Raw genomic sequence first — 115,343 nt, forward strand, 5'->3', positions numbered from 1 at the left:
CCTTGCAAGAGCGCGAGAGCGGTTTTTTCACCAACCCCCGGCACGCCTGGAATGTTATCGACCTTGTCACCCATAAGGGCAAGGTAATCGATGATGAGTTCTGGTGGAATGCCGAACTTGTCTTTTACGCCCTGAATGTCCATCACGGTATCATTCATGGTGTTGACCAAGGTGACCTTGTCTGTCACCAGCTGCGCCATGTCTTTGTCGCCTGTCGATACGATGACTTCGCGACCAGTTTCGCCCACTTGTTTGGCGATGGTGCCGATGACGTCGTCAGCTTCTACGCCATCGATGATGACCAGCGGCAAGCCCATGGCTTCTACCATGCGGTGAATCGGCTCGATTTGTGGACGTAAATCGTCCGGCATAGGTGGACGTTGTGCTTTGTATTCGCTGTAAATCTCATCGCGGAAGGTTTTACCCTTGGCGTCAAAGATGATGACCATAGGTGAATCTGGGTAACTCTTGATGAGGCTACGTATCATGCTGATCACACCACGAGTCGCGTTGGTCGGTTGGCCGTCGCTGGTGCTCATCGGTGGAATGGCATGGAATGCTCGGTAAAGGTAAGACGAGCCGTCTACCAAAATCATCGGTGAAGTGTGTGTCTTAGAATCGGTAGCCAAAATGAAACCTCTGTATTAATCGGCGATTATTGGCGCCTATTCTAAGCACTTACGAGGATTTTTTCAGTCTAAATCGCGTTTTAACTGTTAAAAGGTCTGTTGGGCGTGGTATCGCGTTTAATAGAAAATCGCGGCAGAAAGCGACGATTTCCGTGACTTCGAATTGACCTTTCGTCGCTTATTGTGGAGCATAGGCGTTTTCTTAATCGCTCTATCCCCTTGACGATCAATAGGTAGCAAACTTGGCTGTTTACACTTCCCTCTCAGACTCTGACATGAAAGCCCTAGTGGCTGATTATTATTTAGGTGAATTGGTTTCGTACCAAGGTATTTCTGGCGGTGTTGAAAACACCAATTATTTCCTCAATACCACCACTGGTAAATACGTCCTCACCTTATTTGAAGAGTTTGAGTTTGACGAAGTGCCTTACTTTTTAGATGTGGTTGCGCACCTTAAACACAAAGGCTTTAACGTACCTGCGGCGCTGATCGACATTCATGGCGAGCGTTTGCGCATCGTGAAAGATCGCCCAGCGATCATTGTGGATTGCTTTCCTGGCGAGGGCTTAGAAAGCACCAGCGTAGAAAGTTGTCGTCTGATGGGGTCTGCCTTAGCGCAGCTACATATCGCGGGAGAAGATTTTCCTGAGCATCGTGAAAGTCATCGCGGAGAGACATGGTGGAAAACCACCAGTCAGGCGCTTGCCCCTGAATTAGAGCCAGAACAAGCGCATCTTTTGTTGTCACAAATTGAAGCCTTTGATGACTTTGTAAAGCAGCATCCTGATTTGCCTAAAGCGACCATTCACGGGGATTTGTTTTTTAACAATACTCTGTTTGAAGGAAGCCAACTGTCGGCGATTATCGACTTTTACAACGCCTGCCATTCTTGGGTAATGTACGATCTGGCCATTGTGGTGAACGACTGGTGTTCTGACATCGACACCGGTGAGCTGGATATGGAGAAATATCGCGCCTTGTTGCATTCTTATATTCACGAGCGCCGTCCTAATGCAGAAGAGATTCTTGCCTGGCCACACATGTTACGCATTGCCGCAGTGCGCTTTTGGCTGTCTCGTCTTGAAGCGTGGCATGGTGCAAAAGGGGACCCTGAGCGTTTGGCGCAACAGCATGATCCAAAAGAGTTTCAGCGTATTTTAGAAGCGCGTGTGCGTCATGCACCTGCGTTAATGGAGTAGCGCTTGTTTCGCTTGATTGGGGTTTTATGGTTTGCCTTACTCGGGGCGAACTCTGCGCTAGCGCATCCGCATATTTGGGTGGATGTTCAATACCAAGCGGTAGTAGACGCGCCCACCATAGAGACCTTGAACGCGACTTGGTCATGGGATGTTTTTACCTCGTTGAGCTTGCTTGAAGCCTACGATGAAAACGCCGATGGCCAGTTCACCGGCAATGAAAGAGCCGAGTTGCTAGAAGGCCTACAAAACCTCAAAAAAGACGATTACTTCGTTCATCTCAAGGTCGCGGGTAACGTAATAAAACCCAAGTCAGTGACCATTACTGATTTTGGCATGAAAGACAAAATGCTATGGATGACGCTTAAGGTAAGTCTGTCGACGCCCATTAATTTAGAAAAAACGCCGCTGAGTATGGCGTTTGGCGACTCTGAGTATTATTTTGCTATGGTGCCATTAGAAGAAGGTTTGTTACGCCTCTCTGGCGCTTTGGCGGAAAGTTGTACCCCTCTAGATCATGATGCCAAAGAACAAGGCATTGAAACCTGGGTGGATTTGAGTTGCCAACCTTAACGAAAGGTTGTTAATAACGGTCGTTACTCTTAATAATTGTCATTAAATTGGAGAGCCTAAATGCTAGAGCATTTTCACTGGTTGCCGTTCTTGGCTGCCATTACGGTACTGACTATGAGTCCTGGTGTGGATACGATTATCGTGATGCGTAATGCCGCCGCGGGTGGTTGGCGTTTGGGGTTTTTGACAAGTTTGGGTATTTGTATGGGACTATTTGCCCATGCAACTGTGTCGGCACTGGGTTTATCCGTCATTTTATTAGGCTCAGCAAGCGTATTTACCGGGTTTAAATTGTTAGGTGCGGCGTATCTAGTGTATTTGGGGGTTCAGGCAATTCGTAGCGCTATTAGACCTACTGGCATGTCTTTTAAAGACGCTAAACCCAGCAAAGCAATGACGGGTTGGGGAAGTTTTCGCCAAGGTATTTTGTCCAATGTATTGAACCCTAAGCCGATTATTTTCTACATGGCTTTTTTGCCGCAGTTTATTGATCCAAGCCATTCTGCCTTAGCGCAATCCTTGTTTATGGCGTCGCTTCACTTTGTGATCGCGATGGTGTGGCAAACCTTTTTAGCGCTAATGGTGCACAAAGCGCGTGTTTGGCTAGCGCGTCCAAGAGTGGCGCAAGTGTTAGACAGCGTAACCGGATTACTCTTGTTAGGTTTCGGCGCTAAGCTCGCGCTAACCCAGCGCTAAACCTTATTCGACTAGGGCGATGTTTTGCAGCCAAAGGCTAAGCCTTTAGGGCGTAATCGAATTGCCAGAAAAACAACCGGCATAAAGTCTCACTTTGTGCCGGTTTTTCTTTTTTGTTTGCCTATTTAAACATCGATATTTGACGTTATTTTGCTAGAATTATCGTGTCTATGAAGACGCCTTCTAGACAAACATTTAAGACGCCACAAGCGGGTTAAATGAGGTAGGCCTTAACGATGACCTCGCAAGGCTTAAGATAAATCGGTAATTGGCTTATGCGCTGATTGCTTTTTCTGGTACTTCCCTAAATGAGCCTATTGATCTCCACTTGGATTAAATTCTTTTTCCTGTTTGCCCCATTCTTTGTGCTATCGATGTTTTTGGCACTGACCCGAGGTGAAACCTCTGCGGTGCGTCGACAAGTGGCAAATAAAGCCATTATCTCGTCTGTGGTGATTTCGTTTGTGTTGTTTTTCTTCGGCGGCAGCTTGTTTGCCGTGCTAGGCATTACCCTAGATGCCTTTCGTATTGGTTCAGGCGTGTTGTTGTTTTTGTCGGCCTTGAGTCTGGTCAGGGATGGCACGAGAAATCATGCCGTAGGGATGCCAAGTGAAGAGCGTGAAGACGTGTCTGTTGTGCCATTGGCTGTGCCGATTATTATTGGTCCGGCAACGATTGGTACGATTCTGGTTTATGGTGCAGAACTTCATGGCTGGGAAATGGCGCTGGGGTTAGGTGGTTTGCTGTTGGCGTTGGCGAGTTTGACGCTGATTTTGTACTCCGCGTCTTTGATAGAGCGTCTTTTGGGCCGTACCGGATTGAATGTGCTTTCAAAGATTACCGGTTTGATTCTAGCGGCCATGGCGTCTCAAATTTTCATGAGCGGTCTGATGGGCTTTTTAAAACCTATCGCCAGTTAGACGGTTTTATGGGGCTGTTTATGTTGCTTGTTAGTGAGCAAAACAGCCCAGCGAATAGGGTTCAAAAAAGGCGTTTGATCGTTTGTACTTCTTCTTGATTTTCTTTTGTTATAGTATAACAAGAATTAATCCATTGAAGTGAGTGCGTCATGGCGAGAAACGCCGTTCTTTTCTGTTTATCCTGCCTTTTTTGTGTCGCTCCGGTTTATGCGGCGACCAGCCTATTTGGTTACGATGCCTTCATTCACTGGATTGTGTTTGAGCAAGTGAGCTTGCATCGCGAGCTCGCGACGGCGGTGCAGAAGTTAAGCCAAGATGGCAGTCCTCTGGTGTTGTGGAGCTTGGTGTCGGCAAGCTTTCTATACGGCATTTTTCATGCGGCAGGGCCAGGCCATGGCAAAGCTGTGATCTCGGCGTACATGCTTGCAAGTCGAGCGCCATTGCGTCGCGGCATCGGCCTATCTTTTTTGTGTGCAGCAGTGCAAGGCTTGATGGCGGTGTTATTGATGGTCATCGTTGGGCAACTGTTTTCTCTGGCTGGCAAAGCGATGCAGATTAGTCGGTTTTTCGAATTGGCGAGTTTTGCGGCAGTCGGGTTAATTGGGGTGTGGATGTTCACGCGTTTAGTCCGTGGCAAATCGAGTTGTGGTCATGATCATTCTCACGACCACGACCACGACCACGACCACGACCACGACCACGACCACGACCACGACCACGACCACGACCACGCACAGGTCAGTATGAAAGAAGAGCAGGTTGCAGACCGACGTAGTGTGTTCGCGATGATTTTAGCGGTGGGTATTCGCCCTTGCAGTGGGGCTGTTCTGGTGTTGTTGTTTTCGATGAGCGCCGGCATTTTTCACTGGGGAATATTAGCAACACTGGCGATGTCTCTTGGTACTGCAATAACCGTTGCGGGGCTGGCTACGGTCAGCGTGATAATCCGCGACAGTAGTTTTTTAATGGGGGGCAAGCAAAGTGTCTGGCGACAAAAACTGTCCCGAGGCTTTGGTTTTTTTGCCGCTATCGTCTTGATTATTATCAGTATCTCAATGATATGGAGTTACAGCAGTAATGCAGGAAGGGTCTTCTAATGAGTGAAGAACATCACCCACACTCGGGTCACAATCATAACGATTGTATTGAAGCGGCGCTAGAAACCGCAGAACAGTTATGTACTGAACAAGGGCAGCGTTTGACCAAGGTGCGCCGCCGAGCATTAGAGTTGATATGGGAAAGCCATCGTCCTCTAGGTGCGTATCAGTTGTTGGCAAAATTGGCGGAAGAGGGATTTAACTCGGCGCCACCAACCGTTTATCGTGCGTTGGACTTTTTGTTGGCCGCCGGTTTGATTCATAAAGTCGAGTCAATGAACGCCTTTTTAGGCTGTGCCCATGCGGATAAAGTGCATAAAGGGTATTTCTTGATTTGTGATGAGTGCCACAACGTTATGGAATTTGATTATCAAGATATTCACGCCTCGCTGATAGCCAGAGCCGCAGAACAGGATTTCGAATTACGCTCAGAAACCATTGAGCTCACTGGGTTGTGTTCTGCCTGCAAAGCCGCAGGAGCCTCCGCATGAGTCAGCGTTTAGTTACCTTTGATAAAATCGGCATCGAATTTGGTGGGCGAGTCCTATTAGACAACATAGACATGACCATTAATGAAGGCGAAATTGTGACGCTTATTGGTCCGAATGGCAGCGGAAAAAGCACCTTGATTCGCACTTTATTAGGGCTGCAAGAGCCGACGCAAGGCGAAGTGATTCGAGATCAAGTGTTGCGTATTGGCTATATGCCTCAGAAGTTGCATATCGACCCAACGTTGCCGCTCACGGTTAAGCACTTTTTGGCTTTGGTGCGCAGAGTGGATAAAAAACAAATTCTACCCACGTTAGAAAAGGTGGGCATTGCTCATCTTATTCATTCTCAAGTGCATGTCTTATCTGGCGGTGAAACACAGCGTGTTTTATTGGCCCGAGCTTTATTGAATAAGCCTAATTTATTGGTCTTGGATGAGCCTGTTCAAGGGGTAGATGTGAATGGTCAGGTAGAGCTTTATAACCTGATTGAAGGCATTCGTAACGAGTTAAATTGCGGTGTGCTGATGGTGTCCCATGATCTGCATTTGGTGATGGCGAAAACCGATACTGTGGTGTGTATTAATCAGCATGTTTGTTGTTCAGGTAGCCCACAACATGTGACAGGTCATCCGGCTTACCAAGCGTTGTTTGGTATTCCAGGTGCTGATGAATCGATTGCGATTTATGCCCATCAACACGACCATGTTCATAATGAGCATGGCAGTATCTTGTCTGAAGATGACAATGCTCATTCGCATTGCTCTCATCATTAATCGTGCGGCTTTGGAGCGAACGGTAGCATGTTAGAATTTTTAATCAGAGCCTTGCTTGGTGGATTAGGCGTGGCGGCAGTGGCCGGTCCATTAGGCGCCTTTGTTGTCTGGCGTCGCATGGCGTATTTTGGCGATACATTAGCGCACTCTGCCTTGCTTGGCGTAGCGCTGGGTTTTTTATTCAATATTAATTTGAATCTGGCGATTGTGGTTTTGTGTGTTGGCTTGGCCGCGGTGCTTGTGACACTGCAAAAGAAACACATTATTGCGACCGATACCTTATTGGGGATTTTGGCGCATTCTGCGCTTTCTCTTGGCTTGGTCGCGGTGAGTTTTCTAGACAACATTCGTATCGATCTGATGGCGTATTTGTTTGGTGACCTGTTGGCGGTGAGCCAAACGGATCTTTACTGGATTTATGGCGGAGGTTTCGCGGTACTGACGTTGCTGGTGGCCTTTTGGAAACCCTTGCTGGCGGTCACGGTTAACGAAGAGTTGGCGAAGGTAGAAGGTTACCCCGTCGAAGCGATTCGTTTATTGATGATGTTGTTGGTGGCGTTAGTCATCGCCGTGGCAATGAAAATTGTAGGGGTGTTATTGATTACTTCGTTGATGATTATTCCTGCTGCGACGGCGCGTAAGTTATCGAATACACCGGTTCAGATGGCCGCCATCTCTAGCGCGATAGGCTGCTTGGCGGTGTGTGGTGGTGTGTGGTCCTCTTATCATTGGGATACACCAACAGGACCAAGCGTGGTGGTTTGTGCCGCTTTACTCTTCCTGATCGCTTACACGTCACCATTAAAGCGTCGGACGGCCTAGCGCTTGATATTCAAGCGGCCGTAGCGCGCTTTTTCCTTCCTTGTGATGACAAGACGTTGCTCTGATTACTTTTATTAGAGCAGCATTCTCCTCTTTTTTGTTGATATCTGTAATAAAGCCTTATCTAGTAACGTCATATCTAGTAACGTCTTACTGCTATGCTTAGACCAATAGGGTTTTCCCTTGTGACTTTTGTCTACTGGGTCTTTTGACTGTTTTATCATCTCGTTTTGACTGTGGGGAATGCTATGCTTGGTTTTTCAACGATTAGAGGTCGCCTGTGGGGCAGCTATCTAATTCTGTTTGTGTTGTTGCTTTCGGTGTTGTTTTTTTCGGTGACACGTTTTCAATTTTTATCTAACAATATCAAAAGTATTGTTGGTGAAAATGCCGCTCTGGTTGAATTGACCGGTGAGCTAAATGTGAATGCCGAGAGTTTGGCCAGTCGTCTTTTGATGCTCTTTGTCCTTGAAGAGAGACAAGCCCGCATCTCTATTTATAAAGAAATTGATGAACGCAATCGGATGATGGACGAGAGCCTTGCCAAGATGCAAACCTTGGTGAAATTGCCAGAAGATCAGCGCAGTGTTGAGCAGTTAAAGCAGCAGAGAGGAGTCTACCAAAAAGCCCTTCAAGCCACCGTAGAAGCGCTTGAATTGGGTGAGTTGGAAGAAGCTAAAAACCTAATGGCTGGGCAAACTCGTAATGATTTGCAAACCTTTTTAGATCAAACCTCCGTCTTTGCGGAGCGTCAGCAAAATCTTATCCAATCCAAACAGCAACAAATTTTATCAGAAACTGAATCTGGCATTATGCTGATTCTTGGGCAAGGTGTATTGGCGCTTGTCATAGGTGCGGTCATGTCTATCTTGATTACTCGCAGTATTGTAAAACCGCTTGGGCAAGTGGTGCAGTTATTGGATCGTGTTGCCAAAGGCGATTTGTCTCATGATATTTCGATTAAGCAACGAGGCGAAATCGGCTTACTAGTAGACAGTGTGGTGAGTATGCGAACCAGCCTTGCTGGGGTGATCGAAAAAATAGACAACAGTGCGCAAACCGTTGTTGGTGCAGTCAAAAATATTCGTTTAAGCATGGAAGATGTACAGCAAGGTTCCAGCCAGCAGCAAACCATGGCGAATGACATTCATGGCTCTGTCGGTGAACTCTCTGAAGGCGTAAAAGTGATGGCGGAGCACGTTGCTGTGTCTCGTAATCAAGCGGAAGCTGCTCACCACTTGGCACAGCAGGGCAAGGTAGTGATTACATCTGCAGCGCAAGATATTACCTCTGTAGCAGCCTATATTGAAGAAACATCACATTCTGTCGCCAAACTGAAAGAAAGTGCGTCCACTGTTTCTAATTTGGTGAATAGTATTCGCAATGTGGCGGAACAAACAAACTTGTTGGCATTAAACGCGTCGATTGAAGCGGCACGAGCAGGCGAGAGCGGTCGAGGTTTTGCCGTTGTCGCAGATGAAGTACGAAACCTTGCTACCAGCACCGCAGAGGTGACTGGGTCGATTGATAAAGTCATCACCGACATCAGCGCCTTGTCTATTCAGCTTTCTGACGAAATGTCTAAAGGCCAAGAGAAAATGCGTGAAGGTGTATTGCATATCGAAGAAGTGGTTATACCACTAAGTCAGCTAGAGGCGGATTCAGCGGAGTCGTTACACAGTCTTGATGAGTTGTCTTTACTGGCTCAGCAACAAGCCAATGAGGTGCAGGACATTGCGACTCATACCACGCTTATTGCGGAGGTAACACAGAGCAATGCTGAAACCTCATTACGCTTGAGTCGTTTAACCGACGAGCTGTTTGATTCAGCAGGGCAAACGAAAGAAGCCACTTCCATCTTTACCCTGCCTACTCGTTCGTAAGGTAGGGTTAGCGTTTTAGGAGCCAGTGATCTAGAGAAAGCACCCCTGCGCCGCGATACATAAGCAGTAACGCAATAGCGAGCCATGTGGCGTGGGTTGGGTAAGCATCTGGATAGATAAAGAGTTGGATAACCAAGGTCATGCCTGCTAGGCCTAATGCGGCGAAGCGTGTAAAGAAGCCTGTTAGAATTAAAATGGGCAATACATGCTCAGCTATCGCTGCCAGCAAAGCGGCAATGGCAGGAGAAAGCAACGGAAGGTTGTATTCGAACTCAAAGAGAAACAGTGTGGAATCTTTTAAATGTGGCCAGCCTAATTGAATCTGGCCACTAATAATATCGAGAGCAAAGCCTTCGATTTTGGTTTGTCCTGATTTCCAGAATACCGCCGCGATCGCAAATCTTGCGATAAAAAGCACCAGCGATTCTGGAATGCGACGAAACAAAGCATCACTTTTAGATAATATTAAAGACAACATTTTTTACCCCACAGTTTACAGTTATTCAGCTTCTAAGGGCTGATTAGCGATATTCGTAATTAATTTCCATTCTATTAACTTTGCCAGCGTAGCCCCTAGATCGAAATCATCTGAGTCTGGTAGCGCCTCTTCCAATTTTTTGTTCTGTAATAACTGCTTGAAGAAACGAGCCTCTTCATAGCTAATCACATGCAATTGGGCAATTAAGTGAGACTTTGCGAGCAGCAAATATTCGCCTTCGTTGATGGCAACCTGATTCAAGCGCAAATGCCCATCGTTACGGTGGGCTTGATAGAGTGAGCCGATAGCAAAAGGAGACGCCAGTAATTGCGAGGTTGGCGGTAAGCTTAAATACAGCGCCGAGGGATCGTCTACTTGAGCAAAGGCTTCTGCTACTTGTTCATGGTTTAGTGTGGCGTGTTCTGTGTCATGGGTGAGTGCCAATAAACTGTATTCGAGTGCGGCTAAGTCTGCAAGAAACGGCAAGCTTTGAGCGGCTTCAAATTGACGAATGAAGTCTGAAAAAAGATGACCATATTCGCTGATAATAGGGGATTCTGGTGGCGAAACGAGCAGGTACTGTTTTGCCATGGCACGAAAGAAATCATCCCCTACCAATGCCTGAGTAACTGGAAATATATCGGACAGAGCATCGATCAATGAGACCACAACATTGTTCCGGTAGACGTTCAATCGAATTTCTTTTTCTTGCATTGATAAGGCGTCTATTTCACGATAAAAGCGGGTATCTTCGCCTAATAAGGCAGCTTTAAATTCGTTGTTCATAGCGACTCTCCCGCAACGCCGTTTGGCGAATTGTGTCGGCATAGCGCGCTTCAGCAAGTAGCTCGGTCAGCGGTGGAAGGTTGCCATCGCGCTCAATCAGCGTCGGGCAAGCTTGGTTCATCATATTAAGTTGGAGGCAGGTGTATTGATATAAAGCCCAAACGTCTTGGGAGACTGGTTCATCATGACTGTCTATTTTCAATGGCAATGTGGTGTTGCTGTCTATGGTGTGACCGGCAAGGTGCATTTGCCCCACGGCATTTAGTGGGAAATCATTGAGGTAGTCGTATGGGTTGGTTCTATTGTTAAAACAAGATACTTCGACATTATTCACATCCAGTAATAAGCCGCAGCCAGTGCGTTTGGCGATTTCACGAATGAAATCCGTTTCGCTCATATCGCTGCGTGTGAACTCAAAATAAGTCGATGGGTTTTCAAGCAGAATTTGTCTTTGTAGACACTCTTGAACTTGCTCAATATGTCGGCACACACGGTCTAATGTTGGGCCATCATAAGGTACTGGTAATAAATCATTTAAGAATTGACTATGGTGCGTTGACCATGCCAAATGTTCTGAAAAAACAGCAGGTTGAAGCTCGTTAACCAGTTTGGCAACGCGCTTTAAATGTTCGATATTTAGAGGAGTTTCACCACCAATGGACAGCCCAACACCATGTACGGTGAGAGGGTAATGCTCGCGGATTTTATGCAGATAATGGCGCGCAGGTCCGCCGTTACTTAAATAGTTTTCGGCATGAATTTCAAAAAAACCTACCTCAGGTAGATCCGCTAATATGCCTTGATAATAAGCAGGCTTTAAGCTGATACCAGAGAGGGATGAAAAGGTCGAAGAGGCAAGCATTGCATCTTCGACTTTTGGTGTGAAACGAGACATGGGAATGTGAGTCCGTTTATTTAGAAAGCTTTCAATTGGCCGTGGCCAGTTGGTGATGTTTTAGAGTCCATTTCTAAACAAGTGCCAGCAGGGACGATTTTCCAAGCATTGCCTTGATAATCTGTTTTAGAAGTACCTGCACAAGAAGTGCCTGGGCCTGCTGCACAATCATTTTGGCCAGCTAATGCCACGCCGAAACATTTTTCTTTGCTGGCAGCTTGTGCTGGCACAGATACCGCAGAGATTGCAACGGCTGTACCAAGTGCTAGGGCTAGAGATGCTTTTGTGTTTTTCATTGGTGTATCCTCATTTTCTATTAATTAGTATGTCAAAGGGGTAACAAGCAATGCCTTATGCTTTGCTTGTGTTACCTATCTTTGACGAGGGCGGAAAAGGTTTTATTACATAATTTGCGGAAAAAAATGGAAAAAAATTATTTTACGTCAGGATCTTTCATATAACGTTTTGAAATAGAACGTAATTCTTCCATCTGTTGTGCAAAGCGACGGCAGGGTGGACACATGGTGGTGTGTACCCCTAGCGCGATTTTTTCTTTCGTATCGAGTGGTCGATCCAACTTTTCAGACAACAACTGAGTGGCTTGGTGGCAGCTCATCATGATGACTTCTCCGCTTGATACCAGTTATCTTCTAGACATTCTCTTAACCGTAAACGAGCACGATAAAGGGTGACATTGAGGTTGGTTACGGTTAAATCTTCGTTATGGCAAATTTCTGCGGTGTCCATTTCGAGAAATTCTCGCATCATAAAAAAGCGGCTGTATTTTTCGGGGAGGGCGTTTAGGCAGGCGTCAAATACTCGCCAGAAATGTGCGTTTTCAACACAGTGATCCGGCGTGTCCCATTTTTTAGGGCGCTCACTTTTTTGCCAATGACCGTGTTTGTTGAATAAAACTTCAATCAGCTCTTCGCCATTCACATTCGGACCATCTTCTAGTTGGCTGGCCGCGGTATGACGTTTCTCTTTGCGCAACAGGTCGATGAGTTTGTTTTTTAGAATGGAAAAGACCCATGTTTTGAGTGCCGCTTGGCGTGAAAAACGATCGATATTTTGATAGGCCGAGAGCATGGCCTCTTGCACAGCGTCTTCAGCAAGTTGTTCATCTCGGACTTGAATGCGCGCAAATTTTACCATTTGCAGTCGAAGGTCATTCATAAACTCGGCATTCATAAAGATGCTTGCAGCTTGTGTGTGTGCAGGGTTTGAAGAGATACTGGCGTTTGTCATTTAAGCCTCTACTGATGGATTATCATCATTGTAGACTGCACAATGCTTTAAATGTTCGGGTAATAGGAAAAGATTTGCTAAGAAAAGTAACAGCGCTTATCGGTTAAGCGCTGTAAATGCTTTATGGATGCTTTCTACGGTATAAGGTGGTGCGATATTACCCGCTAATTGATTGTGCTTATTAACTAATAGCAGTAACCCTTGGGAGTCTGAGTAGCCGACTTTGCTGAGTAATACGGTGGTCTTTTGGTAGGCGGAATCCGCAGGGCGAAGAACCGATTGTCCGCTGGCTTCAAAAGTGGACACCTCACCCTGGCAAATAGCATCACAAATGAGAGGTTGTACTAAGAGTCCGTACCATTGACCTTTCTTGGCATTGAGAGCCGCCGACAAGTCAGGCAGGTCTCTTGGTTCAGGCAAGAGGCTAATGTTTAGTTCTGCTTGTTCTACTTTTGATAGATGCGGTTCTTCAAAGTAATTACGGAAACTTTCACTGAGGCCACAAAGAATACCAGCGACGGCGATAAGGGTGAAAATCCAAGCAGCGGTGGAGTTGTTTTTACGTTTCATTGAGTGTCTTTCTCATGGTTATTCTGGGTCAATTGGGCGGCTTCCGCTAGGTATTCGTCTTTGAGTTTGACGTAATTTAGACCCGCATATTGGAAGTATTCGATCTCTTTTTCGCTCAATGCTCGAGCCTGTTTGACGGGCGATCCGAGGTATAAAAAGCCGGATTCCAATCGTTTACCTGGGGGGACTAAAGAGCCTGCGCCAATGATGACTTGGTCTTCGACGACGGCACCATCTAAAATGGTGGTGCCCATACCCACTAAGACTTTATTGCCTATTTGGCAGCCATGCAGCATGGCCATGTGACCTATGGTGACATCGTCGCCGATTGATAGCGGGTGACCTTCTGGTTTGTAGGCGCTGGCGTGCGTTATGTGCAGGCAGGAGTTGTCTTGAATGCTGGTTCGGGCGCCAATGCGAATATGATGCATGTCACCACGAATCGCCACTAGAGGCCACACAGAGCTGTCGTCACCTATGGTCACATCGCCAATAATGACAGCATGGTCGTCAACCCAAACACGCTCACCTAGTTGTGGCGTTTTACCACGAAACGATCTCATCACCATACAGACTCTCTTTTTAGGGTGTTTTGTGTGCAGTAAAGATGAACTATCGACATGATAGCGATAGCGTCATTGAAAAAAATCAAACACCACATATCTTATTACATATAGATTGCTTTTAATAAGGCCATAAATTCAAAGCCTAACCATTTTTATGAAACGCGATGCACAAGTGACCATGGTGGTCTTAGCGCGTTTTTTCGCATAGAAGGATAACATGATATGTCACAGTCCGTATGGGATGCGACCAGCTTACCAACCTTTTCCACGATTGATGTAACGAGCATTGAGGCGGAATTGACAGAGCGCTTGAGTAACACACAAGCCGCGATTGATGCGTGCGTGAACGAAAACAGCGATCCGACGTGGGAAAGCCTAGTACTGCCGTTGGATCAGTTGCACGACGACCTTGCTAATTTCTGGTCGCCTATCAGTCACCTTAACTCTGTTAAAAATACGCCAGAGCTGCGAGAAGTGTACAATGCTTGCTTGCCTAAACTTACCCAGTATTACACAGACTTAGGGCAAAATAAGGCCTTGTATCAAGCTTACAAAACCTTAGCAGAAAGTGATGCGGCCAAACATCTATCGCCCGCGCAAACCGAAGCCTTAGTACAAACCATTCGTGACTTTGAATTGTCCGGTGTTGGCTTAGAAGGCGACGCCAAAAAACGTTATGGTGAAATCAGTCAGCGTTTGTCTGAGCTGAGCAGTCAATTCGGTGAAAATGTCTTGGACGCCACTCAAGCGTGGAGCAAGTTAATTACGGACGAAAAAGAGTTGGCCGGTTTACCTGACTCTGCGTTAGCACAAGCTAAGCAAATGGCAGAAGCCAAAGAGAAAGAAGGCTGGTTGTTTACTTTGGATTTTCCATCTTACATGCCAGTCATGAGCTACGCGGATAACGCCGCGTTGCGTGAAGAAATGTACCGAGCTTTTGCCACCCGCGCCTCTGATCAAGGGGGAGATATCAAGTTTGATAACGCTCCTTTGATTGATGAGATTTTGGCATTGCGTCATGAAATGGCTCACATTCTGGGCTTTGATAACTACGCTGAATTGTCCGTGGCGACCAAGATGGCCGATAACGGTCAGCAGGTCATCGACTTCTTGCAAACCTTAGCGCAACAATCAAAAAGCTCAGCAGAACAAGATCTTGCCCAATTAACCGCGTTCGCAAAAGACGAAAATGGTGTCACCGAGTTGAATGCTTGGGATATGGGGTATTATGCCGAGAAGCTGCGCCAGCATAAGTACAGTATCTCTCAAGAAGAGCTGCGCCCTTACTTTCCAATGAATAAAGTCTTATCGGGACTGTTTCACGTGGCACAAACTTTGTTCGGCGTGGATATTCGAGAAGAAAAAGAATTCGATAGCTATAACAAAGACGTACAGCTCTTTACTATCAGTAAAGGTGGAGAAGACATTTCTCGCTTCTACCTAGACCCTTACTCCCGTGAAGCAAAACGTGGTGGCGCATGGATGGATTCGTGTCGGACTCGTCGTCGTTTGAGCGACAATCGTCTGCAGCTTCCTGTTGCTTACTTAGTGTGCAACTTCACTCCGCCAATTGGCGACAAACCTGCCTTACTCACACACGATGAAGTGACGACCTTGTTCCATGAATTTGGCCATGGTTTGCACCATATGTTGACGCAAGTTGATGTGTCGTCTGTGTCTGGGATTAACGGTGTCGCCTGGGATGCGGTTGAGCTACCAAGTCAATTTATGGAGAACTGGTGCTACGAACCAGAAGCCTTGGCCTATATCGCAGGGCATTTTGAAACCAATGAGCCATTACCAGACGCCTTGCTAGAAAAAATGCTGGCGGCGAAGAACTTCCAATCTGGTATGCAAATGATGCGTCAGTTGGAATTCTCATTGTTCGACTTCCGTTTGCACCGCGAATACCAAAAAGGCATTTCTGTACAATCCGTTATTGACGAAGTGCGTCGTGACGTTGCGGTAACGACACCACCAGAATTTAACCGTTTTCAGAACGGCTTCTCACATATCTTTGCGGGCGGATACGCTGCGGGTTATTACAGCTATAAATGGGCAGAAGTGTTGTCTGCAGATGCTTTCTCGAAATTCGAAGAAGACGGCATTTTCAATAAAGACACGGGTGCACGCTTCCGTGATACCATATTGGCCAATGGCGGCTCTCGCCCAGCGGCAGAATTGTTTGCTGAATTCCGTGGTCGTGAGCCAAGTACCGACGCTTTATTGAGACACAGTGGCATTGCAGCCTAGCTGTAGAAAACTGCATAACGAGCGTGGCGAATAACGAAATAGAAAAGTGGCGACGCGCTGCTTTTCTATAAGAGGCAATAGGCAATATTATGACGGTAAAACGCTTTATCGCGGGGGCTGTTTGTCCTCGTTGTAGTGAAATGGATAAAATACGCGCTTGGCGTGATGATGACGCTGAAAAACAATATCGTGAGTGTATTTCGTGTGGTTACACGGATGAGCAGTCTACGGTAATACAGGCGCAGCCAACCGAAATTCCAACGCGAGTGAATACGCCTCACAGCAGCGCGCCAGAGGCTGAAGAAGTGGTGATTAACTTTATTCCGAACCCTGGAATGACGAAGCACTGATCGTCTTTTGCTCTAACGTTTGCGTTCTAAAACGTATGTAAAAACGGAGTCGTGAATAACGACTCCGTTTTTTTATGGAAAAGGGATTCGCAGTGGTTTCTCAGTCTGCGTAGCCACTACCAATGGCATTAAATGGCATCTTCAAGCCAAGATCCGGTACTTGCAAACCAATCCAAGTAGGGAAGGTGTTGCTGTTTGGGCCTGGGAACACAGTGTATTGATTCGCCCATGGATAGCGGGCCACGGCGTCCGTGATTTGTGGGATCAAGCGCTGGGCTTTTTCGCCTTGTATCGACAATACCTTTTCTGGCTTCGCACCATACCAATAGCGATCGGGTGTTTTTGTCTGATATTCATGGAGCGCAGGCAAGCCTCTTTTTACACGCCAGCCAACCACTTCGTAGACATTATATTCTTTGGCGTTTTGTGGCTTAGTCGCGATCCAAGTGTGTACCGCAAACCAACCTCGCCAACTGAACGCATCCGCCGCATAGACTTCAATAACCGCTTCTTGATCTGTCTCTGGGTTGGGCGCTATACCTGCCGGCTCACGACTTGCCGTTTGCCAATCATTGTTAGAACAAGCGCTGATTAGCACGGTTAGTAATACGATTCCAATGTGTTTTAGCACCTTCTCATTCCTTGTTTGTTTTTGGGTAGTATCGCGTGTTGCTTACTCAGAGTACAAGTGTCTGTATTAGTGCCCGAAATGATCATTTTTTTGTATGTTCGATCAGACTAATGCACGTGATAAAAGCAAAAATACCGCTCGCCATCCGTGACGCGATCGACTGGTATCGGTCAATTAAAGAGGATTTATCCTTCAAATCGCAAAATTTGGGAAGAAAACGCCCACAAATGGTTCATTTATGGGACGTGATGTTTTAAGGTGCCCCACTTAAAAAATTTGATGGATTTTTTCCCATGACTTCAAATACGACCCCGTCCTTGTTTCAACGCTACATGAAAGGCAGCTTAGTCCTGCAAATTATCATTGGTGTGCTGTGTGGTATTGCACTAGCGTATGCGTTACCCAGTGCCGCTCAGTCTGCTGGTTTACTCGGTGGATTCTTTGTCAAAGCGCTGAAAGCCATTGCGCCTGTGTTGGTGTTTATTTTGGTGATGGCCTCGATTGCCAACCACAAACAAAATGAACAAACCTTTATCCGTCCGGTACTGGTTTTGTATGGTGTTGGTACATTGATTGCGGCGTTTGTTGCTGTGTTGTTTAGTTATGCCTTCCCTACTCAGTTGGATCTAGTCACCGCGGATTTGAGCCGTTCTGCCCCTCAAGGTATTGCTGAAGTACTGCATACTTTGTTTTTTAATATGGTTGATAACCCAGTGAATGCGTTGGTGAAAGGCAACTATATTGGCATTTTAACGTGGGCTGTTTGTTTTGGTATCGGTTTACGTCATGCGTCTGATGCGACCAAAGATCTGTTGCAGAACCTAGCCGACAGCGTCACCACAGTGGTGGGCTTTGTGATTCGCTTAGCACCATTTGGTGTGTTTGGTCTGGTCGCGAATACGATTGCCACAACGGGCTTTAGTGCCTTGTTAGGTTACTCACATTTGTTGCTAGTATTGATCGGCTCTATGCTGTTTATTGCCCTAGTGACTAACCCGATTTTAGTATTTTTGAGCACGCGTCAAAACCCTTATCCTTTGGTGTTTCAATGTTTAAAAGAAAGTGGTGTGACCGCTTTTTTCACCCGCAGTTCAGCAGCCAACATTCCGGTAAACATGGATTTGTGTAAACGCTTAAAACTAGATGAAGACACCTATTCTGTGTCGATTCCTCTGGGTGCGACCATCAATATGGCAGGCGCGGCGATTACGATTACGGTATTAACCTTAGCCGCCGTGAATACATTAGGCATTCCAGTTGATTTCGCTACTGCGATTCTATTGAGCTTTATCGCGGCTGTGTCCGCCTGCGGTAGTTCTGGTGTAGCGGGTGGGTCGTTATTGCTGATTCCTTTGGCTTGTAGCTTATTTAACATTCCTAATGATGTGGCAATGCAGGTTGTGGCCGTCGGCTTTATTATTGGTGTCTTGCAGGATTCTGCAGAAACCGCACTTAATAGTTCGACCGACGTATTGTTTACAGCAGCGGCATGCCGTGCGGCACAACGCTAATCTCATCTCTTGATGTCGTGAGTCAGAAAGCCGCGCAGTGTCGCGGCTTTCTTCGTTTTAGGGAAGGTGATTAGGCGTGTGTTTTCTTGAGCGGTTGTGAGATCAGTAGCTTACCTATTTCTTCGGCGAGGACTGGGCGTGAGTAGAGCCAGCCTTGGCCGATCGCATTGGGGCTTCGCTCCAGAATATAATCCTCTTCACGTTGCTCTTCTATGCCTTCAAACACCACGTGCATTTTCAGGTTTTCAATAAGTTGGAAAATGCCATTGAGCATGTTTTGATTGATGGAGTCGGTGCCGATGGCTTGAGTAAACATCTTGTCTATTTTGATCTCGTCTGCTTCCAGTGCGCTCAACCAAGAGAGGTTGGAGTAGCCTGTACCGAAATCATCCAATGAAACTTGATAGCCCTTTTTGACGAACTGTTTTGTCGTGTTCGACATGGCGTCTTGGTCGGCAGCAGAGCGTTCGGTAATTTCAAAAATGAGCTGTTCTGGTCGAATGCCATGCTGCTGTACTAGGTCATCAATAAATAACAAGAATTGAGAGTCTGTTAAATCTTGAATCGATAAATTAATACTGACAAAGAAGGCTTTATTGTTCACCAAATAGTCGCGCATGTCAGAGAGCGTTTTTGACACAATCAGCTTAGTCAGTTCTTTAATCTGATTATTTTGCTCGGCTAAGGCGATAAATACATCAGGGGAGACATAGCCATATTCCTCATCATTCCAACGGGCTAATGCTTCGACACCGATTATCATTCCTGATTGTAACTGTATTTTGGGTTGGTATTGAACGTGCAATAGTTTCTTATCAATAGCCTGTTTGAGTCGTGCACCAAGAGAATTTTTTCGCAGACGTGCAAAGGACAATAACAGGGAAAGAATGCCACCAAATAAAAAACCGATGACGATAATAATAGCATGGTAGGTGTTTGAAATACCGAATATCCCTAATTGAGAATCCGTCGCTGTGGTGCAAATAACGGTACTGCCTTGCGTGCAAAGCTGAGTTTGTATTTGACGTCCTTTGACAGGCAACCAGAAAAAAGGATCTTCTTTCTTTTTCAGTAATTCAATGGCTTGTTGTTTAGTGAGGTCGCCAAAAGTTTTATAAATGTAATCGCTGTGCTTAGTCGTCAAAACTGCGGCAATAAACTCAGGGTTATGGGGTAAGTTTTTAAAAACATAATGAGAGACGAACGCAATACTATTGCGACGCGCGATGGCATTACTGGTGATGCCTTCTGTCGGAATGTCTTTCAATCTTTTCCAAAATTGATAACCATCTGGCGTGAGTTCACTAAAGTGTGGCAGTTTCTTTTGCTCTGCTAAGAGTCCCCAGCCAGCCGTGCATTCTATTGCGCCGTTTTTGATTCGGCCTATGTCATGAATAAAGTCGTAGTTCCACAGACTTTCACGAAGATACTCAATGTCTTCTGGTGAACATTGTTCAAACTGAGATTGTTGAGCAAATTTTAATGAAAGGCGACTTTCTTTATTGGCCTGTAGTCCGCGATTTAGGATTGCCTCAGAGTACCCCCGTAGAAACTCACGCTCATGTTTTATAATAACCACATGAACCACACTGATGGCGATCACTGTCCCTAATAATCCTGATAGTAATGCCATCCAGTGCATTTTTTTAGGCAAAGAAAAAAAGCTAGAAGCGGTAGGCTGAAAAGCGCTGTGCATTAGATATAGGGCTCTATTTAGAAGGGTTAATATGGAGCAGGGGCTCAGGAAGCGCGCATAATATAGAAAACACTCATGATAATTGTGCGTTGTTTGTGTAAATATGAAGCTTTTTGTTAACAGAGTTGTTTATTATTATTTCGTCATTCTTTATTACACATTAATGCGATACTTCTGTCTTTTTTGTCCTCTTTTTATCCTAATTAATCGCCACTATGATGGACTTTTGCTGATGATTTTAACGTTCGTGCGGGATGTTGTTTTGATCAGTAATAAAATATGCACTAAGTATTAATACGTAGTGGCTCATGTTTTTTTGCGTATTCATACGAATAGCTTACAAATCCCCAGTGAGTGATTATCCTGTCTGCTTGATCCCGTTTTAAAAATAATAAACAACAGGACACAAAGATGAACTCTTTAAAAATAACGACATTAGTGGCTGCTGCGGCAGTGACTATGACTACTTTCTCCATGTCTTCTACTGCTGCTGACAGAGTATATAAACTGAAGATGGCAGAAACATGGACAACAAACTTCCCTATCTTTGGCGATGCGCCACGTAATATGGCTCGCATTGCAGACGAAATGTCTAACGGTCGTCTAAAAATCACCATCGACTCTGCGAACAAACACAAAGCGCCTTTTGGCATCTTTGATATGGTTCGTTCTGGGCAATACGATATCGGCCACTCAGCGTCTTATTACTGGAAAGGTAAAGTAGCCAACACACTGTATTTCACGACTATGCCATTTGGTATGACCGCCCCTGAGCAATATGGCTGGTTCTACGAAGGTGACGGCATGAAGTTAATGGAAAAGGTTTATAAGCCATTTGGCCTATTGTCTTTCCCAGGTGGTAATACCGGCATGCAAATGGGTGGTTGGTTTAAAAAAGAAATCAACACTGTGGATGACCTGAAAGGTCTGAAAATGCGTATTCCAGGGTTTGCTGGTGAAGTGCTTGCGAAACTGGGCGCGAAGCCAACGAACATTCCACCAGGTGAGCTATACACAGCACTAGAGCGTAATACCATAGACGCACTAGAGTGGGTTGGTCCTTCTCTTGATTTGCGTATGGGTTTCCACAAAATCGCACCTTACTACTACACAGGTTGGCATGAGCCAGCGACTGAGTTGCAGTTCTTAGTGAATGAGCGTACTTGGAAGCGTTTACCAGATGACCTGCGTGAAATCCTTCGTGTTTCTATGAAACTGTCTGCTTATGACATGTACATTCAGTCTTACCATGAAAGTGGTGTGAACTGGGCGACGATGAAAACAGACTTCCCAAATATTCAGGTTAAAACCTTCCCTACTCCTGTGCTAAAAGCCATGAAAAAAGCTAACGACGAATTGTTGGCAGAAGCGGCCGCGAAAGACCCTCTTACTAAAGAGATTCTAGACTCGCAAAAAGAGTACATGAAAACGGCCCGTGTTTGGACGAACATCTCTGATCGTGCTTACCTTGAAAGTTTAGACAGTATCTCTGAATAACCCTCTACGACGCACGACGAGCCAATCTCGTTGTGCGTCTTTTCTAGGAGTTTTGCATGTTTTTAACAAACCTAGAGAGAGGAATCACTCGTTTCTCTAATCTGCTTGGTAGTATTTCAACTATCTTGCTAATCGCGTTGTTGTGTAATGTCTTTTACGACGTCTTATTGCGCTATGCCTTCAATGATGTGTCGATTGCGATGCAAGAGCTTGAGTGGCACCTGTACTCAGCGATTTTCTTATTAGGCATCCCTTACGGTATCCAACATGGCGGTCATGTCCGTGTTGATTTGATTTATGAAAATTTGTCCATCAAGAAGCGTGCTTGGATCGATTTATTTGGCTGTGCCTTTTTCATGCTGCCGTTTACGTTATTGGTTGGCTATTACGGTATTGGTCACGCACAAGAAGCGTTTGCTTTAGGTGAAGGCAGTGGTGACCCAGGTGGTCTACCGTATCGCTGGATTATCAAAGCCGTAATTCCATTTGCTTTTTTCTCCATGGCCATCAGTGGCGTGGGTATGATGATTCGTTCTATTAATGCCATTCGCGGTATCAGCGAAGATGGCTTTAAGAACCCACCGATTCAACACTAAGCGCACTTCCAGCTCATTGCATATAGGTCATTTATGATTGGAATTATTATGTTTTTCGTTGCCTTAGCTATGTTGATGCTAGGGTTCCCCGTCGCTTTTACGTTTGGCGGTATTGCACTGATCTTTGGCGTCTTTGCCGAAGGTTTCGACATGTTTGCTTTTATGCCTTTTAGGATTCAAAGCTACATGGAAAACACCACCATGATGGCGGTGCCTCTGTTTGTTTTCATGGGGATTGTGTTACAGAAAACACAGCTTGCTGAGCAGTTGCTGGAAGCAATGGGCAAGTTGTTTGGCCGCGTACGTGGCGGCTTGGCGATTTCTACTATTTTGGTCGGTGCGCTGTTGGCGGCTTCGACGGGTGTGGTTGGTGCCAGCGTAGTGGCGATGGGACTCATCTCCCTCCCTGTTATGCTGAAGTACAAGTACAATAAATCCCTTGCCTGCGGCACCATTTGTGCCTCTGGTACGCTTGGACAGATCATTCCTCCATCGATCATTTTGATCATTCTTGGCGATGTATTGGGGATTCCTGTTGGCGACTTGTTCCACTCTGCGATCCTGCCTGGCATGGTGTTGATCGGTTGTTACATTGTTTATATTTTGATTCTGACCTTCCTAAAACCGGAATTAGCTCCGGCGTTACCTGAAGATCTAGATGATGAAACTCGCGCGCAGCAAATCATCAGCGCGCTTAAAGCCATCATTCCGCCATTGGCATTGGTATTGGTGGTATTGGGTTCTATTTTCACCGGGATTGCGACACCAACAGAGTCTTCTGCATTGGGTGGCGTTGGCGCGATTGTTCTGGCGTTGTTGTACCGTAAGTTTAACTGGAAAATGCTGTATTCAAGCAGTATGGAAACAGTGAAAGTTACCGCCATGGTATTCGCTATCTTGATGGGCGCAACCGCCTTCTCTATGGCCTTTAGTTACACCGGTGGTGATCAAATAGTTGAAGAAGTGTTATTGAATCTACCAGGCGAAAAATGGGGGTTCATCATTTTAGCCATGGTTGCCATTATGATTCTGGGCTTCTTTATCGATTTCGTCGAAATTGCGTTCATTATTGTGCCAATCTTGGCGCCTGTTGCTGAGGCATTGGGCATCAATATGGTGTGGTTTGCGATTCTGATTGCGATGAACTTGCAGACGTCTTTCTTAACACCTCCCTTTGGTTTTAGTTTATTCTATCTCAAAGGGGTCGCCCCAAGTTCAATCAAGACGACGGATATTTATAAAGGGGTCATGCCTTTTATCCTGATCCAAGTATTGGTGCTTGCAAGCCTTATGATCTTCCCTGAATGGTATGGCATGAGCTAAATCAAAGGGTAATATCACGAAAAGCGGGGGTGCTTCAGACGATGGTACCGCCGCTTTTTTGTTTCTGCGGCCTTCGCATTATTTAATCAGTTGTTATCCAATCATCATAAGCAGGCCTTCGTGTGGGACTAAAAATAAAAATCATTCTGCTGGCGGTTGTTCCTCTGGTGGTTTCCACCGTTATTATTATTTATTTGAATCAACAATCGGCACGAGATTTAGCCGCCGATGAACTCTCTATTTATGAATTCAATTTAATCCACGCGAAAAAAGAAGCGTTAAAAAGTCATATAGAAATCGCCATGAGCGCCATTCGTCCAGTATTAGAAGATGAAACGATGGACGATGACGAAGCGCAAGATATAGTGAAATCCATTTTAAATGGATTACGTTATAGCGACGATGGTTACTTCTTTGTGTACGACAGTAGTGGTGTGAATCTTGTGCATCCTACCCAGCCGAATTTAGTGGGTGAAAATCTTTGGTTATTTAAAGACACCTCCGGTAATTATTTAATTCAGCATTTAATGGCCGTCGCAAAGACGGGCGGAGGGTTTCACCGTTATATTTGGGAGAAGCCGCCATTAATGCAGCAAGAAGAAAAGATTGGCTACGCGATCATGATCGATCGTTGGCATTGGATGTTGGGCACAGGTTTGTATTTGGGCGACGTTTACCAAGAACTTGCCAAAGCCAAAGCGACAATGAATGCCAATATCCGCCGTAGCTTCTTTCTGGTGAGTGTGGTTGCCAGTATCACCCTGGTATTTGTTATCTTGTTAGGGCTGGCGATTAATCTGCATGAGCACAAGTTAGCAGACTCTAAACTAAAAGCATTGGTGCAGCGTTTCATGCGTTTACAGGTGTTGGAAAAACGGCGCCTTTCTCGTGAATTGCACGATGGCATTAATCAGATGTTGGTATCTTGTAAGTTTCGCATCGAGCTGGCCTGTACTAAATTACAGCGCAACGACGACAAAGACGTGGTGGAAGCGGAATTGATCAAAGCCGAAGGGCTGATTAACCAAACGATTAGCGACATCCGCCAAGTATCCCATGATTTACGTCCGACCGTGCTTGATGATCTTGGTTTAAACACCGGTCTAAAAGGCCTGATCGACCAGTTTCAAGAAAGAACCAATATTAAGGTCAAGTACAGCTTTAAAGTGACGGCAGAGCTGCCGGACGAAATTGAAATTACCCTGTACCGTTTTGCACAAGAAGCGTTAACCAATATTGAAAAACATTCCCAAGCGAGCAATGTCATATTGCAAGTTTGGCAGTCCCATCGACGGGTGATTTTTGAGTGTTTGGATGACGGTCGAGGTTGCTCTCATCAATCGACGTTAACGCCCGGGATTGGGCTGATTAATATGAGAGAACGTATTGAGCTCGTTGGTGGCGATTTTGTCTTTCAATCTCAGAAAGAGAAAGGCACAAAAGTCAGTGCTATCCTGTCGATAGCGTCGCCTATAATCGATTAATATCTAACAAGAAGAGAGAACGGAATGACAACGGAGCCATCGAAAATACGTGTACTTCTGGTGGATGATCACATGTTGGTATTGGATGGCCTTCAAGCACGGTTAGAAATGGAAGCAAACATTGAAGTGATTGGCACAGCATCAAATGGCCTTGAGGCCTTAGAAAAAGCGCAACAGCTACAACCAGATTTAGTCTTGATGGATGTGTCTATGCCTATTTTAAATGGACTAGAAGCCACCAAGCGTTTTCGTAGTGAACAAGCCAACATTAAAATTCTCATGCTCAGTATGCACAATGATAAAGAGTATATTTTGTCGCTGATCCAATCTGGCGCCAATGGTTATGTGCTTAAAGATGTGTCATCCGAAGAGCTGGTTCAAGCCATTAATATGGTTTATCAAGGTGGAACCTACTTCAGCTCAAAAGCGTCAGATGCGTTATTTGGACAAGCAGCAAAGACGGCATTGGAAGAAGAGGCGTTATCCCCCAGAGAAAGTGCCGTGCTGGTGGAAGTGGCCAGTGGCTTTTCTAATAAAGAGATTGCCGTCCGCCTGAATATTAGTGTACGAACGGTGGAAACGCATCGCCAGAACATCAAACGCAAGCTGGACATCCATTCCTCTGCTGGCTTGGTGAAATACGCGATTGAGCATAATTTAATTAATTAATCTTTGCGGCAACTGACAGAAAACAAAAAAAGAGCGACTCTAATTAGAGTCGCTCTTTTTTTGTCGAGATATTGAGTGCTTACAGCTTAAATTGCGTCACTAGGCTGTCGAGTTGATTCGACAAGCTTTGTAGGTTGCGACTAGAGGCTGTTAGGGCGTCAGCTATGTCTGCCGTTTCCGTGGTAAGTTGATTAATCTCTTCGACGTTACGGCTCATTTCGGTGACGACGAGAGACTGTTCTTCTGTCGCCGTTGCGACTTGAATGTTCATGTCACTTATTTTGCTAATGTGGGAGGTGATTTGCACCAGCGCGTTACTCGCATCGCCGGCTTGTGTCACGACATCATGGCTTTGTTCTTGCCCTATTTTAATCGTCGCTACTGTTTTTGCCGATTGCTCTTGTAGCAGGTTGATCATTTTCTGAATTTCATCAGTCGACTCTGACGAACGGCTAGCGAGGTTGCGTACTTCATCAGCCACCACGGCAAAGCCTCGACCGTGCTCTCCGGCTCGAGCGGCTTCAATCGCCGCATTCAGGGCTAATAAGTTTGTTTGCTCGAAAATGCTACGAATGGTGTCCAAAATACTGCCAATGGAATCGGTTTGTGACGCCAGAGAGCCAATGTCGGTGCTGATATGCTCAATTTCACCAGACAACAAAACCACACTTTGACGCGCTTTATCGACTAAACCTGCACCACTGTGTGCTTGGCTATCGGCTTCTTGAGCCGCTTTTGCCGCGTCGGATGCATTGCTAGCAATGTTCTCTACCGTGGTGCCCATTTCATGGATGGCCGTCGCAATTTGTGTGGTGCGATCACGTTCATTTAATGAGTTGTTATGCGTCTCTTGCGCCTTTTTTGCGACATCATTGGCGGTGTGAGCAAGTTGTTTGGAGTTTTCAGCCACCGCTTCAATGGCGGCGCGGATTTTCTCCGAGAAAACGTTAAAGTGTTGACCAATATTGGCGAGTTCATCATCGCCTTTAAGCTCCACTCTTGAGCCTAGATCAAGGTTATCACTGGCTTGCGTGATGTGTTGCTGCAAGTGGCTGACACGCTTATTTAAACGACGCAGAATTAATAGCGCCAGTAATACTGAGGTAATGAGAGCGATGGCGGTTAACGCGACCATTTCATTGAGCGTTTTGCTGTGATTGCTTGAGCTTGCTAGGTAGCTGTTGTGGCTTTGGGCAAGAAGCTCATCAAGGATCTCATTAACGGCTTTTCGCATCACGCTGTAGCTGTTGGCATATTGCGTGCGGTAGAGGGTTTTTGCTGTCGCCAGATCACCGCTTTCCATTGCGGCAAGCATGGGGGTTAGTTCATCACTTTTTACCTTTGAAAAGACATTGATGAGCGCTTGAACCTTGGTTCGTATGTGAGGATTTACTTGCGCATCGAGGGCATTTTTGAGCGCTTCATCCATTTCAGGAATGTCTTCTGTACGTGTTTCTTGTACGCGGGTTAGTACTCCTTTCGTGTCTCTCATGGACGAAATTTCTTGCAAAAGAATCACATCAATACCCACCCGCATACGTGGAATGCGAGAGGCCACTTCGGCTAATGAGCGCATTGGAATATTTGTATTGTCTGCTAACTCCTCTGCCTGATTTTGCATGTTTGATAGGCCATTTAGGCCAAACAAACTTACTAGTAATAAGGCAATGCAGGGAATGGTGATAATAGAGATGAATTGCGTTTTAAGAGTCATTTTAGTGAACACTGTATCTTCCTGATATCGTGATAGGTAAATGAAGTTAAATCTATGTTGAATGTGCGCTTGAGGCGGTTTTAACCTTTATCAGCAATGCGTTTTAAGAATTACGAAAATTAACAAACTTCTGCATTACTTGATCGATCGAGAGAATATGGTGTTAATAAGGATTTAACAAGTGAAAAATAAACATGATCTAGCGCGATAAATAGCGGCGTGGTTTAGCGCGCTTTACAGGGAGAGAGAACACGCCTTGTCGAAGGAGGGTGACGCTCAAGCTTGTTGCTAGGACGAATAGGGCGTGGGACAAAGTTACCGCCACAATTTGGGCAAATATTATTCAGTAGCGTGCTCACGCAAGTAGAGCAGAAGGTGCATTCAAACGAACAGATCATGGCGTCGTTAGACGACGCGGGAAGGTCTTTGTCGCAGCATTCGCAATTGGGTCTAAGGTCGAGCATTTACACTCCGAGCAGTCTGATCTAAACAGACTTCAGTAGACCATGGCGTTTAGTTGCAAAGCAATACACCTTTTGAGTGATGACTTATATTGTCTGAAGTGTTCGCAAATATCGCTATCGTTTACTAAGTTTGAACAGGACAAATCATTTGTCGACATCCACTAGGAATAGATAGCCATCATGACGGCATAGGAGTAACAGGAATGTTATTTGGCACTCGGAAAAAAGAGACATCAGCAGACCAGTCAATTATGGCGAGCCGCACGGAGCAGGTGCAAGATGAGTTGAACGCGATTAAAACGAATACGGCTTATATTAGTTTCACGGCCGATGGCATAGTGATCGACGCTAATACTATTTTCTTGGATGTAATGGGATTTTCACTAGAGGAAATTGTTGGCCAGCATCATAGAATGTTTTGTGAGTCAGAATACGCTAAATCCTCCGAATATAAGATTTTCTGGGAGGATCTAAAGTCGGGGAAATCATTTAACGGCAATTTCTTACGCTTTAAAAAAAGCAAAGAGCCCGTTTACCTTGAAGCCAGTTATTTCCCTGTTATTGGTCAGGATGGTCAGGTTTCAAAAGTCATCAAGATGGCAAATGACGTGACCGAAATGCAAGACTCTCTTAAGAATAAGCATGCGATTTTAAATGCCCTAGACCGTTCTTTAGCCGTGATTGAGTTTGATCCAGATGGCAATATTTTGACCGCCAATCGAAACTTCTTACACGCCATGAGCTATGAACTGGACAAGATCAAAGGCAAGCACCATAAGATGTTTTGTGACGAGCACTTTTATCACGACAATCCGAATTTCTGGCAGCAACTTGCCAGTGGCCAGCACTTTTCTGGTCGCTTTAAGCGCTTTGATGGGAATGGCAAACTGATTTGGTTAGAAGCCACTTATAACCCTATTTTCGACGAGAAAGGGCAAGTTTACAAAGTGATCAAATTTGCCTCTGACATTACCGCACGAGTGACCATGGCGCTGAATGCCATTGATTTGGCGGCAGCCACCTCCGAGCAAACCAGCCAAGTGGCGACGAATGCGGTAAAAGTACTGAACGAGTCGGTGAAAACGTCGAGCGATATCGCTGACAAGGTCTCCAGTGCATCAAGTACAGGAGAAGAGCTAAAGGCGCAATCAAAAAGCATCGCTGACATAGTGGTCACCATTCGCTCGATTGCAGATCAAACCAATTTACTGGCCTTGAATGCGGCGATTGAAGCCGCCCGAGCCGGGGAAGCGGGGCGCGGTTTTTCGGTGGTTGCTGACGAGGTTCGGCATCTGGCCAGTAACACGTCTGAAGCCACGGCGGAAATTGCGAAAGTGGTGGAACGTAACCATGAGCTGATTAATGTAATGGATCAAATATTAGGCTCTGTTTCTGGCATCGCGTTACATGGCAAAGAAAGCATCACAGACGTTTCGAGAGGGCTGGACGAGATCACGCAAGGCGTACAACGCTTTGTCGAAATGGTCGACAAAATGAAGCCTTAATCAGAAAAAACCACCTCTATTACCTTGATAAAAGCGGCGTAAATAAGCCGCTTTTATATTAAGTGACGAAAAATCATCAGCTTGATCCTAATACTCGCGCCCAAGTTCTTGATCATGGCTTGTCGAAAAGTGAATCAATACTTATTTCTATGTGTTTTGAAGGCGGGTATTATTTGTCACATAGTGCATTCGACATTGCTATTAATGTATTAGGCTCGCGGTTGGGCATTAATGCCATCGCTTTAGCCACCACCTTTTTTTGATGTCACGCCCTTTTCCCTTACTCGTTTTCATTAAGGCACCTTATGTTTCACCATCAGGATGGTTCCGCGTTTTCATTGCACAAGCTCTCAGGGTACGGTGTCGCGCTTGGTTGTGGTTTGTTTTTATTGTCTATTATTCCGGGTGTGGGCTGGGCTTATGCGCTGTCTGCCCTCTGTTATTGGACCGTATTTATCATGGCGTGGCCGCGTTTAAATGCACGCAATAAAAAGCAAATTCGTTTGTTGCTTGGTGTGGCTATTATTGCCTTACTGACGGCGTATTTTAACGGCGTCAGTTTGAATTTTTTCAGCTTGATAGAAGGCAACTTGGGGATTGTAGCAATGCTGTCCGCAGTGTCTGTATTGGGGTTGCTACCTGATCCCGTTAAGCAAAAAGCGCCGATTCTTGGTGCGAAAGGCGTGGTTAGCACTTGGGCTAGTGTTCATTTATTAGGTGCTGTGATTAATATGTCGTCGGTGTTTTTAGTTGGTGATAAGTTGCAACGAAACACGGGGTCCTTATCGAAAGCACAATACTCAATTTTGGTTCGAGCGCTGACCAGTGCAGGGTTTTGGTCGCCTTTTTTTGCTTCGATGGCGGTTGCCTTGTCGATTGCGCCGCATGCGGAGTTCCATCAACTGGCCATAATAGGGGTGCCAATGGCCATGCTTTCTTGTCTGATTTCGCTGTGGGAGTTCAATAAAAGAGGCACTCTTGCCGCATTTTCAGGGTTTCCTCTGGCTTTCCATTCGCTGGTTTTCCCCCTTAGCTTGGCCGCATCTGTACTGGTGTTCCATTATTTTATTATGCCGGACTTGCCGATTTTATCGATTGTGACTTTGTTGAGCCCAGTCTCTGTGATTGTGCTTTTGGTACTGAAGAGCGGCGCCCGATACACTAAGCAGCGGCTTACGGACCATGCGCATATCCGCCTGCCGAATATGGCCAATGAAGTGTCACTTTTTTTGTCAGCAGGATTGCTCACTAAGGCCGTCAGTTTGGCCTTGGCTGGCGTATTAGGGGCGAATTGGTCTTTGTTTGATTCGTTTGGTTTTATTGAGGCTTTTTCTTGTTTTGTGGGCATTTGTGCGATTGCCTTACTGGGCTTACACCCGATTGTGGGCATTTCATTAATGAGTTCTTTAGTGCCGGCTCATGGCGTAGATAACACCTTATTGGCCTTTGTCTGTCTTTGTTCTTGGGGCGTGGGAACGGCAATCAGTCCGCTATCTGGTATTAACTTATCGGTGGCAGGAAAATACGCCGTGGATAACTTTCAATTAGCACGGTCGAATTTATTGTATGGTGTGCTGATGTCGTTGGTTGTTGCTATTGCGATGTACATGCTTGCTTGGGTGGTTGGCGCTTAGCCAAGCGTGATCGGCGAGTTATTCGATAAAAAATACCCACGTCGAAGTGGGTATTTTTTTATCTGTTTTGTGGGCTCGTTGTGAGGCGCTTAATCGCTTAGTAACGCCGCCGCACTGCCACATACGGTCATAATAAATAGGAACCATTTAAGATGCTTTGGGTTGGCTTTAATGGCGAATTTCACCGCAAGATGCGAGCCTAACATGGTGCCAGAAGCGAGAATTAAACCAGGGATCCAAAGAATTTGGTCGTTCCAAATAAAGACCCCCAAAGCCAATGCGGTAAAGCCGATCGTACACACCATTTTCAAAGCATTGGTACGAACAAGATCATAACGCAGCGTACCCGCTAATGCGGCGATAAGAATAAACCCCACGCCTGCCTGCACGAACCCACCGTACACCCCAGCAATGAATAAGGCGATCCATGCGCTGGGCTTTTCTGACACTTTAAAGGGCACGGTTCCTTCTGGTGGCGCGATTAAGGTTGGGCGGACTATCATAATCAGCGTCATGCCTATCATGGCGCTTAATAATAATGGTTTGAGCCAAGTTTCAGGTGCGTAGCTGGCAGCAAAGGCGCCTACTACACCACCGAGTAAAGAGGGAATCATCACCGGCATAATGTCTGCCGTATCGAGTTTTTTTGCTTTTCTAAAACCCGCCACCGCGGTCAAGTTCTGCAAAAACACACCGACTCGGTTGGTTGCATTGGCAATATCAGCAGGCATGCCCATGACCATGAGTGCGGGTAGGGTCAGGTTAGAACCGCCACCGGCCAATGTGTTGATAATACCGGCTATAAATCCGGTGCCAATTAAGAGCGAGACAGTGAAAAGACTGTAGTCCAAGAGAGTATCCTTACATCAACGAATGCAAATAAGAAAAGCCGAGCAAGGATACTACTAAGAAAAACACTTTTATGTGAAGGAAAGAGTTCCTCTGTCTGATTTATAGTCGTTATAAAGCGGACAGAGGTTGAGCAAAAAAGATTTATTGCAGATGGTTTTCTTTCATTATCTGCTCATCAATGCCTTTTAATTTCATTTCATCCATCATGAAGTTCACGGTATTTAACAGGCGTTGTTCGCCTGCTGGAATTAAATAACCGAACTGACTTTTGGTGAATGGATTGTCGGCACGAGACGCTTCTAATTTATCGTCGGTTACTTGGTAGTAAAGCGCTTCTGGCGTTTCGGTGATCATTACATCTACCTTGCCGCTTGCCACAGCCTTGGGTACATCGAGGTTGTTTTCAAAACGGACTAGGGTGGCGTTAGGCAGGTATTGATCGGCGAATTTTTCATTGGTACCACCGATGTTCACGCCGACTCTGACTTCTGGACGATTAACTTCTGCCAATGTATCAAACGCGGCCGTTTTGCCTTTCGCCACTAGGAAGCATTTACCAAATGTCATGTACCCCTGAGAGATGTCTGCCGCCATTTGACGGGACGTTCGACGGGTAATTCCTCCCATAGCGATGTCGTATTTATCACTTTTAAGGTCGGGCACTAGGTTTTTCCATGTGGTTTGAACAAACTTCACTTCCACGCCCATTTCTTTAGCAAAATATTTTGCGACATCAATATCATAGCCAGTAAATTCTTTGCCATCATAATGCGAAAAAGGGGTGTAATCGCCGGTTGTTCCTACCGTGATATAGCCTTGTTTTTGAATGTCTTCAAGACGATCTGCTTGAGCAAACGCACTAAAGGTAAGCGCAGAAGTAATTAATAAGAAAGAGGCTGAAAGTTTCATAAGTCGCTTTGTTATTCCAAATAAAGAGGTTGAGGGGGGATTTTTTTAACAGTGTCTGAATAACTAATAGAATGTTTTCAAGCATAGAGCAAGCCAACTATTTTCACCTTCTCTCTTTAAATTGTAAAAATCAACTGACAATGTGCAAAAAATCGATTATTTTGCCTTGTGGTATCAGAGGAATGGCCGTTAATAATTAGTAGGTCATCTTGCTTCACGTCTCAGTAAAGGTGTAGATACCCTTTTTTGGTCAGTTCATGAGAGGTCTCAATGACAGTTCGGTCTAAGATTATTGCGTTAGTGGCGGCAGGCGTTATCCTGCCAGTTTTTATTATTTCAGCTGTGATTATAGGAAATGTTCGCTCTAATGCGCTTGCTGATTTCTCGCGCCAAAGCCAGTTAGAAATGGGGCACGTCGACTCTTTATTTTCTATGTACCTAAATAATCTAGCGGAAAATGCGGCTTTTTTTGCCCGTACTCAAGCCTTAACAGAACTCACTCCCGGTAGCATTACCAGCTATTACGATAAAGAATCACAGCAAATGACACCGGATCAAAACTCTGAAAAAGAGCAGGCAGCGTTTGCTTTAATGGATGCGTTTGGTCAAACCCATCCGGATTTAAAATTTATTTGGTTAGGGGCAAATGACAAAGGGTATTTGCAATGGCCAAAGGGCAAGAACGTTGCGAACTACAATCCACTCACCAGAGATTGGTATAAACGCTCTATCAATAGTAAGGATGAGGCGGTACGAATTCCGGCATACAAGGATTTAGCGTCCGGCGCCCCTCTAGTAGACTTCTTGCATGCTTTTGATGGTAAAAACGGTTTCCAAGGCACGGTAGGTGTTGATGTGACTCTGCAAAAGTTGACGGAATTATTGTCTACGGTGAAATTCGGGGGCGATGGTTATGTGGTCATGGTGGAAGACACAGGTACTATTTTGGCAGACCCAAGAGACACTGAAAATAACTTTAAAGCGATTGATAAAGCCTCTTATCCGTATGGGGCGTTAACCTCAGAGGAAGGGCTGCAGAGTATCACCATTGATGGCCAAGATTGGTTTGCACGGGTTCATACATCGCCTAATTTGGGATGGAAGTTGATTGGTTTGGTGCCTGAAAAAGTTGTTTATGGTGAAGCCAATCACTTGTTAATGATTACGCTAATTATCGCGCTAGTGATGATTGTTATTTTTGTTGTGATTGGCTCTGTGTTAGCCAATATTGTGATTCGCCCAATTAAAGTGATGGCCGCTCGTTTAGAAGACATTAGCCAAGGCGAAGGGGATTTAACGCAGCGCTTAGAAGTAAAAGGCAATGACGAATCAGCACAAATGGCGGCCGCGTTTAATCAGTTTGTGGCATCGATTGATGGCATTATTAGCCATGCAAAATCCTCGTGTCATCAGATTAGCGATGTCGCACAGCGCTCCGACGATTTGTCTTCTGAATTAACGTCAGTCGTCTCTCATCAGGTGAACTCAGTCGATCATGTGTCGACGGCGTTTAATGAAATGGTGGCGACGGCCAATGAAGTTGCTTCGAATTGCAGTACGGCAGCGCATGCCGCAGAAAGCAGCGAGCAACAAGTTCAAGAAGGCAATAAACTGATTCAAGAAACTATGGATTCATTGAAAGGCCTAGAAACAGAATTGCTCAGCTCGAATGAGTCGATGAAGGTGCTGTCAGAAGAATCAAATAACATTGTCAGTATTTTGGACACGATCAAAGCGATTGCAGAGCAGACCAACTTGTTGGCATTGAATGCGGCCATAGAAGCCGCGCGCGCCGGTGAGTACGGCCGAGGGTTTGCCGTGGTGGCGGATGAAGTTCGCACCTTGGCGGGACGTACCGCAGAATCGACAGATGAAATTGATAAGTTGCTAACGCGTTTGCAGCAACAAACGAATGTATCGGCCAGTAAAATGGAACACAGTGTGAGTGTGGCGAAAGGGTCCGTTGATCTTGCCTCTCAAACGTATTCCGTGTTCGAGCAAATTCTGGCGTCTGTTTTGAGCATCAAAGACATGATGATTCAGATCAGTGCATCGGCCGAAGAACAGCACTTGGTGGCAGAAGAAATAAACACCAATGTGATTGTTATTCACGATGGTACTGTGAAGTCGAATAATTTGTCTGAGCAGGTATCGCAAACCGCAACGGCGTTGAACGATTTGTCCAGTGAGCTACAAGGAATGGTAGAGAAGTTCAAATCGAGCCACTAAGCTAAACAATCACATTAGCCTGGTTAAAACGCCTGCAAATCGTTATTTCTTTGCAGGCGTTCTTGTTTACAAGCGAGGCTATAGCGCGCTTTATTTCGTTCTTTCTGTCATTCGAATAATCAAACTTAATATGCCTGCAATGGTGGCTAACGAAACCACACCGCTCCAGCCTAGGCTCATTAACGCTTGGCTGCCAAGTGCCGAACCTGCCGCCATACCAATAAACATGCCGGTAAAAAATAGCGCATTTAGACGCCCTCGAGCAGTTGGGTCGATGCCGTAAACCAAGGTCTGGTGAGAAACCAGGGCAGCCTGTACCCCAAAATCAAAACCGATTGCAGAGAGGATGATCAAAGCAATTTGGCCATTAGTAGACAAATACGGCAGTAAGAACATCAGTGCGAACGATAAGGCCACCAATCCAGATCCGACTTGAGTGACTCGAGAAGGTCCTTGTTTGTCCGCAAGTCTACCCGCCAGCGGCGCGGCTAATGCGCCAGCCGCACCCGCCAATCCGAAGGCCCCAGCGGTGGCACTGCCAAACCCATAATTTTGATGCAGCATGACCGCAAGCGTAGACCAAAAGGCACTAAATGAAAGTGATAATAAGCCTTGAGACAACGCGGCACGACGTAATGTTGGATGGCGATTCCAGAGTGTCAGCATAGAGCGCATAAGCGCGAGATAGCTGACATTAGTGTGGGTTTCCATGTTGGGCAACACGCGCCAAAGTATCACGGAAATGGCGATAATACTGGCTGCCGCCGCTTGATACATGACTCGCCATCCGACCAGCTCTGTGACCACGCCACTGACCACGCGAGACAGCAAAATTCCGATTAGCAATCCCGTCATAACAGTGCCAACGGCCTTACCTCGCTGGGCATCTGGCGCCAATATCGCCGCAGTTGGAACAATGTCTTGAGCCATAGTCGCCATGATGCCGATGATCAAGCTGGTGACCAGCATGCCATTAAGCGATGGCATAAAGGAGCACAAGATTAAGGCCATCGCGAGCATCAATCCTTTGGCTAGGATGACATGGCGGCGGTTAAAACGATCCCCAAGTGGAATCAATAACAAGATGCCCAAGGCATAGCCAATTTGCGTCAAGGTTGGTATTAGGCCGGTGGCACTGACGCTGGAATGAAAGTCCTGACCAATATTGCCGAGCATGGGCTGGTTGTAATAAATCGCCGCGACACTTAATCCAGCGCCGACCGATAAACTAAAAAGAAGCGAGCGAGAAGGCCCAATCGCTTTGTGCTGGGGAGTGGCAAGGGTGTTAGTTTGCAATGACATAGTAGAATCTCGTTCTGGTGAGAAGCGGTTAGAATGCACACATTTTTATCGTTTGTAGAAAAGATTGGTAGCCACAGGTAAGGTAAAACTGATATACGTTGAACGTATGAAAGAAATAAAATCAGGTGGCATCGACCGTATAGAATTGATGCAGACGTTTGTGCGTATTGTTGAGAGCGGTAGCTTGTCATCGGCGGCATTGCAATTGAATACAACGCAGCCAACCGTGAGTCGCCGCTTACAGTCTTTAGAAGCAAGATTGGGCGCCAAGCTTATTATGCGCACGACGCACGCCATGAAGTTAACCGACGATGGTGAACGTTGTTATCAACATGCCAAAAAGTTACTAGAGCAGTGGGAATCGCTAGAAGAAGATCTGATCAATGCCAATGATGACCCAGTCGGAACCTTAAAAGTTCGAGTTCCTCACGCGTTTGGTCAAGATCAGTTGATCGCCCCTTTGATGAAGTACTTAAACGATCACGGACAGATTTCTGTCGAGTGGATGCTCAACGACCATTCGCCTGACTTCATTAACGATGGCATTGATTGTGCCATTCGAGTCGGCGAGATTACGGACTCGTCTATGGTGGCTATTTTATTGGCCGAAGTCCCTCGCATCATAGTCGCGTCACCCTTGTTACTAAAGCAATATTCAGAGGTGACAACACTCGATGAGTTAGAACGATTGCCTTGGGCGGCCTTGAGTACCTTTTATCGCAACAAAATAACCTTGCAGTGCGCGGCACACAACAGCAGCCGAGAGTTGGAATTTTCCCCCAGATTTATTACCGATAGCTTGTATGCATTAAGAAACACTGTGTTATCAGGGGTTGGCGTATGTGTTTCCTCAGCGTGGGTCATTAACGATGACCTTGCCTCTGGTTCACTTGTCCAGCTGCTTCCTGAGTGGCGTGCAGACCCTTTACCTGTCTATCTTGTGTATCCCTACGCCAGCTATTACCCTGCACGTCTAAGAAAATTTTTCGAGTTGATTCGAGAAGTCATGCCCACATTAGTCGGCGCCAGACCGCCGAGCCCACAAGCATAAAAAAATGACGATAAGGTTGCCCTTATCGTCATTTTTATTTTGTGTGGTTAAGCTTTGAGTTAGAAGGCGTTGGCGACTTCTTCAGCTTGCAGATAAACGCTTTCTAAACCGTTGCCGGCTATGTACCAAAGACCAGGGTTTAGGTTGCTGACTTTGATGTCGCCACCCCCCAGTTTTGCTAAGGTTTGTTTGAAAGCCGCTAGGTCCAATGCTTCTTCTGGCTTGTTGATAGCTGCGCTACGATCAACTATGTAGAGCACATCTGGATTCATAGTGACTATGTTGGCTGGCGTTAGTGGTGTGAAGCTACGATTGCCACGTTTTTTTGTTTCTACGCCGGCAGGGATAGGGGATGGCTGAAGCCCCATGACTTGATCCACCACAGGGTAATTCCCCATCATTAAGTGGCCATTATTATGAATGACCAAGACAAAGTGTTTGTTTGGACCCACTTTGGCTTTTAGCGCATCGATCTTTGAATGCAGTGAAGCAAGCGCGGTTTTTGCTTTGTTTTCTACACCGAACTGCTTGCCAATCTGCTCTACTTGAGCGCTGAAGTTTTTCCAATAGTCTTTTGTGTCAAAGCTCATGTTTTCTACTTTAGCGAGTTTTTTCAGCTCCGCTTCGTGGCTTTGTTGGCGCCCAGAAATCATGATAAGCGTTGGTTTTGCTGTGCCCGCGGCGGTGATGTCGATATTTTTGGCGTTGCCCACGTCTACGTATTGGTCGGTATTATAGGCGGCAAGATAATGTGGCAGAGTTTGTTTGGGAACCGCTACGACTTGGTTTGCTAACCCTAACTCTGTGAGCGTGTCTAAACTGCCGTAATCAAAACTCACAATCCGCTCAGGCTGAGAGGCCATGACCAGTTGACTGGCAAGCATTAACGCACTGGAAACCACAACATTTTTGATCTTCATCACACACTCCGACTCGTTCGTTATTTTAATAAATGATAATCATTATCTCACAATGTAAGTGATCTGAAATCGGCCAAAACAGAGACGCACTGTTGCGTGGTATAAAACACGATAGAATGAAACCTATCTTTTTTATTCATTGGGCATCAAGCCGCGCTTTTTTACATTAGAATAGCGTCAAAACTTTGACCAATAGGTCAATGTTTAATGTTTATTGAACGGATTGTTTATAAAAAGGGCGTTAAATGACAGTGCACACCTCTCCATATGATACGAAAACGGCATGGCTGGAAGTAATGCTGCTATGGGCGGCAGGGATATCAGTGGCAATGCAATTTGCTAAGTTTTCCATTTCTTATGATGCGTTACTGGCGTATTACCAAGAAGGCGCAACACTCACCGGTGCGGCGATTTCCGTAGTGGGTGTGATCGGGCTTATTTTTGGTGTCTCGGCGGGGGTTGTTGTCGGCCGTGTTGGTTATCGACGTGCCCTGATTGGGGCCTTGGCATTAGGCTCAGTGATGTCCTTTTTAGAAGCCTTGATGCCAAATTTTGAGCTGATGATGCTGTGCCGTGTGATCGAAGGCTTTTCTCAATTGGGTGTCGTTGTCGCTGCGCCGACTATGATTGCTCGCTTGAGTGCACCGCAGCATCGTTCGATTACGATGGGGCTATGGGGCACCTTCTTTGGTGTGGCGTTTGCGATGACGGGCTTATTTGGTGACATGATTCTGCGCCATTACGGTATGGGAAGTTTGTTCTTCTCCCATGGCCTCTTTATTGGGGGCGTTGCCTGTGTGCTGTATTTTCGTTTAGAGCGCAATAACCCTTTGTATGAAAACCAAACAAGCACAGTGCAGAATAAAATGTTAGCGCAAATGTCGCAGGTGTATCGTAACCCAAGAAACATACTGCCAGCCGCAATATTTTTATTTTATACCTGTATGTTTGTCTCGTTACTAACGTATGTCCCTCGCTTGATAGAAGACGAACATTTGCGCTCTATTATCCGTACCTGTTTGCCTTTAATGAGCATTGCAGGAACGTTTTTAGCCGGTACCTTGTCTCAATATGTGATGCGCCCCCAGAACGTCGCGATCATGGCATATTTTTTGATTGCTACGAGCGCTGTGGCCTTGAATTTTCTAGTGGCTACGCCGGTGTTATTTTGCGTGGTTGCCGGTGTGATGGTGTTGTCTGCAGGCATGGTGACTGGTGCGGCGATGTCGATGATTCCGGCACTCGCCCGTAACCCTAATGAACAAGCTCAGACCTACGGTTTAGTCGCTCAGTTAGGGAATTTAGGGTCGACCATTGGGCCGCCAAGCTTTGCGACCATGCTCAGTCTTTTTGGTGTACAAGGGCTGATTTCACTGGTGCTGATTTTTTGTGTTTGTGGCGGCAGTTTGAGTATTTTGGCGAAGCGCTTTAAAAATAATTCAGCTTCATTGTAAGAGTTCGCAGAGTTGGTGCGTCTAACGATAAGTAGCCTTGATCTTATGCCTATGTTGTTGGTGGCGTAGATGGGATAGGAAGTAAAACATTTATGCTTAATAGGCAAATCAACTTAATCTATTTTGGAGTTTAGCAATGAAGAAAATCGGGTTAGTAATCGCTATCCTATTATTGGTGGTGGGCTTTTTCCATTACGACCTTGATCGGTTATTAACGCTTGATGGGCTAAAATCGGGACTTGTGCAATTCGAAGTTTGGCGTGCAGAAGCTCCGTTATTGGTTGGCAGCGCTTTCTTATTGCTTTACGTGGTAGTGACAGCCTTGTCGTTACCGGGTGCTGTGATTATGACCTTGGCGGCCGGCACCTTGTTTGGTTTGTTTTGGGGCACCGTTATTGTCTCATTCGCGAGCTCTATTGGTGCCACATTGGCGTTTTTGGTGTCGCGTTACTTATTGCGTGATTGGGTGCAAGCAAAGTTCGGTAGTCGTTTAAAGGCGTTTAATGAAGGGGTCGAGAAAGACGGAGCCTTTTATTTATTCACCTTGCGCTTGGTGCCTGTTTTCCCTTTCTTTTTAATTAACTTGTTGATGGGCTTAACCGCGCTGCGCGCTTTTACCTTCTATTGGGTTAGCCAAGTGGGCATGTTGGTAGGCACTGTCGTGTATGTGAACGCGGGTACGCAACTGGGTCAATTAGAAAGCTTATCTGGCATTTTATCCCCTTCTTTACTGTTCTCCTTTGTCCTGCTTGGGGTATTTCCTTTGGTGGCTAAAAAATTATTGGATGTGATAAAAGCGCGTCGAGTGTATGCAGGATTTACCAAGCCAAAAAGTTTTGACCGTAACCTAATCGTTATTGGTGGAGGTGCTGGTGGATTGGTAAGTGCTTACATTGCTGCGGCAGTGAAATCGAAAGTTACCTTGATCGAAGCTCATAAAATGGGTGGCGATTGCTTGAACTACGGTTGTATTCCAAGCAAAGCGATTATTAAGAGTGCGAAAATTGCACAACAAATGCGTCATGCGGAACACTATGGATTAGAAAATGTTGAGCCTACGTTTTCGTTTAAGAAAGTCATGGCGCGTGTGCACGATGTTATTAGTAAAGTAGAGCCTCATGACAGCGTTGAGCGCTATACCGAACTTGGTGTCGATGTTGTTCAAGGCTATGCAAAAATAATTGACCCTTGGACCGTTGAAATTCAATTAAACGACGGTGGTACGCAACGTCTGACGGCACGCAGTATTATTCTGGCGACCGGTGCGCGTCCATTTGTTCCACCATTGCCTGGGTTAGACGATGTGGGTTACTACACCAGCGATACCTTGTGGGGTGAATTCGCCAAGTTTGACGAGCCACCAAAGCGTCTTGTTGTATTAGGCGGTGGTCCAATTGGCTCTGAGCTGGCACAAAGCTTTGCTCGCCTAGGTTCTAATGTCACTCAGGTCGAGCGTTCTGATCGTATTATGGTCCGCGAAGACGAAGAAGTGTCGGCCTTGGTTCAAGAAAGCATGGAATCGGATGGCGTGACCATACTAACGTCGCACAATGCGATTCGCTGTGAGAAAGAAGGCGACATCAAACGTCTTATCGTTGAAAAAGACGGCGTTGAAAGTGTGATCGAATTTGATGCGCTACTGTGTGCTGTTGGCCGTCAGGCTCGCCTTGAAGGTTACGGTTTAGAAAATCTTGGCGTAGAAACAAATCGCACCATAGTGACCAACGATTACCTTGAAACCTTGTTTCCAAATATTTTTGCGGTCGGTGATGTCGCGGGCCCTTATCAGTTTACCCACGTCGCAGCTCATCAAGCTTGGTTTGCCGCCGTGAATGCTTTATTTGGAACCTTTAAGAAATTCCGTGCGGATTACCGAGTGATTCCATGGGCAACCTTTGTTGACCCTGAAGTGGCGCGTGTTGGTTTAAGTGAGCAAGATGCGAAAGAACAAGGCATCGAGTATGAAATGGTACGCTACGGTCTTGATGACCTAGACCGCGCGATTGCTGAGAGTGCAACCAAGGGGTTTGTTAAGGTGTTAACCGTGCCCGGCAAAGATAAGATCTTAGGAGTGACCATTGTAGGTGAGCATTCTGGTGAATTATTGGCTGAGTTCGTTTTAGCGATGAAGCATGGTCTTGGCTTGAATAAAATCCTAGGAACGATTCATACTTATCCTACGTGGGCTGAATCGAATAAATACGCCGCAGGTGAGTGGAAACGCGCTCATACGCCTGAGCGTATATTGAAGTGGATTGAAAAATACCATACATGGCGTCGAGGCTAATTTAGAGCGCGTTTAGCCTCTTTGAAAACGCCAGATAATAGAATGATTAAAACGCACTAAGGCAGCAACTTTAGTGCGTTTTCTTTCATTGCTTCCCAGAATAAGTTCGCTTGGTAACTGAGTGTTTGATGCCGAAGCTTGATCATAAAAATAGGCAGCTGGTTATGAGACATAAAGTTTTCTATGTCGATGGTCACTAACGCGCCAGACGCTAGCTCCGCCTCCACCATATAGCGAGGCATTCTTGCCCAACCTAAGCCATTTAATAATAACGACTTCTTCGCGAAGTAATCATTCACATACCAGCGTTTCCCGGTCGGCAGTAAGTAGCGATGGCCACTCTCACTTTGGTTGATTGCCGAATTATTGACGAGAATGTGCGCGGTAGAATAAAGCTGAGCTTGCTTTAAACGATTGCCTTTATGACCCAGTGTTGCCAACAGTTCAGGCGCCACCACAGTGACCACCTCCAGTCGTAATAATTCAATAAAAGCGTGTCTGTCATCGAGACCATATCGAGGGCCAATCGCCACTTCTGATTTGTCTTTTTGCAGGTTTTCATGCACCCCATAGAGATGATCCGTTGTGATGTCGATGGACAGCTCTGGGTAACTGGTCTGAAAGTTTTTGAGGCGTGTCATAAGCTCATTAGAAAAGCAGCTCTGACTAAAGCAAAGGCGTAATGGCGCCTCGGTTCCTTGCGCTAAATTGTGCCCTAAACTTTCTAATTGCTGTACTTGAGACATGAGCTTTTTGCTTTGCAGGAAAAACGCTTTGCCTTCTGTCGTCAGTGTAGGGCGATAGCTGTCACGGTCGAACAGCTGGATGCCATATTGTGCTTCCAGCGTTTTTACCGCGGCACTGATGCTTGGTTGGGTTTTATGAATGGCGTCTGCAGCGGAACGAAAGCTACCCGTTTCAACCACCGCGATAAACGCTCTAACTTGATCTAGCTTCATGATAGATATATCCAATCATTTTAATAACAAAACGAAATTATTTTTCGTTCATTATTTGCCTTATCATAGTGAATATCAAATGAAAGTGTTTTTTTAAAGGAGAAAGTGTTGGATACATCCTTCGTTGTCTTATTGATTGCGGGTTTGATTACGGGTTTTTCGAAATTCTCCGTAGGCGGTATGGGGTTGTTGGTATTGCCCATTGTGATGATTGCGTTCCCTGGGCCTGAAGCCTTAGGTATTTTAATGCCGCTCTATGTGATTACGGACCTGATGGCCGTGTTTAGCTATAAGAACCACATTGCTTGGTCTGTTTTGTTGCGCTTCTTACCATTGGCTTTTCTTGGCGTCTTTGTGGGTGGGCATTTCTTATCGGGCATTGATGCCAGCCAGTTTGTTTACTTCTTAGGGACGATTGTCATCGCGATGATCTTACTGGGTCTGTATCTCGATTTTCGCCCCGCTGGTTTTATGCGAAAGCCTGCTGCGGCATATAGCATGGGCTTTTTAGGTGGGGTTGTGAGCATGATGGCGAACGCGGCAGGCCCGTTATTTAGCTTGTTTTTGTTGGAGCAAAAGCTCGATAAAAAAACGTATGTGAGCACAAGAGCATGGGCCTTCTTCATTATTAACTTATTGAAATTGCCGCTCTATATCAGCTTAGGTTTGTTGTCTGTTGGTACGGCCAAAATGAGCGTCATGGCGTTGCCTGGCTTGTTGATAGGGTCGTTTATTGGCTATCACTTCTTGAAAAAAGTGAATCCGGTTCAGTTCAAATGGCTGATCCGGATCATGTCCTGCATGGCGGCGTTTAAACTTTTTCTGTTTTCGTAGTCATGTCTAACGGTCGTTTTTTTCTGGTATTGCGCAGTTGACGAATAGAATTGAAAATCAGCAATGCCAGAGCGCCCCAGATCAAGCTAAAGGTAATTAACTTCTCAGGGCTTAACGGCTCATCGTATAAAAAGACAGCCAGTAAGAACATGCCACTTGGTCCTATGTATTGGAAGAAGCCAAGGGTAATCATGCTGACTCGGTTCGCGGCGGCGGCAAAGCACATTAGTGGCACCATGGTGATTGGTCCAGCGGCAAACAAAAGCCAGTTGGTCAGGCTTGGGTTTGCTAGCATATTTGACGTTGAGGTGTGCACAGTGAACATGTAAATCAGAGCCACTGGCAGCATTAATAAGGTTTCGACGGCCATCCCTGTGAAGCTATCAATGGCGACTTTTTTTCGTACTAAGCCATAAAAACCAAACGACAGTGCTAAGGACAATGCGACCCAAGGCAGAGAACCAAATTGGATCACCTCAAACGCCACGGCAGCAAAGCATAAGGCGACGGCGGCTTTGCGCACAGGGTCTAGTTTTTCTTTAAAGAAAACCATCCCCAGCATAATGCTGATTAAGGGGTTAATGTAATAACCTAAACTGGCACTGAGCAATTGGTTGTGGCTAATGGCCCAAATAAAAGTCCCCCAATTGACGCCGATTAGCAGGGTTGAAAGAAGCATGGCCAGCAGTGTTTTTTTGGAGCTAAACACTTGTTTTAACTTGTCTGTTTTGCTCATTCCAACAATAAGAATGAGCACGATCAGGCAAGACCAAATGACGCGGTGAGCGAGTATCTCAGTGGTTGGAATAAACGCCATAAACTTGAAATACATCGGGGCAATAGCCCATAAAGTAAACGCCGTCAGGGCGTAAAATATGCCGCTTTGGGAAGACTGAGGCATGACTACTTCCTTGCTGTTATTTAAATGAGCCTCTTTTTACCACTCGGGTTATGAGAAGTCAGTTACAATCTTGCTTTCTTATTCGCATTCTCTGCATAAATGACTAGGTTGTGAGCGTGATAGGCGCCAGCCACGAAGGGTAAAAACGCGTTTATGCTTCGCTTTTACCCGAGTTAAAATTTATTATAGCGCCACTCCTACCCTTCTTTATTGCCACTGTCTTTTTTTCCTTAGATGGTGTGACAATAACGGTCATAAATAAGTAGTACGCTGAAACAGAATGGACGTTCTTTTTGATGACATAGAACGCATTAGGTATCGGTTCGCAGAGGTACGCGAATGTTAAGATTTTTCAGAATTAATAACGGTTTGATCAAAGAAATCCCTAAAGATGAGGGTGCGCTTCCCAGTATGCACACAGAAGCAGACTGGATTGATGTAAATGAACCCGATGAGGAAGAGCGCACGCAGCTGCGTACCTTGTTACGCACAGACTTACCTGAATCGGATGATGTAGAAGAAATTGAAGCGTCGGCTCGCTGTTTTGTGGACCAAGTTGGCATTCATGTTCACTCTTTGTTTTTAACGCAAAGTGAAGGCCGTCACAAAACCACAACGGTTGCCTGTATTTTGCAGAAAGATCGTTTAGTGACGGTGCGAGAAGGCGAAATTGCCGATTTTCGATTATTAAGAATGCGCGCCAGAGGCGGCCAGATAGCGGCCGATTCTCCGGCTCAATTACTGGTAACCATGCTTGAGCACAAGGTCGAAAACCATGCCGATATTTTGGAAGATTTACACCGTCAGCTGGAAGAAGTAAGCCATCTTGTGTTGGAAGAAAATGAAACAGAATTCGACTCTGTTATCGCCAAATTAGCGCGTCTAGAAGACAGTAACGGAAAGATTCGTTTATGCCTGATGGATACCCAGCGCAATATTTCATTTTTATTGCGCCATCTGACCAGCAAGCAGGACCATTCAGAAACATTACGCGAGATCATGCGCGATGTGGACACCCTGATGTCACACACGACCTTTTTGTTCGATAAAATTAACTTCTTGATGGATTCCACCCAAGGCTTTATCAATATAGAACAAAATAAAATCATTAAGATTTTCTCGATTGCTTCTGTGGTGTTTTTACCGCCGACCTTAGTGGCCAGTATTTATGGGATGAACTTCCATATTATGCCGGAATTAAACTGGAGCCTTGGTTATCCAGGTGCGCTGGGGCTAATGGTGGTGTCTGGTTTCGCGCCCTATTGGTACTTCAAACATCGTGGCTGGCTATAACCAGCCACGATGTTTGAAGGGCTCTCTTTAGCGTGCTAAGAGGGTAAAGAAGGCTACTGTATATCTTTAAGGTATGCCGCATAAACCCAGACATGCTGTTTATTAAATACGATCTCACGCCATGCCCCATGTTGTCTAATCACAGTTATCTTCATTCCATGACGTAAGGCACCGACGATTGGGCTGTTAGTGGTAGGTTGCGCGCGAATATTTAAGCGCTTGCTCGTGACAATATGTGGCCCACTACGAAAGACAGTCGGCTTTTTCTTGGTAAGTTGTTTCTGGTGCTTAGTAACGGCTTTATGTTTTTGTGTCACTACTTTGTGTTTTTGGACAGGAGGTGAAACACTTTTTTGAGCTGAGTGTTTGTTTGTCTGGCAGTTTATTTTCTGGTTATAACAAGCGGCATTGTGGTTTGCTTGTTCGCCTTTAGCGAAGGAGATAGTCGGCACTAAAACACAGCCAATTAGGCAAATGATTTTGCTGGTTAATCTCATACTGGTATCCTTTTTTATAGACTTAATGTGTTTTCAGGATAAGCATAGAGGTTTATTGGCTGGGTAGTCCAATAAGGAAAAGCCAGCCATCAAGCGCTCAAAAATGATGACTGGCTTTTGTTGCTTGCTCTTTTTTTGGCGGACACGGCATTCAGGAGTTAAACGCTTGAGTGTAAACACGCCATCTTTCATAGAGAGCGTGAACAACCGGTGTCTGATCAAAGTGGATTTTATGCTCTTAGGCCAAGTGCCGCAGAGCATAAAAGAGAGAGATGACAATTAAATTACAGGCTGAATAGTGGGCCAAAAAGACGCTAGAAACCGCTTAATTGGTCTGTTAAATGGGCAATCGACAGCAGGTGTTGCTCATTTAAATAATTCAGTAATTCTGTATTCACATCGGTTTGAATACTGGTAATACCTTGATTACCAAAGATCCTATTGATTTCAATGACGTAGGGCACTGAGCCTATCATAGCGATATCAAATCCGGCGTGGTTAATGTCGAGAGATTGCGCCAAATAGGTCACAAGATCTTGAGCTTCTTTTGGGATCAAAGCCACTTCTACCTGCCCGCCTTGGCTAACATTGTTGTGGAAGCCATTATCTGATTGCAAACGCCAGTAACCACTGACAATTTTATTGCCTACCCAAATAATGCGCAGATCTCGGTCGATCGGCAAATACTCTTGTACATATAGAACATCACTTTTGGCCAAATAGTCACGCCACTGTCCCAATGTTTCGATCAGAAACACCCCATTTCCCATGCTGCTTTTTGGAATCTTAGCGACAAAAGGAGATGACATTGTGTCCCAGATTTTGTCCGCTTCATAAGGGGTGTTCGCGGCAATCACTGTATAAGGGTGTTGATTCGGTACTATGGTGCGAAAAGTACGCGTCATTTCTATTTTGTCATGACCAATCATATAAGACGCAAGACTTGGAAAAATGCGCTTCTTTAAGCCGTATATTAACGCGTTAAGCTGCCAATACTGTGGGAATAGAAGCCAGTCCGCTTGTTGAATTTCCTCTAAGTGATCGTACATAGATTCAGGCTTTATGTAGCGAACATTCGGTAGGTGCAAGGTGCGTAATGCGTCGAAAGAGATGATGTTCATTTAACAATAATCAATGGCCAAACAGGTCGCGATTTTAGAGCCAAAGAAGTGCTAAAAGATACGTTTATTTTAGTAAATGCCGAAAAATATTCGCCGCGATAAAAACAAAATAGAGGGCATAAAAAGAGGCCGTTAAGGTTTATTGCGGCATTTCATCTGGATTTGCTTAGTAACGGTTTTATCAGAAGGTTAAAGGTTGTCTTTGGTCTTCGTCATGAAAGTTTAATTTATTGGCTTAGAGTGGGTGAGGCTCTTGAAATAGGGAGTCGGTAAGGAGATCCTCTGGAAATAGTATGACAAGATGGAAATCAATATGCCTTCAAATATAGTGGCCGTTTATGGCTCTCTCAGAGTGGGTTTCGATAATCACGAATTATTAGCGAACAGCCAACCTATTGGAAAGGGCTGGTTAACAGGTTACCGAATGGGTAATTTTGGAGACTTTCCTGGTGTGGTGTTTACCCATGAAGATAACCAACGTGTTCGTGTCGAATGGTACAAGGTAACGGACAGCACATTGGAAGCAATGGATCGTCTTGAAGAGTATGATCCTGCGGCACCAGAGCGCTCCTTGTTTGTGAGAAAACGCGTACAATCTCCTTATGGGAAAGGTTGGATTTATGTTTACAATCAACCTTTTCAACATGCCGATCTTGTTGAATACGGTGATTGGGAACGTGCCGTGGTACGTCCCGCCGTTCATCGTGAGATCCCTGTCGTGTGATCCTTGTCTGAGCTGGCGTGCATGATAACCCTTGTGCGCGTCAGCGCTTGTTCACTACCAACCTCTTATTCTGCGGCTTCGCCGACAGCACGCTTCTTTGCAACTCAACTACCTTGACGTTGGCTTATTCTTTGCTTGGTTAAAATACCAACAAAGAAGGGCGAACAGTATGGAAACGAACGATTACCCATTAACTGAAGTACCAAAAAATGACCGCAAAGGGTTGTTTTCTACCAGTATCGTGTTGCTTGGCTTTACTTTTTTTACCGCCACCATGTTTGCTGGGGGGAAAATAGGCAGTGCATTTAGTCTAGGTGAAATGCTGTTAGCGGTTACCATAGGTAACCTATTATTGGGCTTTTATGCCGCCGCCTTGGCTTATATTGCCTACAAAAGTGGCCTTAACGCGGTATTGATGGGGCGTTTTTGTTTTGGTGAGAAAGGCAGCAAACTGTCTGACTTTATTTTAGGCTTTACGCAAATCGGTTGGTATGCCTGGGGCACAGCGACGATTGCGATTGTGCTAGTGAAGACACTGGATCTGAGCCCCAGTCTCGAAACGCCCTTGATGATCTTCTTTGGTTTTGCTTTTTGCATTACCGCGATGATTGGCTATAAGGGGATGGATTACCTCTCCCGTCTTGCTGTACCTGCCATGTTGCTGTTTATCTTGATCAGTTTCTATAAAGGGATGGCGGATCTCAGCGGCTTAGGGGATGTGTTCGGACAAGCGCCCACGACCAATATGAGCATGGCAACGGCCATTACCATTATTATTGGCACTTTTGTGAGTGGTGGAACACAGGCGACCAATTGGAGTCGCTTCGCTAAGTCTGGCAAGGTGGCCATTTGGGCGACATTGCTGGCCTTTGTATTAGGCAATGGCTTAATGGTCGTGACAGGAGCGCTGGGTAGCCTAATATACCAACAAGCTGACATTGTTGATGTGATGATCGCTCAAGGTTCCATCTCATTGGCGATTCTTATGCTATTTCTAAATCTGTGGACCACTCAAGACAACACCATTTATAACTTCGCCGTCGCGGGCTGTAACCTTGTTCGTACGGACAAACGACGCCTTGTGACTGTGCTGGGAGCGGCCATTGGCACTGTGTTGGCATTAGGTGGCATGTACAATTACTTGATTCCCTACTTGATCTTGTTAGGCACTTTTATTCCACCATTGGGTGGCGTCATCATGGCCGATTTTTGGGTCAAATATCGCGGTAAATACCCCGCATTAGACAGTGCCGCATTGCCCAATTTTAATTACGCCGGCTTGATTGCCTATGGGATCGCTTGCGCCTGTGCTTATTTCACGCCTGTGTTACCGCCCGTGATTGGTGTGCTTGTTGCGGCGCTTGTTTATGGGGCTCTATTAAGCAGTCAAATGAAAGTAAAAACCGCCACTATTTAAACGGGGTGACGATGCCAAGATGTGGTCGATAGGCCGCACTACGATTGTCTGATGCCATGGCTTAAACAGCGGCTTAGTTAAGAAGGCTAAGCCGCTGCGTTATTATTCTGTTTCTTTAGGAGCATGTTTGAGAAACACACCTAAGGAAATCAGTAAGAAGCCGGCACAGCTGACAATGGCCACGGGATAATAAAGATTTCCTGCCATGTCCATTTGGCTGTATTTAATGACCATGATGAGCCCTTCTAGTGCCAAGGCAACACAAACTGTACTGATAAAGCGCGGTAAGGTGCGTCGCATCATGACGATCACATCGTGTTCATCGTCATTGCCATATTCTTTGTTAATCACCATGGCCAGTTCAAACACCGCAATGGCAATAATATTTGAGTTAATGATCTTGATTAGCGTCTGAGTAATGTCTTCGCCATTTAAGTAATTGCCGGTGGCTGAAACAAAGCTAGTAATGACCACTAACGCTGCCAGCGTGAAGAAAATATAGGAGAAGGTTTTCGCAAAAAGTTTTTGAACACTGACGTTCATAAAGTAAATCCGGTTGTTATCGTTGTTCTTTACAATACGGACTTCTTTTAAAATAAACAGTTTCCAACTGGGTATACCGCAAAGGTTCCATAGTCGCCAGAATGGCTGGGCATTCTTTACAAAAAACGCCGTCTGTTAATGGTCAGTCAAAGAAACCCCGACATAATACCAAGAGAATAGCGTCATTTTTTCTTCATTATAGAAGGACGCTTCTTTTACAGTGACAGCTGGCCTTAGGAGTGGAAAAAGCCTTAGTAAATTATTTTATCCCCAATTGGATCTGTGTTTCACAAGAGCAGAAGATTACCCATACGCATCAGATGTTTGGCTTGCTTACCGCGCTTAAATAGACCAATGCACGGTTTTATCGTTGATTATTGAAAGAGGGCTTGAGCTTTATTGGAGTAGGTTGGGTGTTAACGGTTCTAATGTTTGGAGGAGTAAAATCAATAATTTATTAACCCACTGATTTAAAAGAGAAAAATTAATTTGTAGATGTTTTTTTTGGCGATAAGGATTGACTTTTTTAAGACGAAAGCTTTTTTGAGGAAAGTTTTTCATCGGTTTTTATGCCACAGATCTTGACACGAATCGGAATTTTTAACTATTCCTGACCAAATAGAAAAAATCGTTTAAAAATCAATCCGAGAGCCCTGTGTCAATACCAGAAAGCGGCAATCTTCAAGTTTTTTTAAAAACCTTTCACAAAGTTATCCACAAGAGCGTCGTGTTCAAATAATGAGCAAAAACCGGTGAGATAGACGCAGATTGGCCATTTTTAGAATCTGTATGCTGTGTTTTTTGGCATTGTGTGCCTCGAAATCTGCTGACGAGGCGTTATGATCAAAGGCAGTGAAATACTAACCAATAGGGAGACGTCATAATGAAGGTTACTTTTATCGGCTTGGGCACAATGGGCTATCCAATGGCGGGTCATGTGAGCAAGGCAGGTCATGATGTTACCGTTTATAATCGCACTACGGCCAAGGCTCAGGCTTGGAGTGAAGAGTATTCTGGCGCGTTTGCACTAACGCCAGCGCTGGCCGCCAAAGACGCGGAGATAGTACTAACGTGTGTCGGTAACGACGCGGATCTGCGTGCCGTCTACTTAGGCGAGGAAGGCGCTTTTCATATGGCGAAAGCGGGCACTCTCTTTATTGATCACACAACAGCCTCAGCGGAAGTCGCTAAAGAGCTAAGTGCCGTAGCAAAGGATAAGGGCTTCTTGTTTATGGATGGCCCTGTGTCTGGCGGCCAAGCCGGTGCGGTTAATGGTGTTTTGACTGTGATGATGGGCGGAGAACCTGCGCAATTAGCGATGGCTCAACCCGTGTTAGATTGTTATGCGAAATCCACCACGTTATTAGGCCCTGTTGGTCATGGTCAATTAGCAAAAATGGTCAATCAAATCCTGATAGGTGGAGTATTGTCTGGTTTGTCTGAAGGGGTGCGCTTTGCACAAAAAGCGGGACTAGATATGGCCACTTTAGTCGACACTTTAAAACACGGAGCCGCAGGCTCATGGCAATTAGAAAACCGTGGCGAGACCATGGCGAAAGACGAATTTGATTTTGGTTTCGCCATCGAATGGATGCATAAAGACTTAACTCTTTGCCTGGCTCAAGCAGATAAAATGGGGCTGTCTATTCCTTTAACGAAAGCCGTAGATGAAGATTATCAAGCCCTAATGGCAGAAGGTCGTAGCCGCCAAGATACTTCAGTGCTTATTAAAGCATTAGACAATAAAGCATGAGACAAACAGGCCTAATTTTGTACGGCTTGTGATTAACAACGATAGTAATAAGGCCAGTATCATTGAATGATGCTGGCCTTATTTGTTTTTGTATCCGGCGTTTTGTGCGTCACATTTTCATGGAAACCGTGGCGATCTATAAGGGATTTATCTGTTCGCTATTACTCTTTTGTCACGCTTTCTAACTTAATATTCATTGAGTTAGGTTTTTATTTTTGAAAAAAACACGTCATTTCTCTTTTTCCTAAATAGCCTTATAACGCTGCAACCCCTTTGTTTTCGGGTGCTATATGTGTGCATAAAAATTACTTATTCATTACACGCATGAGGCATATCGTTATTTCGATTGGTCATTTGGGAAAGCTTAAGTAGTCTTCAATGATGCGGTTTTGAGCGGGGTTACATTGTAGCGCGCGATAAACAGCTAAAGGGGGCTCAAGGATGAGGCAGGACACCTCGTTTAGATGGATATCTAAGCGAGGTCGTTTCTCTATCTATGCCACTACAACCTTGCCTCTCAGATATCACAAAGTAACGATTACCTTGATTCAACTTCCCACGTGTTTAACACGATCATAATTACGCTAATGGAGAATGAAAATGAAAAAAGGGTTAGCAGCATTACCGTTTGCCGTCATGGCCGCGGCCGCTATTTCCACGTCAGCTCATGCAGCATCAACATTGGTATACTGTTCAGAAGGTAGCCCAGAAGGCTTTAACCCTTCTTTGTACTATTCTGGTACCACTTTCGATGCGTCTTCTAAACCAATTTTTAACCGCTTAATGGAGTTTAAACTGGGCACGACTCAAGTAGAGCCGAGCTTAGCCAAAAGCGTTGATGTCTCTGACGATGGCTTAGAATATACCTTCCATTTACGTAAGGGTGTGAAGTTCCAAAGCTCAAAAGATTTCAAACCAACACGCGACTTTGATGCAGACGATGTGATCTTCTCATTCAACCGTCAGCGTCTTGATAGTAACCCGTACCATAAAGTGGGCGGCGGTTCTTACGGTTACTTTGATGACATGGGCATGAATACCCTGATCAAAGACATAGTAAAAGTCGATGACTACACAGTTAAATTTGTATTGAACCACCCAGAAGCGCCGTTTATTGCCAACTTGGCGATGGACTTTGCGTCTATCTTTTCAAAAGAACAAGCGGATCAATACTTAAAAGCGGGCACGCCTGAAAAACTGGATCAAACCCCAGTTGGTACCGGACCATTCCAAAAAGTGCAGTACCAAAAAGACTCTTTGATTCGCTACGTTGCGTTTAAAGATTACTGGAAAGGCAAAGCAAAAATTGATCGCTTGGTATTCTCTATCACACCAGATGCTTCTGTTCGTTACGCTAAACTAAAAGCCGGCGAATGTGATGTGATGCCATACCCAAATCCTGCTGATATCAAGCAGATGGAAGCGGATCCAAATATTAACTTGATGAGCCAAGAAGGTTTGAACGTTGGTTATCTAGCATTCAACGTGACGAAAAAACCGTTTGGCGATGTGAAAGTGCGTCAGGCATTGAACTATGCGACGGATAAACAAGCGATCATTGATTCGGTTTTCCAAGGGGCTGGTAAAGTCGCTAAGAACCCAATTCCACCGACTATGTGGTCTTACAACACGTCTATCAAAGATTACCCATATGACCCAGCTAAAGCGAAAAAACTGTTAGCAGAAGCAGGCTATGCTGATGGTTTCGAAACCACTATTTGGGCAATGCCAGTTCAGCGCCCTTACAACCCGAATGCACGCCGTATGGCGGAAATTATGCAAGAGGATTGGGCCAAAGTGGGTGTTAAAGCGAACATAGTGACGTACGAATGGGGTGAATACCTTAAGCGTGCAAAAGCGGGTGAGCCAGACACGATTCTAATTGGTTGGACGGGTGACAATGGTGACCCAGATAACTTCCTGTACGTACTAACAAGCTGTGATTCTGTGGGTGGTTCAAACTACTCAGAATGGTGTAACAAAGCCTATGATGACCTGCTGGTTAAAGCGAAACGTACTTCTGATATGGACAAACGTAACGACTACTACAAACAAGCACAGGTTATTTTCCATGATCAAGCACCTTGGATTCCTGTTGCCAACTCTGTGGTATACGAACCAATCCGCAAAGAAGTGAAAGGCTACAAAATTGATCCACTTGGTGGTCACTACTTCTACAGCGTAAGCAAAGAGAAGTAAGTCCAATTCGGACGCCGTAATAGGGTGTTTGTTTGCTGGGACGCAAGCAAACACCCCGCTGACCGGGCTACAAACCCGATCTAGTCAAATCGCAAGAGAGCCAGTCCTTTATGTTCCAATTTATTTTCCGACGTTTGAGTCTTGTCATTCCGACCTTTATCGGTATTACCTTACTGACCTTCACCTTGATCCACATGATTCCTGGTGACCCGATTGAAGTGATGGCAGGGGAGCGTGGTGTATCGCCAGAACGTCATGCTGAGTTGAGTGCCCAATTGGGGTTAGATAAACCCCTATATGAGCAATATTTCCACTATGTTGCAGGCATAGTACAAGGTGACTTAGGCGAGTCTTTAGTTACCCACGAACCTGTCATGAATGAGTTTATGACGCTGTTTCCAGCCACCGTAGAGCTTGCTGTTTGCGCGGCTATTTTTGCTATTTTAATTGGCTTACCCGCCGGTATTTTTGCTGCGGTGAAGCGCGGTACCATTTTCGACCATTCGGTGATGACCTTTTCATTAACGGGTTATTCGATGCCTATTTTTTGGTGGGCATTGCTGCTGATGTTGGTGTTTTCCGTGACCCTAGGCTGGACCCCAGTATCCGGGCGGATTGATGTTGTCTATTGGATCGACAATACCACGGGATTTATGTTGATCGACTCTTGGTTATCAGGCGAAGAGGGCGCTTTCAAGTCTGCCGTGTCTCACCTTATTTTGCCCAGCATTGTCTTGGGCACCATTCCGATGGCCGTTATCGCCCGTATGACGCGTTCTTCTATGCTTGAAGTCTTAAGTGAAGACTACATTCGCACCGCTCGTGCCAAAGGCATTGCTCCGTGGCGAGTGATTGTTATTCATGCGTTGCGCAACGCTCTGATTCCTGTGATTACCGTGATCGGTTTGCAGGTGGGAACTTTATTATCAGGGGCAATTTTGACCGAGACTGTGTTTGCTTGGCCAGGCATTGGCAAATGGCTTATCGAGTCTATTAGCCGTCGAGATTACCCTGTTGTACAGGGCGGCATCTTGATTGTTGCGACCATTATTATTGTCGTCAACCTATTGGTCGACATCGCCTACGGCGTTGTTAACCCACGCATTCGACACAACCGATAAGGAGGCGCTTTATGACGACGAATACCGTATCTGCACCAGCGCCAAGAACACCGATACAAGAATTTTGGCATTACTTTAGCAGCAATAAAGGCGCGGTCGCAGGACTGGTTTTTATTGTATTGATTTGTTTTATGGCGGTTTTCGCCGATGTTGTGGCACCGCATTCGCCCTCTGCTCAAGTGCGAGACGCCTTATTGCTTCCGCCTGCATGGTTAGATGGTGGCAGTTGGTCCTACTTGTTAGGCACCGATGACGTGGGTCGAGACATTTTTTCACGCCTTATTTATGGGGCCAGATTGTCTTTGTCTGTTGGCGCTTTTGCGGTAACGATTTCTTTGGTCATTGGCATATTGTTGGGCTTGGTAGCAGGCTACTTTAAAGGCGTTGTTGATATTTGCATCATGCGCCTTGTCGACATCATGTTGGCGATGCCGAGTTTGCTATTGGCGATTGCCATTGTCGCAATATTAGGGCCAAGCATCTTTAATGCAGCCCTGGCGATATCCTTGGTGTCTTTGCCAAATTACGTGCGCTTAACGCGTGCTGCGACCATGGCGGAAATGTCACGGGACTATGTCACCTCGTCTCGTGTTTTGGGTGCCAGTCCATTGCGTTTGATGTTTGTGTGTATTTTACCGAACTGCTTAGCACCTCTGATCGTGCAAGCGACACTGGGCTTTTCTAGCGCCATCTTGGACATGGCGGCACTGGGCTTTCTCGGGCTAGGTGCTCAGCCACCGACGCCTGAATGGGGTTCTATGTTGGCCGACGCCTTACAGTTTGTACAACGCGCGTGGTGGGTTGTGACCTTCCCCGGATTGATGATCTTGATCACAGTGTTGGCATTTAACCTCATGGGCGATGGCTTACGCGATGCTCTTGATCCCAAGTTGAAACAGTAGGAGGTTGTGATGTCACTGCTACAGCTGGACAATTTAAGCGTTACCTTCGGTAATTTTCGTGCCGTGGATAACATCAGTTATAAGGTCGAGGAAGGGGAAGTCCTTGGCATCGTTGGAGAATCTGGCTCAGGTAAGAGCGTGAGTTCCTTGTCTATAATGGGCTTGATTGATTTTCCCGGTAAAGTGAGCGCCGATCAATTAACCTTTGATGGGCAAGACCTACAAGCCATGCCAGAAAAGCAACGTCGTAAACTGACGGGCTCGGATATTGCGATGATTTTCCAAGATCCTATGACCAGTTTGAACCCTTGTTTCTCAGTGGGTTATCAGATCATGGAGGCGCTTAAAACCCACCAAGGTGGGCGCAAGAAAGTTTTAAAACAACGCGCGATTGAATTGTTAACCCAAGTGGGTATTCCCGCGCCTGAATCACGTTTGGATAATTATCCGCATCAGCTGTCTGGTGGTATGAGCCAGCGTGTGATGATTGCCATGGCGATTGCGTGTAATCCTAGGTTATTGATAGCCGATGAGCCTACCACGGCTCTGGATGTCACCATTCAAGCACAAATCATTGATCTGTTGATCGAATTACAGCGCAAGAAAAAAATGGGATTGGTGTTGATTACCCATGATTTGGCGTTGGTGGCAGAAGTCGCCCATCGAGTGATCGTGATGTACGCCGGTCAAATTGTCGAATCTGGTCCCGCGGCGGAAGTGTTTCGTTCTCCAAAGCACCCTTACACGCAAGCCTTGTTGGCTTCGCTGCCAGAGTCGTCCTCCGGTAAAGCTCGTCTTGAGGCTTTACCCGGTGTTGTGCCTGGGCAATACGATCGTCCGCAAGGCTGTTTGTTAAGCCCACGTTGTCCTTATGCTCAGGAACAATGTCATAAGGTAGAACCTGAAAATCAAGGTCCATTAGACCGCCAAGTGAAATGCCATACTCCGTTAGACATTGAAGGGAGACCGGCCGCATGAGTACATCACAGAACAATGCACTGATCCTGAATGCAGAAAACCTAAAGCAGCATTACCATGTTAAGCAGGGGATGTTTAAGCCGGATGCCGTCGTAAAAGCGGTGGATGGGGTTAGTTTTACTTTGGAAAAAGGCAAAACGTTGGCGGTGGTTGGCGAGTCTGGTTGTGGTAAATCGACCTTGGGTCGTATGTTGACCATGATCGAAACACCAACAGAAGGACAGCTGGCGCATCTTGGACAGGACTTATTAACGCTTTCTAAAAACGAGCAAGCAAGCCTGCGTCAAAAGATCCAAATCATCTTCCAAAATCCTTATGGTTCGTTAAATCCACGTAAGAAAATTGGCTCGATTTTAGAAGAACCTTTGGTTATCAATACCAAGCTTTCTAAAGGGCAGCGCAAAGAAAAAGCCTTGGCCATGATGGCAAAAGTGGGACTGAAAGAAGAACATTACGATCGCTATCCGCATATGTTTTCCGGTGGCCAGCGCCAGCGTATTGCCATTGCTCGTGGCCTGATGTTGGACCCTAATGTCATCGTCGCTGACGAGCCAGTGTCTGCGCTAGATGTGTCAGTTCAAGCCCAAGTGCTTAATCTAATGATGGATTTACAGCAAGAGTTTGGCTTGAGTTATGTGTTTATCTCCCACGATTTGTCGGTGGTGGAGCACATTGCTGATGACGTGATGGTGATGTATTTGGGGAAGGTGGTTGAGCAAGGCTCTCGAGAGCAATTGTTTGAAAATCCGCAGCACCCTTATACCTTGGCCTTACTGTCTAGTACGCCTCAACTGTCGCCGGATAAACGTCGTCAGCGTATTAAGTTAGAAGGGGAGTTGCCTTCGCCATTAAACCCACCGTCTGGGTGCGCGTTTCATGGTCGTTGTTCTTATGCGAACGATCGTTGTCGCAGTGAAACGCCGTTATTGGGTAAAGCAGAAGAAGGGCATTTTATTGCATGTCATGCGGTGGAAGAAAATCGTATGAAACCACTTGCCGTCGGTGTCGCGTAAGCGAGAGAGTTACTTTGCTAACAAGAAAACGCCCAGCAGGGCGTTTTCTTTGCCTAAAACAACAGGATTAAACGTCTGTTTTAGGACGGAATTTTAGCTGTAATCCCATGATGAAGTTACGCAAGATCTGGTCTTTGCATTCACGGTAATGCTTGTTGTCTGGCTTACGGAAGAAGGCACTTAGCTCGTGCTTGCTCATGTTGAACTCAGCCAATTGCATGATTTCAAGAATATCTTCCGCTTTCAGATTAAGCGCAATGCGCAGCTTCATAAAGATAAGATTATTATTTAGGCGTTTCTCTGGCGCAGGCTGTTCACCTTCGCGCTTGCCACGACGCACATTGATAAAGCCATTTAGAAAAGCGGCCATGTCTATATCGACCATAGAGGTGTAACCCTCTTCCTCTTCTTTTTTCATCCACGCGATGATTTGATCACGATTAACCGTTTGATCAGCGGCAGCAAAGATCTCTTTTACATAAGAATCTTTCAAGTCAAAGGTGTAGCGAAGGCGGCGTAAAATATCGTTATTGGTCAAAGTAGAGTCCTAGTGTTAGGTGTCCAGTACAGTCAGGGTGAATCACTGGCGATTCAAAGAGCGACTTTAACAGATTTTAGCGTCACTTTTATCAAATATATAAAGATATTTGCCTAACACGGCGCGTTTTCATCCAGCGTGAGTAGCGTGATATCGCGTAAAAAAACCTAACACACTGAGTCTGTTAGGTTTCTGTTTTTCTTAAGGCATTGTTTCTCTCGCGATGGCGCTGCGAATTTAGTCTTTACCGAATAAATCTCGGGTATAAACCTTATCCGCTACGTCGCTCAGCTCGTCGGTCATGCGGTTACTCATGATGACATCCGCCGCAACTTTAAACTCAGCAAGATCACGATAGACTGTTGAGTGGAAGAAGTTGTCTTCTTCTAATTCTGGTTCAAAAACAATGACTTCAATACCTTTGGCTTTCAAACGTTTCATGACGCCTTGAATCGCCGATGCGCGGAAGTTGTCTGAACCTGTTTTCATCACTAAGCGATACACGCCCACGACGCTAGGATTGCGTTTGATGATGGCATCGGCAATAAAGTCTTTACGTGTGGTGTTAGAGTCCACAATGGCACGGATCAGGTTGTTCGGCACATTGTCGTAATTGGCCAGCAGCTGCTTGGTGTCTTTTGGTAGGCAGTAGCCGCCGTAACCAAAAGAAGGGTTGTTGTAGTGCGCGCCAATACGAGGGTCTAGGCCGACGCCTTCGATCACTTGCTTAGAGCTGAGGCCAAAGGCTTCACAGTAAGAATCAAGCTCGTTGAAGTAGGCCACACGCATGGCCAAATAGGTATTAGAGAAAAGCTTAACGGCTTCGGCTTCGGTGGCGTCGGTAAACAAGGTGGGAACCTCTTGTTTGATCGCGCCTTCTTGCAACAAAGCAGCGAACACTTTCGCGCGCTCGGAGTCTTCTCCAACGATAATACGAGACGGGTGAAGGTTGTCGTAAAGGGCTTTGCCTTCACGCAAAAACTCAGGCGAGAACAGAATATTATCTGTACCAAATTTGGCTTTTACTTCCGCTGTGTAGCCGACAGGGATAGTCGACTTGATGACCATAACCGCGTTTGGGTTGACCGCCAACACATCCGCAATAACGCTTTCTACCGAGCTGGTATTGAAGTAATTGGTTTCAGGGTCATAGTCTGTTGGCGTGGCAATTACTACGAAATCTGCGTTCTGATAAGCCTGTGTTTTGTCTTCGGTGGCGACAAAATCGAGCGTCTTAGTGGCAAGGAAATCTTCGATTTCTGCATCGCTAATAGGCGATTGTCCTTGGTTTAGCATGGACACACGCTCTGCGACGATATCAACCGCTGTGACTTTATGGTTCTGGGCCAGCAACATGGAGATAGACAGGCCAACATAGCCTGTTCCCGCAACGGCAATCTGGTATTTTTTAGTCGTCAAAATATCTTCCTACGTTATCAGTATAATTAGTGGGTTGAGCCATAAAAGTCACGGTACCAGTCGACAAAATTCTGCATGCCGTCTTCGATACTGGTGGCTGGCTTAAAGCCGGTACTTTCTATTAGTTCATCAATGTCGGCAAACGTCAGTGGCACATCGCCCGCTTGCATTGGCAAATGGTTTTCTTGGGCTTTCTTGCCACAGGCGCTTTCAATGGCGTCAATAAAACGTCGTAATTCAATTGGCTGATTGTTGCCAATATTAAATACTTTATAAGGCGCGGTCGCTGCGGTAATTTCGCTTTCCATCTTCGTTGGTATGGTAGCTATAACGCGCACAATGCCTTCAACAATGTCGTCAATATAGGTGAAGTCACGCTTCATCTGACCATGGTTATAAACGTCGATTGGCTGGTCTTCGAAAATCGCTTTGACAAATTTATAGGCCGCCATATCTGGGCGACCCCAAGGACCGTACACGGTAAAAAAGCGTAGGCCGGTCGTTGGAATGTCATAAAGATGGCTGTAAGAATGCGCCATGAGTTCGTTCGATTTTTTGGTGGCCGCGTACAGACTAATAGGATAGTCGACTCTGTCTTCTGTGCTAAACGGTTGCTTTTTATTCATCCCATACACAGAGCTAGAAGACGCATACACAAGGTGCTTCACCTTGGTTTGGCGACAGCCTTCTAGAATATTCGCAAAGCCCACTAGGTTAGAATCAATATAGGCTTGCGGATTTTCAATCGAGTAACGTACCCCGGCTTGGGCGGCTAAATTTACCACCACATCGAACTGTTCGTCCTCGAAGAGGGTCGCCATGGCGTCACGATCTGCTAAATCCATTTTAATAAAACGAAAGCGGTCTTGTGCTTGGTGAGAGTCTTTGAAACGAGCGAGGTCATCAAGGCGTGCGATTTTTAACGCCGGGTCGTAATAATCGTTGAGATTATCGATGCCCACAACGTCATCACCTCGAGCAAGGAGTGGTTTAATTAAACCGTGTCCAATGAACCCAGCGGCTCCGGTTACTAATACTTTCACATCGTCTCTCTTAATCTAAAGATAGGGTATCGCCATAGTATAAAGAATAGTGCCGTGAAAAAAGATGAAAAAAAGGCACAAAGCTTAGAATATCTGCATTTTATCGCCATTTGATAACGAGTGTTGACGCAAATAAGAGCGAATAAAACAGCACCAAGAAAGCGAGGTGCTGTGATTGGAATGGGGAGGCCGAGCCAAATTAAATTAACGACGACACGTTTAGGTATTAGAAACGTGTCTAAGAATCTCTAAAAATGCGTTAACCGAATCATTGGACGCCGATTCATGCATGGTGTGATAGCCGGTGGTGGGAATCTGAATGGTGGTGCCATCAACCAAGCCATTAGACGCCGCAATGATGCGACCTAATTCTGTACTGCCGATTGATGAAGGCGGTAAACCATTGGCCTCTCGCTTTTTATTTTCAGCTTCTGCATAGCGATTTTTGAAGAGGTAACTTATGCCACTTTTCACACAGAGCGCTTCAATAAGCTGAGTCGTTTCTGGGTTAAACGTGGCGTTGGCGTCTTTTTCCCGTAGCACGATTTGCTGCTCATTGGCGGAGGCAACGCTAGGAAAAGGGCTGGTGTCGATAACAAATAAGCGGTTGGTAGAGCCGCCAAAACGACGGAACCACTCTAATAAATAACGCCAGCTTTTGCCGGACTCTTCTTGTGCGGTAAAAAACGCCGTACCTTTAAAGCCAAGGCTAAACAAATGCACCAACGCAGCCGCCGAGATAACGTTATCCAATTGGCCTGCAAGGCGGTCTTCCTTGATATGCAGCTTGTCTTTAAAAGCAATTGGCGTGCCTGCGACCACGCCTTCTAATCCGTCGATTTCAAAAATTAAGTTGTTGCGAAACTCGCAGATATAAGCGTGTTTGATGACGCCTTTGCCACGATAAACACCGGACCAAGGCTCATAGGCATAGACATTTTCATGGTGGAAGCGCTCGGTGATTTTACTCATTAACTCTTCAGAAACGGAGTTGTTCAGTAGATCAGTGCGATTCGCAGAGACAAAGGCGGCGTACTGGAATTCATTCGGCCCAGTGCAGACCAAGCCATGGCGGTCGATGTGTGCCGAGAACATAGTGCTCATTGGTTCACTGCCTTGGGCAACCAATAACCCTTCATACCAGGTGACCTTGGCGCCACGCTCTTCTAACTCACGCTGCAATACGCGGAAAAAAGAATGTTCTGCGCCAACCACGCTAGGCTGTCGAATCAATAACTTGAGCACATCAATAAAATCATCACTTAACATGTAAGGTTTTCTCTAGCAGTGAACCGGATGGCTGATCATAGAGTTTTTTTTATTTTTTAACAGCGATAAATAGCGGAAAAAACAGCGCTTAGCGTATTTAAAATGACGAGATTTAACTAACACTTTTAAAATGTCTCACAAATGAATAACATACATAATATTTACACTATTCAAGCGTATTTTTTAATTTTTAAAATGGATGAATAGTCGTGTTTTAGCGATGTTATTTCACCCATAAACATGGGCATTTTGCTCATGTTTTTATCAGAAACCGTTTGAATAGGGATAGAAAATGCGTTTTAGAAATATTATCTGGTGTGCCGGCCTCGCATTAGTTGGCTGTGCTGGGCATGTAGATCAAGCACCAGAACAAAAAACAATTCGCGCGTTTTATATGAAAAAACTGACGGTTAATTTATCCGAGTCTGTTGAAGCGATTCCTGGCAGCAAACAGTTTGCTTCTGAGAGTAAACTGAGCAAAGACTTCGCCTATTCGATTCATAAACACCTAGTAGAAGAAGGCCTTTATGCTTCTAAACCGGGGCCTAATGTGGGCGAATTAGACATTACCATTGATTATTTACGCCGTTATAAAATGGGAGGGCGAGCTCTGAGTCGTCCATTAGTCTCTCATCAGGTCGTGGTGTCTCAAGGTAATCAAACGCTTGCCAAGCTGGTGCAAAACAATTACACCCCTTTGTATGGTTATTTTAAAGCGGTTTACGTCAATATTGAGCGTGCCATTCATCAATGGGACGAAAAAGACGAACACGTAGACGCAGACAATATCAGTGAATCTTTAGTGGAAGATTTAGAAGAGAAATTTGATCTGTAGTTTTCTCGTCACGTTTGGCTGACTCTCTAATGAATAAAAAGGCGTGATTCTTAAACCAAGAATCACGCCTTTTTTGATGCCAAAACAATGCTAAACAGCAGAGAAAGTTACTCTCCTAGAAGAGTAAACTTATTTTTTCTGCCACGATTTAAGCAACTCGTCATAAGCCACGGTCACCCCTTGAGGTTTCTCGTTAGCCAATTTGGCTTTGGGTGCGCCAGGTTGCGCTAACCAGTAAGCTTCATCACGTGGTTTGTTGAGCTTAGGGCCACAGTTAGGCTGTACTTTAGCGCGTTCTAAACGTCCCATTACCTTATCTTGAGCCGCCGCAAGGCCGTTCAACGCTTCTTGAGGTGTTGCTTCACCGCTGGCCGCTTGTGAAACGTATTGCCACCAAAGCTGAGCCAGTTTTGGGTAATCTGGTACGTTAGTACCGGTAGGGCTCCACTCGGTACGTGCTGGGCTACGATAGAACTCAACCAAACCACCTAGGTTTGGCGCCGCGTCCGTCATCGCTTGAGAGTTGATGTCGGATTCACGAATCGGCGTTAAGCCGACCAAGGTTTTTTTCAAAGACACCGTTTTAGACGTGGTGAACTGAGCATACAACCAAGCCGCTAGACGACGTTTTTCAGGCGTGGATTTCATAAAGGTCCAAGAGCCAACGTCTTGATAACCTTTTTTCATACCTTGCTCCCAGTATGGCCCAACAGGAGACGGTGCCATGCGCCATTTTGGCGTGCCGTCTTCATTCACCACAGGCAGACCTTTTTTGGTCATGTCTGCGGTAAAGGCGGTGTACCAGAAAATTTGCTGAGCAACGTTACCTTGAGCCGGTACCGGACCAGATTCAGAGAAGGTCATACCTTGTGCTTCTGGTGGCGCGTAGCTACTCAACCAATCAACGTATTTCTGAGTGGCATAAACGGCCGCTGGACCATTTGTTGCTCCACCACGAGACACACTCGAACCGACCGGATGACAATTTTCGACACGGATACCCCATTCGTCTACCGGTAAGCCATTTGGCAAGCCTTTGTCGCCAGCACCGGCCATAGAGAACCAAGCATCAGTGAAACGCCAGCCAAGAGAAGGGTCTTTTTTACCGTAATCCATGTGGCCGTAAACGCGTTTGCCATCCAGGTTTTTCACTTTATCGGTGAAGAACTCAGCGATGTCTTGATAAGCAGACCAGTTTACTGGTACGCCTAGGTCGTAGCCGTAAATGGATTTAAATTTTGCTTTTAGATCCGGGCGCGCAAACCAATCGGCGCGGAACCAATAAAGGTTGGCGAATTGTTGGTCAGGAAGTTGATACAATTTACCGTCTGGTCCAGTGGTAAAGGACAGGCCGATAAAGTCATCTAGATCCAAGGTTGGCGAGGTATAATCTTTGCCATCGCCCGCCATCATGTCGGAAATTGGCACCACTTTACCATAGCGGAAGTGGGTACCGATCAGATCGGAGTCATTGATGTAGGCGTCATAAATATTACGGCCTGACTGCATTTGAGTTTGCAGTTTTTCAATCACATCCCCTTCTTGAATCAAGTCATGGTGCAGATTAATACCAGTGATTTCAGTAAAGGCTTTGGCCAATACTTGGGACTCGTATTTGTGCGTGGTGAGTGTTTCTGACGCAACGTTTATGTCCATGCCTCGGAAGCTTTTTGCGGCTTCAGTAAACCAGTGCATTTCCTCAAGCTGTTGCTGTTTGCTTAGCGTCGAGACAGTAAACTCGTTGTCTACCCATTTTTCTGCGGCATCTGAGTATTGATCAGCCCACAGTGAAGCAGAATGAAGCATCACCGCGATGGGTAAGGCTGCCAGTGCAATTTTTTTCTTATTGTAGTGCATGATGTACCTCAACATAGTTTAATTTTCTGGTGGCGTCCGTGCCGAATAGTCCTGGTCGTACTGGTGGTTTAGCCCCAACGCATTAGGATGATCATCCAAATAGCGCAAAGGACGGTTGCCACCGCAAGGTTTGCATCCGTTAACGCAACGAACACGAGATGAATAAAGGCGCTGCTCAGCAGGCCAATAAACAAACGATCGCCTCGTGTGGTGTCGAGCGGTAAAAAGCCTCGACGCTCCACACAAGGGGAAGCGATTTGCCACGCGGTCATCCCCACTAGGATGACCCCAATGCCAATAAAAAAGAGCGCGGTTGGTAGTGTCCAAGACATCCAAGCCATAATAATTCTCCTTACACTCGACCAAGGGCAAAGCCCTTCGCCACATGGTTACGAACAAAGTAAATGACCAACATGCCAGGAATAATAGTGAGCACACCGGCGGCGGCGAGCAGCCCCCAGTCCATCCCCGAGGCGGAGACTGTTCGGGTCATGATGGCAGCGATCGGTTTGGCCTCGACCGAGGTTAAGGTGCGCGCCAATAGCAATTCGACCCAAGAAAACATAAAACAGAAAAACGCAGTAACCCCTATGCCTGAACGTATTAAAGGAATAAAAATACGCACAAAGAACTTCGGAAAGGTGTAGCCATCAATATAGGCGGTTTCGTCTATTTCGCGAGGAACGCCACTCATAAAGCCTTCTAAAATCCAGACCGCCAATGGCACGTTAAACAAACAGTGAGCCAAGGCCACCGCAATGTGAGTATCAAATAACCCCACAGAGGAATAGAGCTGGAAGAAAGGCAATAAGAACACCGCAGGTGGCGCCATACGGTTCGACAATAACCAGAAGAACATGTGCTTATCACCAACAAAGCGATAACGGCTGAAGGCGTAGGCGGCTGGTAAGGCGACCAACAAGCTGATGACCATGTTCATCACCACGTACAAAGTGGAATTGATGTACCCCATGTACCAAGTGGGATCACCAAAGATCTTCGCGTAGTTATCCAAGGTGAAATGCTCAGGGAAGAAAGACAAGCCACTGAGGATCTCGGTATTGGTTTTAAAGGACATGTTGATTAGCCAATAAATAGGTAATAACAACAGGACTAAATAAATCACCATGCCTAGGCGGCTACGGCGCGTCGCATTGCGGGCTTTACGCTCCGCACGGCTGTAAACCGGCGCTTGAACCGTCTCGGCGGTGCCGTACGTTTTTGCCGCGGACGATTTGTTGGTGTGTGTCGTAGATGATTGCGTCATGATCCGCTCCTACTTGTCTTTTTGCATGTTCATGATGGTGGTGTAGAACACCCAACACACCAACAAGATGATAAGGAAATACACCAAAGAGAACGCCGCCGCAGGACCTAGGTCAAATTGGCCGATGGCTTGCTGTACTAAGGCTTGGCTTAAGAAGGTCGTCGAGCTACCTGGGCCGCCACCAGTGAGTACAAACGGTTCGGTGTAGATCATAAAAGAGTCCATAAAGCGCAATAACACACCAATAATCAGTACGTTGGTGAGCTTCGGCAGTTGGATATAACGGAACACTGCCCAGCGTGACGCTTGATCGATGCGCGCCGCTTGATAATAGACTTCAGGGATCGCCCGTAAACCGGAATAGCACAACAAGGCGACCAGTGGTGTCCAATGCCAAACGTCCATTAAAACCACGGTAGACCAGGCATCAACTGGGTCTGATGCGTAGTTATAGTCAACGCCGATAGCGCCCATGAAAGCACCGAACAAACCTATGTCTTCGCGTCCAAAAATTTGCCAAATAGTACCGACCACGTTCCAAGGAATCAGCAGAGGGATCGCCACTAAGATTAAGCACAAAGAGGCGCTTTTTCCTTTGGTTGGCATCATCAATGCGACACCGATTCCGAGTGGAATTTCGATCAGCAAAATAGTGAAAGAGAACAAGAACTGGCGGATCAAGGCATCGTGCAGACGACTGTCTAGCATCACTTGCTTGAACCATTCTGCGCCCACAAAATAGCTGGTGTTTTGGTCAAAAATATCTTGTACCGAATAATTCACCACCGTCATCAAAGGGATGATGGCGGAAAAGGCCACAATGATAAAAACCGGTAAAACAAGGAACCACGCCTTGTTGTTTTCGACTTTAGTTTGCATCTTCTACCTCCTGGGTTGCCGAGGTAGCCATAGGCGTACTGGCTTCCACCAAATACTCATTCACATACACCTTGGTCCACTGTTCTGGGAAACTCACAAAGATCTGCCCAGACGGCACTTTTTGGTCTTCACTCAGACGAGCTTTCATCATCTGACCGTTAAACAGGAATGAGAGGATCTTGTAGGTGCCTAGATCTTCTACATAATCGACCTCTACCTGATAGGCGTCGTCGTTTTTGCCATCCCAAACGTGAACAAACTCCGGACGGATGCCCAGTCGTAGTTTGGTCGCCGCCATGTTTTTTAAGGTTGTTAGTACGTCACTTCGAATCGCTATTTCATGTTCGCCAAACATCACCCGTGTGTGGCCTTGGTGGTCAGTTTGCAGTTCGGCGTCAAAAAAGTTCATGCCTGGGCTGCCAATGAAATACCCAACAAAGGTATGCGCTGGGTTTTCAAACAGCTCTCGTGGGGTGCCAAATTGGACGATTTGCCCGTTGTACATCACCGCAATTTTATCGGCGAAAGTGGAAGCTTCTAATTGGTCATGGGTGACATACACCATGGTGATATTGAATTGCTCATGGATTTGCTTGAGCTTGCGGCGCAATTTCCATTTTAATTGTGGGTCGATCACGGTTAATGGTTCGTCGAATAAAATCGCCGATACGTCATCGCGAACCAAGCCACGTCCCATGGAGACTTTTTGTTTTTGGTCTGCTGACAGCCCTTTCGCTTTGCGTTTGAGTTGATCAGACAGTTCTAAAATCTCAGCGACCTCATGAACTTTCGAGGTGACCTTATGGGCTGGCACGCCAATATTGCGCAATGGAAACGCCAGATTGTCGAACACCGTCATGGTGTCGTACACCACAGGGAATTGGAAAACCTGAGCAATGTTGCGTTCTTCTGGTTTCAGCTCATTGACGCGTTTTCCATCGAATAAGACTTCGCCATCAGACGGTTCCAGCAAGCCGGAAATAATATTGAGCAGGGTGGACTTACCACAACCAGAAGGGCCGAGCAGGGCAAACGCGCCGCCTTGTTCCCAGACGTGAGACATCTCGCGGATGGCGTAGTCTTCGGCTTTACTTGGGTTCTCACTGTAGCTGTGAGCGAGTGCATTGAGTGTGATTTCAGCCATGATCTTAATCCCTCATTCGCGCTGGTGAATGCACCATCTTGCCTTGGCTATCGAAGGCATAGAGTTTGTGCGTGGGGAAGTACACCTTGATGTCTTGATCGACTTGATACTCATGCACGCCAGACAAATGGAGCACTAGATCAAAGTGTGGGTTGTGGACGTGTAAGAAGGTTTCGGAGCCACTGATCTCGGCGAGGTCTACTTTGACGGGCAGTTCTAAATCATCGTCAGAGTGTGGGACCAAGCCAATGTGTGAGGCGCGCACACCAAATTGATATTGTCCGGGTGTCAGTTGGCGCAAATCACTGTTGAGTTGGAAATGAACCGTTTCATCAAAGGTGACTTCGTTTTCACTGACACGCCCAGGGACGACATTGATCGGTGGTTCGGAGAACATCTCAGCGGTGATAATGTCTTTTGGCTGATGGTAAACCTCGGCGGTTGGCCCCATTTGGAGCAACTTGCCTTCGTGCATGACCGCGGTGTTACCACCAAGGGCTAAGGCTTCATTCGGTTCGGTGGTGGCGTAGACAGCAATGCAATTACGCGCTTTAAACAGCGCTCTGAGTTCTTGGCGCAACTCTTCGCGTAATTTGTAATCAAGGTTAACAAGGGGTTCATCAAATAAAATGATTTGTGAGTCTTTGACCAGTGCGCGCGCCATGGCAGTACGTTGTTGTTGACCACCGGAAAGTTGCAGAGGCAAGCGATCTAAGAATTCGTCAATGCGCAGCATTTCTGCGGTTTCTCGAACCCGTTTGTCGATTTCAGCCTTGTCTATTTTGGCGAGTCGTAGTGGTGACGCTATGTTTTCGTAGACAGAGAGGTTTGGGTAATTGATGAATTGCTGATAGACCATGGAGATATTGCGTTCGCGCACCGCCATACCGGTCACGTCGACGCCATTCATCAGAATTTTTCCTGTGCTGGGTCTATCCAGACCCGCCATCAATCGCATCAGCGTTGTCTTACCTGACAGTGTTCGGCCAAGCAGAACGTTGAAGGAGCCTGGCTCAAGCGTCAAGTCGACGTTCTCGATCCAAGTTTCACCGTCAACAACGCGAGACACATTTTGCAGCGTCAAAGACATTGTGTGTACCCTTTTTTGTTATTGTTGTTTGTTGTGCTTTTTTGGTTATTGCTTGTGATGACACAATCTTGGCGGTGTTGAAAAGGCACCGAGTTCAACCTGTTCATGATAGAGAGACTGAACAGGTGCAAAATCGAACATCACATTGTCTATATACGCTTACAAATCCCATGCCATGATTTTTTATAGGTCTTGTTAAATTTCTATCTTATTGAAATTACTATTCTTTTTATAACATGTTCGGAAAAGATCAAGGTGTTCTGTTGCGAAAAAGAACTGTTCACAGGTGTTCAAAGTGTTTACAGTAGGTAAAAATAATGAACACTTAATGCACATTGTCGTTATCTTAAAACGCTCATTTTGTACTAGAAAAAGTGTCAATATCGACAATCAAGTAAGGCGTCAGCGCCTTGCTCGAATGCTTTGGAGCCAGAAATGGACAACAAGGAACAACAAGAAAAGCAGCCAGATAGTGTCTTGGATGACACGGCTTTAAATCAGATTGCTGGCCAAAAACAAGACCATAAAGAGCGGATACAGGACTCTTGGTATCGTTGTGAGCAATTCGGTTTGGATCACAGCAGTCGGCCTGATTTTGCGACCCTGCCAAAGGGGACGTTGAACGACCTGATGGATCAGCATCGTAGCTTGTTGGAAACCACAGAAAATGAAGTATTGCCTTATTACGAGAATATTTTAAGTAATTCGGCTTGTATGATTGTGCTCGCAGATCGCCAAGGTCATGTGCTTAATACATGGGGGCAGCCACGCTTTGGTCGGGCTTCGGCGCATGGCTTAATCGGTGGAAATCAATGGACCGAAATGCGAGTAGGCACCAATGCGATAGGCACAGCACTGATTACCGGTGAAGCCATTCAGGTCGGACGAGATGAGCATTTTCTTCGTGCTAACCGATTTATGGTGGGGTCTGCTTCGCCGATTTATAACACCAAAAACGATCTAGTGGGCGTGCTGGATATTTCTTCAGACGCGTACCTTCCTCAAGATCATACCTTTGGCATGGTCAAACTCATGTCTCTTAGTGTGGAAAATAGACTGATATTTTCTGCGTTTCAGCAAGACCATTTTATTTTGACCTTTAACACCAATGTGGTCAGTTTAGACAGTCATTGGTCTGGTATTTTGGTATTGGATGAAAGCGGTACCGTGGTATCGGCGAACCGTCGAGCTGAAGTGGTATTGGCAAGAGATTTGGCGCTGTTAAATATCAATCAGATATTTGACATAGAGATGCGCGAGGTTCGACATCATCCCCCTAGTATGCCGATTAAATTGCGTTCATTAGGACGTTATCAGTTTTATGTCAAAGTGATTCCTCCTGTGCAACAGGTTATGAGAGTTCCGGACTTTCGACAACGTGCGGACTATGTATCACCGTCTAACTCATTGAAAGAAAAGCCTCAGGAACCCGTCATGGCAAAGCAATCGATTCCTGATAATGTGATTCCCTTAGACGAATTGCAGCATGGTGATGAGCATGTTGAACGCTTGGTTCGACAAGCGCATAAGATCATGGAAAAAGACATTCCCATTTTGATTCATGGGGAAACCGGCGCAGGAAAAGAAATTTTTGTACGCAGTTTGCATTATCACAGTTCTCGAGCGAGTAGCATGCTGGTGGCCGTAAATTGTGCTGCCATTCCTTCAGAATTGGTTGAGTCTGAACTATTTGGTTATGAAAAAGGCGCCTTTACAGGAGCGCAGAATAAAGGTTCTATCGGGCTCATTCGACGGGCCCATGGTGGCACTTTATTCTTGGATGAAATTGGTGAAATGCCAATGCCTGTTCAATCCAGATTGTTGCGTGTGCTACAAGAGCGAGTGGTTACGCCACTGGGTTCTACAGAAACCTATCCGGTGGACATTAAGCTTATTTCAGCGACCAACCGAGCCTTAAAAAAAGAAGTCGATGAAGGGCGCTTTCGACAGGATTTGTACTATCGGATTTCGGGGTTAAACATCGAATTACCGCCTTTGCGTCAGCGTCAAGACAAGGCTCAGCTGATCCAATATCTGCATAATCGTTTGCGGCAAGAGGAGCCAGGTCCTGAGTTGTCGGCTGAGATGTTGGCGTTATTAGTGCAACACCCTTGGCCTGGCAATATGCGTCAACTCGTCCATGTACTGAAAGTCGGCATGGCGATGGCCGACGAAGACGTGCTGGAAGAGTGGCATTTGCCGGATGATTTTTTTGAGGATTTAAACGAAGGCAATCTAGACTCGAGCAAATCACACGATGCGCCAGATGATAGGCATGAGCCATTAGAAATCTTGATCCCTCGATTGTTAAACGAATATAAAGGGAATGTGTCTCAAACCGCAAAAGTCGCAGGCGTTAGCCGCAATACCGTGTATAAATACGGTAAACTAAGGTAATGTCGTTCGCTTTGTATCATCTGGTTAGGAGTGGGTTTTATTATGAAATATAAACTGTTGATGGGGATTGTGTTGACGATCTTTTTGTCAGCTTGTAGTCACCAAACAGTACGTACTGATCAGGTGAGTTTGCCTTTATTAAAAGGCTGGCACGATGGTGAAACCGTCTTTTATATTACGACTGACGTGTCTGATCGTGCGATTGCAAAAGCCAAGAACGCGAACTATGCGCCGAGATTAACCGATGCGGTGCCTCAGTATCCAAAACCACCACGAGTCAAAACCGCCCTAGAGCGAGTTTATGCTTTTCCAAATGGGGAGCAAGGTCGTAGTGTGTTTGCCTCAGTGCCCGCGCCGTTAGGCTACCAAAGTAATGACTCGCATTATTCACCATTGTGGTTAATGTATGTGGTCACGTGGAAAACACCCTCTCTTGCCCATGAATTAACCTCGGAAGAAGCCATTTTCGATGCAGAAGATAAAGGCTTGGTGACCATTACTCGGACCAATGTGGTACTCAATTGTCCTGTGGTTGCCGCGCCAAAATAAGTGGAAATATACGGCTATCAGGCGGCATTATTGCGGCCGATAGCGCTCTCCCCAAGCGATTAAAAACTGGCTAAAACGCGCCAAACGCCCAGGTAAATATTTTTGTTTATGCCAGACGAGATGCAATTGGCGGGGGAAGGTGTGGTCGATTTCCAGTATGCATATCTTGCCTGTTTCTAGCTTGTCTTTGGCCGCCAAATTGGACATGAAGCTGATCCCTAACCCTTTTTCAACCGCTAACAAAACGGATTCTATACTGCTCAATTCCAGCGATGAGTGTTGGTTATCGTCAAGAGAAGGACGAATCCAACGCTCGAATTGTTGCCGGCTGCCTGACGCGGGCTCTCGTAATACCCACATTTCTTGATTGAGCTCGTTTAATGTTAAGGGAGCTTTGTGCAACAGAGGATGGTCTGTTGCGCATATGATGACCATGTGGTCTTGAATCCAAGGGGTGGTTTGCAACTCTGGGCGGGATGGCTGGCCCTCAATCAAAGCCAAGTCGAGGTCAAAATTAAGCAGCATTTGGCAAAGTGTGTCACTGCTGGTGATGGTCACCTTGGTTTCTTGGTGCTGCAGAACGCCTTGTTCTGCGAGCAGTGACGGCAGCAAGTAATTGCCTATGGTCTGGCTGGCGCCAACACGTAATTCTCCCAAGTTATCGGCGTTTTTCCCAAATTTTAGTTCTATATCCGCAGCTCTTTCTATTAATTCATCCGCCATCGGCAGTAGTTGTTTACCCTGCTGATTCAGTTTTAACCGGGGATGAACTCGATCAAAAAGCGCGGTGTCTAAATGGCTTTCAAGTTGTTGTAGTGACTGAGACACTGCGCCTTTGCTAAGGCACAGAATCTCCGCGGCACTCGTTAGATTGCCGTGACGAGCGATGGCAGTAAAGACTCGGATTTGTTGCAGTGTGATTTTCATAAAGGTTAGAAAGCCCAAACAGTGTCGTCAAAATAATAGCCTCGTCGCAGTGTTGTCGTCATCCTCCTTTTTATTGCGAGTAGGCTTCTATCAAAGGCTAGCCCGTTGATTATGGGTGGTTAGTTGGCCTGAGGGCGAGCATTAGGTTCGGATGTTTCTCTAATATTCTTTGTTCCCACGAAGGGTGCTCGCCGTATTTTCTTTGTAGAAAATTCACAAAGATGCGCACTTTCATTGGCACGAATGATGAGCGTCGGTAGTACGCAGAGAGTTGGGAACTTTGTACTTTCAGGTCAGGTAATACTGGCACCAATTGTTCCGATTGCAGCTCATTTTCGATAAAAAAGGCTGGCATCATTGCCATGTGCTCACCCTTCAATACAGCGGCTCGCAACATCCAAATGGTGTTGGTCAAGATATCGGGGTTGACGGCCACTTCCAATGGGTGTTCTTGGTCCGTAAAACGGATAATGCAATCTGGGTCGATATGATTGTTATGGGCAAAACGATGCGATTTAAGGTCATCAGGGCGCTCGGGTGAGCCGTTTTTCATGAGGTAATCTGGTGTCGCCACAATCAATCGACGCAAGGGTAATATGTCGACTTTTTCTAGAATGTTGCCGGCGCTTCCTGGGGCTTGCAGACACACATCATAACCCTCTTGTACTGGGTCACAGAAGTGGTCATTTTGTTGCAACTCAATTTTGAGATCGGGGTGCTCTTGTTGAAACTCACAAAGATCATCGGCTAAGTAAGAGGCGCTAAACGATGAAATACAGCTGACTCTAAAATTCCCCGTCAGTCCCCATTCTACTGAGCTTACAGCCGCTTTGGCATTGTCTAACTCGGCCAGTAAATGGACGCTTCTTTCGTAAAAATCGGAGCCGCCATCGGTCACTGTCAGACGCCTTGTCGAACGTAACAGAAGCTGTAACTCAAGGTGCTCTTCGAGTTGGTTTATGCGTTTAGTAACGACTGATTTTACCGTGCCTATTTGGCGTGCGGCTTCGGTAAAACTGCCGACTTCGACGACCTTTACAAAGGCCCGAATACACTCCAACTCATTCATAACTTGGCTGATATTGTAGGCATAATACGAACATAGTGATCTCTTTTTATTATATTGTTAGCTCGTTGGCTTTTAATTATCTTAACTGAGTGTTTACAGAATGGGTATCCCTGATAAGCAAGTATCGACGCAACGTTTATGCAAGTCAGGCCTTGATGTGAGCAGAGAAATATCAATCGAGTGAGTCATAAAGTCAAACTCACCGGTCGTTATCTAACCTACTAACAAGCAAACGAATGTGAGAATAAGTCCCCAAGTGGTGAGTGATCGCTCATACGCTACGGCTTTGTTGCGCCTCGTTTCGGAGAAAAATAATGAAAAGATTAGCAGGTAAAGTCGCCGTTATTACGGGTGGCTCTCAGGGAATTGGCGCCGTATTTGCCAAAGGCATGGCAGCGGAAGGTGCTCAGGTTGTGATCGCGGCTCGGTCCGATTGTTCGCAATTAGTGAGTGAAATCCGCGCCGCTGGAGGAAAGGCCATTAGCTGCCAAGTGGATGTGACGGACAACGCGTCGTTGCAGGCGATGGTAAAACAAACAGAAGCAGAATTTGGTCCTATAGAAATTCTTGTCAACAATGCCGCGCTTTTCTCCGCACTGACTCTCAAACCCTTTACCGAAATTGATGAAGACGAATGGGATCAAGTGATGAGGGTGAATGTGCGTGGTCCTTTCCAAGCCACAAAAGCGGTGCTACCGAGCATGCGCCTTAATGGCCGAGGCAAAATCATTAACATTTCGTCTGGCACTTTTTTAAGAGGGGCGCCAATGTTTTGCCACTATGTTTCTTCCAAAGGGGCTGTGGTTGGGCAAACCCGAGCGATTGCGACCGAGGTAGGCAAAGACAACATTCAAGTGAACTGCATTGTCGTTGGTCTGACGGAAAGTGAAGGGGTGGTAAACCATAAGCAGCTATTGGGCGCCGCCAAAGAAGGCACGCTGGCCGCTCGTATTATTAAGCGCGCAATGGTCCCTGATGATTTGCTTGGCACATTGTATTTCCTGAGCAGCGAAGACAGCGATTTTATGACAGGGCAATGTGTAAATGTAGATGGTGGTGCTCTTAATCATTGATAGGTAAGGCTTTTTCATTGTTTGCGAAACGCGAACAGACTGAGCACTTTTGCCTGTATTGTGAGAGAAAAGAGTTTTACCTATATTGAATGTGCGGCTTAGGAATGGATGTTTTTTGTGCGAAAGGCAGGTGCTTGATAGAACCTGTCCTTGTCTAGCCAGAACAAGCTGCAGAACATGAAAGTCATTGAAATATAAGAAAAAGTGGACTTTCAAAATGTATCTATGGGCTGAGGAGGCACACATGGAAAACGAAAGAATAGACGCTGTTGTTAATAAGTATCAGGACATCCCAATACAAAAATTCGGTGAAGGGATCGATCTGCGTCGACTTAATATGAAAACCGTCGCCATGACATGGGTTGAAATGAAAGAAGGTAACGCTTCGCCATTGCATCGCCATGAAGATGAGCAAACGGTTGCTGTGATTAGTGGCCGCTTGCGCTCCCGAAGTGGACCGCAAGGCGAAGAAGTCTATTGCGAGATGGGACCGGGCGATATTTTGACCGTTCCTTCTAATGTGATTCATCAGGTAGAAGCTTTAGAAGATTCGGTTTTTTGTGAAGCGTTCGGGCCGGGTCCAAACTTAGAAAAAGGGATCCAGACCGTTTATATGCGCAAGCAACAAAAAGCAGCAGAGAAGGCGAAAGCTGAAAAATAGCAGCCCCTATGTGTAACACGGAGGCGAACAACGCCTCCGTATCTGATGAATTTATGATTATCGCGGAGAACTAACATGGCGACCATTACCTATATCGAACATTCTGGTGCAGAGCATCAAATCCAAGTAGAAGACGGCAAAACGATTATGCAGGGTGCCGTTGATAATTTAATCGACGGGATTCTTGGTGATTGTGGTGGTTGCTGTAATTGCGCAACCTGTCATGTCATTGTTGACGATGCTTGGTTTACTAAAACAGGTGGCCCGAGTGAACAAGAAAGTGAGCTGCTAGAAGGGGTGCCTGAGCCAATGCCCACAAGCCGTTTAGGCTGCCAAATTACGGTATCTGATGACTTAGATGGCTTAGTGGTTCGATTACCTGAAGAGCAGTTTTAATATGGAATCAGCAACTTGCATTATTATCGGGGCCAGTCATGCTGCGGCACAGCTTGCTCCTAGCTTAAGACAACAAGGCTGGGAGGGGAGGATCATCATGATCGGGGACGAAACGCATTTGCCTTACCATCGTCCCCCATTATCAAAGACGTTTCTCTCAGGCGAGCAAGATGTTGAAAGTATGCTGATTCGTCCTTTTTCGGTTTATGAGAAATTCGACATAGAATGCCGATTAGGGGAGCGAGTCGAGAGCATAGATCGCTCGAATAAAACCCTAACACTGACAAATGGCGAGTGCCTGCCGTATTCGAAATTGGCCTTTTGCACTGGCGCACGACCACGCCTTGTGAACTTACCGAGTGTCGAATTAAAAGGCATTCACTATTTAAGAAACATTGCCGACGTAGAGAACATTAAAAGCCGTGTTGTTGCAGGCAATAACGCGGTGATTGTTGGCGGTGGTTATATTGGGTTAGAAACGGCCGCGATGCTGAAAACGCAAGGCATGAATGTGACCGTTGTAGAAATGGCACCTCGTGTATTAGCACGGGTGACGGCCCCTGAATTGTCGGCATTTTATACTCGTCTGCATCGCGAAGAAGGCGTTGTGATTAAAACGATGGTCAGCGTGGCTGGGTTTGAAGGAAGCAAGGGCGTTGTTAAGCGCGTAGTGTGTGCTGACGGCGAGAAATTACCTGCCGATCTCGTGGTGATAGGGGTTGGTGTGGTGCCAAACTCTGAGCTAGCACAAGCGGCCGGTTTGGTGGTGGACAATGGCTTGGTGGTGGATCAATTCGCCCAAACCTCAGACCCAGATATTGTGGCGGCGGGGGACGTGACTCGCCACCCTAATTTGATCTACGGTCATTCTTTACGCTTGGAGTCGGTTCCTAATGCGACTGAGCAAGCCAAATCTGCGGCGGCAAGTTTGTGTGGCAAAGAGGTGGCCTACAATACCCTACCGTGGTTTTGGTCAGATCAATACAAGGTGAAATTGCAGATAGCGGGATTGAGCCAAGGGCACGATCAGGTGGTTATTCGTGGGGACCATAAGTCGAGCCGAAGCTTTGCGGTTTTTTATCTGCGTGCCGGTCAGTTGATTTGCGCAGATTGTATTAACAGACCAAAAGAATTCATGATCTGTAAACGACTCATTACTCAAGGTAAGACAGTAGACCCAGAACGCTTGGCAGATGAAAGCATTGAGCCAAGAGACTTCTAGAGAAAGCGGATTTTCCTCTAAGACTCAATAAGAGACGCACCTCCTGACGGCATGAGATCATCCATTGGATGGCTCATGCCTGCGTTTCTATTCATAACGCCAACACCGCCATAATAGAACCGACACCTAAGCGTGTCCCGAGACGTTAATAATGTTTAAAGTGACTCGTCAAATAGCGCCTTTCATTCCCACTTCAATGGCTGGGCTTGCCTTGGGGATTGCGAGTTTAGGACGGGGTTGGAGCTACCTGCAGGTCGGTACTTCTGTGCTTCAATATGTGTCTGCGATCGTTGCCTCATTGTTATTATTGCTTGTGCTTAGCAAATTTATTTTACAGCCAAAACTACTGAATCAAGACTTACGTCATCCTATTCTAGGCAGCACAGCTCCTACCTTTGCCATGGCTCTCATGGTGATTAGTATTTCTCTCAACAACCTACTGCCAGCCGCAGGCGTGGCCTTGTGGTGGTTTGCGCTTATCTTGCATGGCCTATTATTGACGACTTTTATTTATCATAGAGTGAAGCGCTTTAGAATGACGGACATGCTACCCAGCTGCTTTGTTCCTTTTGCGGGTATTGGTGTGGCCGCGATCAGCTTTCCTGCTGCGCGTTTTCAGCCATTTGCAGAAGGGGTTTTGTGGTTCGGTATTCTCTGCTACCTACTGCTGGTACCTGTGATCATTTATCGTTTAGTGTACTGCGATGCATTGCCGGAGCATGCCAAACCGACTTTAGCGGTATTGGCGGCACCAGCCAGTGTGTGTTTAACCGGCTATTTAACCGTGGTGAGTGCCCCGTCTCAGTATGTCGTTGTGTTGTTATTGGCGATGGCATTAATCAAAACTGGCGTGGTGTATGGTTTTTCATTGCGCCTAGTTCGTTTGCCATTTAGTCCAGGCTATGCCTCCTTTACGTTTCCTTTGGCCATCGGGGCAACGGCGTTGTTTAAAGTCCAGGAGCAATGTATTGCATGGCAAAGTAGCGAGCTTTTGATCGCTTTATTAGGGGCGCTGGGCATGCTTGAACTCTTGATCGCAAGCTTAGTCATTGTCTATGTGAGCTGCCGTTATCTGCATTATTATCTCTTTGCTTTACAGCGTGAATTGACCTTTGCCTGATATAGTTCGTTGGGCTACTCTTTAGTTATCAGTAGGATAAATAGGAGGATGTTATGACCGCACACAAGTTAAGTGAACTTGGTGTTTCAAATGCACTTAAGTCGTTAAACAGCGAAACAGTTTCTCCTTGGGTTATCGAAGACGGCAAACTAACAAAACTCTTTCAATTCAAAGACTTCCAGCACGCTTTTGGTTTTATGACGATGAGTGCTTTATATGTCGAAAAGAAGAACCATCACCCAGAATGGTCTAATACCTACAATAAGGTCAAAGTGCAATTGATCACTCATGACGTGGGTGGGGTGTCTGAAAAAGACTTTGATTTAGCGAAGCGAATGGACCGCTTTGCAGGGTAAAGGCATAGGGCACAGAGAATACCATTAAGCGGCGAAGGTGTGCCTTTGCCGCCGCTGTTTATAGTAACGGGTTTTCTATTAGGATATTGCAACTAACCCAACTTTCAGGCCAAAAGGCTGAAAGACCTTATTCACCACATCCGCGCTGTAGTTGCCCTTATTATTCTCATTTTCTGACAAGGTTTTTCGCGACACGCCAACAAGCTGTGCGTAGTCCTCTTGTTTTAGTCCAAGCACTCGAATGCGCAGCATTTTTAGCGCTTCTCCTTGAGATAAATCGCCGTCCATCATGCGGTTGATGATGTCTTTCATGACTTTTCGCTTCTCTTGGTTATCAAGAGGTTGAGAATTCTTCGATGCTCGATTTTGCATAGCGTCATCTTGCTTGGCCGTCTTAGCATTTTCCTGTTGCTCGGCATCGGCTATTTTTAGCGCTAACTTTTGTTCTGCTTTTTTGGCTTTCTTCTGAGCCTTTTTTGCGGATTTACGTTTTATCTTATGTTCTTTAATAGGATAAATGCTTTCGATTTGACCTTTCATCTTCATTTCCATGATATTGGCCTCCACCTTTTGCTATTTTCAATACGAATCAATACGAGATAAATGTAATAATAGATCATTACTGTTTCATATTTGTGTCAATAAATAAAATTTACTGTGTCTTAAATGTAACGCAGAAGAAAGGTGAGAGACATGAATAAAAAGCAGCAACAAAAAAAAGCCTATTGAAAATGAATCAATAGGCTTTTGTTTAGGAGGGGGAAAGTAAACAGATTATGACGCGCTGAGATCCGCTTCAGCAGCAGCGAGCATGGTGAATTCTTCCTCAGGCGTTTTCGCAACCAAATGTTTTTTGCTATATAAGAAGTAGTAAGCGGCGCCAATGACGAACAATACGAGGGTATAGTTAAAGGCTCTAGGATCGTAAGCGTACACACCAGAAAGCGCGAGTAAAGACAGAATAAAAGCAATGGATGAGGTGAAGATACCACCAGGGGTTTTATACGGTCGAGGCATATTTGGTTGTTTGATTCTCAACAAAATATGGCTTAGTGCCATTAAGGCATAAGAGACGGTTGCACCGACAACCGCCATGGCGAGCATTAAGTCACCTTCACCTGTCAAAGAGGCCAGAAAACCCAAAATGCCAGGTACGATCAAAGCTCGTGCAGGCACTTTACGTTTATTCGTCACAGACAAACTTTGCGGAATATAGCCAGCACGGGATAAGGCAAACACCAAACGGCTGTAACCATAGATGATGGAGAAGAAAGAGGCGATCAAACCGGCAAGGCCAAGTACGTTTACGACGGTTCCTAATGTTTCATGGCCTGCGAAATTTAGCGCATCAACCAAGGGTACGGCACTTTTTCCCATGGCATCTGCCCCCGCGGCACCGGCGAGTAAGAAGACAACCAATAAGGCCGTGAACAATAAGAAAATCATTGCACCAATAATGCCTTTAGGTACGTCTTTAGCTGGGTCTTTAGCTTCTTCCGCCGCTAATGGAACACCTTCTACCGCTAAGAACAACCACATACCAAATGGCAGCGCAGCCCAAACACCGTACCAACCCATTGGTAAAAATTCTGTTGCGCCAGCGGCGTCACTAACCGCCACATCAAATAAACGGCTGGTATCAAAGTCGCCTATTAATGCGACCGCTGTCGCGAGAATCGCAATGACAGCCAAACCACTGATAACCATCATGACTTTTAACGCTTCACCCGCGCCAGCTAAATGGATACCGATAAAAACAAGATAAAATGCGGCGTAGACCCAAGGGCCGTTAAACCCAAGTAACGCTTCTACCGCAGAGCCAATAAAAATCACAATGGCCGCAGGCGCCAGAGCATACTCAATAAGCACAGCTAAGCCAGTTAAGAAGCCACCGGTGGGCCCCATCGCTTGACGCGCAAAACTATAACCGCCACCAGCGGCTGGTATGGCCGCAGACATTTCTGCTAGGGATAAAACCAAGGTGAAATACATGACGGCCATGAGTAAGGCTGCAATAGCAAAACCACCCCATCCGGCTTCAGCAATCCCAAAGTTCCAACCCGCAAAATCGCCGGAAATAACGTATGAGACGCCTAAGCCCGCGAGCAAAATCCAGCCTGCTGAGCCTCGTTTTAGCTGGCGTTTTGCCAAGTACTCTTTATCTAGTTGTTCAGACATAAGTGTTCCTTTATTTCAGAATGTTAAAAGTCATTTGTGATTTTCTAACGCTGTACGCGTTTATTTTTTTAGGTATTTTTGAGCATGTAGAACGCTGGGTTAGCAGCGTTCTATTTGGACACGAGAAAGTTGGTTGTTTCTTTGTTGTCTAGTACGAGTTCATCATCGGAGCGGTCTTTTAATTTCACCCCTGATAGCTGCAGTTTTCTGGCTTCTGTCAGTAGGTAGTAGGCCTTTCTGGCCGCTTCTTGGTATTTCAAACCGGCAGGACGAACATTAGAAATACAGTTACGATACGCGTCTGTATGGCCCACTTTTCCTTCCCAAGTTAGGTAGAGTCCCAAGCTGTCTGGAGAACTTAGTCCAGGGCGTTCGCCAACTAAAACCAACACGCATTTGGCGTTTAAACGCTGACAAATATCATCACCGATAGCGACTCGCCCCTGCTCGACTAGGCAAATGGGCGCCAGTGTCCAAGGTTTTTTAGCTTCTGATGGTGTTGCTTCTGCTTCTGCAAGAGCAGCGTCATCGTTATGGCTAAGTGGTAACAGTTCAAACAGTGCGTTTAAAAAAGGCAGAGTATTTTGTTTTACAGCCAGAGCGGATAAGCCATCAACCACGGCAATAGCCAGATCGTAGCCTTGAGGGTTGTCGGCGCTATGAGCATCGAGCTGGTCAGCTGAAGCTGGGTCTAATAGACGTCCGAAATCAGGTCGCTGTAAGTAGCTGGCTCTGTCTGTGGCACGGCTATGCAGTTGCAAGGGCGCGCAACGAGGCGCCCAATCTTGATCGATTAAGTGACGACTCAAATCAGACACATCTAAGGGCGTGTGGACCGCGTCGATTGCTTGTGCATGGGCTAACTGAAAAGCCAGCAGATGCTTGGTCGGCACACTGACCCCTGCGCGACCGAGGCCCACCCTGGCATCGGTAAAAGCGTTAAGCTTACTCCATGCGTTGGTGGTGACCGGCTCCATGGGGTCGTTGTGAGGATGGGTGGGGCTGAGATGGGGTTTATTATGATCTGGCTTGTCCATCAGTGGCCTCCAATCATACGGCTAAGTGATTTATGAAAGGCCGCTGGCAGTTGGTGGTTGAGGGTGAATTGCTCGTTATTTTTGAATATCTCCATTGTGGCTAACCAAGCATCGAATTCTGGCGCTGGTTTTAAACCTAATACTCGACGGGCATAGAGAGCATCGTGAAATGATGTCGTCTGGTAGTTCAACATGATGTCGTCAGAGCCTGGGATACCCATGATAAAAGTGCAGCCAGCAACGCCGAGCAGTGTGAGCAAGTTGTCCATGTCATTTTGGTCGGCTTCGGCGTGGTTGGTGTAGCAAACGTCACACCCCATAGGTAAGCCAAGCAACTTGCCACAGAAGTGGTCTTCTAAACCGGCGCGGGTGATTTCTTTGCCGTCGTATAAGTATTCAGGACCAATAAAACCAACCACAGTATTGACCAACAGAGGGTTAAATTTACGGGCCACGGCATAGGCTCGCGCTTCACAAGTTTGTTGGTCTAAACCATGGTGCGCATTGGCAGACAAAGCGCTGCCTTGGCCGGTTTCAAAGTACATGACGTTGTTGCCAACGGTGCCACGGTTCAATGACAGCGCTGCATCTTGGGCTTCTGCTAAGGTGTTGAGGTTAAAGCCAAAGCTGTCATTGGTCGCTTGAGTGCCGCCAATGGACTGAAACACCAAGTCCACAGGAGCGCCTTGATCAATGCATTCTATCGTGTTGGTGACATGGGTCAGTACGCAGGACTGGGTAGGAATCTCATAATGCTGAATGACTTCATCCATCATGCGGATTAGGCGCGAGGCTTGTTGGACATTATCTGTCGCAGGGTTAATGCCGATCACGGCGTCGCCATTGGCGTACAACAAGCCATCCAACATACTGGCGGCAATGCCCGTTAAGTCATCGGTAGGATGATTGGGCTGTAAGCGCGTAGAAAGGTGACCAGGCAAGCCAATGGTGTTTCTAAAGGCGCTTTTTACATGGCATTTCTTGGCGACTAGGATGAGATCTTGGTTGCGCATAATCTTGCTGACAGCGGCCGCCATTTCTGGCGTGACCCCCGCGCGAATGCTTTCTAGGGCCGATGTTGTGGCTAAGTCACTCAGTAACCAATCGCGGAAGCCGCCAACGGTTAAGTGGGCAATGGGCGCAAAAGCCAGCTTGTCGTGATCGTCTATGATTAACCGCGTGACTTCATCTTCTTCATAGGGAATAAGCAGGTGTTCCAGAAACAAGGAAAGCGGCACATCGGCTAAGGTCATTTGTGCAATGGCTCTTTCTTCTGCGTTACGAGCGGCCACACCTGCAAGTCGATCCCCTGAACGAGCAGGGGTGGCTTTTGCCATTAAATCGGCAAGATCGGTAAAACCAAACGTGCGCTCGCCAACCATATGACGAAATTGAAAAGCAGAATTGGGACTTGTCATAAACAAACTCTCGTTGTTATTTTGTTTTGACTCAGTATTAATAGGGTCAAATAAGATGAATCAAAAAAGGTATAAATGTTGCTTATATAGAGCTTAATAAATACCACCATGAGTGGTTATCGAATATTGGCAAAAAGAATAAATCTATATTTATCAATTATTTATGAAATATTTAAATGAAAGTTTTGCGTTATTTCGTTATTCACTAGGAATAAGTTATGTTTGATAAATGCATAAACGCACCAAATGAGAGCGTTGCTGTTAATGTCAGCGAAGCTCGGGATGCCGATTTACACGCCAGTAATTTGACCAATTGGCAACAGGAATACGATCAAACGAGTCGTGGTCGTTTTTATGGCAGCATTGTTGAATTACCGTTTGAAGGGTTGCAAGTATTTCGTGAACATACGAATCAGGCGTTGCAACAAAAGTGCGTTGTTTGGCCAAATTCTGTGTGGTTAGGAATTCCCTTGGCGGATCAAGCGGAGGGTCGTATCAATGGGTTGGCCGTTCAACCCAATACTATTATGTGCCGTCCTGGCGACTGTCACTTTGAGTTGACTACGCCGCAAGATTACAACTTATATGGTTTAGTCGTGGACCATCAAGCCTTGATGAAAGTGGCGGCTATCCATGGCGTGAAGTTAAATTGGCAAGAGCTAACAGAGCATGGCCGATTGGGTGTGCCTGATAAAACTTTGGGAGAAGTGCGTTTTTTATTAGCGCGACTTTTATCAAACCAGAACGCAGGGGCCGCGGTTCGATTGCAACATGATATTGTGATGATGGCCTTATTAGAAGTGCTCAAAGTGGAAACGCCGCAGCCCGTGAAAACACAGAGTTATGTGCACCGGAAAAGCGTGGTAGATTGTGCCCGACATTTTTTGGATCATCATTTAGATACGCCGGTAACCGTCACCCAATTATGTGAAATAGCCAACGTTAGTCGTCGTACCTTGCAGTACAGTTTTGAAAGTATTCTGGGCATGAGTCCGATTCAGTATTTGCGCATCAGCCGATTGAATGGGGTTCGCCGAGAGTTAATTAATGCCGATCATACCCAGTCCGTGAGCGACATTGCAGTCCGTTGGGGATTTTGGCACCTGAGCCAGTTTGCCAAAGACTACCGTCAGCTTTTTGATGAGCGCCCATCGGATACTTTGGAGTGGCGTGGATAACAAAGTAAGCCAAATTGGCTTCTTTTTAACAATCCCCTTTCCCCTACCTTAGCTACTATCGTCCCCGTGATAATCCCTGTCGCGCCTAATTATCCTATCTGCGCACTAGAGCGAGATCGAGTGATCATAATAGAGAGAAGCACGAACGGCTCTACCCACCAAACAATAGTGGTGAGGGAGTTAACCTAGGTTAATTTCATTTGTGTGGTTTTCCTTTAGTCTTTGCCTTAACAAGCTCGCCATAGAGGACGCAGTCATGAAAACACTTTCACCAGAGTTACAGCATTATCTCACCGATTTAGGGTTGGCGGCACCGCATCAGCCTTCCTTAGCCTTTGTCCAGCAGTTACAAGGTCGCCATGTGGCGCGTCATAGCTTTAACAGCTTGTCAGTGGTGCTAGGAGAAGCCTTACCACTCGACCTTGTCTCACTGAGCGATAAGTTTGTGACGAGGGGGTTAGGTGGTTACTGCTTTGAACACAATAAACTCACCTTTGAGCTGCTCGCTGCATTGGGTTATGAGGTTCAGTTGGTGCTCGCAAGGGTGCTGAATAATCGAGACATAAACGCCCCTAGAACCCATAGAGTCACCTTGCTCACGTTGGATGGCAGCCGTTATTTGATCGACACTGGCTTTGGCGCAAATGGGCCAATTTCCCCATTGCTATTAACCTCTGGATTACGACAAACCTCAGGGCTTGATCATTATCAAGTGACGAGCCATGAGACGCGTTTTGGCGTGCGTGAATACGAGTTGCAGATAGAAAAAGATCAGGCGTTTTTTACCCTTTATCGCTTCGATTTAGCCACATACAGCGATGCAGATTGTGAATTAGGCCACTTTTATTCACATAAACATCCCCATGCTGTGTTTGTGAATAACCTTATGGTGAGCGTAAAGGATCAACAAAGAACCGCGTCGTTGCAAAATGAAAACTTCAAAATGGTCACACGAGACGGAACACAAATACAGCAAATTGAATCCGCAGAAGCGCTACAGTCTTTGCTCGCGGATGTGTTCTCGATCGCGCTGGAATTGGTGGTCGCTGAGCACCTATTTGACCGTTTTATCGGCGCTAAATGGATCGCAGAAAAAAGGAGAGAGCAATGAGTTCCCTATTTACTTTGTTGCTCTGGGCTTGGTTGATGGCCTCGTCCTTTGTGGTGTCTGGAAATATGTCCGCGTACGCCAGTCCGCTCGCCACTTCTGGCTTTCGCTTTTTATTAGCGCTGGCGGTGATCACAATTGCACTCTTGTTTCGTTGGCATAATGCGAAGCTCAACATGGCTGAGCAGTGTCGGCAGTTGTTTCAGTCTTGGCGACGAGTGTGCCAATATCTTTTGATCAGTGGTGCGCTGGTGGGCTTCTTTGTTGGCTTATTTAGGGCGCTGCAATCCACTACGCCACTGCACACTTCTGTGCTGTATACCTTGATTCCTTTGATGGGAGTGCTGATTGCTAGAGTATGGTTAAAAGAGCGCACTTCAGGCGTGCGAATACTAGGGTTTCTATTGGGAACAATAGGGGCGCTGAGCGTATTATTGGCAACCCAACAGGCGCTTAGCTTCCAGTGGAATTCAGGGGATTCCATTTTCCTAGGAGCGTGTTTTTTATTGGCTTTACATGTGGTGTCAGTGCAAAAATGGGGGCGCTCACTTAACGCCTTGTCAGGCGCCTTTATGATTATGTTGTTTGGCTCAATATGGTTGTTGCCTGTGACATTAATCTGGGGAGACCTTGCGGGTGTGAAATGGTCGCACAGTGGTTTTTGGGTGAATGTTTTGTACCTGACTTTCTTCACCACACTGCTGACCTTTATCCTACAACAACGCTTAGTGGTGCAGGTGGGGGCGAGCCGATTACTGGCGATCTCTTATACCATTCCTGTCTGGGTTGCCTGTTATACGGCGTTGTCACAGTCGCATTTAGGGTCCCTATTGGATGCTGGCTTTTTGATGGGAGTCTTGCTGTTATTGCTTGCACTGGTGCTTATTGACGAACGAATTAAACAGAGAAGTAGTCTTCATGGACAAGGTACATCTGCAAAATAATGTGTTCTCTTACTTTAACCGGCTAGGTGACGAAATCGATTGGAAAAGGCTTTCCACGCCGATTGAAGTGCATTTAACGGCGAAATCAGAGTATTTATTTCAGCAAGGAGAGAGCGCCGAGCGCTTGTATTTTTTGCACTCAGGCTTGGTGCGTTATGTCAGTGTGTCTGGTGAGGGAAAAGAGTTTACGCAGACGTTTGCCAAGGGGCCTAGAATCATAGGTTCGACCCGATCCATGGTGACAAGGTCCCCAGTGTTGTTTGGAATCCAAGCACTTGAAGACAGCATTATCACCTCCTATGACTGGGGAGAGTTCTACCAACAGATGCGCCGCGATAACGCATTTTTAGAGTGTTATAGCCATTTTTTGGAAGAGATTTTCATCCTCAAAGAGGAGCGAGAGAACACCTTTGTTAAGGACTCCGCTGAGCGTCGCTATCTGGATTTTTGTGTGGCCTTTCCAGATTTGAAAGAGCGAATCCCTCAGCAGTACATTGCCTCTTATATTGGTATTACGCCGGTGGCATTAAGTCGTATTCGTCAGAAATTAAAGCTAAAAAACCGCCTTTAGCGTTACTTTCTCATAAGATAAAGGAAATACGCGCCGCCAAGAAGTGACGATAATAAACCTGCCGGAAACTGCCACGGAAACCAAAGTACACGGCCGACCCAATCGGCAATGACCATGACTAAAGCGCCTAATAAACAGGCGGTGATCAGTTGTTTTTTTGCCGTATTTTGACTGAGCGAACGAGCCATGTGAGGGGCGAGTAGACCGATAAAGGTCAGCGGCCCAATGATGGCTGTGCATAATGTAGTGAGGGCCGCGATCAGTAAAATCAATACCCGCCGAACCATAAGGCTGTTGAGGCCGACACTGTTGGCAGAGACCTCGCCAAGAGCAATCAAATCTAACCAACGATGCAAGAGAATGGCCATTGTGCCGAAAATCATCACGCCCACGCCTAATATCGCTGCGTCTTGATAGCTTACTAAGTAGGTAGAGCCAGAGAGCCAAGTCAATAAACTGCTGACATCCTCTTGCCCTGAAGACATGACGATGCGCATGATGGCGTCCAATCCTGCACTTAACGCAATGCCCGTTAATAAAAGTTGCGCAGGGGCAAAGCGATGTTTTTTGCCGAGCCACCAAATAACCCCAGTGACCGCTAATGCGCCTAAGGTGCCCAGCATGATTTGCTCGTAACGGTTGATGCTGAGCCCCAGTAAGGCACAAATCACCAAGGTCAACGCAGCGCCAGAGCTGATGCCTAACACTTCAGGGCTTGCCATAGGGTTATTGGTCAAGCGCTGTACCAAGGTGCCAGCAATCGCTAAGCCCACCCCAGCAAACAGCGCGCCTAAAATACGCGGTAAGCGCAAATTTACGATGTTTTCATTGATGAGTAGATTCCAGCCTTGGGGGTCTTTGCCTACCCATAAGGCCGCCAGGCTAGTTAACACCAATACGATGAGCAAAGTAATGAACAGCGGTATAAAGCGTCGATGGCGCCAATCGGGCACAGTGTCTTCTGTCGCGCGAAGTTGTGACGGCCACGTTTGTCGGTTTAATAACCACAGCAGAAATGGTGCACCGAGTAGCGCTGTCATGGCGCCAGTTGGCAATAAATCCCCAGTGGCCGCTGAAATTGGCTGAGTAAGTTGGTCTGCCAGTAAGAGCATCAAAGCGCCAATCATACCGCTGATGAGGATCTGCGCATTAAGATGGCGAACCCCCAAGAGTCGAGTAATACCGGGGGCGACTATGCCAATAAAACCAATAATACCGACCTCGCTGACCACCACCGCGGTGACAAAGATAACCAAGGTCAGCGCAATCAGTTTAATACGCTTTACATTGACGCCAATGGTGTTGGACACGCTGTCGCCTAGAATAAGCGCTGACAAGGGGCGCTGCATCAAAAAGAGTCCGGCCAGCGGCACACACAAAAGAGGGAGTAAGCGGTGAACCGACTCCCAGCTGTTTTGGTTGAGCGCTCCCGCTCCCCAGATAAAGACACTGCTCAAATAGCGTTCATACACCAGCATTAGCATGGTATTAATTGCCCCAATGAACAAACTGATGACCATGCCTGAGAGCACTAAATGAATGGGTGCAAAGCCTTTTTTAGCGGCAATCCAAAAAACCAACAAGCTGGAAAAAGCCGCGCCTAAAAAGGCCGGAATAAAGCTGGGTAATGCTAGGCCTGCGGGTAAAAACAATACCCCAGCCACCATCCCCAGCTGTGCGCCTGACGCCACACCAAGCGTCGTAGGTGCAGCAATGGGATTACGTAGCACAAACTGCATGACACAGCCTGCAATGGCGAGTGAAAAGCCACAAATCAAAGCAATAGTAAGCCTAGGAAGGTAGGTCATATGGACAATCAACTCTTGGTAATTGCTTGTGTCGTAAGCAAAAAGAGTACGCTGTATCAGCGTCCAGCCGCCGGAGTAAGGCACCGTCAGGTGGATCAATACCGAGATAAGTAAGGCGCTGGCCACTAGACCAAACGTCAGGCTAAGGCGGAAGGTGTTGTTCATAAAATACAAAGACCGTTATGGCTGTTCGGTGAGTAGATTAACCAGTTGGTTACTGAATCTTTGTGCCGCCAGCAGCCCGCCATAGCTCCAGATAGGAGGTAACTCGTAGACTTTATGTTGCTGGCTGAAGGCCATGGCTTTCCATAAAGGCGAATTGAGAAACTTTTTCTTTTCGGCCTTTTTTACCGATTGCAAAAGAAACACATTGGCTTGTTGATGCTCGGCAATTTTTGCAATCTCGACGGTTGAAAATCCCCAGAAATTGGTTTTTCCGTGCCATTCATTTTTCAGTCCCATGGCGTGAATCGTGTCATTGATCAAGGAGCCTTTGCCTTGAAAATGCAGAGTGCTGTTGTCCACGATACGGACAAATAGCAAGGGATCTAGGTTAGGGTGAGCGGCGCGTATGGTCTCGCCATTTTTTCTTAACAGTGTTTGAGTGTGCGCAATAAGTTTTGCCGCGGCTTGGCGTTTGCCTAAAATATTACCCAGTTTGAGGGTTAAGGCCTGTACGTTTTTGAGCGGTGTCTTTTCCTCGTTGTACACATTGTACATTATGGTTGGCGCGATCTTGCTTAGCTTGTCGTAGGCTGGCGATAAGCTACTACTGATCAAAATGAGATCGGGCTTTAGGCTAGAAATGAGCTCCAAATTGGGTTCGTTTCGTGCGCCGACATCCAAGATTCCTTTGGGCAAAGTAGGGCGAATTACCCATTGTTGGTAGCCTTTTATGTCTGCGATACCTAAAGGCGTGACGCCCAAACTGATCAGGGTTTCTGTGGTCGCCCAGTCGATGGATATGATGCGTTTTGGTGGCGTTGCGAAATCACTAGCCGTCAGCTCATGTGTGATTGGATTCGCGGCGGCTAGGCCTGAAAAAAGCATAGATAAACCAATGAGTAAGTACTTCAAAATAGCCTCTTTAAGGGATGTAGCTGATGGGGTGGCCGGACGTGGGGTGGGCAAAAAGTGCCAGATCCATGCCGTAAATCTGTTTTAGAACATCGACTTTCATTATGTCCTTGGGCTTGCCTTGAGCGATGACTTTGCCACTATGCAACGCGATTAAATGGTCACTGAATTTGGCGGCCATATTGATATCGTGAAGCACCATAATGACGGTGAGTCCTAGGCTCTGGTTTAATTCTCGAATCAGGGCAAGAAGCTCGTGCTGGTGAGAAATATCCAGTGCAGACGTTGGTTCATCGAGCAGAATGCATTCGCTTTGTTGGGCCAGTAACATAGCCACCCAAGCGCGTTGACGCTCTCCACCAGACAAGGTGGCGACAAATCGATCTTGGTAGTTTTCCAAGCCCACCTTCTCAATGGCTTGCGTTACCAAATTGTTGTCTTGATCTGTGTAGCGGCCGAACGCCCCCTTCCACGGATAGCGCCCAAAACGAACCAGCTCTTTGACTGTGATGCCGTCTGTGATCGGCGGGTGCTGTGGCAAGTACGCCACCTTCAAGGCAAAGTCTTTTTGTTTAAGCTGACTAACTGCCTGATTCTCAAGTAATACTTGTCCATGAGACGCTTGATTCTGGCGGCTTAATAATTTCATTAACGTGGATTTGCCACAGCCATTGTGACCCAGCAAGGTGGTGACAACACCCTTTTCAAATGTGATGTTCGTGGGGTGCAGTATGGTATGGCTCGACACGGTGAAGGCCGCATTATTCAGTTGAAACATAGAGTGTGTTGTACTGGGTGAATTTGCACCATACAATAACATATAAAATTAATATTAATAATGCTTCTCATTTGATGTTTTGGTGTTTTTATCAATGATCTCGATGAGGTACGTCAGCTGAGACCCAAAAAGAGCGAATTTTATGGCGCAAATCACAAGTGTAGAGCAACTCAATAGGCTTTACTCTGCCCCTCATCCGATCGTCGAAAACAAAGCGGTGTACGCGTTGGATTCTCACATCAAGACCTTTATTGAACACAGTCCTTTTGTGGTGTTATCCAGTCGAACTTCTGAGAACTTGTTGGATGTCTCGCCTCGCGGTGGAGAGCCAGGTTTTATCAAGATTTTAGACGACACTCATTTGCTGATACCCGACAGCCCAGGCAATAATCGTCTTGATACCATTAAAAACTTATTGGTGAATCCAGCAATTGGCGTCTTGTTTACTATTCCAGGCATCAATGAAGTGGTGCGACTTAAGGGAACCGCTTCTATCCATGATGATCCGGAGTTACTGGCGGGCTGCCCAGATGGCGCGAAAGTCCCTAAATTGGTCATCAAAATAGCGATTCAGGAGATGTATTTCCATTGCCCAAAAGCCATGATTAAAGGCAAAATTTGGTCGAATGACGCTCAGACATCGCGTTCTATCTTGCCAAGCCTTGGGCAGATCGTAAAAGAACAACAAGGTTTAGTGGATATTGGTGAGTAGAGAAAAGGCGTTACGCTCCGCCGAGGATAGGATCAGCGGAGCGAAAGGATTAAGCTGAGCCCGCTTTTTCCTTGCTGATAATTTCTTCAAGCGCTTCTTTAAATACGTCAGCAGGTTGGCCGCCCGAAATGGCGTATTTGTTGTTGATGATCACAGTCGGTACAGATGTGATGTTGTTTTGCTGCCAAAAGGCTTCTTTTTGGCGAACTTCATCGGCAAACTGACCGCTCTCCAAAATGCCTTTTGCTGCTTTTGGGTCTAGACCTACGGCTGCGGCAAGGCTGGCCAACACATCATGGTCGCTCACATTTTGAGCATGAGTGAAATGCGCTTTGAACAAGGCGTTTTTTAATTCTGCTTGTTTCTCTTCATGTTCTGCCCAATGCAACAGTCGATGGGCGTCAAAAGAATTCCACATGCGACTTTCTGGTTTGAAGCTAAAGTCGAAACCCACTTCTTGTCCACGCTCTTTGATGGCCTGACGGTTCTGGTCAGATTGTTCTTTTGAAATGCCGTATTTCTGCTGGATGTGCTCATCAAAATCTTGCCCTTCTTGAGGCATGTCAGGATTAAGCTCAAATGGCTGGAACGTCATGTTGGCGGAGACTTTGTCGTCTAATTGCGCCAAGGCTTGATTAAGGTTTCCCAATCCGACAACACACCATGGGCACATAACATCGGAGACAAACTGAATATCGATTTTATCTTTCATTGTGTAATTCCATATATATTTAAATTAGTCACTATTTAAAATGGTTGGGGGCAATGATAAGAAATTAAAACGTTTTCCTGCTAATTGCTGGTAATTTACACAATAGACAAGCGCTAAGTTCGATATTCGCTCGACGTTTTTGTCTGAGATCCGCCAAAATCGTTAAGGTGCAAACGCCTTCATAAAGGTATCTACAGCATTTTTTGTCCACTTTTCAATCTGTATTTGTGACGGTACAGAGTCCGCATACATCACGCCAATCATGTGACCTTCTCCTCTGAGCATACTAATAAACAAAGAAGCGGCTTGCTCTACACCAATGGATTGCACCTTGATTTCATTTCTATCGGCGGCGCGAGCAATGTGTTCAGAGATAATTTCTAGGGTCATTTTTGGCCCAGCCGTATAGAAAGCATCTGCGATATTTGGAAAGCGAATCGCTTCGGCAGCCACTGTGCGAAAAAGAGCTAAACCCTCGCGAGATAAGGTAAATTTTAGATAGGTATAGCCAATTTCAGCGAGTACTTTATCAATACTATCCGCCGATGCTTGGATCGCTTTGACTTGCGAAATGGTATTTGAACAGCCCTTTTCAATGACCGCAAAAAACAAGGCTTCTTTGTTTGGATAGCGGTTATATACCGTTGCTTTTGATACCCCAGCTTCTTTTTGAATCATGTCTGTGGTGGCGGCTGAAAAGCCACGTTGTAGGAATATTTTCGTCGCAGCTTCCAGCACAAGTTGTGCTTTTGGGTCCTGCGGTGCCGGTTGTTCTGAGGTCACAATTCTTCACCATTTTTCATTTTTGAGGAAATAGATTCTATTCTCATTTTTATCTTGACACAAGGTGTACCGATCGGTTTAAAATATACGAAATTCAACTGTACTGATCGGTTCAATTTTTACTTTAAATTCCAATTAATAAAGGTTTTTATGGTATTTATTGGTTCTTTCAAAGCTAAACTAACCAGTTTATTTCTAGAGATATTATACGATATGACGAAGGGTTTAAAATATTCCCGTTGGTTTCAAGGCGGCTTGGTTATCACGGCCTTAGGGCTGATGACAGGTTGTGCTCTGATACCGAAAAGTACCTTGTCCGCAGAGGACAGCAAACCAGAGGTGAGTGTTAATTGGGAAGCACTTAAAACAACGAGCTCGGTGGCGACGCCTGTTCGTTGGTGGACGCTGTTTCACGATGATGTTTTGTCCTCGCTGGAAAGTAGAGCAGAGAAAAATAACTTAGATTTGCAGTTGGCCGCGATTCGTTGGAAAGAAAGCCGCGCGCAATTGGGCTTGGTGTCTTCTCAGAAGAATGTTCAGCTGTCTGTCGATGGTGGCTTTAGTAGCATAGGGTTGAGTGAAGACGCTCCGCTTGCTGGTGTTGGTGCTCCGACTTCCCGTATTGATACTTGGAGCTTGAGTACTGGCGCAAGCTGGGAAATGGATTTCTGGGGATATTTAAGCGACAAAGAAAAAGCCGCGAAAGAACAGTTGCAAGCCACCGCCTTTGAAAACGACATGGTGCAAGTCTCGTTAAGTGCAGACATTGCGCGTAACTATTGGCGTTTACGCGGCGTTCAGGCACAGCAGCAGTACCTTCAAGAGCAAATAAAAATCGCGAAAAGCCGCTATGGTCTAGCGCAAAACCGCGAGCGAAATGGCGTAGGCACCAATTACCAAACGCAAACAATTAAAGCTGAGTTGTCTGATGTGACGGCGAAATTGCCTTCTTTACAGCATCAAGAAGCGGTGTTGAAAAATGCACTGGCGTTATTGTTGGGCTTGTCGCCGCACGCTTTAGATCTTGAATTAAGCGGTCAGCCAAAAGCGCCTTCTTTACCGACTGTATTAGCGGTTGGTGTGCCGTCTGATTTAGCGCGTAATCGTCCTGATATCTTGATGGCGGGCGCCAAATTGAGAGCAAGCATCGCCCAAGTAAGCGCGGCGAATGCTGATTTTTACCCACGCATTCGTTTAACCGCCTCAATCGGCGCCTTGTCGAACGATTTGTCTGATTTGGGCAGCTGGGACTCTCGTCAATACTCTGTCGGACCTTCTTTCCACTTGCCAATCTTTGAAGGCGGAAAATTACGCCAGACCTTGGCATTAACCGAAGCGAAACAAAAAGCGGCGGCGGTTACTTATCGCAAAACCGTACTGTCAGCGTGGCATGAAGTCGAGAACTCATTGGGTGCTTGGACCTCAGAAAGTGAAAGTGTGCGTCGCTTAAATGCCGCACAAAAGCAGCGTGAAGTAGCATTGCACGCGGCGCTTAGATCCTTCCAAGAAGGGGCAGCAGACCGTGGCGATGTATTGAATGCGCAACAGTCTTTGGTTGCCGCGAAGCGTTCTTTGATGGATGGGCAAGTGAGTCAAGCATTGGCCATGGTCGCTCTTTATCGTTCATTGGGCGGTGATTGGAGTGGCGATGTTAAGCAACCTTTTTCAGGTGAGAAGGTGTCGAAATGACCGCAGTTGTGCAAAGTCCAGTAGTGGACAGCGCGCCTCAGGCCAGTAAACCCACTCCGCCGCCAGGCCCTGCTTTTGGCGTTCGCTTAGCCATTGGTTTATTGGGCGTGTTGTTGGCGGCCATGGTGTCTGGTTTGAACAGCCGCTTGCCTTCTTTGGGAGAAGCCGATTTTTTAGGCGCCATGGGCTTTAGTAGTGATCAAGGCTCTTGGATTACCACTTGGTACGAGGCGGGTGAGCTGATGGCAATGCCGTTTGCGTGTTGGTTGTCGATTACCTTCTCGTTACGTCGCTTTCAGATTATCGCGCAAATCGGCGTGATCACTATTGCCGTGTTTCTACCTTTTATCCAAAACGCTGAATTGTTCATGGGGCTGCGTTTTGTTCAAGGTTATTTCGCGGGTTCCTTGGTGCCTGTTTTGATGATGTCGGCGTTGCGCTTTTTGCCACTGTCGATTCGTTTACACGGCTTAGCCTTGTATGCCATGACAGCAACACTGGCACCGAATGTGGCCGTTTGGTTAGCCGCTTTATTCTTAGACAAAATACATGACTGGCGCTGGTTGTATTGGCATGTCATTCCTTTAGGTCTGTTGTCGATCAGCTTTGTTTATTACGGAATCCCTAAGCTGCCACAAATGAGATCGCGCATAAAAGAAGCGAATTACCTCGGTGCTTTTTGCGCTGTGTTCGGCATCATTGCTCTGACGATTACTCTGACTCAGGGAATACGGATGGACTGGTTGAATTCTAGTTTTATTCGTGGCACCGCGATGATAGCAACGGGTTTATTGGTGTTGTTCCTGTGGTCGGAATTCCACCATCCGACTCCTTTTATGCGTTTGCAGTTATTGTCAAAGCGTAATTTAGGTTTGGGATTCACCTTGTTCTTCGCATTATTGATTGTATTGGCGAGTGGTGTGTCTATGCCATTGCAATTACTAGCACAAACTCAGGGTTTCCGAATGGAGCAACTCGCGTCCATTGGTTTGTGGATAGGTTTGCCGCAGATCTTCTTAGGTTCTGTTGTTGCCTTCTTGTTGTACCAATCATGGGTGGATGCTCGAGTTCTGTTTTCTATTGGTTTGGCGTGCATTGGTAGTGCTTGTTTGTTGGCCTCTAATGTCACCAGTGAATGGATGACGGCGCAATTCGTTACCGCTCAAGTACTGCAAGCAATCGGCCAGCCAATGGCGGTAGTGTGCTTGTTGTTTTTGGCAACCAGCGTGGTGCAACCAATGGAAGGGCCATTTGTATCCGGCATCATTAACACCTTGAGAGCCTTGGGCACCATGGTCGGTGGTGTTTTGATCGGTCAAATTATGGTGGTTCGTAATCAATTCCATTTTGAAGATTTGTTGGCTCACTGGAACAACGCATCCATCTACGAAACGCAAGTACACACCAACGCTTATTGGGCTGGCGAGTTGGCTAAACAAGCGGGTGTGCTGTCGGGAGAAGATATTTTTATCGGACTCGGTGTTGCGGCTTTTGTGATGATTCCATTGGTAATGTGTTTGATGTATATCCCTGCGCCAAAAGTGGTGAAGCCTGCTTAATAGGCTGCAAAACGTGAAAAATTCGGCCTCTGTGCCTTTACTAATAAGTTATTTAAATAGGTTAGACATGATTAAGAATATTCGTTACTCCGCTGTCATTGCATTGGTTGCTGTTGTCGTGGGCGGCGGTGTTTGGCAATTAAACCAGCATGCGTCTAATAACGTAGATCAAGCGACCGAAGACGCTTATATTGATGCAGATTTGACCGTTATTTCGCCGCGCATTAGTGGCGTTGTCGATCAGGTTTTTGTGTCGGACTACACCTCTGTCAAAGCGGGCGATCCTTTGGTGAGCATTGATGAGCGTGATTTGGCGATTGCTCATAAAGAAGCGCAGGCCGATGTGATGACGGCGCAATCTTCGTTGGCTATTTTAAACGCACAGATTGCCCGCCAAGGGTCTTTGATTAAGCAAGCGGAAGCAAACTTGTCGCTCGATAAAGCGAAGCTAAGTTTGGCGCAAGCGAATCAGAAACGCTTTAAAAACCTAGCTCGTGATGGGGCTGGAACCGTATTGGCGAAGCAACAAGCCGATGCAGACTTGCAAACCCAGCAAGCCATTCAGCAGCGCGACGAAGCGACCTTGGAATCCACCAAGCAAGCGGTGGCGATTTTAATGGCGCAGCTTAAACAAGCAGAAGCCAAGTTAGAATCCGCTCAAGCGAAATTGAACGGCGCTATTTTGCAGCAGTCATACGCGAAATTAACCGCGCCAGAGTCTGGCATGGTCGCTCAGGTTCAAGCGCGTAAAGGGGGCCACGTTAATGTTGGTCAGCCTCTGCTAACGATTGTGCCTATTGATAAGGTATACATCGAAGCGCAATATCGTGAAACACAACTGGCGCACGTTCGAGAAGGGCAGCCAGTAACCATTAAAGTAGACGCCTTGCCAGATGTGACTCTAAGAGGCACGGTTGAGCATATTGCGCCAGCGAGCTTAGTGAGCTATTCCCCTATTGCTGCGCACAACGCAACGGGTAACTTTACTAAAATTACCCAGCGTATTCCTGTGCGCATTCAGCTAACACCAGGGCAAGCGGCATTGACGCAACTGCGTGTGGGCATGTCGGTTCGCCCAGTGATTCATACGGATCAATAAGCGCGCATACTACACAGACTAGAGTGTTCTATTTTTAAGAGGTGGTTTATGAAAGGATCTCAGATTACGTTTTATACCTATTATGGACGAGCGTACCAAAATCATAATGTGCCTGAATATTTGATGGCATTGGCAGCCGAGCTAGCGTTACCTGGGGCTACGGTATCCAGCGGTTTAATGGGCGTCGGTCAGCACGGTGAAACACACAGCAAAACTTGGTTGGATGATTCCGATGAGCCAGTGCAGATCACCTTTATTGCGTCACCTGAGCAAGAAGCTCAATTACTGGAACGTTTGGAGCAAGCAGACATAAAAATCTTCTATACGCGAACGGCAGTGGAATTTGGCTATAGCGGGAAGCAATAGCCTTATCTCATGATAAGCACAATCGCGTGCTTGTCATGACAAAGTAGAATGAAAAAACGCGCTAGCATCACTGTTAGCGCGTTTTTTATGGGCTTGAAAAAGGCCGGTTAAATGACCCCTAGTTCTACCAATCGTTCGTGCAAATAGCTCTTTGCAGTGTGACGCTCAGATAACACGACAGCGGGTTTTGGGTGCAAGAAGAGTGGCAGAGAAATACGAGATTTGGTCTTGTCCGCCCCTTCTGGATTGATCACTCGGTGTGATGTCGATGGAAAGTAGCCGCCAGAGGCTTCTTGCAGCATATCGCCAATGTTGACCACTAGCGTGCCAAAGTCACAAGGAACGTCCACCCAGCTGCCGTCTTTTGCTTTGACTTGCAGGCCAGGCTCATTGGCTGACGGCAATATGGTCAGCAAATTAATGTCTTCATGGGCTCCCGCACGAATAGCGCCCAGCTCTTCGTCACCTTTCAGTGGTGGGTAATGCAACACTCGAAGCAGTGTCTGGTCACTGTTATCAACCATACTTGAAAGCGATTGAGAGTAGTGTTGAGCAATGTCAGCTGGGGTGTGTTTTTCAACCCAAGCCAATAATTCAGCCGCTAAGCTATTGGCTTCTGAGTAATACTGAGTGAGCAGGGCTTTTTTGTCTTCTGGGCACTGACCCCAAGGGTAGTAGTGAAAGTACTCCTTGATGTCTTTTTTAGTGTGGCCTTTCGCGGTTTCTGACACATCCGGAGGAAAGTAACCATCTTGAGTGCCCTTGTTGTAGCGGTAGTCGTATTTTTCTTCGCTATCAAAAAACGCCTGCCATTCTTGATAAATGGCGCTGACTAAGGATTTTTGGATTGGGTGATTCTTCAATACGCCAAAACCGGTGTCGTGAAGGGACTTAACAAAATCTTCTTGTGCAGTGGCACTGGTGTAATCTACGGCTTCTAATTTCATGATTATTTCCTGTTGGCCAAAGGCCATGTCGTTGTGCTCGCGATAGGGCGAGCAAAGGCAATATGACAGGTGCAAGGACAGAGAGCCTTGCTGCCTGTTGAGAATAAAATAATGCGACGAAGCAGGGCGTTAAGAAGACCAACCACTGTGGAAAAAGAGACGTAAGTCGATAGACTCCGCATGATAATGACGTTGCCAATCAGCCAAATCCATCGCACAGCCAAACGCAGCGACGTATGTCGGTGTGCTTAACAAGGTAGATGAGGATGCAAAGGACATGTTTGTCATTCCTTAATTGGGTGAATGGTTCTGTTATCGAATAGATCGAGAGCGATCTAAAGGCAGTCAGTTTACCGTTTGGGTTGCTTATTTTGAAGCGAAACCGAGATAAATTGTGCGTTCGGGCTAGGCAAATGCAAAGCTTGTCCTATACTGCAAAGGTCGGCGCGTCTTTATTGGCCGAAATTTCCTATGTAAAACAGCCTTATTCTGAGGCATTCCAATGACGTGAGTTCCCTGCGTTTTCATAAAAAAAGAGGGCAAATTAGTATGAATGCATTTTTTGATTCGTTTAAAGATCACTTTCTAATTTCAATGCCACATCTTGATGACCCACATTTTCAGCACACCGTGGTTTATCTTTGCGAACACACTGAAGATGGCGCAATGGGCATCATAATTAATCGCCCATCTAATATCGACTTTACCGAATTAGCGGATCATCTAGGTATGCAGATAGCGTGTCCATGGTTAACATCTGAGCCTATTTATAATGGTGGTCCTGTTGAAGCAGAACGAGGGTTTATTCTGCATACCGCGGATAAGTCGTGGAGCAATACGTTAAAAATTACCAGTGATGTGTCGTTATCGGCGTCGTTAGAAACGTTAGAGCATATTTCTGAAGGCAATGGCCCTGAAGCGTTTCGTATTACGTTAGGGTGTGCCGGTTGGGACGCTGGAAAACTGGAGTCTGAGATTGCGAATAATGATTGGCTGGTATGTGAGGCTGATTTAGACGTATTATTCCATACTCCAAGTGACATGCAGTTTACCGCCGCCACTAAGGTGTTGGGAATTGACATGGCCAGACTTTCACCGGATATAGGACATGGTTAATGACAGTAACACCGTCACAGAGCGATAACCAAAAGCCCAATACCGTTAATACGGTATTGGGCTTTGATTTTGGTACCACTCGAATGGGGGTTGCCATAGGGCAATCATTCACCGGGAGTGCGACGCCATTAGCGCCACTTAAGGCCAAAGAAGGCATTCCTAATTGGGATGAGATTACTAAGCTGGTTGATGAATGGAAGCCAGATGCCTTTGTTGTGGGATTGCCATTAGACATGGACGGTTCGGAAAATGAGATGTGTCAACGCGCACGTAAATTTGCCAAGCGCCTCCATGGACGCTTTAATCGCCCTTACCATATGATGGACGAGCGTTTGTCGTCCTTTGAGGCGAAAGGCCAAGTGATTGCACGCGGCGGCAATCGTAATTTTAAAGAAAATTCAGTAGATGGATTGGCTGCTCAGATGATTTTAGAAACCTGGTTTATGGAATCGAAAGAATAGCCGTCACCAATCAGTATGCTGGCAGGCACGAGTGGATAAAGTGTCTGTTGATTTCAATACATAGTGGAGTAGAAATGAAGTTAGATTTAGAGCAATCTCTGGCGTCGATGAAGACACAGCTCACCGCGTATTGTTCGCAAAAAGGCATAACAAATCCGATCGTTGTTGGGATTCACACTGGTGGCGTTTGGGTCGCGGAGCAGTTGATGTCGGTGGTAGACACAGATGAGGCATTGGCCACGCTCGACATTACGTTTTATCGTGATGACTTCACCCGAGCGGGATTAAACCCAAAAGTGAACCAAACACTGTTGCCAGCGATTGAAGATCGTCACGTTATTTTAGTCGACGATGTTTTGATGTCGGGCCGCACCATTCGTGCCGCCATGAACGAGATTTTTGACTTCGGTCGCCCTGCGAGCATCAGCTTGGCCATTCTCTATGATTTGGGACAGCACGAACTGCCGATTCAAGCGGATGTCATTGGCGAGCGATTGCAACTTAATCCTGACCAAAGAGTTAAGCTATCTGGGCCGTTACCCCTTACGGTTTCTGTGATTGATGGCTATTAAAGTGCTTATCACGCTTTATTTTTTAGTCTACTCGTACGACAATTAGCAGATGGATAAGGTGGTTAGCAAACGCGGTTGAAACGCTTGAGATCACATAGAACTTTCTGGCGAGCTCACCGTTTAGCGTCACACATGCCCAGTAATGGAATACTCCTTGCTGGGCATTTTCCTATCTTACATAGAGAAAGACGATTCTGTCTTTGCAGTTTGAGGAAAGCAAACCATGATGCGATCCGACCCTCGGGCATTACAGTTAAATGAACACGGTCAGCTAAAACATTTTTTAACCTTGGATGGTTTGGACAAAACCATATTGACGGAAATCCTAGATCGAGCAGATTCGTTTCTCTCAATGGGTGAACAGTCAGTTAAAAAAGTCCCCTTGCTTCGCGGTAAAACCGTTGTAAACCTATTTTTTGAAAACTCCACTCGTACCCGTACTACGTTCGAATTGGCCGCTAAGCGCCTGTCTGCCGACGTCATCAATCTTAATATTGAAACTTCCGCCACCTCGAAAGGGGAATCCCTTCTAGACACCCTTAAAAACCTAGAAGCGATGCAGAGTGATATGTTTATTGTGCGTCATTCAGACAGTGGTGCGGCGCACTTTATTGCGGAACATTGCACACCGAATGTGGCGATTATTAACGCCGGCGATGGTCGCCACGCGCACCCAACTCAAGCGATGTTGGACATGCTTACGATTCGTCGCCACAAAGGCACGTTTGACGGGCTGAAAGTAGCCATCGTAGGGGACATTTTACACTCTCGCGTTGCGCGTTCTCAGCTTCATGCTTTGACGACCTTAGGGGTTGAAGAAGTGCGTTTAGTGGGGCCAAAAACCCTAGTGCCTGAGTTCTTTACCGAAATGGGCGCGACCATTTGTCATGACTTAGAAGCCGGTCTGAAAGACGTGGATGTCGTGGTCATGTTACGCCTCCAAAAAGAACGCATGAAAGGCGCTTTATTGCCAAGCGAAGGCGAGTTCTACCGTCTATATGGTTTGACGGAAGAGTCCCTGTCATGGGCGAAGCCTGATGCCATTGTAATGCACCCAGGGCCGATTAACCGTGGTGTTGAGATTTCCTCAGAAGTCGCAGACGGCGAGCATTCCGTTATCTTAGATCAAGTCACCAATGGCATCGCGGTGCGCATGGCGGTGCTGTCGATGGCGATGAGTGGTCAGTTGCAACGTGATGAACCGCAAACGGCAGGGGATGAATAAGACAATGAAATTACGAATTCAAAATGGTCGTGTAATCGACCCTAGCCAAGAACTAGACCGTGTCACCGATCTGTACGTAGAGAACCAGAAAATTGCGGCAATAGGCGAAGCGCCTGCAGGTTTTGAAAACGCAGAAGTGATTGACGCAAAAGGGCTTTGGGTATTGCCTGGGCTGGTGGATCTGGCCGTGGCGTTGCGTGAGCCTGGATTGACTCAAAAGGGCAGTATTGCCACCGAAGGTCGTGCGGCAGTGTCTGGAGGCGTCACCACCTTGGTGTGCCCGCCTGATACCAACCCTATTGTAGACACGCCTGCGGTCGCGGCCTTGATTCAAGACAAAGCCGATGACGCTGGCATGGCGAATGTTTTCCCACTTGGTGCCTTGACCCAAGGTTTGGACGGCGCGCATTTGAGCAACATGGTATCGCTAACGGACGCAGGTTGCGTCGCCTTATCGAACCATCGTCGTCCGATGGCAAGCACTAAGGTGCTGTCGCGAGCCTTAGAATACGCCGCCACCCACGATCTATTGGTGGTCTTCCACCCAGACGAAGGCAGTTTGTCGGAAGGCGGTTGTGCGCATGAAGGCTTGATGTCTACCATGCACGGTTTAGCGGGCATCCCTGAGACGGCAGAAACCATCGCCTTGATGCGTGACTTGCTGTTGGTCGAGAAAACCGGCGTACGAGCCCACTTTGCTCGCTTGTCTTGTGCGAAATCGGTTGAAATGGTGGCCGATGCCAGAGCGTCTGGTTTGGATGTGACGGCCGATGTGGCAGTGCACAACTTATTGCTCAGCGATCAGGTGCTTAACCAGTTTAATGGTCACTACCATGTGCTGCCGCCATTGCGCAGTGAAGGCGACCGTTTGACCTTGATTGAAGGCGTCAAAGCCGGTGTGATCAGTGCAATTTGTTCTGATCATCAGCCCCACGAGAAAATGGCAAAAATCGCGCCGTTTGCCGCCACTGAGCCGGGTATGGCGAATGTCGAAATACTGTTGTCGCTTGCTATGCAGTTGATGGATGAAGGGGATCTAGACCTGTCTACTGTGCTGTCTTCTTTAACCTGCGGCCCTGCCTCTTGCTTTGGCTTGGAAGCCGGTACCTTATCGGTGGGCAGTTTTGCAGACTTTGTGTTGTTTGATAGCACGGCCCAATGGCAGTGGACCATGGAAAATCGTAAAACCAAAGGCCAAAACTCGCCTTATTTAGGGGAGCATTTCACCGGTCGTATTATGTCGACCTTTATTTCTGGGCAGCGAGTCTACCAGTTGGTGTAATCATCATTGGCTTGATAATCACTAGGGCAAAGCTAGAAATCGTCTAAGGCTTTGCCCTATTTGATTGTTTAGTCTTTACTTTTATAATCGACTCGTTAATCTGATTATTCAGTATCTACTATTTTGGTTCATCTACATGGCGTCTGATGTTTTACCGCTCGATATTCAAGAATTACAAACTCGACTTGCTCAGAGTGAAAAAGAACGTGAGTTATTAAAGTGTCGGGATTCTGACACGGCTCGACGTTTACGCTCTATCGCAGAGGGTAAATCTGTCTCGTTTTTTTGGGACGAAGTACTCAAAGATTGCAAAGCCATCTTACCGGATGCGTATGTAACCTTGTTGACGAGAGCGGAGGGGCAAGAATGGGCCCTAATGCGTCATGATGACATTAATACTCAGTTATTAACCCCAAACAGCAGTGCTGTTAAGCTGCCCGCTTCGTTAAATACTTTTTCTCAAAGTCCGTCTTGTCCGATCCGACAAGAAAGCAACATACAGCACGCTTCTGACTGGGCGATATGGCACGCCTTTCTAGCCGCCAATAATTTCACTGACGCCGTCATGCTGAACATCAATGAGCCGCACAGTGGGGCGTACCTCATGCTGGTGTTACAACATGAGATGCCACCGCTTGATGATGTTAAACACTTGATTTTAAAAGGCAGTGTTGAGCTTATCGAAGCCGCCGCCTTGCGTGAATACACAGATCAGCTGTTGTTAGAGAAAGGGCACTTTGACCCACAAACCCATCTTTTAAGAGCGTTCAGTTTTAAGCAAAGTTTTTCGATGGTATTGAAAGACTCGCGCCGTCATTTTATGCGCGTCGCACTCATCTCTCTTAAGCTGCGCGGCACACTGACCTCCCACGATGACGCACAATTAAAAGACATTGCCGGCAAGATACAAACCGCCGTTCGCGACAACGACCTAGTGGCGTATTACGGTGATGGGGAATTTGTGATGGGGGTCTGTATTCGTAACATGCAAGATGCCGAAGTGGTTGCCAGTAAACTGATTAAGGCTATTTCTGCTCCCGGCAGCGAGTCTAATCGACTGACGAAAGACGGCGTTCGCATTGGCATTGCGTACTACCCTGAGCATTCTTCGCTAGACGATCTACACCGTGCCGCCGAATACGCGGCCAATTCAGTGCCAGACGTGTTTGGCTATCGTATCGAATTTCATGGTGCTATTTATACCACCAGTACAGAGTTCTATACCTTTTAGTGTGTTATTGACGATCTGATAAGAATGTTATGATCCCTTGCGGCTTTTTTACTGTCCGGTAAAAAGGCCTTTTGGCTATTCTTTATTTACCTTACCGATAACAAAGGAGCGCAAGCTGCTATGAGTATAGAAGCCAATCTATCTCAAGTTACTCAGCAAATTACGGATTTTACACGCCGTTATCATCGTCAAGATAACAGCGTGCGTTTGCTTGCCGTGAGCAAAACAAAACCTCTGCAAGCGCTAGAAGAAGCTTATCAGGCTGGGCAGCGCTTATTTGGTGAGAATTACGTGCAAGAGGCGGTTGAAAAGCGTCAGGCATTGGCGCATTTAAGTGACATCGAGTGGCACTTTATTGGGCCAATTCAGTCTAATAAATCGCGCTTGATTGCCCAAAACATGGACTGGGTTCACACCATAGATCGTGAGAAAATAGCCCTGCGCTTGAATGAGCAGCGACCAGAAGGTAGCCCACCGTTAAACGTGTGTATTCAAGTCAATATCAGCGGCGAAGCAAGCAAGTCTGGTATTGCACTGAGTGACGTGCCTGCTATGGCATCCTTGATTCACTCGCTGGCGAATCTTCGTTTGCGTGGCCTAATGGCGATCCCTGCGCCACAAGAAGACGAACAAGCACAAAAAGAGGTTTATGCGCCATTGCATCAAACCTTCCTTGAATTAGCCGCGACTGATAGCATGATAGACACATTGTCGATTGGTATGTCTGGTGATTTATCCGCCGCGATTGCGTCGGGCAGTACCCTGGTTCGCGTGGGCACCGCTATCTTTGGCGCACGGGACTATACGACAGCATAATACGAACGATACGACGGCATAATATGAGTGTCCGCGTAGTGATTTTACAAAGAGGGCGGTCGCAATGTTAACCGTCACCTCATACATAGATTAGGATATGAAATGAAACCAAGTATTGCCTTTATTGGCGTTGGTAATATGGCGAGTGCCATTATCGGCGGTATGATTGAAGCGGGTTATCCAGCTGAAAAAATCATGGGAACCTCTCGCACCGCAGAGAAACGAGAAAAATACAGCGCGGCATTCGGCATCGAAATGTTCGCCGACAATAATGACGCCGTGGCAAAAGCAGATTCTGTTGTTTTATGTGTGAAGCCCGCTCAAATTCAAGGTGTCATTGAAGGCTTTGCTGATCAGGTTCGCCCCGATCAGATCTTTCTCTCAGTGGCCGCCGGTGTGGAATTGGCAGCCATTGAAAAATGGCTAAAACAGCCAGTCGCCGTGGTAAGAAGTATGCCCAATACGCCGTCACAAGTCGGTGCTGGTATGTCTGGTTTGATCGCTAACGCACACACCAGTGATGAACAAAAAACATGGGTGTCTGATGTGTTTGCCAGTATTGGCGACTCAGTATGGGTGGATGATGAAGCGCATATGCATACGGTTACCGCCTTGTCTGGCAGTGCGCCGGCTTACTTTTTCCGCTTTTTAGAAGCCATGATTAAAAGTGGTCAAGCGCAAGGTTTGAGTGAAGAAGCTTGTACTCGTCTGGCGTCATACACCATGTTGGGTGCCGCTAAAATGGTCACAGAGTTGGATGAGCCAATCAGTCAATTGCGTCAAAACATTACCTCACCAAAGGGCACCACAGAACAGGCATTGTTGTCGTTTGAGGCGTCTAATATTGACAAGGTAGTGGACGATGCAATGACGGCTTGTGCCAATCGTTCCAAACAGCTTGCTAGCCAGTTTTCTGGTCAAATTGATTAACTAGGACTTTTTCCATGACGTCAGATCCATTTGTTTTTTTGATCAAAACCATCGCGAACCTGTACTTGTTCGTTGTTTTATTGCGCTTGGTATTGCAGTTTAGCCGTGCGGATTTTTATAACCCTATCAGTCAGGGTATTGTGAAAGCCACAAGCCCATTGCTGTTGCCTTTGCGCAAGGTTATTCCACCTATTGGACGCTTAGACACCTCGTGTCTTGTGCTTGCTCTAGCGGTACAGCTATTAACAACGGTCATTATTTTTATGATGGCCGGTTTTAGTGCAACACCGGCGCATTATGCGATTTTTACCGTGGTTGGGACTCTGTATCACCTATTGGATTTGTACTTCTGGGCATTGCTGATTTCGGTGATTCTAAGCTGGGTTGCACCAGGGGCGAGTCATCCGGGGGCTATGTTGGTTGGACAGATCACCGCACCCTTGTATAAAGCGTGTCATCGCGTCATTCCGACCTTGGGTGGTTTGGATTTATCGCCTATATTTCTCTTTCTGGCGATCTCCTTGCTGAAGCAGTTTTTAGCGCCATACGCGATATAACAAGTATAGATTAGTGGTATACACATTACTCATGTTAGTAATGGTATCCGTGAATTGAGAAAGGGGGCGTATTCCTATATGATGCGACCCCTCAATGGGAATACAAAGTGGATAGTAAATAATCAGCTTGCCGAGTTATTCTCCCTTTAATAATTGTTTGGATGAAAGCTATGAGTACGATTGCGGTTTATCCGGGTACCTTTGACCCCATTACCAACGGCCATACTGATTTGGTTGAACGTGCGTCAAAACTGTTTAAACAGGTTATCGTGGCTGTAGCGGCGAGCCCGAAAAAGAAACCTGCTCTTTCTCATGAAGTGCGCATTGCGTTGGCGAAAAAAGTATTGGGGCATTTGCCGAATGTTGAAGTCGTAGGCTTTGATAATCTGCTCACTGAATTTACTCGTTCAGTGAAAGGTCAGGTGGTGGTTCGTGGGCTTCGTGCTGTTTCAGACTTCGAATACGAATTCCAGCTTGCCAATATGAACCGTGCTATTGCGCCAGATGTAGAAAGTATTTTCCTGACTCCTTCTGAAAAGCATTCTTATATTTCGTCCACCTTAGTACGAGAGATTGCGTCCTTAGAAGGCGATTTTGGGCAGTTTGTAAACCCTGAAGTGGCGAGTGTTCTAAGAGAACACTATAACGCGTTAAAACGAAATTAAGTTGTCTTGATCCTGCAAGGGCTGCCTTGTAGATCGTTAGGAGTGAATGATGTCTTTAATCATTACCGATGAATGTATTAACTGCGATGTCTGTGAACCTGAGTGCCCGAATGAGGCGATCTCTCAAGGCGAAGAGATTTATGTGATCGAGCCATCTAAATGTACCGAGTGTATCGGTCATTATGATGAGCCACAGTGTCAGCAAGTTTGCCCTGTTGATTGCATTCCATTAGATCCGAATCGCAAAGAAACAGAAGAACAGTTGATGGAAAAATACCTAGTATTGACCGGTCAGCTGTAATCAAGGTGTTACTTGAAAAAGCGAGGCAAATGCCTCGCTTTTTTTATGCTTAAAAAGCACCTCTTATGAAGGCGTGATGTAAGCCAGCGGCACGCTATAGGTTAAAGTAGCCATAGAGCTGCGCTTTGCTGGGTAACACTTGTTTGTCGCCTACTAGCAATATGAGAGAGCGTGCAGAGACTTTTTCTGTGGTGGAAGGGTGGGTAATAATGTCCCCATTATTGTTCTCAAATCCCAATGCCGTTCCCACATTGTGTTGAATCAATTTGGTGACAATGTCAGCCCAAGTGAATCCTTCCAATTGAATATCGACACGAATAGTGTGGTCCCCTTCGTAACGAAATAAATTCTCCAAGACTTGTTCTGTGCCTGGCGCGATCAAGGAACGCACCAGCATCTCTGGGTACGCCCGTACCGGACGAATCACCGCATTGGCGCCGACTTCTCGAAACCGCGAACGGTTGTTGTCATCGATGGCCTCAGCCAAGATAAAGGCCGATGAACGCAAGGTTTTGATTCTGTGCAAGGTGTCGAAAGTGACGCTGTCAGAGTGCGATGCCTGATAATCCGGACACAAGACAATGATGTACTTGGCCTTGTCTGCGCCTGCGGACAGCAGCATGCCATTGGTGGTTGCGTCGCCAGTTTGATGCACCACACCCAAAGAACGCAGCTTCAACGGCAAGCCTTCTGGAAAATCTGGGGTGAGAATCTGAATGGGAATGTCTGCCAACTCAGGTGTGTTCGCCACCTGTGTGATGAGCAAATCAAGGTACCTGTCGGCATCGTATTTGGGGGTATTAATGATGAGCAAATGATCTTGCATAGCATTCCACTCCATGCGGCCTTTAATGCGCATTTCTTTGCGTGTTATTCGTAGCTCAATGTAATCACTGGCTATTTGGGCTAACAGGGTGATGCCCATGCAGTAAATGAGCACAATGGTGGACAGTTGCCCCCAAAAGGTGGCGGCCGATATGTCTCCATAGCCAGTGGTACTGGCAGAAGTCATGGTCAGCCAAAACGCTTGCCACCAATTGAGGTCTTCAAAGAACACCATCGCGATCGAGTGCATTCCAATAACAAGCAAGAGCAAGAGGACGCGCTTTCTTAAGTCTTGTTTATCATGAAGGTAGACTTCGCTACGATACCGGTATCGGTTATTTTTATTGCGTCTGATAAGTAAGCTAAGCGAATTCATCCTGCTCCTGCTTTATTATTGCTCGCCAGCCGGCATTTGATAGCCAAGCTGACGCCATGATTCATAGACCATCACGGCAACTGTGTTAGACAGATTTAAACTGCGCGAGTTAGCTTGCATCGGTAAACGTAAGCGCTGCTCTTTTGGTAGCGCTTCAATAAACTCAGCAGGCAAGCCACGTGTCTCAGGCCCAAATACCAGCACATCGTTGGCTTTAAACGCCGCTTCACTGTGAGGGCGACTGCCTTTCGTGGTGAGCGCGTAAATCGTGCCTATGTCATTCTGGTCAACAAATGCCTGAAAGTCTGGGTAGCGCTTCAGGCGCGCAAATTCATGGTAATCCAACCCAGCTCGGCGCAGCTTCTTATCTTCTAGATCAAAGCCTAATGGCTCAATCAAATGAAGCTGGTAGCCGGTATTCGCGCATAGGCGAATCACGTTGCCGGTATTAGGTGGAATCTCAGGTTGGTACAAAACAATATGAAGCATTTTTTATCTCCTTGATATGAGGAGATAATAACAGACCTAAGCGCATCTCTAAGTTTTTATTAAAAATTTTAAAAAAACTATTGACGAACAATGAGACTCATCTATAATACGCCGCACTTGCCCAGATAGCTCAGTCGGTAGAGCAGAGGATTGAAAATCCTCGTGTCGGCGGTTCGATTCCGTCTCTGGGCACCATGATTTAAAAAGAAAGGCCATCTAGCAATAGATGGCCTTTTTTTTGGCAAAAATGGTTTACTCCCAAAAAACCATGAATTCTTGATTTGCCCAGATAGCTCAGTCGGTAGAGCAGAGGATTGAAAATCCTCGTGTCGGCGGTTCGATTCCGTCTCTGGGCACCATCCTCTGTATTCGTTCACTTCTTCTTACTGCCTAAAGCCCCCAGACCTATTTTTCTGATAAATCACAGCCTCTCAAGCTCTGTATCGCCGTTTTAAGCCACACTTTCACGGTGACCGCATCAGCGGGAGATAAATCCATTTAACAACCCTTATGAAAGCGAGGTTAAACCGTTTCTCTTTCTAGTGGGTAATCTTTCACTAGTGCGTCTAAAGGAATGTTCAGCCCCTGATGAAGGCTGCGAATAATTTTAAGGCTAAGTGCTCTTTTTTTATTCAGAACTTCACTAAAACGACTGCGTTGGCCTACAAACTTCGTTAGGTCGTCATCATTTTTGGGCTTTTCTGCTAGTTCCCATAATGGGAAAAGTGTATGAGCAATACAAGTTGATCTAGTGAGCCACTGTTACATTTCCTTAATATTGTTACTGTATTGTGACCGATTCAGAAGTCGCGCTTCGGGCGTGATCTAGCCTTCTTTTTCGGAGACACAGGTTTGAGTATTAATAAAAAAATGTGGCTGCTCTCTGCCATTACTTCGATCAGTATTATTTTGGTGGGTGTTTTCAGCGCTTATACCCTTTCGGGTTTGCGCAATGGCTTTCACCAGTATCAAAGTCAGGTTGCGACCTCTCAGAGCTTTTTTGAAATCAAAGCGACGGCTTTATCGGTGGCAAAAAACGACCCCATTTTACCGAATACAAAAACCGCGCTCGACGCCGCCAATGCCAAAATAGTCTCGCTATTGGCGCAAATCGAAACAAGCTTACCGCCTGAAAAGAAAGAGTCTGAAAATGACTCGAACACACAGCAAGAAAAACCTCACCAGGGTGCTGTTAGTAACGCAGATGACTCGGAAGAGGCAGAAGCAGTTAAGGCAATTAGCCCAGAGCAAACCAGAGCCTTACTGAATGACATCGCCAGATTATGGTCGGAATACGACAAGCAATTTAATAGTGCGATAAAAATTGCGCCAGACAGCCCCCAAGATGCGTTGCAAATCCCCGATGCCATTTATGGGCTTCAGCTTATTCCTATGATCGAGCGCATTGATCAACTGATCGAGGATAACCAAGTCAAAGAGCAGCAGTCTTACGATGTGATTTCTGAACTGATGCACAGTATTTTATGGCTGATCCTCGCGCCTTTGTTGGCCGGTGGTGTGTTTGTGGTGGCCATGCAACGCTTTGTGGCGAGCGATTTACGCAAGCGAGTGTTTCGCATTCAAACCGTCGTAGGGCAGCTTAGCGAAGGGGATTTAACCCAGCGTTTGCCAGTGGAAGGACGTGATGAATTGGCGGCCATTGCCAGCTCTATGAATGAATTTGTTGAGAAAACCCACGCCATTTTGTGTCATGTAAAAGAAGGGTCACACGAAGTGTCTGCGGCGGCAAGTCAGTTGTTCGACGCGTCAGAGCACAGTGCAAATAGCGCCCTAGGGCAAAGCGAAGCGACGACTTCAGTGGCTTCTACGGTACAAGAATTGTCGGTTAGCATAGGGCAGGTGGCAGAGCAGGCGAAGAATGCGCAGGACTTTTCGATTCAATCTGGCAAGTTGTCTGCCGAAGCGGGAGAAGTGGTCTTGTCGGCGACCAAAGAGATGACCAAAATTTCTCAGTTGTCACAAGATTCATCGTCATTGATTCGAGATTTAGAAAAACGCTCTAGTGATATTAATAACATCATGCAGGTGATTCGAGATGTGGCGGATCAGACCAATTTGTTGGCGCTAAATGCCGCGATCGAAGCCGCACGAGCGGGCGAGCAAGGCCGAGGCTTTTCTGTTGTAGCCGATGAGATTCGTAATCTTGCCCAGCGTACCGCCGAATCGACGAAGGAAATCACCTTTATCGTCACCAAAATTCAAGAAGTGACCGTTGCCGTGGCAGGCAGTATGGAGGCCGAACTGTTGCAGGTCGAAAAAGGGGTTCTGTTGGCAGAAAAAGCCGGCGGCTCTATGACGCAAGTGCGCGGCAGCACCGATCAGGTAGAGGAAGCGATTAACTATATTTGTAACGCCTTGTTAGAGCAAAGCAATGCCAGTGATGATATAGCGCGCAAAATAGATGAAATTGCGACCATTACTGGAGAGGGGTCGGCCGCGGCGAAAAATACGGTTTCAACCGCCAAACGATTAGATGGCTTGTCCGAAAAACTGACCTTAGCGGTCAATCAATTCCAGTTATAACAAGGTCATCCACCGTGTTGTAATGCGGCAGGCGCGGTCTAAGATCGCGCCTTTTTTATGCCGATAAGATACTGATATGACAGGGTGTGGCGCGCCATTTACATACACACTTTTCCTATTACATATCGTAACGCTTTTAGGAGCCTATGGCGGGCGTTTTTTGTCTACACTAATAGAAACTTTGTTCTTGGTCTTTGATGTTAATATAAATTGATAATAGATAAGCCCACAGATTGCTTTCAAACAGACGAATGACCCCTACTATGCGCAAAGGAATGACAGTCACTGCACTGACAACATTAGGATACCTTCTGTTTGGCCTATTAGGGTTGGCAGAGGTGGTATCGCCAGGTTACGCAACCATTGTATTTCCAGCGGCTGGGTTTGCCTTGATGGCCGTGTTGCTGTTTCGATATTGGGCCTTACTCGGTGTATTTATCGGTTCTATTCTCTTAAGCGTGATGGTCGCGAAAATGCATCATCATGCCTTTCATCTGCCCTTATTTATTGTTCTTTCTTTGGCGGCTACCCTACAAACTTACATCGGTTATCGGCTGGTCCAACGTTATAGTCCCTTGCCATTTGCGTTTCATAACTCCGCATTAGTTTTGCGCTTTATTGTTTTGGTTGGCCTGCTTTCGACGGTTGTGAGTGCCAGCATCGCGGTCACGGCTTTATACATAGTGGGGCGCATTGAGCGAGGCAATGTATTAGCTGAATGGCTCAGTTGGTGGACGGGGGATTTTATTGGCGTTCTGGTTGTGGTGCCGTGGTTTGTGGTGCTGTTTCCGTCTGTGTTTAATAGCAAGCTGGATCGCCCTTTTCAATTGCTAGCAGGCCTCTTAATTATCATCTCGGTCACCATAGGGTTGTCTTATGGTGTGCGGCATTTTGAGTATGTTAAGCAACAAGAAGAGTTTGATTCAAACGCCGAGTTGGTGGACATCTCATTGAACAATCGACTCAATAATATGGAAAGTATTCTATACGGCATCATGGGGCTGGTAAGGGGCAGCGAAGGTGTCACCGCAGACGAGTTTACGCGTTATACGGACGGTATTTTAGAGCGCGATTCGTCTATTTATGCGGTCTCTCTGAATATGGTGGTGTATCAACAGGACCTTGCCGCGTTTGAGGAAGAGATTCAGAAAAATTACCCAGATTATAAATTCTACGTTAAAGAAAGAGACAGTCAGGGTGGGTTTATTCCAGTCGAGCCGCGGTCTAAATATATCGTTGTGACCTTTATGAATCGGCAGGAAAGCAATAAAAATGCGTTGGGCTATGATATTTATTCACAGAAAAGCCGACGGCACGCCTTAGATCAGTCTATCAAACTCAATCGACTTTACGCGACGCCGCCTATTCAGTTAGTGCAGGGTGATACGGCCGTATTGCTCTTTTTGCCTCTGTTTCATGACAATTCAGACAAGCTAAAAAGCGTCGCTACCATGGTGTTGCGCATGGATTTTTTAGCCAAAGCAATAGTGGACAGAGGCGTGTTGCCCAATACGCAGCTTTACTTAATTGATGAAGGCGACAATGGGGCCTCGCCCGCGATATTAGCCAAGAGTCAGGGGGCGGATTTGTCAGTACAAACCGTTCTAGACAGATACGAAGCGAAGACTTTTGGCCATGCGGTGAGTTACGAAGTGGTTGTAGGGGCAAAGCACTGGCATTTATTTCAAGTGAGTGAAGCGGCGTTTTATCGCCAACCTTGGGGCGTGCATTTTGTGTTGGCTGGGGGCTTTTTCTTAGCCGCTATGCTTGGGTGGTTTTTATTGGTGGTTAGTAGCCATACGGCGGAAATAGAAAGCCGAGTGTTGTTACGTACGAGGGATTTATCGCGTGCCAATCAGTCGTTAAAAAAAGCCCAGCTTGCCCATAGCGATGCCCAACAGGCGGCCGAAAATGCGAACCGAGCGAAAAGCGCTTTCTTGGCGAATATGAGCCATGAAATTAGGACCCCATTAAATGGTGTGATTGGGTGTTTGTCGCTCTTAGAAAATACCGGGCTTCGCCCAGAACAAACGAACTTAGCGAACCTCTCGAAACAAAGCGCAGAGTCCTTAATGGGCATTATTAACGACATTTTGGATTTGTCTAAAATCGAGATAGGCAGCATTGCATTAGAGCATGAGCCGTTTGATGTTCGAGAATTGGTGGAAGAAGTGTCTCGTTTGCTGGTGGTAAAAGCAGAAGAAAAAAACATCGCCTTTAATGTGCCTGCGGTATACATACCTTCCGTGGTGCTGATCGGAGATCGGTTAAGGGTGAAGCAGATATTGGTCAATTTATTGGGCAATGCGATTAAGTTTACCCGTGACGGCGAAGTGAATTTATACCTTTCTACGCGCACCTTAAGTGACACCGCGAGTGAGCTCTATGTGCGTGTTGATGATACTGGGATCGGCATTCCTGAGTCGCAGCATGAGCGCTTGTTTCAGCGTTTCAAACAAGCGGATAGTTCCACCACTCGTCAATATGGCGGTACCGGTTTGGGGTTGGCAATCAGCAAAGAGATGATCGAGCTAATGGGCGGTGAAATTGGCTTTTCCTCGCAGGAAGGCAAGGGCGCGTCTTTTTGGTTTCATGTTGCCCTAGATCACGAGAAAAAAGACATAGACACAGCGGAGTACGATCTGTCTCTGGCTGTGGTCTATCAGAAT

The 115,343-nt window shown here is 46.3% G+C and carries 111 protein-coding genes and 2 tRNA genes (2 of these 113 cut by a window edge); 66 read left to right on the forward strand and 47 right to left on the reverse strand.

From position 1 onward, the window contains the following. Positions 1 to 596, reverse strand: partial view of a DNA polymerase I gene (gene polA / locus E0D71_RS05765; RefSeq protein WP_133002760.1) — the beginning only. The gene continues 2,140 nt to the left of window position 1, outside the view; only the first 596 of its 2,736 coding nucleotides appear in the window; its start codon is at positions 594 to 596; its stop codon lies beyond the left edge, outside the window. Positions 597 to 871: 275 nt separating this feature from the next. On the opposite strand from polA, the gene E0D71_RS05770 reads away from it, so the two are divergent. The 9 genes from E0D71_RS05770 (at position 872) to E0D71_RS05810 (ending at position 9,080) form a co-directional block, all read left to right on the forward strand. Continuing rightward, positions 872 to 1,828, forward strand: a complete 957-nt coding sequence (locus E0D71_RS05770) for a homoserine kinase (protein ID WP_133002365.1) — start codon at positions 872 to 874, stop codon at positions 1,826 to 1,828. A gap of 3 nt (positions 1,829 to 1,831) precedes the next feature. Then, entirely contained in the window at positions 1,832 to 2,398 is a 567-nt protein-coding gene (locus tag E0D71_RS05775) for a DUF1007 family protein (RefSeq protein ID WP_133002366.1), read from the forward strand. A gap of 60 nt (positions 2,399 to 2,458) precedes the next feature. Further along, complete coding sequence (locus E0D71_RS05780; RefSeq protein ID WP_133002367.1) at positions 2,459 to 3,094, forward strand: LysE family translocator; 636 nt, start codon at positions 2,459 to 2,461, stop codon at positions 3,092 to 3,094. Positions 3,095 to 3,402: 308 nt separating this feature from the next. Then, positions 3,403 to 4,014, forward strand: a complete 612-nt coding sequence (locus tag E0D71_RS05785; protein WP_133002368.1) for a MarC family protein — start codon at positions 3,403 to 3,405, stop codon at positions 4,012 to 4,014. Positions 4,015 to 4,163: 149 nt separating this feature from the next. Then, positions 4,164 to 5,111, forward strand: a complete 948-nt coding sequence (locus E0D71_RS05790) for a nickel transporter (RefSeq protein WP_133002369.1) — start codon at positions 4,164 to 4,166, stop codon at positions 5,109 to 5,111. Next, on the forward strand, positions 5,111 to 5,602 hold the full coding sequence (locus E0D71_RS05795; protein ID WP_133002370.1) for a Fur family transcriptional regulator: 492 nt from the start codon (positions 5,111 to 5,113) through the stop codon (positions 5,600 to 5,602). The genes E0D71_RS05790 and E0D71_RS05795 overlap by 1 nt, the downstream gene beginning before the upstream one ends. Then, positions 5,599 to 6,375: a zinc ABC transporter ATP-binding protein ZnuC gene (gene znuC / locus E0D71_RS05800; protein ID WP_133002371.1), complete on the forward strand. Its 777-nt coding sequence runs from the start codon at positions 5,599 to 5,601 to the stop codon at positions 6,373 to 6,375. The genes E0D71_RS05795 and znuC overlap by 4 nt, the downstream gene beginning before the upstream one ends. A 27-nt stretch (positions 6,376 to 6,402) precedes the next feature. Further along, positions 6,403 to 7,197 (forward strand): zinc ABC transporter permease subunit ZnuB, encoded by a 795-nt coding sequence (gene znuB, locus E0D71_RS05805; RefSeq protein ID WP_133002372.1) that lies wholly within the window; start codon positions 6,403 to 6,405, stop codon positions 7,195 to 7,197. A gap of 248 nt (positions 7,198 to 7,445) precedes the next feature. Further along, complete coding sequence (locus E0D71_RS05810; protein WP_133002373.1) at positions 7,446 to 9,080, forward strand: methyl-accepting chemotaxis protein; 1,635 nt, start codon at positions 7,446 to 7,448, stop codon at positions 9,078 to 9,080. Between the two features lie 7 nt (positions 9,081 to 9,087). On the opposite strand, the gene E0D71_RS05815 is transcribed toward E0D71_RS05810, so the two are convergent. The 8 genes from E0D71_RS05815 to E0D71_RS05850 all read right to left on the reverse strand — a co-directional run bounded on the left by E0D71_RS05815 (position 9,088) and on the right by E0D71_RS05850 (position 13,626). After that, on the reverse strand, positions 9,088 to 9,558 hold the full coding sequence (locus E0D71_RS05815) for a DoxX family protein (RefSeq protein WP_133002374.1): 471 nt from the start codon (positions 9,556 to 9,558) through the stop codon (positions 9,088 to 9,090). A gap of 21 nt (positions 9,559 to 9,579) precedes the next feature. After that, positions 9,580 to 10,344, reverse strand: a complete 765-nt coding sequence (locus tag E0D71_RS05820; RefSeq protein WP_165942957.1) for a DNA-binding domain-containing protein — start codon at positions 10,342 to 10,344, stop codon at positions 9,580 to 9,582. Further along, positions 10,328 to 11,239 carry a DUF692 domain-containing protein gene (locus E0D71_RS05825; protein ID WP_207923339.1) on the reverse strand — a complete coding sequence of 304 codons (912 nt, stop codon included), beginning with the start codon at positions 11,237 to 11,239 and terminating at the stop codon, positions 10,328 to 10,330. The genes E0D71_RS05820 and E0D71_RS05825 overlap by 17 nt, the downstream gene beginning before the upstream one ends. A 20-nt stretch (positions 11,240 to 11,259) precedes the next feature. Next, complete coding sequence (locus E0D71_RS05830) at positions 11,260 to 11,535, reverse strand: DUF2282 domain-containing protein (RefSeq protein WP_133002376.1); 276 nt, start codon at positions 11,533 to 11,535, stop codon at positions 11,260 to 11,262. Between the two features lie 137 nt (positions 11,536 to 11,672). Continuing rightward, the gene (locus E0D71_RS05835) at positions 11,673 to 11,858 is read right to left on the reverse strand and encodes a zf-HC2 domain-containing protein (protein WP_133002377.1); all 186 of its coding nucleotides are present in this window, start codon (positions 11,856 to 11,858) and stop codon (positions 11,673 to 11,675) included. Beyond that, complete coding sequence (locus tag E0D71_RS05840; protein WP_133002378.1) at positions 11,855 to 12,487, reverse strand: RNA polymerase factor sigma-70; 633 nt, start codon at positions 12,485 to 12,487, stop codon at positions 11,855 to 11,857. Before E0D71_RS05840 ends, E0D71_RS05835 begins: the two co-directional genes overlap by 4 nt. Positions 12,488 to 12,583: 96 nt before the next feature. Continuing rightward, positions 12,584 to 13,057 (reverse strand): hypothetical protein, encoded by a 474-nt coding sequence (locus E0D71_RS05845; RefSeq protein WP_133002379.1) that lies wholly within the window; start codon positions 13,055 to 13,057, stop codon positions 12,584 to 12,586. Beyond that, the gene (locus E0D71_RS05850; protein ID WP_133002380.1) at positions 13,054 to 13,626 is read right to left on the reverse strand and encodes a gamma carbonic anhydrase family protein; all 573 of its coding nucleotides are present in this window, start codon (positions 13,624 to 13,626) and stop codon (positions 13,054 to 13,056) included. Before E0D71_RS05850 ends, E0D71_RS05845 begins: the two co-directional genes overlap by 4 nt. 219 nt (positions 13,627 to 13,845) lie before the next feature. Between E0D71_RS05850 and prlC the strand changes: the two genes are divergently transcribed. Both prlC and E0D71_RS05860 read left to right on the forward strand, forming a co-directional pair. Then, on the forward strand, positions 13,846 to 15,876 hold the full coding sequence (gene prlC, locus E0D71_RS05855) for an oligopeptidase A (RefSeq protein ID WP_133002381.1): 2,031 nt from the start codon (positions 13,846 to 13,848) through the stop codon (positions 15,874 to 15,876). 89 nt (positions 15,877 to 15,965) lie between these two features. Then, positions 15,966 to 16,226 (forward strand): YheV family putative zinc ribbon protein, encoded by a 261-nt coding sequence (locus E0D71_RS05860; protein ID WP_133002382.1) that lies wholly within the window; start codon positions 15,966 to 15,968, stop codon positions 16,224 to 16,226. Positions 16,227 to 16,326: 100 nt separating this feature from the next. Here E0D71_RS05860 and E0D71_RS05865 read toward each other — a convergent pair whose 3' ends face one another. Further along, positions 16,327 to 16,857 carry a DUF3750 domain-containing protein gene (locus tag E0D71_RS05865; protein WP_133002383.1) on the reverse strand — a complete coding sequence of 177 codons (531 nt, stop codon included), beginning with the start codon at positions 16,855 to 16,857 and terminating at the stop codon, positions 16,327 to 16,329. A 293-nt stretch (positions 16,858 to 17,150) separates the two neighbouring features. Between E0D71_RS05865 and sstT the strand changes: the two genes are divergently transcribed. After that, a complete protein-coding gene (gene sstT / locus E0D71_RS05870) occupies positions 17,151 to 18,368 on the forward strand; it encodes a serine/threonine transporter SstT (RefSeq protein WP_133002384.1) in 1,218 nt (405 codons plus the stop codon). A 70-nt stretch (positions 18,369 to 18,438) separates the two neighbouring features. Here the strand turns inward: sstT and E0D71_RS05875 are convergent, their stop codons facing one another. Continuing rightward, a complete protein-coding gene (locus tag E0D71_RS05875; protein ID WP_133002385.1) occupies positions 18,439 to 20,064 on the reverse strand; it encodes an EAL domain-containing protein in 1,626 nt (541 codons plus the stop codon). 411 nt (positions 20,065 to 20,475) lie between these two features. Between E0D71_RS05875 and E0D71_RS05880 the strand changes: the two genes are divergently transcribed. From E0D71_RS05880 to E0D71_RS05900, 5 genes are all read left to right on the forward strand, one after another. Then, positions 20,476 to 21,561: a TRAP transporter substrate-binding protein gene (locus E0D71_RS05880; RefSeq protein ID WP_133002386.1), complete on the forward strand. Its 1,086-nt coding sequence runs from the start codon at positions 20,476 to 20,478 to the stop codon at positions 21,559 to 21,561. A gap of 56 nt (positions 21,562 to 21,617) precedes the next feature. Further along, positions 21,618 to 22,157 carry a TRAP transporter small permease subunit gene (locus E0D71_RS05885; RefSeq protein ID WP_133002387.1) on the forward strand — a complete coding sequence of 180 codons (540 nt, stop codon included), beginning with the start codon at positions 21,618 to 21,620 and terminating at the stop codon, positions 22,155 to 22,157. A gap of 33 nt (positions 22,158 to 22,190) precedes the next feature. Next, complete coding sequence (locus E0D71_RS05890) at positions 22,191 to 23,480, forward strand: TRAP transporter large permease subunit (RefSeq protein WP_133002388.1); 1,290 nt, start codon at positions 22,191 to 22,193, stop codon at positions 23,478 to 23,480. A 122-nt stretch (positions 23,481 to 23,602) separates the two neighbouring features. Further along, the gene (locus E0D71_RS05895; protein WP_133002389.1) at positions 23,603 to 24,964 is read left to right on the forward strand and encodes a cache domain-containing protein; all 1,362 of its coding nucleotides are present in this window, start codon (positions 23,603 to 23,605) and stop codon (positions 24,962 to 24,964) included. A gap of 24 nt (positions 24,965 to 24,988) precedes the next feature. Next, entirely contained in the window at positions 24,989 to 25,633 is a 645-nt protein-coding gene (locus tag E0D71_RS05900; protein ID WP_133002390.1) for a response regulator transcription factor, read from the forward strand. A 79-nt stretch (positions 25,634 to 25,712) separates the two neighbouring features. Here E0D71_RS05900 and E0D71_RS05905 read toward each other — a convergent pair whose 3' ends face one another. Both E0D71_RS05905 and E0D71_RS05910 read right to left on the reverse strand, forming a co-directional pair. After that, entirely contained in the window at positions 25,713 to 27,359 is a 1,647-nt protein-coding gene (locus tag E0D71_RS05905; protein WP_133002391.1) for a methyl-accepting chemotaxis protein, read from the reverse strand. Positions 27,360 to 27,571: 212 nt separating this feature from the next. Further along, positions 27,572 to 27,811, reverse strand: coding sequence for a DUF1272 domain-containing protein (locus tag E0D71_RS05910; protein WP_133002392.1), 240 nt, complete (start codon positions 27,809 to 27,811; stop codon positions 27,572 to 27,574). A gap of 203 nt (positions 27,812 to 28,014) precedes the next feature. Here E0D71_RS05910 and E0D71_RS05915 point away from each other — a divergent pair, with 203 nt between their 5' ends. Together E0D71_RS05915 and E0D71_RS05920 are read left to right on the forward strand one after the other, a co-directional pair. Then, a complete protein-coding gene (locus E0D71_RS05915; RefSeq protein ID WP_133002393.1) occupies positions 28,015 to 29,316 on the forward strand; it encodes a PAS domain-containing methyl-accepting chemotaxis protein in 1,302 nt (433 codons plus the stop codon). 305 nt (positions 29,317 to 29,621) lie between these two features. Then, a complete protein-coding gene (locus E0D71_RS05920) occupies positions 29,622 to 30,950 on the forward strand; it encodes a hypothetical protein (protein WP_133002394.1) in 1,329 nt (442 codons plus the stop codon). Positions 30,951 to 31,039: 89 nt separating this feature from the next. Here the strand turns inward: E0D71_RS05920 and E0D71_RS05925 are convergent, their stop codons facing one another. Then, complete coding sequence (locus tag E0D71_RS05925; protein ID WP_133002395.1) at positions 31,040 to 31,801, reverse strand: sulfite exporter TauE/SafE family protein; 762 nt, start codon at positions 31,799 to 31,801, stop codon at positions 31,040 to 31,042. A gap of 142 nt (positions 31,802 to 31,943) precedes the next feature. Then, the gene (locus E0D71_RS05930; protein WP_133002396.1) at positions 31,944 to 32,711 is read right to left on the reverse strand and encodes a transporter substrate-binding domain-containing protein; all 768 of its coding nucleotides are present in this window, start codon (positions 32,709 to 32,711) and stop codon (positions 31,944 to 31,946) included. A gap of 270 nt (positions 32,712 to 32,981) precedes the next feature. Between E0D71_RS05930 and E0D71_RS05935 the strand changes: the two genes are divergently transcribed. After that, a complete protein-coding gene (locus E0D71_RS05935) occupies positions 32,982 to 34,940 on the forward strand; it encodes a methyl-accepting chemotaxis protein (protein ID WP_133002397.1) in 1,959 nt (652 codons plus the stop codon). A 90-nt stretch (positions 34,941 to 35,030) separates the two neighbouring features. On the opposite strand, the gene E0D71_RS05940 is transcribed toward E0D71_RS05935, so the two are convergent. Next, a complete protein-coding gene (locus E0D71_RS05940; RefSeq protein ID WP_133002398.1) occupies positions 35,031 to 36,242 on the reverse strand; it encodes an MFS transporter in 1,212 nt (403 codons plus the stop codon). Between the two features lie 106 nt (positions 36,243 to 36,348). Here E0D71_RS05940 and E0D71_RS05945 point away from each other — a divergent pair, with 106 nt between their 5' ends. Next, positions 36,349 to 37,293 carry a LysR family transcriptional regulator gene (locus tag E0D71_RS05945; protein WP_133002399.1) on the forward strand — a complete coding sequence of 315 codons (945 nt, stop codon included), beginning with the start codon at positions 36,349 to 36,351 and terminating at the stop codon, positions 37,291 to 37,293. Between the two features lie 59 nt (positions 37,294 to 37,352). Here E0D71_RS05945 and E0D71_RS05950 read toward each other — a convergent pair whose 3' ends face one another. Further along, positions 37,353 to 38,213: an ABC transporter substrate-binding protein gene (locus E0D71_RS05950; protein WP_133002400.1), complete on the reverse strand. Its 861-nt coding sequence runs from the start codon at positions 38,211 to 38,213 to the stop codon at positions 37,353 to 37,355. 245 nt (positions 38,214 to 38,458) lie between these two features. On the opposite strand from E0D71_RS05950, the gene E0D71_RS05955 reads away from it, so the two are divergent. Both E0D71_RS05955 and E0D71_RS05960 read left to right on the forward strand, forming a co-directional pair. Beyond that, positions 38,459 to 39,667, forward strand: a complete 1,209-nt coding sequence (locus E0D71_RS05955) for an MFS transporter (RefSeq protein WP_133002401.1) — start codon at positions 38,459 to 38,461, stop codon at positions 39,665 to 39,667. Positions 39,668 to 39,803: 136 nt separating this feature from the next. Then, entirely contained in the window at positions 39,804 to 41,954 is a 2,151-nt protein-coding gene (locus E0D71_RS05960; protein ID WP_133002402.1) for a bifunctional TVP38/TMEM64 family protein/FAD-dependent oxidoreductase, read from the forward strand. A 56-nt stretch (positions 41,955 to 42,010) separates the two neighbouring features. Here E0D71_RS05960 and E0D71_RS05965 read toward each other — a convergent pair whose 3' ends face one another. Further along, complete coding sequence (locus E0D71_RS05965) at positions 42,011 to 42,913, reverse strand: LysR family transcriptional regulator (protein WP_133002403.1); 903 nt, start codon at positions 42,911 to 42,913, stop codon at positions 42,011 to 42,013. Between the two features lie 105 nt (positions 42,914 to 43,018). Between E0D71_RS05965 and E0D71_RS05970 the strand changes: the two genes are divergently transcribed. After that, positions 43,019 to 43,747 (forward strand): sulfite exporter TauE/SafE family protein, encoded by a 729-nt coding sequence (locus tag E0D71_RS05970; RefSeq protein WP_341563291.1) that lies wholly within the window; start codon positions 43,019 to 43,021, stop codon positions 43,745 to 43,747. Here E0D71_RS05970 and rarD read toward each other — a convergent pair. Then, a complete protein-coding gene (gene rarD / locus E0D71_RS05975; protein WP_133002405.1) occupies positions 43,725 to 44,648 on the reverse strand; it encodes an EamA family transporter RarD in 924 nt (307 codons plus the stop codon). The two genes, E0D71_RS05970 and rarD, sit on opposite strands and share 23 nt — an antisense overlap. A 339-nt stretch (positions 44,649 to 44,987) precedes the next feature. Between rarD and corA the strand changes: the two genes are divergently transcribed. Beyond that, complete coding sequence (gene corA / locus E0D71_RS05980; RefSeq protein ID WP_133002406.1) at positions 44,988 to 45,941, forward strand: magnesium/cobalt transporter CorA; 954 nt, start codon at positions 44,988 to 44,990, stop codon at positions 45,939 to 45,941. 53 nt (positions 45,942 to 45,994) lie between these two features. Here corA and E0D71_RS05985 read toward each other — a convergent pair whose 3' ends face one another. Next, a complete protein-coding gene (locus E0D71_RS05985) occupies positions 45,995 to 46,438 on the reverse strand; it encodes an SH3 domain-containing protein (RefSeq protein WP_133002407.1) in 444 nt (147 codons plus the stop codon). A 314-nt stretch (positions 46,439 to 46,752) separates the two neighbouring features. Beyond that, a complete protein-coding gene (locus tag E0D71_RS05990; protein ID WP_133002408.1) occupies positions 46,753 to 47,559 on the reverse strand; it encodes a hypothetical protein in 807 nt (268 codons plus the stop codon). A 313-nt stretch (positions 47,560 to 47,872) separates the two neighbouring features. Here E0D71_RS05990 and E0D71_RS05995 point away from each other — a divergent pair, with 313 nt between their 5' ends. Then, entirely contained in the window at positions 47,873 to 48,283 is a 411-nt protein-coding gene (locus E0D71_RS05995; protein WP_243711945.1) for a gamma-glutamylcyclotransferase family protein, read from the forward strand. Positions 48,284 to 48,452: 169 nt separating this feature from the next. Then, complete coding sequence (gene codB / locus E0D71_RS06000; RefSeq protein ID WP_133002410.1) at positions 48,453 to 49,700, forward strand: cytosine permease; 1,248 nt, start codon at positions 48,453 to 48,455, stop codon at positions 49,698 to 49,700. 102 nt (positions 49,701 to 49,802) lie between these two features. Here the strand turns inward: codB and E0D71_RS06005 are convergent, their stop codons facing one another. After that, the gene (locus E0D71_RS06005; protein WP_133002411.1) at positions 49,803 to 50,243 is read right to left on the reverse strand and encodes a hypothetical protein; all 441 of its coding nucleotides are present in this window, start codon (positions 50,241 to 50,243) and stop codon (positions 49,803 to 49,805) included. Positions 50,244 to 51,126: 883 nt separating this feature from the next. Here E0D71_RS06005 and E0D71_RS06010 point away from each other — a divergent pair. From E0D71_RS06010 to E0D71_RS06035, 6 genes are all read left to right on the forward strand, one after another. Continuing rightward, the gene (locus E0D71_RS06010; RefSeq protein ID WP_133002412.1) at positions 51,127 to 51,996 is read left to right on the forward strand and encodes an NAD(P)-dependent oxidoreductase; all 870 of its coding nucleotides are present in this window, start codon (positions 51,127 to 51,129) and stop codon (positions 51,994 to 51,996) included. 600 nt (positions 51,997 to 52,596) lie between these two features. After that, positions 52,597 to 54,195 carry an ABC transporter substrate-binding protein gene (locus tag E0D71_RS06015; RefSeq protein WP_133002413.1) on the forward strand — a complete coding sequence of 533 codons (1,599 nt, stop codon included), beginning with the start codon at positions 52,597 to 52,599 and terminating at the stop codon, positions 54,193 to 54,195. 110 nt (positions 54,196 to 54,305) lie between these two features. Further along, entirely contained in the window at positions 54,306 to 55,316 is a 1,011-nt protein-coding gene (locus tag E0D71_RS06020; protein WP_133002414.1) for an ABC transporter permease subunit, read from the forward strand. A gap of 11 nt (positions 55,317 to 55,327) precedes the next feature. Continuing rightward, on the forward strand, positions 55,328 to 56,218 hold the full coding sequence (dppC, locus tag E0D71_RS06025; protein ID WP_133002415.1) for a dipeptide ABC transporter permease DppC: 891 nt from the start codon (positions 55,328 to 55,330) through the stop codon (positions 56,216 to 56,218). A gap of 9 nt (positions 56,219 to 56,227) precedes the next feature. Continuing rightward, positions 56,228 to 57,196, forward strand: a complete 969-nt coding sequence (gene dppD, locus E0D71_RS06030) for a dipeptide ABC transporter ATP-binding protein (protein WP_133002416.1) — start codon at positions 56,228 to 56,230, stop codon at positions 57,194 to 57,196. Continuing rightward, on the forward strand, positions 57,193 to 58,209 hold the full coding sequence (locus tag E0D71_RS06035) for a peptide ABC transporter ATP-binding protein (RefSeq protein ID WP_133002417.1): 1,017 nt from the start codon (positions 57,193 to 57,195) through the stop codon (positions 58,207 to 58,209). The genes dppD and E0D71_RS06035 overlap by 4 nt, the downstream gene beginning before the upstream one ends. Positions 58,210 to 58,276: 67 nt before the next feature. Here E0D71_RS06035 and E0D71_RS06040 read toward each other — a convergent pair whose 3' ends face one another. The 4 genes from E0D71_RS06040 to E0D71_RS06055 form a co-directional block, all read right to left on the reverse strand. Then, complete coding sequence (locus E0D71_RS06040; RefSeq protein ID WP_133002418.1) at positions 58,277 to 58,747, reverse strand: DUF1456 family protein; 471 nt, start codon at positions 58,745 to 58,747, stop codon at positions 58,277 to 58,279. A 237-nt stretch (positions 58,748 to 58,984) separates the two neighbouring features. After that, positions 58,985 to 60,166, reverse strand: a complete 1,182-nt coding sequence (locus tag E0D71_RS06045; protein WP_279433432.1) for a nucleotide sugar dehydrogenase — start codon at positions 60,164 to 60,166, stop codon at positions 58,985 to 58,987. Between the two features lie 26 nt (positions 60,167 to 60,192). Then, positions 60,193 to 61,209, reverse strand: coding sequence for an NAD-dependent epimerase (locus E0D71_RS06050; protein WP_133002419.1), 1,017 nt, complete (start codon positions 61,207 to 61,209; stop codon positions 60,193 to 60,195). 219 nt (positions 61,210 to 61,428) lie between these two features. Then, positions 61,429 to 62,478 carry a peptidase M42 gene (locus E0D71_RS06055; protein ID WP_133002420.1) on the reverse strand — a complete coding sequence of 350 codons (1,050 nt, stop codon included), beginning with the start codon at positions 62,476 to 62,478 and terminating at the stop codon, positions 61,429 to 61,431. Positions 62,479 to 62,770: 292 nt separating this feature from the next. Here E0D71_RS06055 and E0D71_RS06060 point away from each other — a divergent pair, with 292 nt between their 5' ends. Continuing rightward, positions 62,771 to 63,313: a hypothetical protein gene (locus tag E0D71_RS06060; RefSeq protein ID WP_133002421.1), complete on the forward strand. Its 543-nt coding sequence runs from the start codon at positions 62,771 to 62,773 to the stop codon at positions 63,311 to 63,313. A gap of 129 nt (positions 63,314 to 63,442) precedes the next feature. Here E0D71_RS06060 and E0D71_RS06065 read toward each other — a convergent pair whose 3' ends face one another. From E0D71_RS06065 to E0D71_RS06090, 6 genes are all read right to left on the reverse strand, one after another. Continuing rightward, positions 63,443 to 65,170 carry an ABC transporter substrate-binding protein gene (locus E0D71_RS06065; protein WP_133002422.1) on the reverse strand — a complete coding sequence of 576 codons (1,728 nt, stop codon included), beginning with the start codon at positions 65,168 to 65,170 and terminating at the stop codon, positions 63,443 to 63,445. Positions 65,171 to 65,238: 68 nt separating this feature from the next. Further along, positions 65,239 to 65,511, reverse strand: a complete 273-nt coding sequence (locus E0D71_RS06070) for a DUF2160 domain-containing protein (protein ID WP_133002423.1) — start codon at positions 65,509 to 65,511, stop codon at positions 65,239 to 65,241. Positions 65,512 to 65,522: 11 nt separating this feature from the next. After that, positions 65,523 to 66,299, reverse strand: coding sequence for a carbohydrate ABC transporter permease (locus tag E0D71_RS06075; protein ID WP_133002763.1), 777 nt, complete (start codon positions 66,297 to 66,299; stop codon positions 65,523 to 65,525). A 147-nt stretch (positions 66,300 to 66,446) separates the two neighbouring features. After that, on the reverse strand, positions 66,447 to 67,316 hold the full coding sequence (locus E0D71_RS06080) for a sugar ABC transporter permease (protein WP_133002424.1): 870 nt from the start codon (positions 67,314 to 67,316) through the stop codon (positions 66,447 to 66,449). Then, entirely contained in the window at positions 67,306 to 68,460 is a 1,155-nt protein-coding gene (locus tag E0D71_RS06085; protein ID WP_133002425.1) for an ABC transporter ATP-binding protein, read from the reverse strand. Before E0D71_RS06085 ends, E0D71_RS06080 begins: the two co-directional genes overlap by 11 nt. 4 nt (positions 68,461 to 68,464) lie before the next feature. Next, on the reverse strand, positions 68,465 to 69,550 hold the full coding sequence (locus tag E0D71_RS06090; protein WP_133002426.1) for an ABC transporter ATP-binding protein: 1,086 nt from the start codon (positions 69,548 to 69,550) through the stop codon (positions 68,465 to 68,467). Positions 69,551 to 69,985: 435 nt separating this feature from the next. Between E0D71_RS06090 and E0D71_RS06095 the strand changes: the two genes are divergently transcribed. Together E0D71_RS06095 and E0D71_RS06100 are read left to right on the forward strand one after the other, a co-directional pair. Then, positions 69,986 to 71,947: a sigma-54-dependent Fis family transcriptional regulator gene (locus tag E0D71_RS06095; protein ID WP_133002427.1), complete on the forward strand. Its 1,962-nt coding sequence runs from the start codon at positions 69,986 to 69,988 to the stop codon at positions 71,945 to 71,947. Positions 71,948 to 71,989: 42 nt separating this feature from the next. Continuing rightward, a complete protein-coding gene (locus E0D71_RS06100) occupies positions 71,990 to 72,496 on the forward strand; it encodes a hypothetical protein (protein WP_133002428.1) in 507 nt (168 codons plus the stop codon). A 27-nt stretch (positions 72,497 to 72,523) separates the two neighbouring features. Here E0D71_RS06100 and E0D71_RS06105 read toward each other — a convergent pair whose 3' ends face one another. Beyond that, a complete protein-coding gene (locus tag E0D71_RS06105; protein ID WP_133002429.1) occupies positions 72,524 to 73,423 on the reverse strand; it encodes a LysR substrate-binding domain-containing protein in 900 nt (299 codons plus the stop codon). Between the two features lie 109 nt (positions 73,424 to 73,532). Continuing rightward, on the reverse strand, positions 73,533 to 74,492 hold the full coding sequence (locus E0D71_RS06110; protein WP_133002430.1) for a LysR family transcriptional regulator: 960 nt from the start codon (positions 74,490 to 74,492) through the stop codon (positions 73,533 to 73,535). A gap of 314 nt (positions 74,493 to 74,806) precedes the next feature. Here E0D71_RS06110 and E0D71_RS06115 point away from each other — a divergent pair, with 314 nt between their 5' ends. The 6 genes from E0D71_RS06115 to E0D71_RS06140 all read left to right on the forward strand — a co-directional run bounded on the left by E0D71_RS06115 (position 74,807) and on the right by E0D71_RS06140 (position 79,320). After that, positions 74,807 to 75,565 carry an SDR family NAD(P)-dependent oxidoreductase gene (locus tag E0D71_RS06115; protein WP_133002431.1) on the forward strand — a complete coding sequence of 253 codons (759 nt, stop codon included), beginning with the start codon at positions 74,807 to 74,809 and terminating at the stop codon, positions 75,563 to 75,565. Positions 75,566 to 75,809: 244 nt separating this feature from the next. Then, positions 75,810 to 76,226, forward strand: a complete 417-nt coding sequence (locus E0D71_RS06120) for a cupin domain-containing protein (RefSeq protein ID WP_165942958.1) — start codon at positions 75,810 to 75,812, stop codon at positions 76,224 to 76,226. A gap of 75 nt (positions 76,227 to 76,301) precedes the next feature. Beyond that, positions 76,302 to 76,622, forward strand: a complete 321-nt coding sequence (locus tag E0D71_RS06125; RefSeq protein ID WP_133002433.1) for a 2Fe-2S iron-sulfur cluster-binding protein — start codon at positions 76,302 to 76,304, stop codon at positions 76,620 to 76,622. 1 nt (position 76,623) lies between these two features. Next, a complete protein-coding gene (locus E0D71_RS06130) occupies positions 76,624 to 77,844 on the forward strand; it encodes an FAD-dependent oxidoreductase (RefSeq protein WP_133002434.1) in 1,221 nt (406 codons plus the stop codon). Positions 77,845 to 77,995: 151 nt separating this feature from the next. After that, positions 77,996 to 78,964, forward strand: a complete 969-nt coding sequence (locus E0D71_RS06135) for a TDT family transporter (RefSeq protein WP_133002435.1) — start codon at positions 77,996 to 77,998, stop codon at positions 78,962 to 78,964. A 53-nt stretch (positions 78,965 to 79,017) separates the two neighbouring features. Next, a complete protein-coding gene (locus E0D71_RS06140) occupies positions 79,018 to 79,320 on the forward strand; it encodes a 4a-hydroxytetrahydrobiopterin dehydratase (RefSeq protein ID WP_133002436.1) in 303 nt (100 codons plus the stop codon). 78 nt (positions 79,321 to 79,398) lie between these two features. Here the strand turns inward: E0D71_RS06140 and E0D71_RS17450 are convergent, their stop codons facing one another. From E0D71_RS17450 to E0D71_RS06160, 4 genes are all read right to left on the reverse strand, one after another. Beyond that, a complete protein-coding gene (locus E0D71_RS17450; protein WP_207923340.1) occupies positions 79,399 to 79,860 on the reverse strand; it encodes a helix-turn-helix domain-containing protein in 462 nt (153 codons plus the stop codon). A 234-nt stretch (positions 79,861 to 80,094) separates the two neighbouring features. After that, complete coding sequence (gene eat, locus E0D71_RS06150) at positions 80,095 to 81,498, reverse strand: ethanolamine permease (RefSeq protein ID WP_133002437.1); 1,404 nt, start codon at positions 81,496 to 81,498, stop codon at positions 80,095 to 80,097. Positions 81,499 to 81,608: 110 nt separating this feature from the next. Then, entirely contained in the window at positions 81,609 to 82,475 is an 867-nt protein-coding gene (gene eutC, locus E0D71_RS06155; RefSeq protein WP_165942968.1) for an ethanolamine ammonia-lyase subunit EutC, read from the reverse strand. Between the two features lie 59 nt (positions 82,476 to 82,534). Beyond that, a complete protein-coding gene (locus tag E0D71_RS06160; protein WP_133002439.1) occupies positions 82,535 to 83,953 on the reverse strand; it encodes an ethanolamine ammonia-lyase subunit EutB in 1,419 nt (472 codons plus the stop codon). Positions 83,954 to 84,171: 218 nt separating this feature from the next. Here E0D71_RS06160 and E0D71_RS06165 point away from each other — a divergent pair, with 218 nt between their 5' ends. The 4 genes from E0D71_RS06165 to E0D71_RS06180 all read left to right on the forward strand — a co-directional run bounded on the left by E0D71_RS06165 (position 84,172) and on the right by E0D71_RS06180 (position 87,754). Next, entirely contained in the window at positions 84,172 to 85,131 is a 960-nt protein-coding gene (locus E0D71_RS06165; RefSeq protein WP_133002440.1) for a helix-turn-helix domain-containing protein, read from the forward strand. 256 nt (positions 85,132 to 85,387) lie between these two features. After that, complete coding sequence (locus E0D71_RS06170; RefSeq protein WP_133002441.1) at positions 85,388 to 86,242, forward strand: arylamine N-acetyltransferase; 855 nt, start codon at positions 85,388 to 85,390, stop codon at positions 86,240 to 86,242. Then, positions 86,239 to 87,183 carry a DMT family transporter gene (locus tag E0D71_RS06175; protein WP_133002442.1) on the forward strand — a complete coding sequence of 315 codons (945 nt, stop codon included), beginning with the start codon at positions 86,239 to 86,241 and terminating at the stop codon, positions 87,181 to 87,183. Before E0D71_RS06170 ends, E0D71_RS06175 begins: the two co-directional genes overlap by 4 nt. After that, entirely contained in the window at positions 87,158 to 87,754 is a 597-nt protein-coding gene (locus tag E0D71_RS06180) for a Crp/Fnr family transcriptional regulator (protein ID WP_133002443.1), read from the forward strand. The genes E0D71_RS06175 and E0D71_RS06180 overlap by 26 nt, the downstream gene beginning before the upstream one ends. Positions 87,755 to 87,756: 2 nt before the next feature. Here the strand turns inward: E0D71_RS06180 and fhuB are convergent, their stop codons facing one another. Genes fhuB through E0D71_RS06195 form a run of 3 tightly spaced genes read right to left on the reverse strand, consistent with a single transcriptional unit; the run spans position 87,757 to position 91,417 of the window. Further along, entirely contained in the window at positions 87,757 to 89,727 is a 1,971-nt protein-coding gene (gene fhuB, locus E0D71_RS06185; RefSeq protein ID WP_133002444.1) for a Fe(3+)-hydroxamate ABC transporter permease FhuB, read from the reverse strand. Between the two features lie 15 nt (positions 89,728 to 89,742). After that, positions 89,743 to 90,639: an ABC transporter substrate-binding protein gene (locus E0D71_RS06190; protein ID WP_133002445.1), complete on the reverse strand. Its 897-nt coding sequence runs from the start codon at positions 90,637 to 90,639 to the stop codon at positions 89,743 to 89,745. A gap of 10 nt (positions 90,640 to 90,649) precedes the next feature. Then, the gene (locus E0D71_RS06195) at positions 90,650 to 91,417 is read right to left on the reverse strand and encodes an ATP-binding cassette domain-containing protein (RefSeq protein WP_133002446.1); all 768 of its coding nucleotides are present in this window, start codon (positions 91,415 to 91,417) and stop codon (positions 90,650 to 90,652) included. 142 nt (positions 91,418 to 91,559) lie between these two features. On the opposite strand from E0D71_RS06195, the gene E0D71_RS06200 reads away from it, so the two are divergent. Continuing rightward, positions 91,560 to 92,129, forward strand: a complete 570-nt coding sequence (locus tag E0D71_RS06200; protein ID WP_133002447.1) for an MSMEG_1061 family FMN-dependent PPOX-type flavoprotein — start codon at positions 91,560 to 91,562, stop codon at positions 92,127 to 92,129. Between the two features lie 49 nt (positions 92,130 to 92,178). On the opposite strand, the gene E0D71_RS06205 is transcribed toward E0D71_RS06200, so the two are convergent. Continuing rightward, a complete protein-coding gene (locus E0D71_RS06205) occupies positions 92,179 to 92,841 on the reverse strand; it encodes a DsbA family oxidoreductase (RefSeq protein WP_133002448.1) in 663 nt (220 codons plus the stop codon). A gap of 162 nt (positions 92,842 to 93,003) precedes the next feature. After that, positions 93,004 to 93,624, reverse strand: a complete 621-nt coding sequence (locus E0D71_RS06210; RefSeq protein WP_207923341.1) for a TetR/AcrR family transcriptional regulator — start codon at positions 93,622 to 93,624, stop codon at positions 93,004 to 93,006. Between the two features lie 213 nt (positions 93,625 to 93,837). On the opposite strand from E0D71_RS06210, the gene E0D71_RS06215 reads away from it, so the two are divergent. The 4 genes from E0D71_RS06215 to E0D71_RS06230 all read left to right on the forward strand — a co-directional run bounded on the left by E0D71_RS06215 (position 93,838) and on the right by E0D71_RS06230 (position 98,337). Next, positions 93,838 to 95,313, forward strand: a complete 1,476-nt coding sequence (locus tag E0D71_RS06215) for an efflux transporter outer membrane subunit (RefSeq protein WP_165942959.1) — start codon at positions 93,838 to 93,840, stop codon at positions 95,311 to 95,313. Next, positions 95,310 to 96,872, forward strand: coding sequence for an MFS transporter (locus tag E0D71_RS06220; protein ID WP_133002450.1), 1,563 nt, complete (start codon positions 95,310 to 95,312; stop codon positions 96,870 to 96,872). The genes E0D71_RS06215 and E0D71_RS06220 overlap by 4 nt, the downstream gene beginning before the upstream one ends. A gap of 67 nt (positions 96,873 to 96,939) precedes the next feature. Next, positions 96,940 to 97,971, forward strand: coding sequence for an HlyD family secretion protein (locus tag E0D71_RS06225; RefSeq protein WP_133002451.1), 1,032 nt, complete (start codon positions 96,940 to 96,942; stop codon positions 97,969 to 97,971). A 48-nt stretch (positions 97,972 to 98,019) separates the two neighbouring features. After that, entirely contained in the window at positions 98,020 to 98,337 is a 318-nt protein-coding gene (locus E0D71_RS06230) for a DUF190 domain-containing protein (RefSeq protein ID WP_133002452.1), read from the forward strand. A gap of 107 nt (positions 98,338 to 98,444) precedes the next feature. Here E0D71_RS06230 and E0D71_RS06235 read toward each other — a convergent pair whose 3' ends face one another. Then, a complete protein-coding gene (locus tag E0D71_RS06235; protein ID WP_133002453.1) occupies positions 98,445 to 99,284 on the reverse strand; it encodes a 2OG-Fe(II) oxygenase family protein in 840 nt (279 codons plus the stop codon). A gap of 129 nt (positions 99,285 to 99,413) precedes the next feature. Beyond that, the gene (locus E0D71_RS17380) at positions 99,414 to 99,563 is read right to left on the reverse strand and encodes a hypothetical protein (RefSeq protein ID WP_165942960.1); all 150 of its coding nucleotides are present in this window, start codon (positions 99,561 to 99,563) and stop codon (positions 99,414 to 99,416) included. Positions 99,564 to 99,833: 270 nt separating this feature from the next. Between E0D71_RS17380 and E0D71_RS06240 the strand changes: the two genes are divergently transcribed. The 11 genes from E0D71_RS06240 (at position 99,834) to E0D71_RS06290 (ending at position 108,440) form a co-directional block, all read left to right on the forward strand. After that, entirely contained in the window at positions 99,834 to 100,400 is a 567-nt protein-coding gene (locus E0D71_RS06240; RefSeq protein WP_133002454.1) for a YqgE/AlgH family protein, read from the forward strand. After that, positions 100,400 to 100,861 carry a Holliday junction resolvase RuvX gene (gene ruvX / locus E0D71_RS06245; protein ID WP_133002455.1) on the forward strand — a complete coding sequence of 154 codons (462 nt, stop codon included), beginning with the start codon at positions 100,400 to 100,402 and terminating at the stop codon, positions 100,859 to 100,861. The genes E0D71_RS06240 and ruvX overlap by 1 nt, the downstream gene beginning before the upstream one ends. A 74-nt stretch (positions 100,862 to 100,935) precedes the next feature. Beyond that, on the forward strand, positions 100,936 to 101,433 hold the full coding sequence (pyrR, locus tag E0D71_RS06250; protein ID WP_133002456.1) for a bifunctional pyr operon transcriptional regulator/uracil phosphoribosyltransferase PyrR: 498 nt from the start codon (positions 100,936 to 100,938) through the stop codon (positions 101,431 to 101,433). Positions 101,434 to 101,656: 223 nt separating this feature from the next. Then, positions 101,657 to 102,658, forward strand: a complete 1,002-nt coding sequence (locus E0D71_RS06255) for an aspartate carbamoyltransferase catalytic subunit (protein ID WP_133002457.1) — start codon at positions 101,657 to 101,659, stop codon at positions 102,656 to 102,658. A gap of 4 nt (positions 102,659 to 102,662) precedes the next feature. Further along, positions 102,663 to 103,940, forward strand: coding sequence for a dihydroorotase (locus E0D71_RS06260; RefSeq protein ID WP_133002458.1), 1,278 nt, complete (start codon positions 102,663 to 102,665; stop codon positions 103,938 to 103,940). Positions 103,941 to 104,076: 136 nt separating this feature from the next. Continuing rightward, positions 104,077 to 105,171 (forward strand): diguanylate cyclase, encoded by a 1,095-nt coding sequence (locus E0D71_RS06265; protein ID WP_133002459.1) that lies wholly within the window; start codon positions 104,077 to 104,079, stop codon positions 105,169 to 105,171. Between the two features lie 120 nt (positions 105,172 to 105,291). Continuing rightward, a complete protein-coding gene (locus E0D71_RS06270) occupies positions 105,292 to 105,987 on the forward strand; it encodes a YggS family pyridoxal phosphate-dependent enzyme (protein WP_133002460.1) in 696 nt (231 codons plus the stop codon). A gap of 102 nt (positions 105,988 to 106,089) precedes the next feature. Next, positions 106,090 to 106,917: a pyrroline-5-carboxylate reductase gene (proC, locus tag E0D71_RS06275; protein ID WP_133002461.1), complete on the forward strand. Its 828-nt coding sequence runs from the start codon at positions 106,090 to 106,092 to the stop codon at positions 106,915 to 106,917. A 14-nt stretch (positions 106,918 to 106,931) separates the two neighbouring features. Then, complete coding sequence (locus tag E0D71_RS06280) at positions 106,932 to 107,474, forward strand: YggT family protein (protein ID WP_133002462.1); 543 nt, start codon at positions 106,932 to 106,934, stop codon at positions 107,472 to 107,474. A 170-nt stretch (positions 107,475 to 107,644) separates the two neighbouring features. After that, positions 107,645 to 108,139 (forward strand): pantetheine-phosphate adenylyltransferase, encoded by a 495-nt coding sequence (gene coaD / locus E0D71_RS06285; protein WP_133002463.1) that lies wholly within the window; start codon positions 107,645 to 107,647, stop codon positions 108,137 to 108,139. Between the two features lie 49 nt (positions 108,140 to 108,188). Continuing rightward, the gene (locus E0D71_RS06290; protein WP_133002464.1) at positions 108,189 to 108,440 is read left to right on the forward strand and encodes a YfhL family 4Fe-4S dicluster ferredoxin; all 252 of its coding nucleotides are present in this window, start codon (positions 108,189 to 108,191) and stop codon (positions 108,438 to 108,440) included. Positions 108,441 to 108,534: 94 nt separating this feature from the next. Here the strand turns inward: E0D71_RS06290 and E0D71_RS06295 are convergent, their stop codons facing one another. After that, entirely contained in the window at positions 108,535 to 109,641 is a 1,107-nt protein-coding gene (locus tag E0D71_RS06295; RefSeq protein ID WP_133002465.1) for a potassium channel protein, read from the reverse strand. Between the two features lie 15 nt (positions 109,642 to 109,656). Continuing rightward, positions 109,657 to 110,130, reverse strand: coding sequence for a tRNA (uridine(34)/cytosine(34)/5-carboxymethylaminomethyluridine(34)-2'-O)-methyltransferase TrmL (gene trmL, locus E0D71_RS06300; RefSeq protein ID WP_133002466.1), 474 nt, complete (start codon positions 110,128 to 110,130; stop codon positions 109,657 to 109,659). Between the two features lie 119 nt (positions 110,131 to 110,249). Between trmL and E0D71_RS06305 the strand changes: the two genes are divergently transcribed. The 4 genes from E0D71_RS06305 to E0D71_RS06320 form a co-directional block, all read left to right on the forward strand. Further along, a tRNA-Phe gene (locus E0D71_RS06305) sits at positions 110,250 to 110,325 on the forward strand. Positions 110,326 to 110,413: 88 nt separating this feature from the next. Continuing rightward, a tRNA-Phe gene (locus E0D71_RS06310) sits at positions 110,414 to 110,489 on the forward strand. A gap of 493 nt (positions 110,490 to 110,982) precedes the next feature. Continuing rightward, positions 110,983 to 112,674: a methyl-accepting chemotaxis protein gene (locus E0D71_RS06315; protein ID WP_133002467.1), complete on the forward strand. Its 1,692-nt coding sequence runs from the start codon at positions 110,983 to 110,985 to the stop codon at positions 112,672 to 112,674. Positions 112,675 to 112,949: 275 nt separating this feature from the next. Next, positions 112,950 to 115,343: the 5' portion of an ATP-binding protein gene (locus E0D71_RS06320; protein WP_243711947.1), read on the forward strand. 774 nt of this gene lie beyond the right edge of the window; the window shows 2,394 of its 3,168 coding nt (coding positions 1–2,394); the start codon lies at positions 112,950 to 112,952; its stop codon lies beyond the right edge, outside the window.

It is taken from the genome of Marinomonas sp. KMM3893 (genome assembly GCF_004352855.1).
In the GTDB taxonomy this organism is placed as follows: domain Bacteria; phylum Pseudomonadota; class Gammaproteobacteria; order Pseudomonadales; family Marinomonadaceae; genus Marinomonas; species Marinomonas arenicola.

Bases quoted from the DNA above. Each gene is read 5' to 3' on its own strand.
- E0D71_RS05780 (WP_133002367.1), top strand. From the start codon at position 2,459: ATGCTAGAGCATTTTCACTGGTTGCCGTTCTTGGCTGCCATTACGGTA.
- E0D71_RS05785 (WP_133002368.1), top strand. From the start codon at position 3,403: ATGAGCCTATTGATCTCCACTTGGATTAAATTCTTTTTCCTGTTTGCC.
- E0D71_RS05790 (WP_133002369.1), top strand. From the start codon at position 4,164: ATGGCGAGAAACGCCGTTCTTTTCTGTTTATCCTGCCTTTTTTGTGTC.
- E0D71_RS05795 (WP_133002370.1), top strand. From the start codon at position 5,111: ATGAGTGAAGAACATCACCCACACTCGGGTCACAATCATAACGATTGT.
- znuC (WP_133002371.1), top strand. From the start codon at position 5,599: ATGAGTCAGCGTTTAGTTACCTTTGATAAAATCGGCATCGAATTTGGT.
- znuB (WP_133002372.1), top strand. From the start codon at position 6,403: ATGTTAGAATTTTTAATCAGAGCCTTGCTTGGTGGATTAGGCGTGGCG.
- E0D71_RS05810 (WP_133002373.1), top strand. From the start codon at position 7,446: ATGCTTGGTTTTTCAACGATTAGAGGTCGCCTGTGGGGCAGCTATCTA.
- E0D71_RS05815 (WP_133002374.1), bottom strand. From the start codon at position 9,558: ATGTTGTCTTTAATATTATCTAAAAGTGATGCTTTGTTTCGTCGCATT.
- E0D71_RS05820 (WP_165942957.1), bottom strand. From the start codon at position 10,344: ATGAACAACGAATTTAAAGCTGCCTTATTAGGCGAAGATACCCGCTTT.
- E0D71_RS05825 (WP_207923339.1), bottom strand. From the start codon at position 11,239: ATGTCTCGTTTCACACCAAAAGTCGAAGATGCAATGCTTGCCTCTTCG.
- E0D71_RS05830 (WP_133002376.1), bottom strand. From the start codon at position 11,535: ATGAAAAACACAAAAGCATCTCTAGCCCTAGCACTTGGTACAGCCGTT.
- E0D71_RS05835 (WP_133002377.1), bottom strand. From the start codon at position 11,858: ATGATGAGCTGCCACCAAGCCACTCAGTTGTTGTCTGAAAAGTTGGAT.
- E0D71_RS05840 (WP_133002378.1), bottom strand. From the start codon at position 12,487: ATGACAAACGCCAGTATCTCTTCAAACCCTGCACACACACAAGCTGCA.
- E0D71_RS05845 (WP_133002379.1), bottom strand. From the start codon at position 13,057: ATGAAACGTAAAAACAACTCCACCGCTGCTTGGATTTTCACCCTTATC.
- E0D71_RS05850 (WP_133002380.1), bottom strand. From the start codon at position 13,626: ATGGTGATGAGATCGTTTCGTGGTAAAACGCCACAACTAGGTGAGCGT.
- prlC (WP_133002381.1), top strand. From the start codon at position 13,846: ATGTCACAGTCCGTATGGGATGCGACCAGCTTACCAACCTTTTCCACG.
- E0D71_RS05860 (WP_133002382.1), top strand. From the start codon at position 15,966: ATGACGGTAAAACGCTTTATCGCGGGGGCTGTTTGTCCTCGTTGTAGT.
- sstT (WP_133002384.1), top strand. From the start codon at position 17,151: ATGACTTCAAATACGACCCCGTCCTTGTTTCAACGCTACATGAAAGGC.
- E0D71_RS05875 (WP_133002385.1), bottom strand. From the start codon at position 20,064: ATGCACAGCGCTTTTCAGCCTACCGCTTCTAGCTTTTTTTCTTTGCCT.
- E0D71_RS05880 (WP_133002386.1), top strand. From the start codon at position 20,476: ATGAACTCTTTAAAAATAACGACATTAGTGGCTGCTGCGGCAGTGACT.
- E0D71_RS05885 (WP_133002387.1), top strand. From the start codon at position 21,618: ATGTTTTTAACAAACCTAGAGAGAGGAATCACTCGTTTCTCTAATCTG.
- E0D71_RS05890 (WP_133002388.1), top strand. From the start codon at position 22,191: ATGATTGGAATTATTATGTTTTTCGTTGCCTTAGCTATGTTGATGCTA.
- E0D71_RS05900 (WP_133002390.1), top strand. From the start codon at position 24,989: ATGACAACGGAGCCATCGAAAATACGTGTACTTCTGGTGGATGATCAC.
- E0D71_RS05910 (WP_133002392.1), bottom strand. From the start codon at position 27,811: ATGCTCGACCTTAGACCCAATTGCGAATGCTGCGACAAAGACCTTCCC.
- E0D71_RS05915 (WP_133002393.1), top strand. From the start codon at position 28,015: ATGTTATTTGGCACTCGGAAAAAAGAGACATCAGCAGACCAGTCAATT.
- E0D71_RS05920 (WP_133002394.1), top strand. From the start codon at position 29,622: ATGTTTCACCATCAGGATGGTTCCGCGTTTTCATTGCACAAGCTCTCA.
- E0D71_RS05930 (WP_133002396.1), bottom strand. From the start codon at position 32,711: ATGAAACTTTCAGCCTCTTTCTTATTAATTACTTCTGCGCTTACCTTT.
- E0D71_RS05935 (WP_133002397.1), top strand. From the start codon at position 32,982: ATGACAGTTCGGTCTAAGATTATTGCGTTAGTGGCGGCAGGCGTTATC.
- E0D71_RS05940 (WP_133002398.1), bottom strand. From the start codon at position 36,242: ATGTCATTGCAAACTAACACCCTTGCCACTCCCCAGCACAAAGCGATT.
- E0D71_RS05945 (WP_133002399.1), top strand. From the start codon at position 36,349: ATGAAAGAAATAAAATCAGGTGGCATCGACCGTATAGAATTGATGCAG.
- E0D71_RS05950 (WP_133002400.1), bottom strand. From the start codon at position 38,213: ATGAAGATCAAAAATGTTGTGGTTTCCAGTGCGTTAATGCTTGCCAGT.
- E0D71_RS05955 (WP_133002401.1), top strand. From the start codon at position 38,459: ATGACAGTGCACACCTCTCCATATGATACGAAAACGGCATGGCTGGAA.
- E0D71_RS05960 (WP_133002402.1), top strand. From the start codon at position 39,804: ATGAAGAAAATCGGGTTAGTAATCGCTATCCTATTATTGGTGGTGGGC.
- E0D71_RS05965 (WP_133002403.1), bottom strand. From the start codon at position 42,913: ATGAAGCTAGATCAAGTTAGAGCGTTTATCGCGGTGGTTGAAACGGGT.
- rarD (WP_133002405.1), bottom strand. From the start codon at position 44,648: ATGCCTCAGTCTTCCCAAAGCGGCATATTTTACGCCCTGACGGCGTTT.
- corA (WP_133002406.1), top strand. From the start codon at position 44,988: ATGTTAAGATTTTTCAGAATTAATAACGGTTTGATCAAAGAAATCCCT.
- E0D71_RS05985 (WP_133002407.1), bottom strand. From the start codon at position 46,438: ATGAGATTAACCAGCAAAATCATTTGCCTAATTGGCTGTGTTTTAGTG.
- E0D71_RS05990 (WP_133002408.1), bottom strand. From the start codon at position 47,559: ATGAACATCATCTCTTTCGACGCATTACGCACCTTGCACCTACCGAAT.
- E0D71_RS05995 (WP_243711945.1), top strand. From the start codon at position 47,873: ATGCCTTCAAATATAGTGGCCGTTTATGGCTCTCTCAGAGTGGGTTTC.
- codB (WP_133002410.1), top strand. From the start codon at position 48,453: ATGGAAACGAACGATTACCCATTAACTGAAGTACCAAAAAATGACCGC.
- E0D71_RS06005 (WP_133002411.1), bottom strand. From the start codon at position 50,243: ATGAACGTCAGTGTTCAAAAACTTTTTGCGAAAACCTTCTCCTATATT.
- E0D71_RS06010 (WP_133002412.1), top strand. From the start codon at position 51,127: ATGAAGGTTACTTTTATCGGCTTGGGCACAATGGGCTATCCAATGGCG.
- E0D71_RS06015 (WP_133002413.1), top strand. From the start codon at position 52,597: ATGAAAAAAGGGTTAGCAGCATTACCGTTTGCCGTCATGGCCGCGGCC.
- E0D71_RS06020 (WP_133002414.1), top strand. From the start codon at position 54,306: ATGTTCCAATTTATTTTCCGACGTTTGAGTCTTGTCATTCCGACCTTT.
- dppC (WP_133002415.1), top strand. From the start codon at position 55,328: ATGACGACGAATACCGTATCTGCACCAGCGCCAAGAACACCGATACAA.
- dppD (WP_133002416.1), top strand. From the start codon at position 56,228: ATGTCACTGCTACAGCTGGACAATTTAAGCGTTACCTTCGGTAATTTT.
- E0D71_RS06035 (WP_133002417.1), top strand. From the start codon at position 57,193: ATGAGTACATCACAGAACAATGCACTGATCCTGAATGCAGAAAACCTA.
- E0D71_RS06055 (WP_133002420.1), bottom strand. From the start codon at position 62,478: ATGTTAAGTGATGATTTTATTGATGTGCTCAAGTTATTGATTCGACAG.
- E0D71_RS06060 (WP_133002421.1), top strand. From the start codon at position 62,771: ATGCGTTTTAGAAATATTATCTGGTGTGCCGGCCTCGCATTAGTTGGC.
- E0D71_RS06065 (WP_133002422.1), bottom strand. From the start codon at position 65,170: ATGCACTACAATAAGAAAAAAATTGCACTGGCAGCCTTACCCATCGCG.
- E0D71_RS06070 (WP_133002423.1), bottom strand. From the start codon at position 65,511: ATGGCTTGGATGTCTTGGACACTACCAACCGCGCTCTTTTTTATTGGC.
- E0D71_RS06075 (WP_133002763.1), bottom strand. From the start codon at position 66,299: ATGGTGATTTATTTAGTCCTGTTGTTATTACCTATTTATTGGCTAATC.
- E0D71_RS06080 (WP_133002424.1), bottom strand. From the start codon at position 67,316: ATGCAAACTAAAGTCGAAAACAACAAGGCGTGGTTCCTTGTTTTACCG.
- E0D71_RS06085 (WP_133002425.1), bottom strand. From the start codon at position 68,460: ATGGCTGAAATCACACTCAATGCACTCGCTCACAGCTACAGTGAGAAC.
- E0D71_RS06090 (WP_133002426.1), bottom strand. From the start codon at position 69,550: ATGTCTTTGACGCTGCAAAATGTGTCTCGCGTTGTTGACGGTGAAACT.
- E0D71_RS06095 (WP_133002427.1), top strand. From the start codon at position 69,986: ATGGACAACAAGGAACAACAAGAAAAGCAGCCAGATAGTGTCTTGGAT.
- E0D71_RS06100 (WP_133002428.1), top strand. From the start codon at position 71,990: ATGAAATATAAACTGTTGATGGGGATTGTGTTGACGATCTTTTTGTCA.
- E0D71_RS06105 (WP_133002429.1), bottom strand. From the start codon at position 73,423: ATGAAAATCACACTGCAACAAATCCGAGTCTTTACTGCCATCGCTCGT.
- E0D71_RS06110 (WP_133002430.1), bottom strand. From the start codon at position 74,492: ATGAATGAGTTGGAGTGTATTCGGGCCTTTGTAAAGGTCGTCGAAGTC.
- E0D71_RS06115 (WP_133002431.1), top strand. From the start codon at position 74,807: ATGAAAAGATTAGCAGGTAAAGTCGCCGTTATTACGGGTGGCTCTCAG.
- E0D71_RS06120 (WP_165942958.1), top strand. From the start codon at position 75,810: ATGGAAAACGAAAGAATAGACGCTGTTGTTAATAAGTATCAGGACATC.
- E0D71_RS06125 (WP_133002433.1), top strand. From the start codon at position 76,302: ATGGCGACCATTACCTATATCGAACATTCTGGTGCAGAGCATCAAATC.
- E0D71_RS06130 (WP_133002434.1), top strand. From the start codon at position 76,624: ATGGAATCAGCAACTTGCATTATTATCGGGGCCAGTCATGCTGCGGCA.
- E0D71_RS06135 (WP_133002435.1), top strand. From the start codon at position 77,996: ATGTTTAAAGTGACTCGTCAAATAGCGCCTTTCATTCCCACTTCAATG.
- E0D71_RS06140 (WP_133002436.1), top strand. From the start codon at position 79,018: ATGACCGCACACAAGTTAAGTGAACTTGGTGTTTCAAATGCACTTAAG.
- E0D71_RS17450 (WP_207923340.1), bottom strand. From the start codon at position 79,860: ATGAAAGGTCAAATCGAAAGCATTTATCCTATTAAAGAACATAAGATA.
- eat (WP_133002437.1), bottom strand. From the start codon at position 81,498: ATGTCTGAACAACTAGATAAAGAGTACTTGGCAAAACGCCAGCTAAAA.
- eutC (WP_165942968.1), bottom strand. From the start codon at position 82,475: ATGGAGCCGGTCACCACCAACGCATGGAGTAAGCTTAACGCTTTTACC.
- E0D71_RS06160 (WP_133002439.1), bottom strand. From the start codon at position 83,953: ATGACAAGTCCCAATTCTGCTTTTCAATTTCGTCATATGGTTGGCGAG.
- E0D71_RS06165 (WP_133002440.1), top strand. From the start codon at position 84,172: ATGTTTGATAAATGCATAAACGCACCAAATGAGAGCGTTGCTGTTAAT.
- E0D71_RS06170 (WP_133002441.1), top strand. From the start codon at position 85,388: ATGAAAACACTTTCACCAGAGTTACAGCATTATCTCACCGATTTAGGG.
- E0D71_RS06175 (WP_133002442.1), top strand. From the start codon at position 86,239: ATGAGTTCCCTATTTACTTTGTTGCTCTGGGCTTGGTTGATGGCCTCG.
- E0D71_RS06180 (WP_133002443.1), top strand. From the start codon at position 87,158: ATGGACAAGGTACATCTGCAAAATAATGTGTTCTCTTACTTTAACCGG.
- fhuB (WP_133002444.1), bottom strand. From the start codon at position 89,727: ATGAACAACACCTTCCGCCTTAGCCTGACGTTTGGTCTAGTGGCCAGC.
- E0D71_RS06195 (WP_133002446.1), bottom strand. From the start codon at position 91,417: ATGTTTCAACTGAATAATGCGGCCTTCACCGTGTCGAGCCATACCATA.
- E0D71_RS06200 (WP_133002447.1), top strand. From the start codon at position 91,560: ATGGCGCAAATCACAAGTGTAGAGCAACTCAATAGGCTTTACTCTGCC.
- E0D71_RS06205 (WP_133002448.1), bottom strand. From the start codon at position 92,841: ATGAAAGATAAAATCGATATTCAGTTTGTCTCCGATGTTATGTGCCCA.
- E0D71_RS06215 (WP_165942959.1), top strand. From the start codon at position 93,838: ATGACGAAGGGTTTAAAATATTCCCGTTGGTTTCAAGGCGGCTTGGTT.
- E0D71_RS06220 (WP_133002450.1), top strand. From the start codon at position 95,310: ATGACCGCAGTTGTGCAAAGTCCAGTAGTGGACAGCGCGCCTCAGGCC.
- E0D71_RS06225 (WP_133002451.1), top strand. From the start codon at position 96,940: ATGATTAAGAATATTCGTTACTCCGCTGTCATTGCATTGGTTGCTGTT.
- E0D71_RS06230 (WP_133002452.1), top strand. From the start codon at position 98,020: ATGAAAGGATCTCAGATTACGTTTTATACCTATTATGGACGAGCGTAC.
- E0D71_RS06235 (WP_133002453.1), bottom strand. From the start codon at position 99,284: ATGAAATTAGAAGCCGTAGATTACACCAGTGCCACTGCACAAGAAGAT.
- E0D71_RS17380 (WP_165942960.1), bottom strand. From the start codon at position 99,563: ATGTCCTTTGCATCCTCATCTACCTTGTTAAGCACACCGACATACGTC.
- E0D71_RS06240 (WP_133002454.1), top strand. From the start codon at position 99,834: ATGAATGCATTTTTTGATTCGTTTAAAGATCACTTTCTAATTTCAATG.
- ruvX (WP_133002455.1), top strand. From the start codon at position 100,400: ATGACAGTAACACCGTCACAGAGCGATAACCAAAAGCCCAATACCGTT.
- pyrR (WP_133002456.1), top strand. From the start codon at position 100,936: ATGAAGTTAGATTTAGAGCAATCTCTGGCGTCGATGAAGACACAGCTC.
- E0D71_RS06255 (WP_133002457.1), top strand. From the start codon at position 101,657: ATGATGCGATCCGACCCTCGGGCATTACAGTTAAATGAACACGGTCAG.
- E0D71_RS06260 (WP_133002458.1), top strand. From the start codon at position 102,663: ATGAAATTACGAATTCAAAATGGTCGTGTAATCGACCCTAGCCAAGAA.
- E0D71_RS06265 (WP_133002459.1), top strand. From the start codon at position 104,077: ATGGCGTCTGATGTTTTACCGCTCGATATTCAAGAATTACAAACTCGA.
- E0D71_RS06270 (WP_133002460.1), top strand. From the start codon at position 105,292: ATGAGTATAGAAGCCAATCTATCTCAAGTTACTCAGCAAATTACGGAT.
- proC (WP_133002461.1), top strand. From the start codon at position 106,090: ATGAAACCAAGTATTGCCTTTATTGGCGTTGGTAATATGGCGAGTGCC.
- E0D71_RS06280 (WP_133002462.1), top strand. From the start codon at position 106,932: ATGACGTCAGATCCATTTGTTTTTTTGATCAAAACCATCGCGAACCTG.
- coaD (WP_133002463.1), top strand. From the start codon at position 107,645: ATGAGTACGATTGCGGTTTATCCGGGTACCTTTGACCCCATTACCAAC.
- E0D71_RS06290 (WP_133002464.1), top strand. From the start codon at position 108,189: ATGTCTTTAATCATTACCGATGAATGTATTAACTGCGATGTCTGTGAA.
- E0D71_RS06295 (WP_133002465.1), bottom strand. From the start codon at position 109,641: ATGAATTCGCTTAGCTTACTTATCAGACGCAATAAAAATAACCGATAC.
- trmL (WP_133002466.1), bottom strand. From the start codon at position 110,130: ATGCTTCATATTGTTTTGTACCAACCTGAGATTCCACCTAATACCGGC.